Below are 113,594 nucleotides of genomic sequence, written 5' to 3'. Positions count from 1 at the left end.
TGGCTCCTGAACCGCGCTGGAGAATTGGCCGCCAGCGCCATGATGGAGTGGCTGGAGCAGACGAAGACCAGCGCGCGGGATCGGGCGGACGCCTATGGTCTGCTGCCCGACGTCGACCGCGAGGCGACCACGCTCGAAGGGGCGTGCGGCGCGATCGTCGAACTGGCGTTTGACGCGGCCATCGAAGACCGACCGATGCTTCTGACCGAAGAGGGACGGCTGGTCGACGCCAATGCCGCGATCACCGTGCCGCGGCCTGTCTTCGACATCTGGCCGGCTGACCAGGCCATGGCGCTGCTCGACGCCAAATCCCGGCCGGCGCTGTGCCAGCATGTCTCGGCCAAGAACCGGACCAAGCTGGTTCACTGGGGTCTGGTCGAGGAGTTCTCGAAATCCGATTTGCTCGAGCGCCTGCGCAGCAATCATCTGCCGCGGCCCGCGACCTGGCGGCACCTGTTGAACCTGTGGGCCTATATTGCGCCCGAGGTGACGGGTTGGCAGTGTCACGACACCGACGGCCTGCGGATCGTGCCTGTGCAAGGCAAGGAGGTGCTCTACGCGGCGTCGGAGATCGTTCGGCTCGGCGAGAAGAAGCTGCTTCAGTCGGAAGAGGATTGGGAGTTTCTCGCCAGCCATCTGATCGTCCTCAACCAGAACTGGACCCGGTTCCTCGCCGAACAGCGCCGTGACAAGGGGGAGGGAGAGAACCGCAACGACCCGATTGAAGCGGCCTTCGCGGTGCTGGAGGAGATCGGCCTCGAAGGAACGAGCGACGTCAACGCCGTGATCGAGCGGGTCGCTGCCGACTATTTCGCGGACGGCCAGCCGAAGCTCGCCGAGTGCGTCCAACTCGCCCAGATCGCGGCCAAGCTGGGCGTCACCATTGGCGACTCTTTCCGGTATGCCTGCGCCGACCTGAAACTTCGACCGATCGGCAAGGGGGTGTTGTTCGACGAGAATGGCGCGCTCGAGGAGTTGCTGCCGGAGTCCGTCCGAAAGACGCAGCTCCTTCACGGTGACTATGTGGCGAGCTTCAAATCCTGCACGCGGGAAGATTGGCTGCGCTGGGTATCGTCGGGCCGTTCGGGGCTTCAGACGATGGCGCCGCTCGCGCAGAAGCGGACCAGCCTCTACGGACGCCAGCGCGCGGTGACGGAGGCGCAGGCGCGCGGCCAACGCCAGGCGCTCTACTATGCCTATGTCACGGAGAGCTTCGTTCTCGATGACTGGGACTTCCCCGCCGATTACTGGCGGCATTGGGAGGCGTTGTCGAAGGCCGATCCCGGCATCTGGGCCAAGGTGGTTGGAAAGATTCTGGAACAGCGCGACGCCTACTGGTCGCGGGCGTCGAGCGCTCGCCTGTTGCAGGTGGCGACCACCGGATCGACGCGATCGGTCAGTTCGGAGCCGTTGCTGGCGGACTGGTTGCTGAAGTTGCGGGCCAAGCCCTGCCTTCCTGACATCCGCAACATGATCCAGCTTCCGGCCGACCTGGTGCGCAGGACACCGGAGACGGAGGCACTGATCGACGTCGAGCCCTTCGTGCATGGCTTGCTCGATCGGGAAACGACGCGCCCGCTGCTTGATCTTCTCGGTGTCCGCAGCACGCCGAGCGGTCCCGGACGCTTGCTTGACCGCCTGCGCGCCCTGGCGAAATCCGACAAGGCCCCGGCGCATGAGGTCGAGAAATGGTATCGCCGCCTGGATCAGATGCTCGACGGGTGCTCGACTGCTGACGCGCAGAACATCAGGAATGCCTTCAAGGCTGAGAAGCTGATCCTCGCCCAGGACGGGACGTGGGCGACGTCCGGCGGCGTCTTTCTGGCCGGGGACGAAGAGGATGTTCCCGGCGCGGCGGTCGTGCGCGCTTCCGTGCTCGACCTCAGCCTGTGGCACCGTATCGGTGTCGCCGACCGCCCCTCCGCGGATCTGGCGCTGCAATGGCTTGGGACGTTGGCCTCGGGGAAAGCGCTCTCGGCCGACGACGCCAGGCGTGTTCGCACCTTGCTGGTCCGATACCCGATCCGCATCTGGGAGGAGCGCGGGCACTGGCTGAACCTCGTGGGCGAGTGGGCGCCGGTCGATACGCTTGCCTATGGCCTGAGCATGCAGACCCTGTTCCGGTGGAGCCATCTGCACGAATGGGTCAAGCGCAAGACCGCCGATTTTCAGCGGCTGTCGGGGGAGACCGTGCAGGCGCCGCCCTTCTCGGCGTTGCCGGCTTTGTCGGACCTCGTCGAGGAGCATTTCAACCAGCCGTCGCTGCTGGCCGGCATCGAAGATCGCCGCGCCTGGCTGACGGCGTTCGGAACCCAACTCGCGCGGATCGAGCTTGCCGATGCCGCCGAGACCGAGCGCGTGCGGGCGCTGGCGGAAGCGATCGCGGCGACGAGCTGGGTCCAGACCCCCAAGCTGGAGGTCATTCCCTATCTCGACGGTGTGCCCGCCGGAACGGCTCGGCTCGCCGACATCCTATGGCTCGACGGCAAGCTGTTCGTCAGCCCGCTATCCAAGGCCAAGCTGGCGAAGCGGGTCCCGGAAGAGATCGGCAGGAGCCTAAGCGCGGATATTCGCGCGGCCCTGGCCTATGCGTTCGAGCGCTCGCCCGAGGACATCCGGGAATATCTCGAGGAAAACTTCACTCTGGGGCTTGAGCAAATGGTCGCCGCGCCAATCGTCGAGGCCCAATCGGCCGCCGCTCCCGGCGATGACGATGGTGGCGACGAGATTGCTGAAGGCGCGGGCGACGACGCCGAGCCGGTCGATGCGGACGATCTCCACCTGGCGGAGGAGGACGAGCCCGCGACGCTCCCCGAACCCACGCCTCCCACGGGAGAGCCAGATCGCGAGCTGATCGAAACGGAGGTTGCGACCAGGCCGCGCGCCGCGCCGAAGCCCCCGCGCCCGAGCGTCATGGCGCGCTTTGCGTTGGCCCAGGGCTACAAGGTCGACGGCGAGGATCGCTTCTTCCATGCGGACGGGAGCTGGATCGGCCGCGGCAACGGCGCGCGCTTTCCGTGGGAGCGCCGCTCGGCGAGCGGCGAAGTTCTGCGCCACTATTATCCAAAGGACCACTGCCTGGAGCACGAACCGCTCCAACTTGAAGCGGACGTCTGGGGTCTGCTCGACCAGAAGCCGGACCTCTATTCGTTCATTCTCATCAACCCCGAGGGTGATGCCGTCGAAATGACGGGCGCCCGCCTGCGCGCATTGCGTGACGGTGGCGAACTGACAATTCACCCTGCAACTTACAGGCTTGTTTATGACCTCGACGAATAACGCCAAGAAGAAATTGATCGAGGTTGCGATACCCCTCGAAGCGATCAACGCCGCCTCGGCGCGGGAGAAGTCGATCCGGCACGGGCATCCTTCCACGCTGCATCTGTGGTGGGCGCGCCGGCCGCTGGCAGCGTGTCGGGCGGTGCTGTTCGCTCAGCTTGTCGATGACCCATCGGGCTATGCGGACAAGCTGCTAGACGACCCAAAGATCCACAAGCAGGCGGAGGCGGACCTTGCCGTGCGCCTCAAGGTGTGGCGCGACCGCAAGGCCGATGCGCAGGGGAACGTGCCAGACACGCCTGAGCCGACACTGGAGGATTGCGCGGCGGACATCGAGCGCAAGCGGCTGTTCGGGATCATCGAGGAGCTGGTGTTGTGGGAGAACTCAACCAACGAAGAGGTGCTGGAGCGCGCCCGGGCCGAAATCCGGCGGTCCTGCGGCGGCGATCTGCCGCCGGTTTATGATCCGTTCTCGGGCGGTGGTTCGATTCCGCTTGAGGCGCAGCGTCTCGGGTTGCCCGCCTATGGGTCCGACCTCAATCCGGTCGCGGTGATCATCGGCAAGGCGATGATCGAGATCCCGCCTAAGTTCAAGGACAAGGAGCCGATCCATCCCGGCGCGAAGGACCGGCAATTCTACCGCAACGCCGAGGGCCTGGCCGAAGACGTCAAATTCTATGGGGAATGGATGCGTGAGAAGGCGTGGGAACGCATCGGGCATCTCTATCCACGGGTGGACCTGCCGAAGGAGCATGGTGGCGGCAAGGGGACCGTGATTGCTTGGATCTGGACGCGAACGGTGCCAAGCCCAGACCCAGCGTTCGCCGATGTTCAGGTGCCGATTGCGTCGAGCTTCTTGCTGAGCTCGAAGGCCGGGAAAGAGGCTTGGGTTGAGCCGATCGTTGATCGACACGCCAAGACAATCACTTATCGAGTTAGATACGGCGGCACGAAGGCAGAAATTGCCAACGCGAAAGAGGGTACGAAGGCTGGGCGTGCTGTCTTTCGGTGCCTTTTCTCAGATACCCCGATTTCGGGGGCTTACGTCGATAAGCAGGCAACTGCGGGCAAGATGAGCCAAGCGCTTATGGCGATTGTCGCTGAGGGCAAAGGCGGCAGAATTTATGTAGGTGCAGGCGCGATTGAACAGTCAGAGGCTATAACTTCTGCATCAGAATTGGCGCGAACGTTCGATTCTACTCACTTAGAGGTTCCGTGTCGCGGTACGTTTGCCAGCAACGCTCAAGGTCGAAGATATGGTTTTAATACCTTCGCAGACTATTTTACAGATCGCCAAAGGGTCGCGCTGCTGACATTTAGCGAATTGCTCAAGGATGTCAGGGGGGAAATTCAAAGCGCCGCTGAAGCTAAGGGGTTAAAGACAGGAAAAGAACAACTTGCAAATGGCGCAAGCGGGGCCTTCGCTTATGCCGAAGCAGTCAGCATTTATCTTGCCTTTGCTATTTCAAAACTAACGAATTTAGGATCAAGCGTCACTAGTTGGATGAGCGATCGTGGCGCGCTGCGCGAAACTTTCGCGCGCCAAGGAATTCCAATGGCCTGGGATTTCGCTGAGGTTAACTTCTTTTCGGACTCAGCCGGAAACTGGCTCACACCTATCGATAAGATTTCGAAGGTCGTTGCAGAGCTTCCAACTGAACATGATGGAAAAATATTTCAATCATCGGCAACTGAAGCGCCATACCCTGCGGGGGTGGTTATTTCCACTGATCCACCATACTATGACAATATTGAATATGCAGATCTCTCGGATTTCTTTTTCGTTTGGCTCCGCCGGTCGTTGTTGGATGTTGACCCTTCACTTTTTGGAATCTTGTCGACTCCAAAAGCTGAGGAACTCGTCGCAACCCGAAACAGATACGGCACCCAGGAAGCTGCGGATTCATTTTTCTTAGATGGAATGAGTGCAGCAGTCGGACGAATGGCCGAGCACGCTTCTGAGGCGTTCCCAACCACCATTTACTACGCATTTAAACAAAGTGAAGTTGAGCAAGAGGGGGTCAGCTCAACTGGTTGGGCAACTTTCTTGCAGGCCGTGATCAATGCTGGGTTTTCGGTTGTTGGCACTTGGCCGGTCCGTACCGAAAGTCCTGGAAGGATCGTTGCGACAGGGACCAACGCTCTTGCAAATTCGGTCGTCTTAGTTTGCCGTAAGAAGGACACCACGGCGGAGGTCATCACCCGCGCAGAATTTATCCGCGCATTGAAACGTGAACTTCCGCCGGCAATCGCTGAGCTTCAGGCTGCCAACATCGCGCCGGCTGATATGCCGCAATCGGCCATCGGCCCCGGCATGGGTGTGTTCTCGCGCTACAAGACTGTCCTCGAATCCGGTGATAGCCCGATGAGCGTGAAGACCGCGCTTCAACTCATCAATCGGGAACTCGACGAATATCTCGGCGGCATCCAGGGTGAGTTCGACGCGGACACACGGTTTGCGATCACTTGGTTCGAGCAGAACGGGACAAGCAAGGGCGACTACGGCATCGCCGACAATCTCGCCCGCGCCCGCGGCATCTCTGTCGATAGCGTCAAGCACGCCGGAATTGTTGAGAGTGCCGCAGGCAAGGTCCGCATCCTCGCGCGCGACGAACTCGACGACGATTGGGACCCAGAAGACGACCGCCACCTGACGGTGTGGGAGTGCCTTCAACACCTTGTTCGGCAGCATGAGAAGGACGGCATTTCCCACGATACCGCCGTCCTGCTGAAGAAGATCAACATTCAGGCCGAGGCCGTGAAGGATCTCGCCTACTGTCTCTACGACATCAGCGCCAACAAGCGGAAGGATGCGAAGGAGGCCACAGCCTACAACGCCCTGATCGCCGACTGGACCGAGCTGACGAGGGCAGCGGCGGCTATCCACGACACGAGCGGCGATCGTCAGATCCGGCTGGATATTTAAGGGGGAACGGAACGTGGCAAAAAGCACCCGCCAATATGTGTTTGAAGGGATGGAGCTGCTGCCTTCGGCGCTGATCCCATTCGTCGAAAAGCGGCTTGAAACCTCGCTCAAGGGGCACTGGCAGGTCCAGGTTCTGGAGAAGCTGCCGAGCCTGCGTCCCAACAGCAACGGCGAGGTCGGCTGGGATCAGGCTGCGCTGTTCAACGCGATGGATCGCTTCTGGAGCGAGGCGTTCAAGGCGGTTCTCGGCCGCGCCGAACGCTCGCTGGTCAATGAACTGGGCGACGTCCGCAACAAGCTCTCGCACAACGAGACCTTCACCTACGACGACGCCGAGCGCGCGCTCGATTCCATGCGTCGCCTGATGGAGGCGATCAGCGCCGGCGAGACGGCCGAGCAGCTCGGCAAGATGCGCGACACCATCCTGCGCACGAAGTTCACCGAGCTTCAGCGCAATGAGGAGCGGCGGAAAACCCAGCGCCTCGAAATCTCGGTCGAGACGGTGGCGGGGCTTTTGCCTTGGCGGGAGGTGGTCGAGCCGCACCAGGATGTCGCCACCGGCGAGTTCCAGCAGGCCGAGTTCGCGGCCGACCTCGCCAAGGTGCATTCGGGCAGCGCGCCACCGGAATACCGCGACCCGCGCCAGTTCTTCAGCCGCACCTATCTGACGGAAGGCTTGAGCGCGCTGCTGATCGGAGCTGCGAAGCGGCTGTCCGGCACCGGCGGCGATCCGGTCGTCGAACTGCAAACCAACTTCGGCGGCGGCAAGACACACTCGATGCTGGCGCTCTATCACATGGCGGGGCCGACGCCGGTGCAGGACCTCTCTGGCCTGGACCAGTTGCTCGAAAAGCAGGGGCTCAGCGTGCCGAAGGCCATCAACCGCGCCGTGCTCGTAGGCACATCGCGGGGGCCGCAGGACGTGCTCCACGGCGAGGGCGACCGGAAAATCCGCACGACCTGGGGTGAACTCGCCTGGCAGCTCGGCGGCGCCGACGCCTACGCGATGGTGGCGGAGAATGACGCCAGCGGCATCGCGCCAGGCTCGAACCTGCTTGAGGCGCTTTTCAAGAAGTATGCGCCGTGCCTGATCCTGATCGACGAATGGGTCGCCTATCTGCGGCAAATCTACAAGGTCGAGGGGCTGCCGTCCGGGTCGTTCGATGCGAACCTGTCCTTCGTCCAGTCGCTGACCGAGGCGGTCAAGGCCAGCCCCGGCACGCTGCTGGTCGCTTCCTTGCCGGCCTCGCAGATCGAGGTGGGTGGTGAAGGCGGGCAGGAAGCGCTGGCGCGCCTCAAGCAGACCTTCAGCCGGGTGGAATCCTCGTGGCGGCCGGCGAGCCAGGAAGAGAGCTATGAGATCGTCCGGCGGCGGCTCTTCAAGGACATTCCCGGCGACAAGTTCCATCACCGTGACAACACGCTAAAACAGTTCGCCAAGCTCTATCGGGAGAACGCCAACGATTTCCCGCAGGGCTGCGCGGACGAGGACTATCGGCGCAAGCTGGAGAAGGCTTATCCGATCCATCCCGAGCTGTTCGACCAGCTCTATACGAGCTGGGGCTCGCTCGAAAAGTTCCAGCGCACGCGCGGCGTGCTGCGCCTGATGGCGCAGGCCATTCACGAGCTTTGGATGAACGCCGATCCGTCGGTGATGATTATGCCCGGCAGCGTGGCGGTGAGTTCTCCGCGCGTGGAGCCGGAACTGCTCCACTATCTCGACGTGAGCTGGCAATCGATCATCGCCGGCGACGTCGATGGCACGGCGTCCACCCCGTATAAGGTCGATCAGTCGGCGCCCAACCTGAACCGCTATTCGGCGACCCGTCGTGTCGCGCGCGCGATCTTCATGGGCACGGCGCCGACGCATCAGCAGCAGAACACCGGCCTCGACGACAAGCAGATCAATCTCGGCGTCGTGCAGCCCGGCGAGCGTCCGGCGATCTTCGGGGACGCGCTGCGGCGGCTCACCAACCAGGCCAAGTTCATGCACGCCGATCTTGGCCGTTACTGGTATTCGATGTCCGCGAGCCTCAACCGCATCGCGGCGGACAAGGCGGCGCAGATCGAGGCGGCGCTCGTCGACGTGACGATTGACGCGGAACTCGGCAAATATGTGAACGGCCTCGCCGATCGCGGGCATTTCGACGCCGTGCAGGTCGCGCCGGCCTCGTCGGCCGAAGTCCCCGATGAAGCAGGCGGAGTGCGCGCCGTCGTGCTGGGCGTCAAATATCCGCACAATGGGCGCGACGGCTCAGACGCGCTCGTCGAGGCGAAGGACATTCTCACGCAGCGCGGCAGCACGCCGCGCGTCTATCGCAACATGCTGGTGTTCATCGCCGCGGAGAGCCGTCAGCTCGATCATCTGAAGGATGCCGTGCGCGCCTCCCTTGCCTGGGGCGAGATTGTCCGCGACACGGAGCGGCTGAACCTCACCCAGAGCGACAGCGCGCTCGCCAAGACGAAACTGGCCGAAGCCAACGAGACGATGAAGACGCGCCTGAAAGAGGCGTGGTGTTATCTGCACTATCCGGCTCAGGAGAGCGCCCAAGCGGATTGGGAGTGGGTGTCCGGCAAGATTCCGGCGCAGGACGGGTTGCTGGCCCGCGCGAGCAAGAAGCTGGTGGCTGAAGAGGGCCTGCTCGTCGAGCTGGGGCCGTCGCGTCTCGATCGTGATCTCCAGAAATACATCTGGAACGACAAGCCGCGGTTGTCGCTCAAGGATCTGCGGGAATATCTCAATCGCTACATCTACCTGCCGCGTCTGAAAGGTCAGGATGTCCTGGTGAAGGCCGTGCAGGCGGCGATCAGCGGCATGCTGCCCGGTCCCTTCGCCTATGCCGAGCGGTGGGACGAAAAGACGGGCACCTATCTGGGACTCGCGATCGAACGTGCGGGCAACGCGCCCGTGGTCATCGACAGCGACAGCGTCATCATCAAACCGAATGAGGCCGAGGCGCACCGTCCGGCGCCGGTGCAACCTGGCCCTGGGGACGCACCTGGAAGCCCTGATGGCGGCACGCCGACGCCCGGCGGACACGATGTAGGCGGTGGGCCGGCGACACCGCCGACGGAGAAGAATCCGACGCGCTTCACCGGCGCCGTGATGATCTCACCGGAGCGGCCGGCGCGGGATATTCATCAGATTGTCGAGGCGATCGTCGAGCAGCTCACCACGCTTCCGGGCAGTCGCGTGAAGTTGAAGCTCGAGATCGAGGCCGATGTGCCTGGCGGTCTGGATCGCGCCAAGGTGAGAACTCTGGTGGAGAACGCCAATACCCTCGGGTTCATAGAGAAGTCTGTCGAGTGAGAGCATAGCAATGGGGGGTGGTCGCGTGGACTGAAACTATATTTGTTCAGGAGTGGGGGAGTCGCCGTGATGTAACTTTCTGCTCGACAGAATAGGAGGGAGGTGGCCCCGCTATGCTCAGGTTGCGTCATATCCAATACTTTGTCACGGCTTCCGAGCAGGGGAGTTTTCGCAAGGCGGCCGCCCTTCTGAACATCCAGGAGTCCGCCGTGAGCCGGCGCATCCGGGATCTTGAGGATCGGCTTGGCGCTTCCCTGTTCCACCGCCATCCCGGCGGGGTTTCGCTTACGGTGGCAGGGCAGCGTTTCCTTCGCCGCGTCCGCGTCGCCCTTCAGCAGATTGAGCTTGGCTTCAACGACGTCGCCGCGATCGGCCGATCCGAGGACGGAATCATCAAGGTTGGAATCTTCTCATCGCTGGCGTCGGGCTTTCTGTTCGAGTTGATGAAGACGCTCGACGACGAGCACCCGCGGGTGGCGGTCGAGCTGATCGAGGGCAATCCGTCGGTCCATGTGGCGGCGGTCCGCCAGCTCCAACTCGATGTGGCGTTCATCACGGGCACGTCCGAATGGCCCGATTGCGAGAGAGAACAGCTTTGGTCGGAGAGGGTGTTCGCCGTCCTGCCCACGGAACACGGCCTGGCGACGAAGCAGACCCTGCATTGGGACGATCTCGCCGGCGAAAACTTCATCGTCAGCAATGCGGCGCCAGGGCCGGAGATCTATGACTATCTGATCCAGCGACTGGCCGGTCTCGGCCACCATCCGAATATCCACCCGCACTCTGTCGGCCGGGATGTCCTGCTGTCGATGGTAGCCATCGGGCGCGGGCTGACGCTGACCAGCGAGGCGACCACAGGGGCTCAGATTCCCGGTATCGTCTATCGCCCGATCATGGGCGAGGTCTTGCCGTTCAGCGCGATCTGGTCGCGCCGGAACGACAATCCGGCCTGCCGCAGGTTTCTGAGCCTCGCCCGGATACTGTCGCAAACCGATCGGCGGGCCGTCAGGCAGGCGGACGCGGTGATGAACCCGCCTGCTTCGCCTTCGCAAAGCCTCGATCTGTCGCCATGAACCGCTCCAGCATGGGAACGATCAGGCGCACCGGATCGGTGGCCGGCTGTCCCGCCTCGCGGCCGAGAATCTCCGCGTAGGTTGTGAGATCGCGGTGAAGACTGGCGGGCAGTTCCAGCGTGATCTTGACCGGCTTGTCGTCGGCGATCGGGCCGAGTTTCAGCTTCGCCATGTCAGCCTCCGTAGGGTTCGAGCACGAGATCGCGCGTGACGATGACGCGGACGGGGAAGCCCGGCCGGATGGTGAGCGTCGGCGCGATGTTGAGCTGGCGCTGGACGATCTGCTGCCCGGTCTGGCTTATGCTGTCGGACGCGCCGTTGCGCAGGGCGCGCACGATGTCGCTTTCCTGCCCGGATGAGCCGGCTTCGGCCCCGACGCTGAGGAGGGTCGAGAGCGCCGCGGCCTTGAACAGCTCGCCCCAGTGATAGTCGACGCCATCCTCCAGCCCGGCATAGCCTTCGGCGTCAGCGCCCGGCTGGCGTTCGAGGACGATGGAGCGGCCGTTCGGGAAGATCAGCCGGTTCCAGACCAGCAGGATGCGGCGCTGGCCGAAACCGACGCCGCTGTCATACTGACCGATGACGCGCGTGCCCTGCGGGATCAGCAGGATGCGCCCGGTGGGGCTGTCGTAGATGTTCTCCGTCACCTGCGCGGTGATCTGGCCGGGAAGGTCGGAGCGGGTGCCGGTGATGAGCGCGGCGGAAATCACCGCGCCGGCCTGAAGCACATTGGCCGATGCGGGTGCGGCGACCCGATCGGGTGAGACCGTGCGTTTGTCGGGCGGCTGGTTGAGGAAAGCGAGCTGGCGATCCTGCGCCGAGGGCGTGGCCGGCTGCGGCGCGAGGCCGAGGCTGGCGAGGTCGGTCGCGGGCGCGGCCGCAGGCGCGGTTGTTGCGGAGCTGGCGGGCCGTGTCTCCGTCGATGAGAACAGACGCGCGGTGCGCGCCGCTTCCAGCTCCTGCGCGCGGCGCTGTTCCTCCGGGCTCGGCCCGGGGGGCGCTGGCGTGGTCATGCCTGGTGCGGGAACCGGTTGGCCGCCATTCTGCGCGTTGAGGATCGGGCGGCCGAGATCGCCGGGCAGCGGCGGGCCGAGTCTGGGAACGCCGCTATAGTCCTTCGGCAGACCGTTCAGTCCATCCGGTGTGCTGCGGTTGTCGGTGGAATAGAGTTCCTGTCCCTGATTGCCGGCGTTGCGGGTCTGGAGCGCATAGAGCAGCGCCCCGCCTACACCGAGGCTGGCGACGAGTCCGAGCCCGGCCAGCACTTTGCGCGACAAGCGGGTGACGCGCGGAGGCTCGGGCCGCAGCCGCATCGGCGCGACCGGCTCGCCGGTGAGCGGCCGGTCGTCGGTCTCGTCGGCCGCGTCCGGCTGCGGCGCCGCATCGGGCGTCCGGCTCTCTTCCCTTTCGGGATTGCGTTCATCGCTCACGATGCCGGCCTCCCATCGGTGCGGGAGATACGCACGCGCTTCTGGGACTTGCCCGCCCCGAACCGCAATTCGGCGGCGGCGAACAGCCGGTCGACGATCATGTAGTTGCCGCGCACGCGGTAGTTCACCAGTTCGGAGGTGTCGCCCTCCGCGCCGACGACGAACAGGGGTGGCATTTCGCCCTGGCCGATGCCGCGCGGAAACTCGATGAACACCTGCCGGCCGTCATCGAACGCGCGCAGCGGCCGCCACGGCGCTCGATCGCCGCTCACATCGTAGCGGAAGTTCACCCGCGCGAGGTCGATGCCGGTGGCGACGGGCTGCGCCGCCTGCGCCTCGGCATTCTGCCGCCGTAGCGCGATGAGCTGGTCCTGCGGATATTGCCAGGAGACCGACGCCATGTAGGTCGAAGGCGTCGAGCGCAGTTCCATATGGTAGGTGCGGCGGTCGGTGTTGATGACGAGGTTGGTGAGCAGTTCGGGCCGCGTCGGCTTGACGAGGATGTGGATCTGCCTGGCGGCGCCTGCGCCGCTTTCGGTATCGCCAATAATCCAGCGCACGGTGTCGCCGGCGGCGACTGGTCCGGCGCCGACGAGCTGCTCGCCAGGCTGGAGCGCGATGTCGGTGATCTGCCCCGGCGAGGCATAAACCTGGTAGAGCGCGCCGTTGACGAAGGGATAGACCTGCATCGAGTTGATGAAGCCGTCGCGGACGGGCTGGACCCGCGCGGCGGCGTTGGCCTGGTTAACGCGCACGGTCGGGTCGGCGGCTTCGGGAACGGGCTTGCCGTCCTTGCCGACCGGCTTCAGCTGACCGGGAAGCGGCAGGGGCTTGGGGAGTTCCACGACCTGCACGGGACTGGGCGGTTCGGTCGCCTGCACGGCGGGCATGGCGTTGTCGTAGGCGATTTCGGGCGGCGGCATATTGCTGGTGGCGCAGCCGGCGAGCGCCGAGGTGCAGAGCAGCACAAGCGGCAAGCCGGACTTACGGAAAGCAGGATTGGCGTGGATGCGGCAAGCCGGACGCCCTGCACTCCAGGGGGCGGCTTTGCGGAGTGCTGGCGTCATTGTCCAAGCTCCTTCGACCAGTTGATGGCGTTGACGTAGATTCCGAGCGGGTTCTTCTTCAGCGTGTCGGCGTCGCGCGGGGGCTGCACGGCAACAGTCAGAATGGCGGACCAGCGTTCGGTGGAGGCGAGCGAGCCGTCCTGATAGCGGCGCTCGATCCAGGCGATGCGGAAGCTCGACGGCGAGGCGCGGATAACGCTCGACACCTCGACCGCCACCTGTTGCTTGCCGACCTTGGCAAAAGGATCGTTCGACCGGGCGTAGTCGTTGAGGGCGAGCGCGCCGCTCTGGGTCGTGAAGTCGTAGGCGCGCAGCCAGTTCTGGCGCACGATGATCGCGTCGGCGGGAATCGAGCGGACCTGTTCGATGAAGCGCGCCAGGTAGAAGGCGATCTGGGGATCGTTCGGCTGATAGTCGGCCGTCGCCGGCGCAACGGCCTGCGCCTGTCCGAGGCGGTCGACCTGCACCACCCACGGCACGATCGAGCCGTTGGTGGATTGCCAGACCAGCGCGGCGGAAAGGCCCATCGACAGCGCGAGGGAGCCGAAGGCCATGAAGCGCCAGTTGCGGGCCTGCACGCGGGCGGAGCCTATGCGCTCGTCCCAGACCTGGGCGGCGCGTTGATAGGGCGTCTCGGGCTGCGGGGATTTGCCGTAGTGGGTAGCGGGTCGTTTGAACATGGTCAGTCGCCTTCGGAGAGATTGACGGTGGAGCCGGCGCCGTGGCTGTCGCCGCTGCGGACAGCGTGGGCGGCGGCTTGAACGCCGTGCGTCATTTGCTGGGAGCGCTTCATGCGCCTGGCCCAGGCCGGCGGCCCGTCGGTGGTGGAAGCGGCTTGGGAAACGGCTTCGGCTTCGCCGCCGATCGTGCCGGCGGTCGAAGCCCCGCCTGTCGCAGCGAAGGCGGAGCGCGCGCCGGATTGGTAGCTCTGCTTCAAGCTGTCGGCGGCGCGGCCAGCGGCGCGTTTCAGTGGCGAGACGGTGGCCTGTGCGCCCGCGCTGGCGACATTGCGCAGGCCGGATGCGACGGCGGATGCGCCGGTTTGACCGGCTGCACCCAAGCTGTAGGCGGTCGATGCGCCTCCAGCCAAAGCCGCCCCGCCACGGGCGGCGGCGGCAGCGCCGCCCGCAAGAGCCGTGCCGCCGGAAACAGCCGCGCCTGCGGCAGCAGCGCCGGCCGCGATCGCACCGCCCGCGGCCAGGCCGGTTCCGATCGCGGTGCCCGCGCCGAGCTGCGGCCCGCCTGAGACAATGCCGTTGGCGATGCCGGGGCCAAAGATGCCGAGGCCCAGCAGCGACAAGGCGGCGAGCACGATCGCCATCGCGTCGTCGATCGACGGCGTGGCGCCGCCGAAGCCCGTGGTGAACTCGGAGAACAGGGTCGAGCCGATGCCGATGATGACGGCAAGCACCAGCACCTTGATACCGGACGAGATGACGTTGCCGAGCACCCGTTCGGCCATGAAGGCGGATTTGCCGAACAGGCCGAAGGGGATCAGCACGAAGCCGGCCAGGGTGGTCAGCTTGAACTCGATCAGGGTGATGAAGAGCTGGATGGCGAGGATGAAAAAGGCGAGCAGCACTAGCGCCCAGGCGAACAACATGCAGACGATCTGGATGAAGTTCTCGAAGAACGACCAGTAGCCCATCAGGCTGGATATGGAATCGAGCAGCGGCCGTCCGGCGTCGAGGCCGGTTTGCGCCACCTTGCCGGGGCGCAGCAGGTCGGTGACAGTGAAGCTCGTGCCGGACGCCTTCAGGCCGAGGCCGGCGAAGCTCTCGAAGACGATACGGGCGAGATTGTTCCAGTTGCCGATGATGTAGGCGAAAACACCGACGAACAGCGTCTTCTTCACCAGCCGGGCGACGATGTTCTCATCTGCGCCCCAGCTCCAGAACAGGGCGGCGAGCGTCACGTCGATGACGATCAGCGTCGTGGCGATGAAGCCGACTTCCGGTTGCAGAAGGCCGAAGCCGCCATCGATGTAGCTGGTGAAGACCTCGAGGAAATGGTCAATGACGCCGGTGCCGCCCACGATCAGCGCACCTCGGGCCGAGAGGGCTCCGCCTGAATGGCGGGCGTGGCGTCGTCGGGAGCCGCGTCGGCGGGGGCGTTCGGGAACAATGTCGCCGGTCCCGCCGGCGCGGGTGCTGGGGCCGGAGCCGACTGACCGAGGAAACGCTTGCGGTTTTCGTCCCACGCTCGCAGGCAGGACGGATCGCGCGGCCCGGCTTCGCCCATGGCGCTGCACCGCGCCAGCTCCGCGCCGAGCGGATCGCGTTCCGTCACGGTGCGCGTCTGCGCCGTCGGGCTGTTTTGCCGGTCGTCCTTGCGGGTCATCTCGATCGCGGTCGCCGTGACCGCGATCGCGACGAAGACGACAGCGCCGAGGCGCGCGAGGGTCTTGCCGTCCATCGGGTCGCCCTCAGTTGCCGTGGAACATTTGCGCGTTGCCGGGCTGATAGCCGGTTCCCGGCGTCAGGAAGCGGCGGCGCTGTTCGCGGCCCTGTTCGGCGGCGGCGGCCTGTTCGGCCGATTGCAGCGCCTGCGCGCGCCCGTTGGAGGCGATGACGGCGGTGAGGTCGGCGAGCTGCTGGGCCTGGAGGGCGAGGAGCTGGTTGCCGGCCTGTGTCGCCTGCAAGGCGCCCGTCGCCGACTGGCTGGCGCCGACCAGCGCCGACATCTGCGTGCGGTTGGTGTCGATATTGCCGACGACCGTGGCCTGCACACGCATGGCGTCTTGCAGACCGCCCACCGTATTCTGCCAGCGGGTCCTGGCGTCGGCGATCAGTTGCGTGTCCGACGCCGACATCGACACATTGGCGTATTTGGTCTGGAACGCCTGGTCGATCTGCTGGACGTCGTAGGCGATGTTCTGAGCCTGCTGGAGCAGTTGCTGCGTGCGCTGCACCGACTGCTGAAGCTGTTGCAGCGACGAATAGGGCAGGCTCGCCAGATTTCGGGCCTGATTGATGAGCATCTGCGCTTCGTTCTGAAGCGAGGTGATCTGGTTGGTGATCTGCTGAAGGCTACGGGCGGCCGTCAGCACGTTCTGCACATAGTTCGTGGGGTCGAACACGGTCCATTGGGCCTGCGCCGGCGTCGCCAGCATTGGGGTGAGCGCGACTGGGGCGAGGAGCAGCGCGGCGGCGAGCCGCGCCGCGCGGGAGCGAGGCAAGGTCATGGCAGTTTCTCCTTCAGGGTGAGCGTTGGAATGAGGTCGGCCGCCCAGCCGAGATCGCGGTGGCGGAGCCAAGCGACGAGAAAGCCGGCCTGCCCGTGTTCGGCGAGCAGCCGTGCGATCGCGGATTGGTCGGTCTTGGCAGAAGCAGCGCAGAGCGCGAGGGCGACGTCCGACAGCCCCAGCTCAAACAGGCGATTGCCGCGGCGGCTTTGGCAGTAGTAGTCGCGCTTGGGCATGGCCCGCGCGATGATCTCGATCTGACGGTCGTTGAGGCCGAAGCGGCGATAGATCGCGGTGATCTGCGGCTCGATGGCGCGCTCGTTCGGCAGGAGCAGCCGGGTCTGGCAGCTCTCGATGATGACTGGCGCGATGGACGAGCCGTCGATGTCGGAGAGCGATTGCGTGGCGAAGACGACGCTGGCGTTCTTCTTGCGGAGGGTCTTCAGCCATTCGCGGATCTGGCCGGCGAAGCCTTCGTCGTCGAGCGCGAGCCAGCCCTCGTCGATGATGAGAAGGGTCGGCGATCCGTCGAGGCGGTCTTCGATGCGGTGGAAGAGGTAGGAGAGGACCGCCGGTGCCGCATCGGTGCCGATCAGCCCCTCGGTCTCGAACGCCTGCACGGTCGCCGTGCCGAGATGCTCGCGTTCGGCGTCGAGCAGCCGCCCATAGGGGCCACCGATGCAATAGGCGCGAAGCGCCTGCTTGAGGTCGTTGGACTGGAGCAACACGCAAAGGCCGGTGATGGTGCGTTCCTCGACCGGCGCCGAGGCCAGCGAGGTCAGCGCCGTCCAGACGTGCTCCTTCACCTCCGGCGTGATGGCGACGCCTTCACGGGTCAGGATGGCGACGATCCAGTCAGCGGCCCAGGCGCGCTCGGGAACATCGTGGATGCGGGCCAGCGGCTGAAGGCTGACGGAGGTTTCTGAGCCGTCGGAAAGATCGCCGCCGAGGTCATGCCAATCGCCGCCCATCGCCAGCGCCGCCGCCCGGATCGAACCGCCAAAATCGAAGGCGAAGACCTGAGCGCCGGCATAGCGGCGGAACTGCAAGGCCATCAGCGCCAGCAGAACGGATTTGCCGGCGCCCGTCGGGCCGACGATCAGGGTATGGCCGACATCGCCGACATGCAGGGAAAACCGGAACGGGGTCGAGCCTTCGGTCTTGCCGAACAGCAGCGGGGGCGCTGCGAAGTGCTCGTCCCGTTCCGGCCCCGCCCACACGGCGCTGAGGGGGATCATGTGGGCGAGATTGAGGGTGGAGATCGGCGGCTGCCGGACATTGGCGTAAACGTGTCCGGGCAGGCTGCCGAGCCAGGCGTCCACCGCGTTGATGGTTTCGGCCATCGCCGTGAAGTCGCGGCCCTGGATGACCTTCTCGACCAGGCGCAGCTTCTCGTCGGCGGCGCGCGGATCGGTGTCCCACACCGTCACCGTCGCGGTGACATAGGCGATCCCGGCGTAATCGGCGCCCAGCTCCTGGAGCGCGAGATCGGCGTCCGCCGCCTTGTTCGACGCATCCGTGTCCACCAGGACGGATGCCTCGTTGGTCATCACCTCCTTGAGGATCGCGGCGACCGACTTGCGCTTGGCGAACCACTGACGGCGGATCTTGGTCAGCAGTTTCGTTGCGTCGGTCTTGTCGAGCAGGATCGCGCGGGTGCTCCACCGATAGGGGAAGGCCAGCCGGTTCAATTCGTCGAGCAAGCCCGGCGTCGTCGCTGTCGGAAATCCGGTGATGGTGAGGACGCGCAGATGCGCCTGCCCGAGACGCGGCTCGAGGCCGCCGGTCAGCGGCTGATCGGCCAGCAGCGCATCGAGATAGATCGGCGTCTCGGGAACGCGGACACGGTGCCGATGCGTGGAGACGCAGCCATGGAGATAGGTCAGCGTCTCGCCATCGTCGAGCCAGCGGCATTCGGGCATGAAGGCTTCGACCAGGCGCAGCAGCCGGTCGGTGCGGTCGGTGAAGCCGCCCAGCGCCTCGTGCGGATCGAAACCCTTCTGCTCGCGGCCTTCGTAGAGCCAGCCTTCGGCGCGGGCCGCGTCTTCGGCCGGCGGCAGCCAGGCGAAGGTCAGGAAATAGCTGGACTCGAAATGCGCGCCAGCTTCCTCGAAATCGGCCTTGCGCTCGGCATCGACCAGCGCCGACGCGGCGTCGGGAAAATGGCCGTCGGGATAGCGGTTGGAGGGATGGCGCTGTGCTTCGACGAAGATCGCCCAGCCGGAGCCGAGGCGGCGGAAGGCGTTGTTGAGGCGGCCGGCGACCGCGACCAGCTCGGCCGCGACGGCGGAATCGAGATCGGGGCCGCGAAAGCGCGCCGTGCGCTGGAAGCTCCCGTCCTTGTTGAGCACGACGCCCGTGCCGACCAGCGCCGCCCAAGGCAGGAAGTCGGCAAGCCGGGTGTTCTTGTCGCGATATTCGGCGAGATTCATCATCGTCGCTCTCCCGCTCAGACCGTGAGGTGCGCGGGGATGCGCAGGTGACGGCGGCCGACGTCGACGAACAGCGGGTCGCGCTTGGCCGCCCACACCGCCGCGACATGGCCGATGGCCCAGATCACGATGCCGGCCAGCCAGAGGCGCAGACCCAGGCCGAGCGCGCCGGCCAGCGTGCCGTTCATGATGGCGATGGCGCGCGGAGCGCCGCCGAGCAGGATCGGCTCGCACAGCGCCCGGTGAACCGGCACGGTGAAGCCCGGCACGTCGTCGGCCGCGCCCAGCATCAGACCAGCGCTCCGCCGCCGAAGGAGAAGAACGACAGGAAGAAGCTCGAGGCGGCGAAGGCGATCGACAGGCCGAACACGATCTGGATCAGGCGGCGAAAGCCGCCGGACGTGTCGCCGAAGGCCAGCGTCAGGCCGGTCATGATAATGATGATGACCGCGATGATCTTGGCGACCGGACCTTCGATCGACTCCAGGATGGATTGCAGCGGCGCTTCCCACGGCATCGACGAGCCGGAGGCGTGGGCGGGAGCCGCCATCACCACGGAGAGCGTGGCGATGGATAGCGCCGCGACGAGGCGTGGACGGATTTGGTGCAGGCGTTGGATCACAGGGCTTCTCCTTCGGGGCTGGCGGGGATGAGAGAGGGCGCGGGGCCGCCGTTCGCGCAGGCGGGGGGGCTGACGGCAGGCGCGACGCGGTAATCGCCGTCTGGGCCGAGGCCCTCGACGCGGACGAGTTCGGAGAGACGGCGTGCGGGGCCGCGGCCCGAGAGCACGGCCACGAGGTCGATCGTCTCGGCGATCAGCGCGCGCGGGACGGTGACGACGGCTTCCTGGATGAGCTGTTCCATGCGCCGCAGCGCGCCGATGGCGCTGCCGGCGTGGATCGTGCCGACGCCGCCGGGATGGCCGGTGCCCCAGGCTTTGAGGAGATCGAGCGCTTCGGCGCCGCGCACCTCGCCGATCGGGATGCGGTCGGGGCGCAGGCGAAGCGAGGAGCGGACGAGATCGGAGAGCGAGGCGACGCCATCCTTCGTCCGCATGGCGACGAGGTTGGGCGCAGCGCATTGCAGCTCGCGCGTGTCCTCGATGATGACGACGCGATCGGCGGTCTTCGCCATTTCGGCGAGCAGCGCATTGGTGAGCGTCGTCTTGCCGGTCGAGGTGCCGCCCGCGACGAGGATGTTGGCGCGGGCGGCGACGCCCTGGCGCAGCGCCTCGGCCTGCGCGGCGGACATGATCCCGGCGCTCACATAGTCGTCGAGGCCGAACACGGCGACGGCGGGCTTCCTGATGGCGAAGGCCGGGGCCGCCACCACGGGCGGCAGCAGGCCCTCGAACCGCTCCCCCGTCTCGGGCAACTCGGCCGAGACGCGCGGGCTGCCGGCATGGACTTCGGCGCCAACATGGTGCGCGACCAGGCGCACGATGCGCTCGCCATCGGCGGGCGAGAGGCGCTCACCCGTGTCGGCCAGCCCTTCCGAGAGCCGGTCGATCCAGATGCGCCCGTCGGGATTGAGCATCACCTCGACGACGGAGGCGTCTTCCATGAAGCGGGCGATGGCGGGGCCGAGCGCGGTACGCAGCATCCGCGCCCCGCGCGCCAGTCCTTCCGAATTGTTCTGTGAAATCGCCATCCGATCCCCGATCCAGCCGGGGAGAGATCAGACGGTCCCCGGACGGGGATGATTAAAAGAGCCAGAAATCAGGCCGGCTCAACAAGGATTTGCGAGAGTAGTAGCGTAGCGCGCAAATACAGGAGAACGGCGGTGTTGAGTAAAATCTCGCCGACCTCATCGGCGTCCCTTACTCCGGGTCGGCGGTTTTGCTGCGTTGTGAGTCGATGTCGCGCGACAGGTCTCTGAGGAAGCGATCCCCGGTCGCCAGTTTCCGGCCGAGAGTTTGCAGGAAGCTCTCGAACCGCTCCACGCCCTTGGCCCGCGCCGACGCCTGCGCGCTGTCGGACAATGGCGGGGTGATGGTCAGCCAGAAGCGGATGAACAGCGACAGCGTCTCGCCGAGAATGGCCAGGTCTTCGTCCATGCCATCGATCTGGCGGCCAAGCCGGTCCATGCGGTGCGCGAAGACGGCCTCCAATCGCTCCGATGCGTCAGCCGACAGGAAGGAGGCGACGGCGGCTTCGATGACGGCGGATTTGGAGACGCGGCGCCGGAGCGCCAGCGCCTCGACCTTTTTCAGAAGCTCCGGCTCGAAATAGACGTTCATGCGGGTCTTGGTCTGCATGGCCAGTCACCTCACAACTCGACGCCATCGGCCGGGTCCATCGTCGCCTGCCGGGCGATGGACCCGGCTCGCAGGCGGAGATTGCGGGCCTTGGCGGCATCGAGGTCCGGTTCGTCGTCGAGCAGGTCGAACTCTCCGAGCGCCGGGCGCTCGGGCGGCGCGATTTCCTCATGTTCTGGCAATTCCGGCTCGCGGCGGATGCCGGCGTTGGCGGGATCGGCGGTCATGCCGGCTGCGCTCCCCGGCGTCGCGCCTGCGGATGCGGCCGGGATCGCCAAGGCGGACCAATCGTCGGCGGGGGGCTTCGCCGACGCTTTCGCGCCTGCGGGTTTCGGCGGCGGCAGGATACGTTCGCGGAACCGCGCATCCTCGTAGTAGCGGGCCTTCTTCGCGCGCACCGGAGGCACGCCCGCGACCAGGAGCAATTCATCGGCGGGCGGGAGCTGCATCACCTCGCCGGGGGTGAGCAACGGCCGGGCCGTCTCCTGCCGCGACACCATCAGATGCCCCAGCCAGGGCGAAAGCCGGTGGCCGGCATAGTTGGTGGAATCGCGCATCTCGGTCGCGGTGCCGAGCGCGTCCGACACTCGCTTGGCGGTGCGCTCGTCATTGGTGGCGAAGGCGACGCGCACATGGCAGTTGTCGAGCACGCTATTGTTCGCGCCATACGCCTTTTCGATCTGGTTGAGGCTCTGCGCGATCAGGAAGGACTTGATGCCGTAGCCCGCCATGAAGGCCAGGGCGGACTCGAAGAAATCGAGCCGGCCGAGCGCCGGAAACTCGTCCAGCATCAACAGCAGCCGATGACGATTGGCCGAGGTCTTCAGGTCTTCGGTCAACCGCCGCCCGACCTGATTGAGCAGCAGGCGGATCAGAGGTTTGGTGCGGTTGATGTCGCTCGGCGGGACGACGAGATAGAGGCTGACGGGTCTGTCTCCCGCAACGAGATCGGCGATGCGCCAATCGCAGCGCGCCGTCACCTTCGCCACGACGGGATCGCGGTAGAGGCCGAGGAAGGACATGGCGGTCGAAAGCACGCCAGAGCGTTCGTTGTCGCTCTTGTTCAGCAGTTCGCGGGCCGATGACGCGATGACGGGATGGACGCCGGCTTCGCCCAGATGCGGCGTGTTCATCATGGCGCGCAGCGTCGCCTCGACGGGACGCTTCGGATCGGAAAGGAAGTTGGCGACGCCGGCGAGCGTCTTGTCGGGTTCCGCGTAGAGAACATGGAGGATCGCGCCGACCAGCAGCGAATGGCTGGTTTTTTCCCAATGGTTGCGCTTCTCGAGCGCGCCTTCGGGGTCGACGAGAATGTCGGCGATGTTCTGCACGTCGCGGACTTCCTTGTCGCCGCGCCGCACCTCGAGCAGCGGATTGTAGGCCGACGACGCCGGGTCAGTGGGATCGAACAGCAGCACGCGGCCATGCCGGGACCGGAAGCCGGCGGTTAGGCCCCAATTTTCGCCCTTGATGTCGTGGATGATCGTGCTGCCCGGCCAGGTCAGCAGCGTGGGCACCACGAGGCCGACGCCTTTGCCCGATCGGGTCGGCGCGAAGCACAAGACATGCTCCGGGCCATCGTGTCGGAGATAGTCGCGGTCGTAGCGGCCGAGGATCACGCCGTCCGCGCCGAGCAGTCCGGCGGCCCGGATCTCCGCCGGCTCGGCCCAGCGTGCCGAACCATAGGTGACGACGTCCTTCTCGTCCCGCGCCCGGAGCACCGACAGGGTGATGGCGACGGCGATCGAGATGAACCCGCCCGAGGCCGCGATATAGGCGCCCTCGATGAAGATCGACGGCGCATAGGCGTCGTAGCAATACCACCACCAGAAGAAGATCGGCGGGTAATAGAACGGCCAGCCCGCCACCTCGAACCACGGCTGTCCGAGCTGCGCCTGAAAGCCGAGACGCCACGCCGTCCATTCCGTCGCACACCAGATGGCGGTGAGCACGATGGACAGGACGATGGCGACTTGTCCCCAAAGGACACGGGTTCCAGACATAAAGGCTCCGGCCGGCAAAAGAGATGGAGCCGATCAGAGAGTATCCGCTTTGGCGAGAAGCAATAGAAAATCCGAAGCGTCGAGGTTTCGGATGCCATGGATGACAAAACGGATGGTCCGTGTCGCGTCGCCGCGCTTACCGCCGCCCTGGCCCTGAAGGCGGCCATCCAGGCTCCGGTCGGGGTGGAGACAGCTTGCCTCAAATGCCCAGCCCCCTTTGCCGGCCCAACTGCCACGATACCGACCCGCCCTGGACGACGCCCATGACTTCGCGGCCGAGCTGGCGGTCGATGACAGGCCGCCACGGAACGAGGGTGAACTCATGGGACTTCTCGACGATGGCGAACTTGCCGCTCGATAGCTGCGCGGTTCCGGTGAAGGCGCCAGTCACGGTCTCGCCGTCGGCGGCCATGCGGAACGGCAGCGACTTCTTCGCCGCCAGCTCCTCACCGGCGCGGGCGACCTCACGTTCCCGAAGCGTGGCGATCAGGTTGCGCCGGTAGGCGATGCGCCCGTCCGGCTGACGGGCGGCGTCGCCCTGATCGACATGGTGGTCGCGGCGGCGATCCATCGCCTCGCGCACCTGTGCGCCGAAGCCGGCCGGCGACAGGTCGGAGGTATCCGTGCTGACAAGCCGCCGGTCCAGCCAGGTCGCGCCGTCCGATCCGATCTGGCGCTCCAGATCGAAGGTCGAGAGGATGCGGATATTGGCGCGGCCGTTCCGCCCGGCGTCATGAGCGGCGGCTCGCGCCTCGAAGTCGGAGGGTATGCGCCACTGGTCGGCGTCGATGCGCTCGGCGATTCCGGCGCGGCGCAACGCTTCGAGCCGCCGGACATGGGCGTCGACGAAGCCCTCATAGTCGCCGTTCGGCACATGGCCGTCGAACCGCGCCTGCTCCAGATGGCGGCTCGGCCGATAGATGCCGTCCTCGGCTAGGCCGGCGATGGCGCGATCGGACGGGCGGCCGGTGCTGTCCGGCGGCCCGATCTCGATGACGCTGCCGATGCGCGCGTCCTCGACGCGGGTTGGGTCGATGCCGGAGATATGGTGCGTGCGTCCGTCGACGCCATCGACCACCAGAGTCAGGGTCTCGCCCAACTCGTCGGACAAATGCTTGTCGATGACGCGGCCGACGATCGGCGCGGCCGGCGCGGCGTCGTGAATCTGGAACGTCATCGGATCGCGCTCGGCGCCTTCGGCCCGCAACGCCTGCTGCATGGTGCGGATGATGTCGCCGCGCTCGCCCAGCTCGCGCAACGTCGGTTCCAGCCGGTCGCTCAATTCCCAGACGCCGGGCGCATGTTCGGTGGCAAGCTCCATGTCGCCGAGCTTGCCAAGACGGCGCAACCGCAGCGTCCGGTCGGCCTGGCCGCGCAGGTCGTCCGGCTCGGGACGCAGGTCGATGAAGCGATCCTCGGCTTCGGCGATCATCGCCCGGTCGATGCGGGTAAGCCGGTCCTGGTCGATTTCGGCCATGAGCTTGCGGCGCTGCTCGATCTCGGTGACGGGGCCGAGTTCGAGCGTCGCCCGTTCGCTTGCCCGCTCGCGGATGCCGTTGGCGAGATAGTCGCCATTGATGACGAGATCCTCGCCCAAGGCGTCGCGGCCGTTGACGATGACATGGACATGCGGGTGGCCGGTGTTGTGGTGATTGACGGCGACCCAGTCGAGCTTCGTGCCAAGGTCGGTTTCGACCTGGGCCATCAGGTCGCGGGTGTAGCCGGTCAGGTCGGCGAGATCGGCGGCGTCTTCCGGCGAGACGATGAACCGGAACTGGTGGCGATCGTCCTTGCCGCGATCGAGGAACCTGTCGCCATCGGCGCGATCCTCAGTCGCCGAATAGAGCCGGCCCCGCTCGCCGTCGCGGGCCGTGCCGTCGCGCTGGATGTAGCGCAGATGGGCGGCGGCCTTGCCGCTGCGGCCTGGGGCGCGAACCGACCGGGATTTGACGATCACCCGCCGACTGCCGGACTGGCGATGACTCCAGCCATTCGACAGGTTGCGTGCACGCACGAAGGATGCGCCGCGCCCGCGCTGCACGCCGCGGCCGGACGCGACGACGCTCAGGCCATTCGCCGACCGGCCGGGACCTCCACCCTTGGCGGAGGACCTTCGGCCTGGTCCGGCCTGCTGATGTCGGGCGATCTTCCGAACCTTACTGAGGAAGCTCCTGGTCTGACCGGCCTTCGCGCCCTTGGAGCGGATGCGGCCGGGCCTCGGCCGAAAGCTATCGTCGTCGTCGCTCACGGTCGGCGATCCGCACGAAGCTGCCGATCTTGGGCAGGAGTGCCGCGACAAAGGCTGAAAATGCTCGCTTTACCGGAACTCGCGGCACCCTGCCGGCCTGGCGATGGTGCCGCCCCAAACAGTGTGCAGACAAGGGCTTGGCCCCCGGATCGGACCCATAGGGTGCCGTCCGCTTTAATCTTGCCCTCCCGCCTTCCTGCCTGTTTCGCCCCTTCTGCCGGGGGATGAGACCGTCGCCAGCCCCATCCCCTGCACACCGGAACCTCCCGCCGGGCGGACACGATTGCGAGCCTCATGGCTGTCGTTCCGTGTCCGCCCGTGCGACGAACAGACCGCCGGACTGCGGCGCGATGGCGGAAACATCGCGCACGCCCGGCGTCGTGTCAGCGTCATTGGAGGTGCGTTCGGCCGGCGAAGGACCGGCCGCCGTTGCGCGCGCCGACGGTGCGACGAACAGCGGCGCGCGGGTCCAGGCGAGCGGGTCGGCCGTGGCGATCAGGATCGGTGCGGATGCGTCGCCATCGCCGAGTGACGGCGCGACGGTGGCGACATAGGCGCGTGTTTCGGCCGGCAGAGGACGGCCCTTCAGCCAGTCCTCGTAACGTCCAGGACCGGCGTTATAGGCCGCGATCCAGCCGGGCGAGCCATAGCGGTCATACAGCTCGCGGATATAGGCCGCACCCGCGATGATGTTGTCGCGCAGATCGTGAGGATCGGCGCCAAGGCGGTAGCGATTACGCAAACCCGCCCATGTCGCCGGCATGATCTGCATCAGGCCCATTGCGCCCTTGGGCGAGACCGCGCGGGGATCGCCATTGCTCTCGGCCTTCATCACCGCGCGTATCCATGCCGCGGGAAGCGCGAAGCGCTGCGCCGCCTCTGCGATGAGTTCGCCGAAAGGATCGCGGGCGGGCGAAGCGGCGATGCTCGACGGCTGCGCCAAGACCGGGACCGCGAGCCCGCAACCGCACGTCAGGCCGACAAGGAGAAAGAGTGAGGTCCGCCGCATCGCGTCAGTCCTTTCCGTCACGCTTCTGCGGACGGCTCCAGTGCAGCGACCAGGCGCTGCCCGCGTCGTCGTCGCGGAACAGATTGGCGCGGATCGGCTGCGGCAAGGCCGGATCGTCGATCAGGAAAGCAATGTATTCGCCGGCGCGCTCGCCGGTGCGCTTCCAGCCCGCGCCGATCTCCGGGCCATCGTCATTTCCTTGATGGAGGCGATAGTCCGGGGCGTTCTCCGTATCCGACGACTCGGCGGGGACGACAGTGACTTCGCAGTAGAGCGTGAGGGTGTGGACGCGCCCGACAAAGCCGGACTGCTGACGGGTGAAGGTGCCGATCTGCGACATGATGGTCTCCATGGCGGTGGTGTTGGAAAGCCGTCGGCGGGCACCGCTCCCGACGACGGGAAGCGGTCAGCGCGTCGTCGCGCGCCAGACGAAGCGGCCATCGCCGTCCTCGTCGGTGTAGAGTGGGCTCGCCTTGCCGATGACGGTGCGCGCCGGAAGCGGGCCGAAATAACGGCCGTCCAGGCTGTCGCGGACATCGGGGTTCATCAGGAAAACCTGCCCATCGCCGATGCGCCGGCAGCCTTGCCAGACCGGCAGCGGACGGCCGAGCCGGTCGCGGTCGAGCGCCCGTCCAAGCGGCACGGCGTCGACGGTCACGACGTCCCCGGTGCGGCAGACCTGCTGGCCGGGAAGGCCCATGACGCGCTTCATCAGCGGCACGTTGCGGCCGATATAGCCGCGCCCGACGATGAAGTCGGAGAGCGGCTTGTCCGGGAGGGCGGCGACCAGATCGCCAACCGTCAGAGGGTGCGGCGGGGCGAGGTCATAGAGGCCGATCGGCGCGCTGGCCGAGGCGTTCCAGACGAGGCGCGGTGCGATCGGGACGAAGGCGGCGATGGCGACGCCCATCGTCACGGCATAGGTCGTCATGACATAGCCGAAGCGGGTCATAGCCCGATCTCCCGCCGCATGAGCCCTGCCGCATGGCGCTCCAGCGTGTAGGCGCGCGGCTCATGGCCCGCGCCGATCCGGTTGCCGACATGACGCCAGTGATCGGGGGCCACGTCGCAGGCGTCGATGCCGAGGGCCTCCACGGCGTCGATGTGGCGAAGCACCTGTTCGACCTTGGGCCAGCCCTCGATCTTCAGCAGGATGTCGCCGCCGGGGCGCACGAAGGGCAGCGTCTGGTAGGCTTCGCCTGGCGCGACGGCGCGCACGATGTCGATGCGCGAGGTGATCGTGCCGAAGTCGTTGGCGGCCCAACGCACGAAGGCGAAGAGGCTGCCCGGCCGGAAAGAGAAGACGCGGCGGCGGCGGTCGAGCACCTGTTCATGGGCTTCGTGGCCGAACCTGATCCAGTTCTCGATCCGCTTCTCGACATGCGTCAGCTCGACATGGGTGAGACTGTCGGCGAGATGCGCGCGCGGCAAGGGGCCGCCCTGGGCGCGGGAAACCGCGGCGTCGGTCATGATGGGTCTCCTTCGGCGGTCGGGGGAAATTCGCGCGCGAGCAGCTCGCGCAGCATGTCGGCGACCGTGACGCCGCGAGCGAACGCGGCGATCTTGATCCGGCCGCGCAGCGCCGGCGTCACGTCGATGGTCAGCCGGGCGGTGTAGCCGCCGGCGCCGGCATCGCGCGGCGGGTTGTCGGCCGCCTTGACCCAGCGCTCGGGATCGGCGGGCCGGGAGGCGAAGCCATTGCGGGACGAGCGCCCGTTCATCGCGCCGCCCTCCCGATGCTCAAGCACTCGATCGCGTCCGCCAGCGCCGCGATCTCGCGCGCGGCGGGCGTGCCGTCGTCCAGTTCGGAGACGAGCTGGCCGGACTGCGCGGCAGCCGCGAAGGCGACGCGCTGGCCGACGGTGGCGGCGAGGACGGGAGGATCGTGATCGGCCAGGGTCGCGGCCGTCTCGCGGGCGAGCACGGTGCGCGCGCCGCAACGATTGAGCACGAAGCGCGCGACCAGCTCCGGCCGGTAGATGCGCGCCTCGCCGATGAGCGCCAGCATCTCGGCGGAGGCCCAGCCGTCGAGGGGCGATGGCTGCACCGGGATCAGCACCAGGTCGGCGGCGAGCAGCGCCGAACGCATCAGGCTGGCGACGCGGGGCGGCCCGTCGATCACGATCATGTCGGCGTCACGGGCCAGTTCCGGCGCTTCCCGGTGCAGCGTATCGCGGGCGAGGCCGACGACGCCGAAGGAGCGAGCCAGGCCCTCACGGCTGCGTTGCTGCGACCAGTCCAGCGCCGAGCCTTGCGGGTCCGCGTCAATCAGGGTGACGCGCTTGCCCTGGCTCGCCCAAACGCCCGCGAGGTTCAGCGCCAGCGTCGTCTTGCCGACGCCGCCCTTCTGATTGAGGAGCGCGACGATCATCGCCGTCCTCCCGGAACGGGAGTGAAAGGGAGCTGCGGGAGGGGATGCGTGTCGGCGGCTTCGGGGCGCCGTTTGCCGGCGACGCTGAGGGCCTTCGTGGCCTGCCGGACGAGGTTTTCCACCTCACGGGCGCGCTCTTCAAGGTTAGAGTCTTTGTTAGACTCTAAGTTAAGGGTGCGATTTTCGCTTTTCGTACCGTGGGTTAGGGCCGGTTTCGGTTCCCGTTGGCACGAGGGTCTGGTTCCTGATGGCACGCGCCCTCGGGTTCCCGATGGCACGACGCCATCCACAGCTTTTCCACAGGTGGGCTGTGGCTCGAAGGCGAGCAGCGTGCGGCCGCCGCCCTCGATCTCGAGGAACAGCGTGTAGCCGGGGAGCGGCTGGCGCCGGATGATGTCGCGCAGCTCGAAGGCGAAGCGCTTGAAGGGGGAGAGCGCGCCTGATTTCTGGTGGAGGTGGCGGAAGTCGAAACGCCAGCCGTTGCGCTGGCGGCCGCCGTGCTTGCGGACAATTCGATAGAGCCAGCGGTCGAGACCGCCCGTCAGGCCGAAATAGGCGCGGTCGATCGTCAGCACGAGCGCGTCGTCGAGGACGGCCTGGTAGAACCAGTCGGGCAGGATCAGCTCGATCCCATCGGGCTTGCCGTTCCGGTCGGTGCGCTCCTTCCACTCGTTGATCCAGGAGAAGCGATGTCGCCGGCCCTCGGCGGGCTGACGGATCGAGGTGCAGATCGTCGTCGATTGCAGCCGGTCGAGCGCGGCCTTGAGACGCTGATAGTCGCGCAAGGACGTGCCGCGGCCGATGAATCTGAGGATTTCATAGGGGGTGGCGACCAGCAGGCGCGAGGTGCGCAGGCCCGCGTCGCGCGCCTCGACGATCTGGCTCGCCGCCCAGATCAGGATGTCGGCGTCCCAGATGGTCGCCATGCCATGATCGGGCACGGCCTCGACGCGGATCGACACGCCCCCGGCGCAGAAGTCGATCGGCGCGGTGCGATGGGACTTGGAGAGGGAGAAGAAGGGATAGGCCATGAGATCCTGCGCATCTCGGGCAGCGAACTCGCCAGGGAGCGCCCGAAACAGGTCGAGCTGTTCGCGCTCCGAACGGGATTGCCGCCGCGCCGCCATTCGGGGGTTCGTCGGCGGTCAGCGTGGGCGCCGGGCGGCCTGGGCCAGCGGCGCCGGCGTGTGACGCCTCGCGGGAAGGATCGAACCGCGCGGATCGGAGGTCGAGGTGACGGCGCCGCGCGCGGCCCAGGCTTCGAGATCGTCGACGGCATAGACGACGCGGCCGCCGAGCTTGCGATAGGCCGGGCCGGTGCCGTAGGTCCGATGCTTTTCGAGGGTCCGGGCGGACAGGCTAAGAAACGCGGCGGCTTCCTTGGTGCGCAGGAAGCGCGGCGGGAGAACGGCGAGATCGGGTCGCATGGATGGGGCCTCCGTGAGCTTCGTGAAGGCCGCTGGAGATCAGCGGCGAGCGAAGGCCACGATGGCGAAGCAGGACCGGCGCGATGCAGGGCGAAGTTGGGGGGGGCTAAAATCGCCCACCGGCTATCGCGTCGGCGCGATCAGTCCGGCCGGCGGTGTCGCAGTAAGGCGCGATAGCCGCCGGCGATCATGGCGCGCGCGTCCCGCAGCAGGGTTTTGATGGCGTGGCGGGCGGAGGCGTCCTGCCACGCCTGGCGGTCGAGTCGGGCGATGTGGAAGATGACCTGCGCGATTTCCCGCTGGGTCGCGCCATCGCGATAGCCGTCGAAGCATTGCAGCATCCGGCGCAATCGCAGGCGATGTTGTGCCGTCAGCCGGGTATCCGGCGGGATGGCCCGGCCGTGAAGGGTGGCCAGCAGACGGCAAAGGGATCGGACACGATCGAATCCCTCCCGACCCAAAGGAATGATGGCGGCAAGGGGTCGGTCGACCGGCGTGGCCGTCTCGATGACGAGCTGGACACTTTGGCCGTCACCGAGATCGTAGAGAAGGATGTCTTCGTCATGGTCTCCGATGCGGTAGGCGGCATCGAAGGTCGGTTGCGGATCGGTGTCCTCGGCGAGACCCGCAGGGGCCGGCCCCAGAAAGATGGCGCTCGTATCGTTCGCGGGCAGCCAGACGATGCGGGCTTCAGATGGCGGGGCCTGCGGGTCCGCGGGGAAATCGCAACCCCCATCGGCGCCGGATCTTGTCGGTCAGCGTCTGGATGTCGGTCTTTCCCTCGCTCAGCTCCCGGTAGTCTTCAACATAGGCGTCGTTGCGCCGGAGCCACTCCCAGGCGAGATCGGACGGGCTCATCTCGGCGATGTGCTCATAGGCGGCGGAGGAGCGCCAGCCTGCTGCATTGGGTGTCATCGCGATCCTCCCTTTGCGTAAGTGATTGTGGAGGAAGAAAGGATTCTCGACAGGGCCGCCCGATGGAAGCTCGGCGGTGGGCAAAGCGCGATGCCAAGTCGGCATCGCGGCGGGTCAGTGCCGAGGGCGGGTCAACTCGCGGTAGCCCTGTTCCGTCATCCAGCGCGCCCGCGCCAGGTGCGAGTCGTGAACATGGCGGCAACGCTCTGGGTCGTGCGCGGGATCGAGGCCGAAGATGGCCTGGACGGCTTCCTGCCAGGCGGCGCCGTCGCGGGCTGAGTCGATCAGACGCATGTAGAGAGCCATGTGCTCACGGTCGTAGGCCGTGAGCGACTGGCTGACCGGCGGCTCGTCGAGGAATGAGGGCGTTAGCTGTCCCATAGAGCGACTATAATCGCTCATCCGAGGTTCGTTAACAGCATCGTGGGAAATTCTGTGCGCCGCCTGAACAAATGGCGGGCGCTTAACGCCTCGGCGGCAAGTCTTTGCGGTCGTGAAGCAACAGCACGCCTTCGCCCTTGTCGGTCGAGAGCAGGACGATCCCCGCGGCCTCCAGCGCCCGGCGAACGAGATCGCGCGTCGACTCATACACCTCGAGGTCGTTTTCGGATTCGAGACGCTTGAGCGCGGTCAGCGATGTCCGGGCCTCGTCAGCGAGCGTCTCCTGTGTCCATCCCAGCAACGCGCGTGCGGCCCGTGATTGTCGGGCGGTGATCATGAATGACCACCTCCCACCGGCCAATAACTACTTGCCAGAACTACGACTATTTTAGTCGTTCTTGGCGTCGCGGGGGCTGCTGGAAACCTGGTCGCCCGTCTCCTCCGGTCTTCGGCGGCGTCACCGATTCGCGCGCGGGCAAGGCAAAGGCCCCGGCCTGTCGGCCGGGGCCTTGCTGGTGGGTCAGTCCGCCCGGCGGTTCGGGCGGGACCAGATCAGCGAGTAGCCGTCGCCGTCCTCGTCGTCGAAGAGGTTGGCGTAGATGGGGGCGTTGAAGCTCGGATCGTCGAGCTTGAGGCCCAGATAGTCGCGGCCCTCGTTGGAGCGCTTGGACCAGGCGGCGCCGATCTCGACGCGGCCGACCAGAACCCGGTGGCTGGGGGCGTTTTCGCCGGTGGCGCGCTGGTCGGGGACGATGCGCACGCCCTTGGCCTGGACGCTGAGGGTGACGATTTCGCCGGTGAACTCGTTGCCGGTCTTCTTGAAGGTGCCGATGGTCGCCATTTCAAATCTCCGTTTCCGTTATCGAGCCCGCACCATTGCGGCCTCGATGGCGATCGACAGGCCGGAGGCGATCGACGGCGCACCCCGCAGGGGCCTGACAGCAAAGGAGGAGCTTTCTTGTCTCGCGAGGAATGACGGCGAAGCCGGCAGGGGAAGAAAGTTGTGACGCCGCTGTTGCGCCATAGGCGATCGAGGCGCAGCCGGCCTTCGGCCAGATCAAGCCATTGAAGAGGCCGTTTGGAGCGGGCTGGTGACGGGAAGAAGCGGAGAGGATGGCGGCTCTCTCGAAACCGGCGCCAAGACCTGCCGGATGTTCGCCGGCGCATCGCCCCTCTTGGCGGCGGGCCTTGCGGTCCTGCGTTGTCCGGGCCTGCCGCGGGCGGAAACCCTCCGCCCTTCCGTGTCGGTCGGCTGCGCCGCGACCGGCGTTCGGTTCGGGCGCTTCCGATGGGATGACCCGCGCTGCGGCCATCAGCGTGATCCGGGTTCGTCGCCCGCATCGCCGCCCCCTCAAGCCGACACGGACGGCGTGGTGTCGCCCCTATTGTCCCGCCGATACCGGCTGCGGAATGGTCAGGCTCCGGCGGGGCTCCGGCCGACCGGGCCAGCGGCCGCCATGCCCGTAACGCGCGCGAACGCGGTGACGCCGACTGCGACCGCACCGATGACGGAAAACACCAACTGCCAGGTTTCCGACGGCATGGTGTGCTTCACGATGCCGTGCGTGGCGTGGTAGCCGGCGAGGGCAGCGGGCGCGACAAAGGCGAGCGCGATCAGCAGCCGAGCCCAGAGCGGGCGAACAATCCCGAGCAGGATCTGGCCAAGGCCGAGCGTCAGCCCGGCCGCGACCACGCCGATCAGGATCGCGCCCATCCAGCCCGCGCCCGTGTGATAGGCCCAACCGCCGGTGGTGAGGCCAGCGAAGAAGGGCAGCGCGAAGACGGCGAGCGTGAACAGAAGCCAGCAGAAGAAGCCGATGGCCGCGATGGAAAGGATGATGCCGAGAAGGATCATGGCGGTGTCTCCGAAAGAACGATTCTGACGGTCGCGCCTTCCACCACCACCACGGCGCGTCGGGGATCATAGCAAAATATCGACGCGGACGGGAGCCGAAACCGACAAGGTTTCAGCCCCGTGGGCGATGATCTTCGCCCCTTCATGGAGCGAAGGGGTCGATTTCGCGGACGATCTGCGAGAGGTCGCCGTCATATTCGCTGGCGGGCGTGACCGAGAGCGTGCCGTCGCCGGCGCGGAAGATGACGATGACCGCCATCAGGCTGGTGGCGAGGCTGAAGGCGAAGGCGTGGGCGTCGTTGAAGGACATCGATCCGGCTCCTGTTTCGAGCGGAGGACCACCCCCGCTGACAGGCGCCCGACGTGTCGGACTGAGAGCTGCAATCACCGCGCAGGCGGAGCCGGAGCGGCGGCACGCAAGGCGTAGCCGACCCTTCACGGGTTGATGGCGTCAGGCGATCAGTCTGACCGAGGATCAGCGCAAAGAAGCGGGGAGTGGTGCTCTGCGGCAGGAGCCGGTGTCCTGCCGTGGAGACGGCGGCGCTCACGCGCCGCCGGTTCCGAACCGATAGACCGGGATGCCGAGCTTGCGGGCCTTGTCGGCGAGATTGTCCTGGATGCCGGTGCCGGGGAAGATGAGGATGCCGATCGGCATGACCGCCAGCATGGCGTCGTTGCGCTTGAACGGTGCAGCCTTGGCGTGTTTCGTCCAGTCGGGTCTGAAGGCGACCTGCGGCACCTTGCGGGTTTCCGCCCAACGCGCGGCGATCTTCTCGGCGCCTTTCGGGGAGCCGCCGTGCATCAGCACCATGTCGGGGTGCTTGGCGTGGACCTGGTCGAGCTTGGCCCAGATCGGCTTGTGATCGGTGGTGTCGCCGCCGGAGAAGGCGATCTTCGGGCCTGCGGGCACGAGCACTTCGGTTTCGCTGCGGCGCTTGGCGGCAAGGAAGTCGCGGCTGTCGATCATCGCGGCGGTGAGGCGGCGATGGTTGACGCGCGAGCCGGTGCGCTGAGACCAGGGTGAGCCGGTGGCGCGAAGATAGTGGTCGGCGGCGCTGTCGCGGAAGACTTCTAGGCTGTCGCGCCGTTCGATCAGCGATTGCCCAAGGTCGATCAGGCGTTCGAGCTGGACGGATTTGACCTCCGAGCCATCCTGTTCGCGCTGGAGCCGCTTCTGCGCCTGCTCGTTGTCGTCGAGTTTGCGGTCGGCCCGCTCGACGGCGCGGTGGAACGTATTGACGGTGGACCAGAGGAGATCGTCGAGGTCGGGATCGAGGCTCGTATCTGCCACGGTCGAGATCAGGGCGTCGAAGATGTCGGCGACGGCGCCTTCGATGATGCGGTCTTCCGGCACGGGCCTGGGATCGGCTTCGTCTTCGGAGGGCCGGTAGCCGTAGAGTTGAAGCTCCTGCGCAATCTGGTCGGTCGGGGATGCGGCGTGTTCGGGTTCGTAGTCGTCGTGCTCGCTCATGGGATGCTCCGTCGGTTGGACCGCGACCGTCGCGGCCTTCATGGCGACGAAGCCCACGGGCGGGACGGGCTGGCAGTCCGAGCAAAGCGAGGGCCTTGATGGCCAAGGCCGACTATTTTGTCTCGCGATGGAAAGCGGCCCGCAGGGCCGCGCCGGAAAATAGTCGGCCGCCGCCATTGTCGGCCTGGCCCGTTTGTGGGCCGATCGCCCTCTCGAAGGCCGAGGCGCGGTCCTCTCCGATGGTTGACGCAAGCCTGCGGGCATGATGACGGCAGCCGTGACGTCCGTCGCGGGCGGCTAAGCCGCCTGAGCCATGAAGCGGGCGACGTCCTGCGGCGCGAGCTGCACCCGCAGGCTGGCGCGGAGCGCATCGAGCCCGAGGCGCCGGAGATCTTCGTTGAAGTCCTCCAACACCGGCGAGAGCACGATGGCCTCGATTCCGGCCGCGTTCGCCCGTTCGACCAGGTTGTCCCGTGCGCCGTCGCCTGCCGGGTCGTTGTCGCGCAATATATAGAGTCGGCGCAGCGTCTCGGGGAACAGGATGGCGGCCAGATGGGCTGCGGACAGCGCCGCCGCCATCGCCATGTGCGGTATCGTCTGACGCGCCGACAGGACGCTTTCGATGCCTTCGCCCGCAGCCATCGCCTCGCCGGCGATCCCGAAGCGAACGGCATGGCCGAGCAAATCGCCCATCGCCTTGCGCTGCGTTTCGATCGGCGCCTTGTCGGAGCCGTCGGGGGCGAGCCAGGTGCGATGCGCGCCGGTGATCGCGCCCCTGAGATCGGTGACGGCGGCGATCATCGCCGGCCAGGTTTCGGTCGGGCCGTGGTCGTCGGGCCGATAATAGCAGCGTGGATGGAAGCGAAGGTTTCCGGTTCCGTGCAAAGCCGTAATGCCGCGATGGCGAAGATATGTCTCTACGGGGGTGCCGCTGATCGGCTGCGACATGGCGAACAATCGCCTTGCCGCTTCGGCCGAGCCCGACGGGGCAGGCGTGCCCGGTCGCTTCTTCGTCGCCGGCGCGGGTTTCGGACGCGGCAGGCTGAGAAAGCTGCGGGCTTCCTCGACGACATCGGCGAAGTCGGCGAGGCCGCAACTCTCCCGGATCACGTCGAGCAGATCGCCATGCTCGCCGGTGGCGGCGTCGGTCCATTTGCCCGCCGGCCCCTTCGCCGTCTCCTTGAGCCGGACGAACATCGAGCGGCCGGGCGTGTTGCGCGCATCGCCGACCTGCCAGTAATTGCCCTGACGATGGCCGGCGTCGAGATAATGGCGGCACACCGCCTCGGCCTCCCGGCCGAGACGCTGCGCCAGATCCGAAGCGTCGAGACGGGTCATCACGCCGCCTCGCGTTCGCCGATGCGCTGGACCGGATAGCGGCCCAGCACGCGCTCCAGCACTGCGGGACCGGCGCTATCGGTCGGCACGAACATCCTGAGCTTCCAGGAGATGATCTCGTGGAACAGTCCGTAGGCGGTGAGCCGCTCGCGCATCGTGTCGGTGAAGCCCGACAGTTCGATGCGGTTGGCGCCCATCACACGGACGCGGCGAAGCTGAAGCCCCTCGGCCAGATCGAGGATGGTGCGGCCATCCACCAGCGCCATGAAGGCGTCGGCGGGCGCGAGCGTGGCTGCGCCGGTCGTGGTCGCATTGGCCGCCCAGGCGGGCGAGACCTTGCGGCCGACGATCCGGTCGCCCTCGTCGGTCTGGAGCCGATAGACGCGGGTGGACTCGTTCGGCAGCCGCTTCCAGATCGGCAGCAACAGGCCGACGACGATATGGATCGTGCTGTCGGAGAAAGCCGGCACGTCCGCGACCTCGGCGTTCCAGGCCGAGGCGAAGTCGTTCCGTTCCGCCTCGGTCCAATGGGTCTCGCCCATCATCTTCACCGGAACGGTGTGTGATTCCATCGGCCGGATCAGCCGGACGCGGCGTTCGATCTCGCCATCGTCGAGCATGACCGAGGTGGCGGGGATCTGCACCGCGGCGCGGCCCGACCGTTCGTTGACCAGCAGCCTGGCGCCGGATTCGCCGAGATGGGCGAGCGCGTCGTCCAGCGTGACCGGGCGGTTTCGGGTCCGCTGCGCGATGGTGAGGAGCCGGGTCTCGGCACCCGTGCCCGGATGCGTATAGATGGTCTGGCGGCCGGTGACGGTGAAGCCTTCCGCCGTCAGCGTCTCCAGCCCGACATCGTAGATGCCAGCGGCTATGGCCCCCTCGATCTTGGCGGTGAGAAGCTGCTCAAAGGCGGTGAACAGGATGCTCTGAAGCTCGATGGTCAGGGCCAGCAGCCGATTTAGGAAGGTGGTGATCGGGGGCAGTTCGTCCTTGATGCCGTTCGCGTCCACCAGCTTCAGGCCGGTGGCGGACTCGAAGCGTTCGAGCGAGCAGCCTTCGACCTTGCCGCGCACCAGCAGGAGATAGAGCTGGCGGAGCGCATCGCGGGCGTAGGGGCTTTCCAGATTGTCCTCGGGGCGGAACAGGCCCTGGCCGCCGGTCTGGCGCTGGCCGCGGGTGATGGCGCCCAGCGTGTCGAGCCGCCGGGCGATGGTGGAGAGGAAGCGCTTCTCCGCCTTGACGTCCGTGGCGATGGGCCGGAACAGCGGCGGCTGCGCCTGGTTGGTCCGGTGCGTGCGGCCGAGTCCCTGGATGGCGGCGTCCGCTTTCCAGCCGGGTTCGAGTAGATAGTGGACGCGCAGCCGGGTGTTCCGCGCCGAAAGCTCGGCGTGATAGCTGCGGCCGGTGCCGCCGGCGTCCGAGAAGATCAGGATGCGTTTGCTGTCGTCCATGAACGCCTGGGTTTCGGCGAGATTGGCGGCTGCGGCGCGGTTCTCGACGACGAGTCGGTCGCCGCCCGAAGGCGTGCTCTTGCGGACGATGCGCCGCGAGCGGCCCGTCACCTCGGCCACCAGATCCGTGCCGAAATGCTGGACGATCTGGTCGAGCGCGCCGGGCACGGGCGGCAGCGAGGCGAGCTGCGCGATCAGTTCGTCGCGGCGCGCGACGGCTTCGCGGCTTTCGACGGGCTGGCCGTCGCGATAGACCGGCCGCGACGAGAGGTTGCCCTCGCTGTCGGTGAAGGGCTCGTAGAGCTGCACCGGGAAGGAATGGGCGAGGTAGTCGAGAACATATTCCCTCGGCGTGATGTCGACGCGAACGTCGTTCCATTCCTCGGTCGGCAGGTCGGCCAGGCGGCGTTCCATCAGCGCCTCGCCAGTCGAGACGATCTGGATGACAGCGGCATGGCCGGCTTCCAGGTCGCCGCTGATCGACCGGATCAGGGTCGGCGTCTTCATGCTGGTGAGCAGATGGCCGAAGAAGCGCTGCTTGGCGCTCTCGAAGGCCGAGCGGGCGGCGGACTTGGCCTGCCGGTTCAGCGTGCCGGACGTGCCGGTGATGTTGGCGGCCTCCATCGCCGCATCCAGATTGTTGTGGATGACGGCGAAGGCCCCGGCATAGGCGTCGTAGATGCGGATCTGCTCAGGGCTGAGCGCGTGTTCGACCAGCTCGTATTCCACGCCGTCGAACGAGAGCGAACGGGCGGTGTAGAGGCCGAGAGCGCGCAGGTCGCGGGCCAGCACCTCCATCGCCGCGACGCCGCCGGCCTCGATCGCCTCGATGAACTCGGCCCTTGTCGAGAATGGAAAATCCTCGCCGCCCCACAAGCCCAGCCGCTGGGCGTAGGCGAGGTTGTGGACCGTGGTGGCGCCGGTCGCGGAGACATAGACGACGCGGGCGTTCGGCAGCGCGTGCTGGAGGCGCAGGCCGGCGCGGCCCTGCTGCGAGGCGGCGACGTCGCCGCGTTCTCCCTTGCCGCCACCGGCGTTCTGCATCGCGTGCGCCTCGTCGAAAATGAGGACTCCGTCGAAGTCGGAGCCCAACCATTCGACGATCTGCCGGACGCGCGAAACCTTCTCGCCGCGGTCATCGGAGCGTAGCGTGGCATAGGTCGTAAACAGGACGCCTTCCGGCAGCGTGATCGGCCGCCCCTGCGGGAAGCGCGACAGGGGCGTGACCAGCAGGCGTTCCATGCCGAGCGCCGACCAGTCGCGCTGCGCGTCCTCGATCAGCTTGTCGGACTTGCTGATCCACACCGCCTTGCGGCGGCCCTGGAGCCAGTTGTCGAGAATGATCGCCGCGGACTGGCGGCCTTTGCCGACGCCGGTGCCGTCGCCGATCATGAAGCCGCGCCGAAAGCGAGCGGCGTTCTCCGCATCTTCGCGCGCGGCGGTGACGATGTCGAAGGTGGCGTCCACCGTCCACGACCCGGCGAGATGGTCCGCGTGCGCTTCGCCCGCATAGATCACGGTCTCAAGCTGGGCGTCCGACAGCAGCTCATGGATGTTGGGCGGCAGGCTTGGCCGATAGCTCGGCTTGGGCGGAGCGACCGAAGCCATTGCGGCCGACTGCACCAGCCGGGTCGGATGGCCCTGGGCGCCGGCGATACGGATCGCCTGCAATCCGTATTCCTCGTAGATGCTCTCGGATAGACGGCCGCCTTCGCCGGCGAGCCAGTCCTGGGTCTCGTAGGCGAGCGGCAGGCCCTCCGGTTCGGCCATCGGTGCAGTCGCCGGGACAGCCTTGGCGGCGCGGTTGATATAGCCGCGCACGCTGCGAGGGGTGGCAGACGCGATGGCCGGGACCACGACGGAGGGATCGACGGCGAGCCGTTTCGGCGCCTGCTCGTCGATCCAGCCCAGCAGCGTGGCGACGTCCGGCGCGATTCCGGGCGTCGCCGGAAACACGACGGGATCGTCGGCGGGCCGCTTGTCGATGACGGTCAGGCGCGTCTCGATGGTGGTGCCGTGTTTGGCATAGACGAGGCCGTCGATGACCGCGGAGAAGACGACGCGCCCGCGCGCCTGCAACCGGATGAAGGCGTCCCGCCAGGCCGGATTGTCGGGTGCGAAGCTGGCGCCGGTGATCGCCACGAGCCGGCCGCCGGGGGCCAGACGCGCCAGGGCCGAGCCGACATGGCGGTAAGCGGCGTCCGCCATGCGGCCCTCGACATTGGCCATGACCGAGAAGGGCGGATTCATCAGCACGACGCTGGGCATCACGGCGGGATCGAGATGATCGTCGATCTGCGCCGCGTCGAAACGAGTGACGGAGATGGCCGGGAAGAGAAGCGACAGCAGATTGGCGCGGGTGTCGGCCAGCTCGTTGAGAACGAGCGCGCCGCCCGCGATTTCGGCGAGGATGGCGAGCAGGCCGGTGCCCGCCGACGGCTCGAGCACCCGGTCGGCCGGAGTGATGGCCGCGGCGTGGGCGGCGACCAGGCCGAGCGGGATCGGCGTCGAGAACTGCTGGAAGGTCTGGCTCTCCGCCGAACGCCGCGTATGCGTCGGCAGCAGGTTGGCGATTTTCGACACCGCGGAAAGGCGAGCCGCCGGAGACCCGGCTTTGCGGAAAAGCGCACGTCCGTGTTTACGGAGGAATAGGACGGCCGCCGCCTCGCAGGCGTCATAGGCCGTCTTCCAGTCCCAGGCTCCGGTGGCGTCCGACGCGCCGAAGGCGGTCTCCATCGCCGCACGCAGGGCGGCGGCGGCGACGCGCTCGCCGCGTTCGAGATGAGGCAAGAGCTGGCCGGCGGCCGCGAGGATGGCGGCGGCGGGTTCGGGATTCGAGCCGAGCGGAAGCGGCGCGGCGGCGGTCGCCGCCGCCGATGCGGAAATCATGGTCATGGTGGGAACCTCTTGGAGAGCGGGAAAGGGCGAGCCCGCGCGGCGCTCTCTCTCGACCGCACCGGCTCAAACCCGTCCCGGCGGCCCTCTCACTCTCAAGGCGCCTGCACGGAAAAAGCGCCCGACCGTGAGGTGGGGCGCTTTTTGAGGGGATCAGATCCAGAGCCCGTCCGCGATCTCGGAGGCGACGAGCGTGCGGGCCTTGCGGATCAGGTCATCGCCGCAGGTATCGACATGGCCGAAGAACCGCGCGCGAGCGCCGTTCGCGGTCCAGTCGGCATAGGCGCAATATTCCCGCGCCTCGGATCGAAACGCCCGCATGTCGCTGGCCCAGTGAGGCTTGGGCTCGACGACGACGGTGAGGCCGCCTCGGGTCTCCAGCCAGGGCAGAGACCGCTCATGCGGCGGATGCTGGCGATCCGCCGCGAAGATGGCGTCGATGTCGGTCATGGCGCCTCTCCCGTTTCGGGCCGCACGAAGCCTTCGGGATCGTCGGGATCGGGCGGCAGATAGGCGTCGTAGGGATTGCCGTCGGCGAGATGGCCGAAGGGCGCGAAGACGTAGTCGCCGTTGTCCCGCCCCACGGCGCAGATGACGTAGCGCGGGCTGCCCGTCACCGCGTCGAGGCATTCCATAAGGGCGAGATTGCCGTCGCCCGCCGCGCGCAGCAGGGTCTGGAAATTGCTCCGGGCATAGGAGGGGATGCTCATAGCGGGCCTCCCTCGCCGGAGAGGGTCTGGGCAAGCCAGCCATCGGTGTAGATCCAGTCCACGGTCTCGCCGGTGGCGAGGTCGAGGACATGGGCGCCGCCGCCGAACCCGTCGAGACGCGGCCGCGAGCAGGTGTTGGCGTATTGGAAGCCCCATCTGCCGGTGAGGCCGAACTCGGCGGCGCAGCGCTTCACGAACTGGATGAGGCGCTCGGGATCGCCGGTCACGTCGTCGCGCATCCAGAGTTCGGTGCCGCCGTATTGCGGCTCGATCGACAGAAGGAAGCCCTCCGAGGGCGGTTCCTCCGACGCGCCTTCCGCGGACAGCGTATTGTAGAGATCGAGCGCACGGGCGGCGTTCTCGGGCGTGCCGACGTCGAGCAGGCACGAGAAATGCGTGAAATAGTTGGCCATGACAGGCTCCTGAAACGAGAAAGCCCGGCGCGATGGCCGGGCTCGGTTGAGGGATGATCGAAGGGGTCAGTAGCCGAACCGCCAGGATGGCCAGGGCTGGCCATCGTCGGCGGCGGCGACGGCTTCCGGCAGATAGCCGGCATCGCCTTCGACCAGGGTTGGATCGCGCACCGGCGTTTCGTCGATGACGGTGACGCAAACGACGAGACCGTCTTCGACCTCGACGTGGACGGGCACGAGATACTGAAAGACGACGCGGCGCGTGCCGGACGGGTCGGGTTCAATCATGGAAGGTCTCCTTGCGAAGATGCGGGGAAGCGACCTCTCGCCGCTCCCCCGCCGTGAGGGTCATTCGGCCGCGATCGTTAGGGCGTCCTCGTCCTCGATCTCTTCGGCATCCTCGTCGCCGTCCTCGCTGAGGAAGGCCGGCAAGGCGGCCTCGTCGTCGGCGTCGGCCTCCGCGCCCGGTTCGATGACCTCCCCGTCATGGGGATCGATCAGGCGCAGCGGCTCGGGCAGCCAGGCGGTGTCGGCCAGCAGGCGCTCGGCCTCCTTGGCCATGTCGCCCTTCTTCAGATGGTCGATGAGCTGGGCGGCCCGTTCGCCGGCGCCCTCCCGGACGGCTTCGAGGATGCGGGGCTTGGTGACGCGGCCGAGATAGTTGCCGACCGTCGGCCGCCAGCCCGCCGCCACCATGTCGAGGCCAGTGGCGCGCGCCAGCCGGTCGGCCTGGGCGAGGCGGACATCCAGCCCATGCTGGCTGACGCCCGATCCGTAGGGGTTCGGCCGCTCGAACAGCGCGTTCACGCCGAAGCTGACGCAATGGGCGAGCAGATCGAGGCGCGTGCCCGGATCGAGATCGGTGAGCCAGTCCCACAGCGCCTGGTCGTCGGCTGGAACGTGATCGCCCCAGCGCCCGTGCCGCTCGGCGATCTCGTGCGCGGCCGCGCTGTCCTTCAGCTCCTCCGGTTGGGCGGAGAAGAAGACGTGGCGGACGCTGGCCTCGAGGCAGCCCGTCGGCGCGGGTCGCCGGAAGGTATCGCTGACCAGCTTGTGCAGCAGCATGGTCATGGCGACGTCGGGATGCTCGGCGAGCGCGTTGCGCAGCGCCAGCGTGCGATGCGCGGTCAGCTCGATGACGAGGCGCTCGGGCAGCGGCTTGATGCCGTCCTCCTCGTCGTCTTCCGGCTCCGCGGCCTGGCCGCCGACGGTGACGACGGCGCGTTGAACGGCGGGCGTGGCCGAATGGCCGGTGTCGCCGTCCGCCTCCGTCGTATCGTCTCCATCGGGATCGACTGGGCGCTCGTCCTCGGGGCGGACATAGCCGCGGTCCACCGACAGCGAGCCGTCGGCGTCGAGGCTGACGAAGACGCCGGCGATGGCGATGTTGGCCGGATCGTAGATCGCCGGGCGCTGCTCGAAGGCGTCGAGCGCCTGCTCGATCTCTCCGAGACGCGCGTCGATCTCGTCAGGCAGCTCGTCGGCTTCGGCATATTCGGCCTCGAGCCGGTCATACTCGTCACGCAGCCCCTCGCGGGTGGCGCGCTCCTCGTCAGTCAGGTCGACCGCCGTTCCGACAAGCTCCCGAAGCCCGTGCTCGTGGCCGTAGGGAAAGCTCAGGGCGGCCTCGACCCACTTCCAGCCTTCGCCTGCGATCTCGTCGGCGGCGGCCTTGAGCTTCTCGGCCACCAGGCGGTCGAGCAGGGCCGGGTCTTGCAGCCAGCCGCCGTCGTCGGACTGGAAGAGGTCGCGCAAGACGATGCCGCCGGCCGCTTCATAGGCTTCGACGCCCACGAAGACGGCCCGCCTGTCGGAAGCCCGCACCGTGGTCTCGGTCAGCATCCGGCGGATGTGATAGGGCTCTTTCTGCCAGCCATCCTTGATCGCGTCCCAGACCTGTTCCTGGCGGGCGTGGTCGGAACTGACGGTGAAGGCCATGAGCTGCTCGAGCGTCATGCCGTCGTCGGCGTAGATCTCGAGCAATACCGGCGAGACGGAAGCGAGGCGCAGGCGCTGCTTCACGATATTGACGCCGACGAAGAAGGCGGCGGCGATGGCTTCCTCGGTCATGCCCTTCTCGCGCATGGCCTGGAAGGCGCGGAACTGATCGAGCGGATGCAGCGGCGCGCGTTCGATGTTCTCGACCAGCGAGACCTCATCGACCAGGATGTCGCTGTTAGCGTCGCCGACGACGCAGGGCACCGGCGCAGTCTTGGCCAGACGCTTCTGCTTCACCAGCAATTCCAGCGCGCGATAGCGGCGGCCGCCGGCGGGCACCTCGAACATCCCGGTCTCGGCGCCATCGGCGTCGAGGACGGGACGGACATGCAGGCTCTGGATCAGGCCGCGCCGGGCGATGGACTGGGCCAGCTCCTCGATCGAGACGCCGGCCTTGACGCGCCGGACGTTGGACTGGCTCAGCACCAGCTTGTTGAAGGGAATGTCGCGCGCCGACGACAGGATGATCTTCTGAATGGCAGTCGCCATGATCGTTACTCCGCGACGGGCGGCCGAGAGCCTCTCTCTCGACCTCCGACCCGTCACGAAGCCAAGCGCAGCCCTCTCACTCTCAGGAGGGCCGCGCCGGGCGGGCGGAAAGGCGTGGAGCCGGAAACCCGCCTCTCCGCTTTTCCGGTTTTCAGGATCATCACACTCCGCAGAGGCCCTCGCACTCGTTGGGCCAGAGATCGAGCTGGCCGCGATCGGCATTGGTCGACAGGTCGACCTGGTCGAGCGGCACCGCGGAACGGTGGAGATAGACATCACCACGAATCCCCCGGAACCCGGTGCGAATGGAAGCGTCGACCGATACCGCGTCGGCCCAAGCCTCGGGATCGCGGTCGCGCATCCGCCGCCAGTGATCGTCGGAATGGAACGGGCAACCGATGCAGGCGCTCTTGGGTGGCAGGGGGTAGTCGTGCCGATCCAGCCAGCGCAGGCAATCCTGGCGGGTCATGCCTTGCTCGATGAGCGGCCAGCGGTTGATCTGCCACGGCTCGAACGAAGGCTTCATGCGTAGTACCTCGTCGAGCGAGATCCCTATCCACTGTTCGGCGATGGGAGCCGTTGGCGAGCGCCGGCCGGCGATGCCGAGCAGCTCGCGGACCTTTCGGCGGATTGGCGCGATCTTGTAGTCGCCGGTGCATTGGCGGCGGATCATGCCGACCCCGACCCGTTCGGTCGGCACGATGCGGGAGCCGACGGCGACGAGATCACCGTTCTCGTCCTCGTCATAGACGGGCAGCTCCGCGCCTGCCGGCGTCACTGTGCGGGTGAAGGCCGGGATGGAGGCCCACCGCGCGCCGCGCGCGCCGGCGAGAAGGTCGGCGCGCAGGTCCCCGGCCGAGACGATATGGACGGGGAAGGGCAGGACGTTGGGCGATCGCAGCCAGGCGAGATGCTCATAGACGGCCCTCGGCTCCCAGCCGGTATCGGCGAAGATCGCGCAATCCGGCATGGGGCCGATCTCGCCATGCGCGGCCATCAGGGCGAGCGTGGTGGACTGGACGCCGGCGCCCAGGCTGAGAACACGCAGGCGGATGGACGCCTGCTGTTCGGGGGATGGCGCCAGTGCGGGGAAGACGGGGGCGTTCATCACGCCGCCTCCCGTTCGTCGTCGGTCATGCCGACATCCGCGCCCGGCAGGAAGCCAAGCAGCCAGTCGGCCGCCTTGCTGGCCTGGGATGCGGCGCGCACGATGGCGCGATTGTCCTCGCGCAGCACCTCGAGCCAGGAGCCGATGTAGTCGGCATGGCGGACGGTGGGCGTGATGCCGAGCGAGGCGCAGCAGAAAGCGGCGTTGATCTCGGCGACCAGCTCCTCGAAGGCGTATTTCTTCGAGCCGAAGCCGCCGGTGAGGTCACGGCCGAGCCGGGAGGTATGGCCGGTCGCGTGCCCCAGCTCGTGCAGGGCCGTGCGGTGCCAGTTGATCGGCTCGAAATACGCATGGGGCGGCGGCACCTGCACAAAGTCGTGCGCCGGGACATAGAAGGCGCGGTCGCCGCCGATACGGAAGTCGATGCCGGTCGCCCGGATCAGAGTCTCGACCCGCGGCTCGATGAGGCCGGGCGGAGGTGGTGGGGCCACAATGGCGACATCCTCCGGCAGCCCCTCGCATTGCGCCGCGTTGAACACCGTGAAGCGCTTGAGGAACGGGATCGCGGCGGCTTCTTCGCCGGTCTCGCGGGCGCGGCGCTTCTCGTCCTCCGGCGTGAAACGGTCGGCATAGACGACGGTGGTGCCGTGTTCGCCGCGGCGGACATTGCCGCCAAGCGACAGGGCCTGGCGGAAGGTGAGCCAGCTCTGGCCGGGAAAGCCGTGCTGGATCACCGCGCCCCAGAGGATCAGCACATTGATCCCCGAATAGTGCCGCCTGGTCGCGGCGTTTCTCGGCATGGCGAGGGGCGCCTTGACCGAGGCCGATCCCCAGGGCTGGACCCAGGGGAAGCGGCCTGCCTCCAGCTCGGCGATGATCTTGCTGGTGATCTCGTCGTAAAGGTTCGCCCGGCCGGAGCCGGCACGCCCGTTGCGGTCGTTCCTGAACATCGCGGTTCTCCGCGACGGGCGCCGGAGACCTCTTCTCCAGCCCTCAACCCGTCACGGAAATCCCGTCCGCACCCTCACTCTCCAGGGGGCGTTGCGGGGTTCTCCCCGCAGAAGGGGTCGGTCGAGACCCCGGCTCGGCCGCAGGGGAAGGCTTTCCCCCTATCCGGGCTTCCCTTGAAAACTGTCAGAAATTCGCATATATTTCCGACAGGAGAAAGACGATGACACGGCTGACCGAACAGATTCTGGCACATGCGACGGGACTGCCCGAAGGCGCCCCCGTGTCCGCCAAGAGCCTGCTCCACCTCGGAAACCGGGCGGCTGTGGATCAGGCATTGTCGCGTCTGTCCGAGCGCGGGCAGCTCATCCGCGCCGGTCGTGGCGTCTATCTGCGTCCCATCGCCAGCCGGTTCGGCACGCGCGCACCTTCGGTCGAGCAGGCTGTCGAGGCCCTTGCGACCCAAAAGGGGGAGATCATCGTCTCGAACGGCGCCGCCGCGGCGAACGCCCTTGGCTTGACGACGCAGGTGCCCGTCCGCTCGGTCTATCTGACCTCCGGGCGCAGCCGGAAAATGCACCTCGGCAAGCAGGTCGTGGAATTGCGGCACGCGCCGCGCTGGCAACTGGCCTTGGCCAACCGCCCGGCGGGGGAGGCCGTGCGGGCGCTGGCCTGGCTCGGCCCCGAAAGGGCGGAGGCCGCGCTCACGACATTGAAGCGGAAGATGCCGCCCGGCGTGTTCGGCGAACTGGTCGCCGCCGCGCCGCAGCTTCCGACGTGGCTCGCGCAGAGCGTGGGAAGGGTGGCGTATGGCTGACATCTTCCTCCAGCTTTCGGCCGAGGATCGGCGCGATGCGTTGGGCGTCGCCGCCGACCGCTCGGGCCGTCCTACCCATCTTCTCGAAAAGGATGTGTGGGTGGTGTGGGCGCTGGCGACCCTCTACGCCGCGCCGCTCGGTGAACATCTGGTGTTCAAGGGCGGCACGTCGCTGTCGAAAGCCTATCAGGTCATCCGCCGGTTTTCGGAGGATGTGGATCTGACCTACGACATTCGGGCGATTGCGCCCGATCTGGTCGGGGACAATGGCGAGGGCCTGCCGAAAACCCGGAGCGAGGAAAAGCGCTGGTCCAGCGAGGTCCGCCGGCGGTTGCCGGTCTGGGTCGCGGAGGCCGTGCAGCCCGTGATCGCGACCGCGCTGGCCGCCGAAGGTCTGGCGGCGGTTATTCGTGTCGAGGATGACAAGCTCTTTATCGACTATGAGGCGACCGCGGCAGGGTCCGGCTATGTCGCGCCCAGCGTCATGCTGGAGTTCGGCGCCCGCTCGACGGGCGAACCGGCGAGCCTGCGCGACGTCGTCTGCGATGCGGCCGGTCTGATCGACGGGCTGGTATTCCCGACGGCGCGGCCGCGCGTCATGCACGCGGAGCGGACCTTTTGGGAGAAGGCGACCGCCATCCATGTCTTCTGCCTCCAGGAACGGCTGCGCGGCGACCGCTTCGCACGACACTGGCACGATGTTGTCCGGTTGGATGAAGCCGGCTTCGCGGAAGCTGCTTTCGCTGATCGCGAACTGGCCAACGCTGTCGCCCGCCACAAGTCGATGTTCTTCGCGGAGAAGGCCGCCGACCGCACGCCGATCCACTACGCAGCGGCCGTCAACGGCGGCTTGCAGCTCGTGCCGGCCGGCGATGGCGCGAAGGCGCTGAAGGACGACTATGCCCGCATGGTCGAGGATGGGCTGCTCTTCGATGACGCGGAGCCGTTCGAGGCCCTCATGGCGCGGTGCGCCGATATAGCCGCGCGCGCGAACAGCGCGGCCAAATAAGAAACTGGGGGGATCGGGGGTATATGAGCGAAGTCGGAGACGAACGAAAATTCCAGTTTCTGAGGAACGGCGATGCCGATCCATCGGAACTCGACTGGAACAAGGGGATCGAGAGCGCCCGCCAGGCGATTTCCGAGGCCATGAACGCCAAGAATATCGCGTTTCTGCTCGGCGCTGGATGTTCCTCCCTGATGAGGGGCGAAAAGGAACTCGGCATTGCGACCATGGCGCCCCTGGCCAAGGAGTTCTGCGGGGAAACCCTCGAGGCGCGGGCTGCGGGATTCTACGGTGATCCGCCGGTCGTCGGCGCTGCCCCGGCGCCGTGGCGGCTGACCAAGGGCGAACTCGACTATCTCGATGCGCTCGGGGTCGACCTGGCGAAGGACTACAGCCGCAACCTAGAACGCTTGATGGAGGTGCTATTCGCGCAGCGGTTCGTGCTGCGCCAGAGCGAGAATCCCGATCTTCATCCCTACCGCGCTGTTCTCGACGGCATCATCAAGAAGGTCCAGGACTTCCTATGGACCCGTGTCACCCAAGGGGCCTTCGCCACGGAGGGCGACACCACCGTGCGCGACCTCTACGAGCGGTTCTACAAGAAACTGGTCCTGCGAGATCGGTCCTTGCCCCGGCCGTGGGTGTTCACGACCAACTACGACCATTTCAGCGAATTGGCGATGGATCGGCTGGGCATTCCCTATGCCAACGGCTTTTCCGGCGTCGTGGAACGTCGCTTTAACCCGGCGATCTTCCGCTATGCCCTGGCCGAGCAGCTCGACGTTGCCAGCCGCAAGTGGACCGCCGTCGACGCCTTCGTCTATCTCTGCAAATTGCATGGTTCGGTCACTTGGACCGAGGACGATCATGGCCTGTTCCCGATCAAGGAGGTCTGGCCGCCCGAATCCACGAACCAGATGCTGATCTATCCGACGCCGGCGAAGCAGAACTCTTCGCTCGGCTCGCCCTACGCTGACCTGTTCCGGGAATTTCAGGCCCGGATCGTGCGCGAGCAGAGCGTTCTCATCACGGCGGGCTACGCCTTCGGTGATGAGCACCTGAACAACATCATCTACCAGGCGCTGACGATCCCGACGTTCCGTCTGGTGATCTTCGCGGCGCCGGATACGGGCGGCGAGATCGCCAAGCTGCGGGCGCTGCGCGACCCGCGCATTTGGATCATTGGAGGCGACGGTCCTGCCGAGGGGACGAGGGCGCACTACTTCGACATGATCGTCGAGCATTTCATGCCGCAGCGTCCCAGCGACAGGATCGATGACGCTGTTCGCAAGGTGTTGTCCGAACTGGCGCCGAAAAGGGACGACGAGACGAAGGATGGCGAGGCATGAGCCACGACGATCGCAAGCGCGCGATCGGCAAGGTGGTCTCGGTCGCGGCCGACCGCTTTGTCGTGGAGATGCACGTCGGCACCGACAACTTCACGGTCGTTGGCTTCGACGGCGTGCATTATGTGGCGCGGCTGGGATCGTTCCTGATGATTCCGTCGCAGTCGGAATATGTCGTGGTCGAGGTTGTCGGCCTGCGTGAGCGCGATGCGAGCACCCCCTCCGAGCGAGGCGACTTCGATCGGGCCGGCTCCTCAAAATATCTGGACGTGGTGCCGGTCGGCATGTTGCCGATGCGTGGCGGCGCGTTCCGTTTCGGTGTCTCCGTTTTCCCGTCTTTGTATGCGGACGCACTCTATGCACTGGATGGGGAACTCGATCGCATCTTCGAGACCGAGGCGGCCGTCGAGCCGTCAGTCGGCCCGGATGGCGGCGCCTGCGAACCCGAAGGGGCCACGCGCTATCGGGTTCTGCCCATCGGCAAGTCGGTGGTGTTCGAGAACTACGACATCAAGGTCCGGCTGAACGAGTTCTTCGGCGGTCATGTCGCCGTTCTGGGCAATACCGGCAGCGGTAAATCCTGCACGGTTGCCTCGGTCTTGCAGTCCCTTTTCAGCAAGCCGGAGGAGCATCACGCCCGCGGCGCGACCTTCGTCGTCTTCGACGTCAATGGCGAGTATCACGCCGCTCTGGCCGCTTCCGCGAAGGAGGGAGCCATCGGGGTCGAGCGCGTCGTCCTCGACGGCACGGCGGCGGGCTTCCGTATGCCGCATTGGTTCCTGGAGATGGCAGAATGGGAACTGCTCTTGCAGGCCAGCGAACGAACACAACTGCCGGTCCTTCGGACGGCGTTAGGTCTGACAAGTCTCTTTCATGCCAATACGCCAGAAGCTCTGGCGCTGCGCGAGCACTTTGTCGCCACCTGCATCATTGAGTGCTTTCGAGGGGCAGATGGCGACTCCCCCGTATCGAAATTTCAGCGCGTGGTCTCCCTTCTCCAGAAGTATCCGACAAACGACCTGAATATGGCGCTTCTGAACCGCTTTAATCCTAATTTTCAGTATGGAAATTTTTCAGGGAACAACCAATCGGCGTTTCTGGACGAAGTGAGAAAAAAGCTCCGGGAGGATGCACCCTTACCAGCCTATAATCGGACGCCATTCTCTTTTGATGAGCTGCACGAGTGTCTCGACTTCGCGATCCTCTATGAGGAGGCTCACGGCAATCGCCAAATCCGGGACTACTGCTCGTCCATGGTCACGCGGCTCAGATCCCTCCAAGAGAGAACAGAATATGCCTTTCTGCGTCACGAAGGAGCTGACGTTGACGCGGCTGTAAGCGATCTGGAGTTTTTGACCAAAATCGTCGGTCTGGAAAGGGCGGCCGGAGAATCTTTCACCAAACGCAATCAGGTCATTATTATTGATCTCAATTCCGTCGAAGATGAAATCGTTGAGCTGGTCAGTGCGGTCATCGCACGCATGCTTTTTCGGTTTCTTCGCCATGCGGAACCGAGAAACCGCTTCCCGATACACCTACTGCTCGAAGAGGCTCATAGATATGTCGCCTCTACGCCTTCCCGCTTTTCCATCGACGCCACCAAGATTTTCGAGCGCATCGCCAAGGAGGGACGCAAATACGGCATGTTCGTGCTTCTGGCGTCTCAGCGCCCGAGCGAGCTGTCCAAGACGGTCCTCAGCCAGTGCTCCAACTTCCTGGTTCACCGCATCCAGAATCCTGACGATCTCTCCCAGATTCGCCAGATGACGCCGTTCATTTCAGAATCGGTCCTGAAGCGGTTGCCGTCTTTGCCTCGGCAGCACGCGCTGGTGTTCGGAACCTCGGTCAATCTCCCAACGACATTCAAGGTGCGGGAGGCATCGCCGCGGCCGCACAGCGACGATACCGCCGTCGTCGATTTGTGGTTCCACGAGGAAGGTCGAGCCGCTGACATTCACCTCGCGCGCCGTCCGGCCGCCGCCGCCGCGGCGGCTAAAGGGGAGCCGATGGCAGCAAACGCAGCGCCGGACGATGACATCTTCTGACCATCTGGAGACCCTGGCGCAGACACTGGAGGCCACGGGAGATTACCGGGTCATCCGGCGTCTCAAGCCGCGCCCTCGCACCGTTCCGCCTCCAGGCACTCCGCTGCGCCTTGGACTGGTGGTCGATGTGGAGACCACGGGGCTCGATCCTCAGCGCGACGAGATCATCGAACTCGCCATGACGCCATTCTATTACGGCTTGGATGGCGCCGTTTTCAGCGTGGGCGACAGCTTCCAAGGGTTGCGTCAGCCGAGCGAGCCAATCGCCCCGGAAATCACCGCGATCACCGGCATCACGAATGAAATGGTGGCCAGCCAGGTCATCGATCCCGCCGAGGTCGCCAGATTCGCGGCACCGGCCTCGCTCGTTATTGCACACAACGCGGCGTTCGATCGCCGCTTCCTCGAACGCTTCAGCGATGTGTTCTCGACGAAGCCGTGGGCATGTTCGCTCAGCCAGATCGATTGGGCAGCGGAGGGATTCGAGGGCACGAAACTCGCCTATCTCGCTCAGGCCGCGGGCTTCTTCTACGACCGTCACCGCGCGATGCACGACTGTCTTGCTACGGTCGAGTTGCTGGCAATGCGGCTGCCCCGATCTGGCGTTACGGGTCTCAGCCGCCTCCTGGACGGCGCTCGTGCCGTTTCGTGGCGCATCTGGGCGGAGAACTCGCCCTTCGACCTCAAGGATGTTCTCAAAGCGCGGGGATACCGTTGGAACGGCGACCCCGGGCCGCAGCCGCGCGCATGGTATATTGACGTTCCCGAGGTTCAGCGCGAGGCCGAGCTGCGGTTCTTGAGAACGGAAATCTATCGGTATGAGGTCGATCCCCCGGTCCGACGGATCGATGCGTATGATCGGTTTTCAGACCGAATCTGAACGCCGTCGAAGGCCGAGCTATTGCTTGCCTTGGCCGTATCCATTGCCGCCCTCGATGCTCCCGCCTGCCTTCAGCAAGTCCCCGATGGAGCGCCCGCCGATCCGGCAGGTGGCCACCACGCGGTCGTAGGACTGGCGGTTGGCGACGCACTCCGCATTCCGACCCATGGCGACCTTTTCCAGCGCGGCCTTGGCGGCGGGGCCGGTAGGGGAGTGGAGTTCGGGCGCGTAGAAATCCTCCAGCCGGATCTCCACCCAGTTGGCCGGCCCTTGACCGACGGCTACGCACAGGGAGTCGCCGTCACCGACATAGACCACGGGACCGGAGAAGTGCGCGCCGCGATGGAGATAGGACGGCATTGGGCCACGGTCGGGAATGGCCTTGCAGGGATCGGCCTTGGCCGCTGTCGCCGTGGTCAGCGCCGCCAGCACGGCCAGCCCGATTTCGATACGCATAGTCGTTTCTCACTTCCGTTTTATATGGTGCGCCGGAGGCTCATGCCGCCGCTTTCAGGCGCTTCTTGGCGAGCATGGCGCGGACGAACTTGTCCCATTTCGCCATGCCGGCGCGCTTTTCCACCATGTAGTGCCAGCGGTCATAGTGCTTGGAGCTGACGTCCTGCAAAGCATGGTTCTGGAGGCGGTCGCGGATTTCCTTCGAGATCCCCGCCTTGCCGGCCAGCGTCTTGAAGGTCCGGCGCAGGTCGCGGTTCGTCACATAGGGAATCACGCCGCGGTCCCGCTGGCGCCACATGAACGAGTAAAGCGTGCCGTGGCTGACAGGCTTGGACGGGTCCGTGGCCGACGGGAAGAACCAGCCGTATTCGTTGACGTTGATGGATGCGAGCAGCTCCGCGGCCAGCTCCGGCACCGGAACGGCATGGGGCTGGTCGTTCTTGGTCTTCGACCAGTCGATGATCTTTTCCTTGGCATCCCACTGATCGATGTGAAGGCTGGCAATCTCCTGGACGCGCTGGCCGGTCAGCATGATGATCCTAACGGCACGGGTATAGGGCGGATGAACCGGCGTGTCGGGGCATTCCAGCCAGCGATAGAGTTGCACGAACTCGTCCTCGTCGAGCCAGCGGGTGCCTTTGACCTTCGGTTCGGTCGGAATACCTGTCGCCGGATTGAAGGGGATGCGAAAGCGGCGAGCCGATTGCTGCCGATAGTCGTTGTCGGACTTCATACCCCAGCCAAAGGCCGCGTGCATGTAGGAGCGCACATGGTCGGCCATCGACTTGGCGCCGCGCTCATAGATCGGGCGGATCAGTTCGACGATTTCCTCGGCCTCGATGTCGCGGGCCAGGCGGTTGCGCCCAAGGGTGTTGGCGATCTTGTTGAGGCCCTTCTCGGTCTCCTTCCAGGAGGGCTTGCCAGCAGCTTTGAGTGAAGCGACGTAGCCCTCGAAGAGGTCAGCGACAGTGCCGGGGCGGGTGTCGCTTGCGATCTTGATGCTCCGGCCTTTCTGGATCACGTCGGCATAGTCGCGCTTGAAAACCTCGCGGGCCTGGGCGAGCGACATTGAGGGGTAGGCGCCGATCTTCTTCTTGGTGCGTTTGCCGTCACGCCATTGCTGCGCCATCCAGTCGGCCGTGACGCGCTTCGGCATGGGCTTGAGAACGAGGACGAGTCGGCCGGTGCCGCGCCCCTCGCCATCGGCAAGGTTCTCTTGCTTGCGGCTGATCTCGACGCGCTTCAGCGCATGTCGGATCGCGGTGTCGGTCAGGGCTGGCATGCGTTCCTCCTTGTCCGCAACTGGGATCGGTCGAGGAGAAACGGGGATCGTTTGCGGGGATCGGAAAGCCGTTTTCTATCCCTTCAACCGCCCCCAATTTGCCAAAACCGTCCCCACTACGCAATGCCAAAAATGGGCGATTTCTCTAGTGTTTCAACGGGATTGAGCGTGATCCTGCGGGATCTAAATCAGTGAGTGGGGTGGTTGTGGACGAGGATCAGGCTCGAGGCTTGAAGCTCCAGCGCGCGGCGGGCAATCTCCCGTGGGTAGACGGGCGCGTGATCCACCGTGCCATGGCCCATGATCTCGTCAACGATCAGCTGGTTCTTCCGGTCAAGGAAGATCACCCGGAACTGCTCGCGCTTTTCATGCTGAAGCTCCCGCCGGACATAGGCCACCAGCGCTGACCAGGATGAGATGATTTCCCTCGCCTTGATTTCTTCGCGCGCCGCGCGGGAATGAAGCTCTGCAATGGCCTTGATGTAGGCCGCCACCGTTTCGCCCACGCCCGGCACCTTCACAAGGTCTTCGGCAGGCGCCGCGAGGATGGCCGAGAGGCAGCCGAACTTCCTTTCGAGCGCCTTGGCAATCGGCTTCACATCCCGGCGCGGGATGAAAGCCATAAGCAGCACCTCAAGGATTTCGTAATCGTCCAGGGCGCCGGCGCCGCGGTTCAGCAGTTTCGTCCGCAGCCTGTCCCGGTGGCCCTGCCAGTGAGGCTTATCGGCCAGGCCCGGCGCAACAAAAAGGCCGCCAGCCTCCTTCAGTCCGTCTGCGGATGAAACTTCTGAACTCATGGCGTCAGCACGCGCCCTTTTCCCGGCAGGTATGGAATGTGCAGGTCTGGCGTAAAGCAACAGACCCACACGCGAAACATGCCGGAACATTTCACGAACATTTGGGTTCGTCAAGTCGTTGCAAAAGGTTCGGTGGGGCTTTTGCTGGAAAGCCCCAGAGGGCGAGGGCCTATCCCAGCTTCACCTTGTAAGGCTCATGCCAGCCTTTGGGCGAGGTGGAAAAAATCTCCACGCCCGTTTCGGTCACGCCGACGGAATGTTCAAACTGCGCCGAAAGCTGGCGGTCGCGCGTCACAGCCGTCCAGCCATCGGGCAGGATCGCCGCGTCACGGCGGCCGAGATTCAGCATCGGCTCGATGGTGAAGAACATGCCGGGTTTCAGTTCGGGCCCGGTGCCCGCCTTGGCGGAGTGGACCACATTGGGCTCGTCATGAAAAAGGCGCCCCAATCCATGGCCGCAGAAATCATCCACCACCGAATAGCGGTTGAGCCGGGCGATCTCGCTGATCGCGCCGCCAATGTCGCCAAACCGGGCACCGGGTTTGACGGCGGCAATGCCCGCCATCATGGCTTCATAGGTCACTTCCATCAGGCGCTCGGCTTTGCGCTTTACCTCGCCCACGCCGTACATCCGGCTATGGTCGCCATGCCAGCCGTCCAGGATCAGCGTCACGTCGATATTGGCGATGTCGCCTTCCTTCAGCGCCTTGGGGCCGGGAATGCCATGGCAGATCACATGGTTCACCGAAATGCAGGAAGCGTGGCGATAGCCGCGATACCCGATGGTTGCAGAAACGGCGCCGTGATCCTGCACAAACTCGCGCACCAGCGTATCCAGACGCTCGGTCGTGACACCGGGTTTCACTTCGGGAACCAGCATGTCGAGGCATTCGGCGACGAGGCGGCCCGCGCGGCGCATCCCCTCGAAGCCTTCGGCATCGTGGATGCGGATGTCGCCCGTGCGCATGGGCAGGAGAAGATTTGTATCGTTCATGCGCCGCAATATGGCAGTCCGGGCCTCGAGATTCCACTCCCTTCTTGCCGAACAGGCAGACCGCTGCCAGTTATCACGGCGACATGGCATGGGAGAGAACGGGCATGAAGCGGTTCAAAGGGCAATTCATGGGGGGCTTGCTGGCCCTTGCCGGGGCGGTTCTGGCCGCCTGCGCCAGCGCGCCTGCAGGTCCGGAACCGGCCGCGCTGACGGCGCCCGCGCCCGAAGCCCGGCCGGCCTTCAGCGCGGAAGGAATAGCCGCCCTGGAAGCCAGAATGGCGTCTTACGTTGATGGCGGAACCGTGAAAGGCATTGCCACACGCCTGATCCAGGATGGCGAAGTCATTTCCGATTTTCGCCATGGCATCCGCCGCCAGGCAGATGGCGCCCCAGTAGAAGAAGACACGATCTGGCGGATTTATTCCATGTCCAAGCCGGTTACCGGTGCCGGGCTGATGATCCTCTGGGAAGAGGGCAAGTTCCAGCTGGACGACCCGATCACCAAATATTTCCCCGAATTCGAGGCGCTGCAGGTCTTCAAGGGGATGGACGAGGCGGGTAATCCCATTCTTGCCCCGGTCAGCCGCCCGCCCACAGTTCAGGAACTGATGAGCCACACGGCCGGTTTCGGCTACGGCCTCGCGCCCGGAAACTACGTCGATGACCGCTTCCGCGAATTGGAAGTTTTCCAGTCGCCTGACGCTGATGAAATGATCCGCCGCGTGGCCACCATTCCGCTGAAGCATGAGCCGGGCGTGACCTGGGATTACTCCATTTCGGTGGACATTCAGGGCGCCCTGATCGAGCGCCTGTCCGGCCAGACGCTGGGCGAGTTTCTGCAGGCGCGCGTTTTTGCCCCGCTCGGCATGACCGATACCGCCTTCTTCGTGCCGGACGAAAAGTATGACCGTTTCTCCGATGTCTGGGGGCCGAACCCGGAAACGGGGGAACTCGTCCCGCTGCCAATGCCGGGCTTTCAGTATCGCAGGGACACCATCGCCTTTGAAGGCGGCGGCCATGGCCTTGTCGGAACCATCGGCGACTATGCACGCTTCACCGATATGCTGGCCAAGGGCGGTACGCTGGACGGGGTTCAGGTGCTGAAGCCCGAAACGGTGCAGCTGATGGCGACCAATTTCCTCCCCGAAGGCGTGTTCATCGGCCACAACGGCACCACGACGGACCCCAGCGCCGGCGGCGGTTTCGGTCTGGACTTTGCCGTGATCCTCAATGATGGCGAGGCCTATCCGAAAGGCGCTTTCATGTGGGGCGGCGCGGCGGGCACCTGGTTCTGGGTCGATCCTGTCAACAAGATCAGTTTCGTCGGCATGATCCAGGTATTCGGCGGATCCCTGGACCGCAGTATGCGGACGGAATCGGCCGAACTCGTTTATGATGCGCTTCAGGAGACCAAATGACCCAGCCCACCGCCGCCGTTCTGCTGATCGGGGATGAGCTGCTCTCCGGGCGCACCCGTGACATCAACCTGCAGCAGATCGCGCAATATCTGGAGCCGATCGGCATCCCTGTGCGGGAGTGCCGGACGGTGCCGGATGTGGAGGAGGAGATCGTGGCGGCGGTGAACGCCCTGCGGGCGAAGTACACTTACGTCTTCACCACCGGCGGCATCGGCCCGACGCATGATGACATCACAGCGGATGCGATTGCGGCGGCGTTCGGCACCGGCATCTCCGAACACCCCGAAGTGCTGGCGGAAATGGCCGAGCGCTACAAGGCCATGAACACCGAGTTCACCCCCGCCCGCCGCCGCATGGCGCGCATTCCGCATGGCGCCAAGATCGTGAAAAACCCGGTATCGGGCGCGCCCGGCTTCCAGATGGAAAACGTGTTCACCATGGCCGGTGTGCCCCAGGTCGCCCGTGCCATGCTGGAGGATATCGGGCCCCGCCTGGAAGGCGGCGCGCGGGTTCACAAGGTGCAGCTGCGCGGCCCCGGCCTGCGCGAGGGCGACCTTGCCGAGCCCCTCGGCGCCATCGCCAAGGCGTATCCGGACGTCTCCATCGGCTCTTACCCCTGGTATCTGGGGATGGGGGATAATGGCGTGGCGCTGGTGGCCCGGTCGACTGATACGGCCAGGCTGGAAACGGTGCGGGGCGAGCTTGAGGCGCTGATGCGGGGCCTGGGCGTGGAGCCTATCCCCGACCCGCTCTGACGAGACATAAAGCGTGGATAAGGAGGCAAAAAAAACTCCAACGAACCCTCCAACCACGCGCCGGAAAACTCCAACAAAACTCCAAGGGGGAGGAGAGAAAATGCAAGTCCTGACACGCGCGCCCGTTCTGTGGGCGTTTTTCGTGATGATGATCCTGTCCGGCGCCGCGTTCCAAATATTCGGGCCGGCGGTGGGCGGGGCGTATCTCGACATGGTATCAGACCCGGCCGAGGTGCGGGCCCTGTTTGCGGCGCTGACGCCGGAGCAGAAGACCGCCCATTTCTGGGTGACGGTGCTGAACGACACCGTGTTCCCTTTGAGCTTTGGCCTTCTCTTTGCGGGCATGGCGCTGCGCTTCTTTGGCAAGTGGGGAAAGCTGGCGGCGCTGCCCGGTTTTGCCGTGCTGATCTTTGACCTGACCGAGAACACGGTTCAGGCGCTTGCCCTGGCCGGGGTGGCCGACGCGCTCGATACCAAGGCCTGGATCACGCCGCTCAAGTTTGGCCTGTTCTGGCTGGCTGCGGCGATTGCGATTATTGCGGCGCTGATCGGCGTCTTTCGCCTGGTGACCGGCCGCAAGAGCTGAGAGCCGACGCCGCGTCAGGCTTGGCGGGCCCACCTGCGCGCCGTAACACCGTTGCTGAACATTTCCGGAGGAGCTTCCATGTCCGAACCCATCGTCCTGACCGAACGCCACGGCGCTGTCTGCCTTGTCACGCTGAACCGCCCGGACGCGCTCAACGCGCTCAACCACGCCCTGCGCGCCGAGATCGTGCGCGTGTTCACTGAGCTCAAGGACGACCCCGAGATCCGCGCCGTGGTGCTGACCGGCGCTGGCCGCGCATTCACCGCAGGCATCGACCTGAAAGAAGCTGGCCAGACGGGCTTTGCCCTCGGCGCGGACGAGGATTCCAAGTCCATCAACATGCTCGCCGCGCTGGACGCCTATCCCTGGCCGATCATCGGCGCGATCAACGGTTTTGCCATCACCGGCGGCTTTGAGCTCGCCCTGATGTGTGATGTGCTGCTCGCCTCCGAACATGCCCGCTTTGCCGATACCCATGCTCGCGTCGGCATCGTGCCGGGCTGGGGGCTCTCCCAAAAGCTCTCCCGCCTGATCGGTATCAGCCGCGCGAAGGAACTTTCTTTCACCGGCAACTTCATCGATGCGCACACTTCGGAGAAATGGGGGCTTGTGAACCGCGTTTATCCGGCGGCGGATCTTGTGCCCGCCGCGCTGCAGATGGCGACGGAAATGACCTCTACCAACCCCGACCTGCTGCGCAAATACAAGGCGCTGATCGATGATGGCTTCGGCATGAATTTCGCCGCCGCCATGAAGGAAGAAGTGAGCCGCTCGATCGAGCATTCGAAGTCGGTTTCCGCCTCAGCGGTGGAAGAGGCACGCAAGCAGGTCACCGCGCGCGGGCGGGATCAGCAGGGGTAAGTTTCCGGCTTCGCCGCCCTCACCTCCCACGCTCTTCGAGCGCGGGCCCCTCCTCTCCCGGAGGGAGAGGGGTTTGGACTTCGCCGCGAGCGCAACGCTAAACCCCTCTCCCGCGAAGTGGGAGAGGAGGGGCCCATCGCAAAGCGATGGGAGGTGAGAGGCTTTAAGGGCCTAAGCGGCAAACTCAAACGCATCCATCCTCAGCACACTGAAAGTTACGGACGTGTGCAGCCGAGCCATCTGTGCACCCTTGCCAGCCGCGCCGAGGGCCACGAACAGTGGCAGGAAATGCTCCTCCGTCGGATGGTTGCGGGCGGCGTTTGGGGCGAGCCTGCGATAGTTCACGAGATCGTCCACGCGGCTTTCGGCCAGCGCTGCGTTTACCCAGTCACCGAAGGATTTCACCCAATCGGGCTCCGCATTCGGGCCGCGCCAGCTGACACTGCGCAGGTCGTGCGTCAGGCTGCCGCTGCCGAGGATCAGCACGCCCTCTTCGGCCAGAGGGCGTAGCGCCTCGCCCAGCCGCAGATGATGCGCCGGGCCAAGATGGGTTTGCAGGGAAAGCTGCAGCACCGGAATATCCGCCTCTGGCCAGGCAAGCTTCAGCGGCACCCAGGCACCATGATCAAGGCCGCGTGCCGGATCAAGCGTGGCTGGCAGGCCCGCCCCGTCCAGCAGCGCCTTGATGCGCGCAGCCAGAGCCGGGTCGCCCGGCGCGGGGTATTGCTGCTGGTACATCACTTCCGGGAAGCCGCCAAAATCATGGATCGTCGGCGGGGCAGGCGCGGCGGTGATGCTTGGGGCAAGTGTTTCCCAATGGGCGGAGACGGCAAGGATCGCCTTCGGGCGCGGATGCGCCTTGCCCAGCTGCATCAGGAAATCGCGCGCGGGCACATCATCGAAAATCAGCGTGGGCGAGCCATGCGACACGAAAATCGGCGGGGTCATCAGAGGAGGCCTCCTTCAGTCTTGCTTCCCCTTAGGTAAGAGAGGTTTCCTGCCGGGAACAGGCCTGCGCTGGCCTGACTGTTATGCGGGCCTCGCATGAAAGAGGCCGGGTTGCGCTGGGGCGCAGGCCGGGCTTAACAGGGGCGGACTTTGGATACTCCCGGGAGGAATGAATGCGCGATGTGGTGATTGTCGAGCCGGTGCGGACGGCGGTGGGCGGCTTTGGCGGCTCGTTCAAGGGCGTGCAGGCGCATGAGCTTGGCGCCGCCGTGGTCGAAGGGCTGATGGCGCGCACGGGCCTGGCGAAAGACAAGGTCGATGATGTGATCTTCGCGCAGTGTTATCCTTCCATGGACGCGCCCGCGCTTGGCCGGGTGGTGGCGCTTGATGCCGGCCTGCCGGTGGAAGTGACCGGCATGCAGATCGACCGGCGCTGCGGCTCAGGCCTGCAGGCGATCATCAATGCGACGATGCAGGTGGCGACCGGCGCGATGGACTGCGTGATCGCGGGCGGCGCCGAATCCATGAGCAACGCGCCCTTCTACTCCACCAATTGGCGCTGGGGGCTCGGTCAGGGCAACATGACCGTCAATGACGGTCTCGTCACCGGGCGCCTCACCGCAGGCGGCAAGAACTTCCCTGTGCCGGGCGGGATGCTGGAAACGGCTGAAAACCTGCGCCGCGATTACCAGATCACCCGCGAGGCGCAGGACGAGTTTGCCGCCGCCTCCCATGCCAAGGCCGTGGCCGCGCAGACATCCGGCGTGTTCGCCGAAGAAATCATTCCGTTCACGGTCAAAGGCCGTAAGGGCGACACGGTGGTGGACCGGGACGAACATCCCCGGGCGGATTCCACGGTGGAGGTGCTGTCGAAGCTGAAAGCCATCCGCCTGAAGCAGGACGCCGAAGCCACCGTCACCGCCGGCAATGCCAGCGGCCAGAATGATGGCGGCTCGGCCTGCCTCGTGATGACGCGCGAGATGGCTGAGGCCAATGGCCTCAAACCCCTGGCGCGGCTTGTTTCCTGGGCCGTGGCGGGCGTTGGTCCGGCGGTGATGGGCATCGGGCCTGTTCCGTCTACGGAGAAAGCGCTGAAACGGGCAGGGCTTTCGCTGAAAGACATTGACCTGATCGAGCTGAACGAAGCCTTTGCCGCGCAGGTGCTTGCCTGCACCAAGGCGATGGGCTTCTCGAAGGAGGACTATGCGCGCCTTAACGTGCATGGTTCCGGCATTTCACTGGGCCACCCTGTGGGCGCAACCGGCGGGCGCATCCTGGCCACGATGCTGCGCGAAATGGATCGCCGCGGGGCGCGCTATGGCCTTGAAACCATGTGCATTGGCGGTGGGCAGGGGCTCGCGGCGGTGTTCGAGCGCGTTAACTGAGAATTCGGTCAGGCTCCGGAGCGTCCGGAGCCTGACAGTAATTTAAACTTGCATTCTGCCTGTGGATGGCGCATATGGCTGGCATCGACATTGGCCGGACGATCAGGCGCGTGCGCTCACCAGGGTGAGTTGCGGTTTCAGAAACTCTCCAAAATTCGATACGCAAGGGCTGACACACTGTCAGTCCACATATGACTATGAGACTTATCTAAATGACCCAAGGTATCGTGAAGTTCTTCAACACCCAGAAGGGCTTCGGCTTCATTTCGCCCACCACCGGCGGCAATGACGTTTTCGTGCACATCTCGACGCTTGAGCGCTCGGGTATCGCCCAACTCAACGAAGGCCAGAAGGTTTCCTACGAAACCGCCATCGACAAACGTTCGGGCAAGCCTGCTGTCAGCTCCATCGAGCTGGTCTAACAGTTCTTCAAGGCAGACGCCTCGCCGTTTGCCTGACGTAATTGCGAAGCGCGCCTCCTCACCGGGGCGCGCTTTTCATTTGGGGCTCAGAAATCGCGTGAAACAGTGATGACGAGGTGATGGTTGGTCTCGTCGGGGGCGCCGCGTTCGTTCTCGAACTGGTTCATGTAACCGAATTCCCAGCTTACCTTGTCGTTCATGTCCCAGGCGAGCAGAAGCTGGCTGCGGGCTTCGGTGAAGCCGTCAGACTGGCCCCAGTCGGTATCGTTCAGTTCAAAGAACAGATCCGTACTCAGCGAGATTTCGAAGGGGGTTCCTTCGAGAGGGCGCTTGACGCCGAACTCCTGGCGCAGGCGCCAGCCGGTATCGTCCCAGCCTTCGCGCCGGCGTTCTTCCAGGCGCGAGCGGCCGTCAAATTCGAAGCCATAAGCTTCGCCGAAATCATAGCTCAGCTGTTGCCAGAGGCGGTGTTCCTTCCGGTCTGGCCCCTCCTGGCGCACGCTGGCCCATAGATAGCCGCCGCTGATCTTGAACGTGTCATTCAGGCGATAGCCGATGCCGGGGCGCAGCTCGATCGTGTCGAGATCGCCGTCTGGCTGGTAGCGCAGATCCGCGTCAAGCGAGAGGCTGATAGCCCTGTTGTCGAAGGGTTTGGCCTTGGTGCTGGCGGCGGTCCATATCTGGTTTTCCGCCAGGGCAGGGCAGGCCGCAGCAATGGCCAGAGCGGTCAGGGCAAAACAAGTACGTCGCATGCGGTGGCGTCTACCCCAACAAATCTGACACAATACTGACAGGCAGGCGCGCAACTAGGCGTGCGCAAACTACACGTCAATCGCAGTTTTGTGACATTTTCGCTTAGGGGCGCGCCGGCGGGATCAGAGCCCGAAATACAGCGTTACGATCACCACGCAGGCGATGTTGAGCCAGAAGCCTGCTCGCATCATCTGGCCGATGGAGAATTGCCGCATCCCGAAGACCACGGCGTTCGGCCCGGTGGCGATGGGCAACATGAACGCGCAGGAAGCCACCATCGCGCAGGGCAGGATCAGGGTGCGCACATCTATACCGGTTGCCTCTGCCAGCGCGCCCAGCACCGGTAGGAAGGTGGTCATGGCGGCCACATTCGACATTACCTCGGTTAGGAAGATGAGGATGGTGACGACGATCAGGATCACAATGATGGGCGGCAGGGCGGCCAGGCCCGCCAGCGAGTTGCCGAGCCAGCCGGCGAGGCCGGACGCCTGAACCGCCGCGGCCAGAGACAGGCCGCCCCCAAACAGCAGCACAACATCCCAGGGCACAGCCTTGGCATCCTCCCAGTTCAACAGGGCCCAGCCGCCGGGTTGGTGGTCTGGCGCGCGGCTGCCATGGGGCACGAGGAACATCAGGATGGCCCCCATGATGGCGATGCCCATATCCGTCAGCCCGGCGAACAGGGGGATCAGGACAAGCTGTTCCCGCGTGATCCAGGCAAGCGCAATGAAGCCAAACACGATGGCAACGCGCGTTTCCGGCGTCGTCATCCTGCCAAGCGCGTCACGCTGGGTGCGCACTGTGGCGCCGGCGGCTTTGGCGGAGGCGGCGTCTGACTTGATGCCCCAGGTGAGGATCAGCCAGGCCATCGGCAGCATGATGAGGACAACCGGAAGGCCGAAGCTCATCCATTCACGGAAGCTGATATCAATCCCGGCATTGTCATTCAGCCAGCCCATGGCGATGAGATTGGTGGGCGTGCCAACGGGGGTGGCAAGGCCGCCGATTGAGGCGGAGTAAGCAATCCCGAGCAGCAGGGCGCTGCCAAGCCGGGCGCCGCCGCCCGCCGCGACAGCGACCGAGAGCGCAATCGGCGCCATCATCAGGGTGGTGGCCGTGTTGGAAATCCACATCGAGAGCAGGGCGGTGGCCAGCATGAAGGCCCCGGTGAGCAATTTCAGCCGCCCGCCCGACAGCATCAGCACATTCAGCGCAATGCGGCGGTGCAGGTGCCATTTCTCGATGCCGATGGCCATGATGAACCCGCCGAGCAGCAGCAGCACCACGGTATCGGCATAGGGTGCGGCAATCTCACGGAGGCTTGCCACGCCTGTCAGCGGCAGAAGCGCCAGGGGGATCAGCGAGGTGGCCGCAATCGGGATCGCCTCAGTGGCCCACCAGATGGCCATCAGCACCAGAACACCGGCGACAAGCATACCGCCGCGCTCCAGCCCTTCGGGCGGCGGCAGCACGGCAATCAGGATGGCAAGGGCGGGCCCGGCAAACAGTCCCAGGCGGGCGGCAAAGCCGGGTTTCAACGCGGCGGCCTGCCGGTCTCCTGTTGTCATTAATACAGTCCCCGCTTGTTTCGTTTCCCGACGCTACCGGTTTTTTGCCGGAGGGCAAATGGTGCCGGCGGCCGGACTCGAACCGGCACGGCCGTTGGGCCTAGGGATTTTAAGTCCCCTGTGTCTACCGTTTCACCACGCCGGCACCTTGGGAGGGAGCGTTAAGGCGAGCCTTCCGGCTTGGCAAGCAAGGGATGTCTTGCGCCCCAAACGCAAGGCGCCCGCGCTCCGGGGCGGGAGCGCGGGCGCACGTCGCTGCGCGCCGGCAGGGGTGGCCGGCGGTGGGGGAGATCAGGCAGCGACGGTGGAGAAGGAGCGGGCGACCCTGGCGATCTCGCTTTTGGCGCCGGCAATCGCGGCATCGCGCGCTTCGGGGCCATAGCCGATCTTTTCAGCATGGATGAAGGTGACATCCGTAATGCCGATGAAGCCGAGCAGGTGGCGCAGATAGGGTTCCTGGAAATCTGCCGCCGCGCCGGGGCCTTCCGAATAGAGCCCGCCGCGCGAGGTGAGCACGATGACCTTCTTGCCTTTCAGCAGGCCTTCCGGGCCTGCCTCGGAGTAGCGGAAGGTTTCACCGGCGCGCAGCACGAAGTCGAACCAGGCGCGCAGAGAGGTTGGCACCGAGAAGTTATACATCGGGGCGGCGATGACGATGGTGCTGGCGGCGCGCAGTTCTGCAATCAGCTCGTCGGAAAGGGCGCGGGCTGCAAATTCCTCTTCGGTGGCGGGCGTGCCGCGCACGCCGGCAAGGTTTGCGGTGGTCAGGTGGGGCACAGGGTTGCTGCCGAGATCGCGGCGCACAACGGCCGTGTTCGGGGCCGCCTCAAGCGCCCGGCTGACCGTTTCCTCGATCAGGATGCGGGACACCGAAGCGCCGGTATTGGCGCTGGAATTGATGACGAGAAGATTGGACATCGGATGCCTCCATTTGGCGTGTCGTTTCAACACTGCTGAAAATGGGGGCGGCCGGGCGGCTTTGATCCTGCGGGCTCACGATAACATTTATGCAGGGACGTGATGAAAAACCGGTCCCGGCGGCCGGTCATGCGCTGAAGGATCAGGCACCTTGCTTGAGGCTCGACAGCAGTTTGGGGGTCAGCGCCTTGTTGAAGCGGGAGATATTGGCGACCGATTCGTGCGAGAAGCTCGCCCCGGAATACCAGGACCGGGCCTGCCCCTGCATCGCCTGCATCCGGCCAAGAAGGCCGCCTTCGATGGCCTTGAGATTGAGGTGGGGGAAATAGCGCCAGTTCTTGACGTTTACCACGTTGACCAGGCGGGCGCCGAGATCGGCCAGATCCCGCTCCAGGAAGACGCGCAGTTCCGGCACCGTATAATCGCCCGGGATCTGGCCGGTGACATAGAGATGGCCGCCGAAGTCCGGGCTGTGCCCTTCATAACGCGCCGAGATCAGCTGGCCGGGATAGGAGCCCGGCAGGAAGGCCGTCGAGAAGGAGCGGATGTCTTCCTCGGTAAACCAGTTCTCCACAACGATCAGCGAGGTGGCATAGCCCTTCCATGTCACCGCATCGGCGACGGCGCGTTCATCCGCTGTCGGATCAGTGACGAGGCGCGCCCAGTCATCCAGCGGAATGGTGCAGGCAAGGGCGCTGGCGGCGAGCTGTTGCCCGTCAGCAAAATGCAGCAGCGCTTCCTTCGGCGAACGTTCGATCTTGGTGATCTGATGGGAGAGGCGCACATCGAAATCTTCCGCCAGCACTTCCCAGAAATTCGACCAGCCCTGGGAGGGCATGATCAGCTTGCCGGTGGCGCCGCTGATGATGGCGTGATGGTCTACCCACATCATCGCCTGATAGATCGACACTTCATTCAGATAGCCATAGCCCAGCGCCGTCACCGCGCGGTACATCATGCGCATGATCTTCGGCAGCTTCTGCTCGGTCAGCCAGTCTTCGGCAGACATGGCCGCCTCGGCCAGCGCGCGGGGATCATCGGGGTTTTTCTTCAGCCGGCCGAGCAGGTTCTGGCGGCGTGCCAGATAGATCATCACTTGCTGAGGCAGGGAGGCGCCGGGGGCTTCGTTCACATAATCGCGCATGCCGGCGCCATCGACCGTTGTGCGCCGGAGCAGGCGGAAAGGCTTGCGCTGGCGGCGCATCCATTTCAGCACGTCCTTATACGCGCCTGTGGCATAGCAGGTGCCCATCTCGGCAATCAGGTCGCCAAGGTCCATACTGTCGGACTTTCCGCCGAGGCGGCCTGCCTGTTCGATCAGGGTGACCTGTGAATAACCTGTGAGCCGCAGATATTGCGCGAGCGTCAGCCCGCCGGGGCCTGCGCCGACAATCGCCAGGGAAGTTCGATCCGGCAGGCTCATAGATAGTTATTCTTCGGTTAACACGACCGTGAAGGTCGCACGCTTCGGGAAAAACCGATCTTCATCATGTCCTGTTAGTAACGCTCGCATGAAGATGTCGATAGGCCTGTCAGACGTTATACTTTTCCCGCTCATTGGGGTCGGGAGATTCAAGCGCCGTGAGACGCCTGATGTCCCTGCCTATATGCACCATCGTCTGGTGTCACTACTGACGGTGATGGGCTTTATCAACATCGTGAACTCTGCTGCGGTCGTGTTCACGCTGTATGGCGAAACAAATACGGTGCTGCTGTTTGGCTGGATGATTCCGGTCTGGGTGTTTGCGATTTCGCAGATCGCCTGGAGCCGTAGCCGCTGGGACCGTTCGCCTGCGCGCCCCGTTCGCGGCCGCTTCCTGCGCCGCGCTGAAGTGGCCACCGGTGTGGTCGGTGCCTGGTGGGGCCTTTGTGTCATTCTGGCGCCGACGGGTGATGTCGGCCTCAAGGTGTCGATGTTTGCCATTGTGTTTGGCATGTGCGCCGGCGTGGTGGCCGTTGTTTCGCCGGTGGCGAACGTGGCGGCCCGCTTCCTGCTCGGCGCGGCAACCACGGCAACTGTCGGATTTTTCCTGGCGCCCGTGGGCCTGCCGGCCACGATCGTGGTGCTCGGCCTTGTGCTGACGCTGGCCTCGGCCTTCGCCAGCCTCAACGCCTATCGCAATCTGCTGATGGAGATGGAGGCCAAGCGCCTCGCTGCGCAGAACCATGAACAGCTCCTGGACGCTGTGACCGCGATCCCTGAAGCGTTCGCCATCTATGATGCGGCCGGCAATGTGATCATCCAGAACGCTGTTCACCAGCGCTGGTTCCCCAAGGGGCTGGACAAGTCAGATTTCCGTCCGGGAACGGATATGCGCAAGCTGGCCGATGTTGGCGGCGTGATGCGGTCCTGCGTGCCGACCAGTTCCGGCGGCCGCGTGATCATCCACACCGATGTTTCCAAGATGGACGAACTTCGTCAGGAGGCGGATGAAGCCCGCCGCGATGCCGAAGAAGCCCGTCTGGCTGTGGAGCGCTTTGTGGGCTCGGTGACGCGCGAACTGCGTCTGCCGCTGCGCACCCTGCGCACGATTGCCTCGCGCTTTGAAACCCGCAGCAATATTCCTTTTGATGACAAAGAGATCCGCCTTGCCGGTGACAAGATGGTGAGCTTCGCTGACCAGGCGCTGAGCCTCGTGGACGAGGTGCTCTCCATCACGCAGGGCGGCGACAGTGTGGTCGACGGGGCTGACGTCTCGCTGAAAACGACGCTGGCGCAGGTGATCACGCAGAAGCATTCGGCGATCACCACACTCGGCGTGGAGATTGACGAACCCAGCGGTCAGGATGCGATGATCGACAGCGCCAAGGCGGCCCGTGTGCTGTCGCGGGTATTCTCGGCGGTTCTGCTCGAACTGGGCCAGGTGTGCCGGGGCGGTGGATCGCTGCGCGTGCGCTGCGGGGTGCGCGGTGAGCAGGGCTGGGTGTCCGTCGAGGCGGCAAAACTGGCCAATGGCACGCTGCAATCGGAACTGACCGAGGATTATCTGTCAGAAAGCTCTGAGAACCGGCTCGTCTGGCGCGCGCTGATGCAGACCATCGGTGGACAGATCGAAATGCGCGAGGCGCGTAACGGATCGATCGTGTACATCCTGAAGTTCAACACCAACGCCACCTCGACCAAGCAGGGCGACGCCGAAGCGCTGGCCCGCCCGCATTCCGGCCGCGCTGCCTGAGGTCAGCCCTCGGGCAGGGGCGTGAACTCCTGCTCATCGCCATCGGGCAGCTTCATCCGGCCCTGTTTCCAGTCTTCCTTGGCCTGTTCCAGGCGTTCCTTGGACGAAGACACGAAGTTCCAGAAGATGAAGCGTTCGCCGACTGGCTCGCCGCCGAGCACCATCACGGTTGACGCTTCATCTGCAGTCACCACGACGTCGCCCTTGCCGAGCACGGCCATCTGGCCCGCGCCGATCTTCTGGCCGGCCACGTCCGCGCTGCCGCTGGCGACATAGACCGCGCGCTCAGGATATTCATCCGGCACTTTGCGGCGGGTGCCCTTCTCCATGTCCCAATGCATGTAGAACATCGGGGACCGGGTGTTTACGCGCGCGTCGAGACCTTCTGCCTTGCCGGCAATAAGGCGGCCCTTGAGGCCCGCCTCATTCCAGACGGGCAGGGTGTCAGCGGGGTGATGCCAGAAGCCGGGATCGATTTCCTCGTCCTCCTTCGGCAGGGCCACCCAAGCCTGGATGCCGTGCATATGAGCGCCGTTCATCCGGGCATATTCGAGACGTTCGGAATGCGTGATGCCCTTGCCGGAGGTCATCCAGTTGACGGCGCCCGGCTGGATTTCCTGTTTGAAACCAAGGCTGTCGCGATGGGTCATTGCGCCGGAATAGAGATAGGTGACCGTCGAAAGGCCGATATGCGGGTGGGGCCGCACATCCAGTTCGCGCGGGATGCCGGGGGCGAAATCCACAGGGCCCATCTGGTCGAAGAAGATAAACGGGCCGACCATCCGCCGTTTGGCGAAGGGCAGCACGCGGCCCACTTCAAAGCCGCCGCCGAGGTCTCGCGTGCGCTTGTCGATGATGAGTTCGATCATGTAGGCCTCCCTTATCTGGCATCAGTGTAGCCCACATGGGCGCGACGATGAGGTTTTTCTCGCCGCGTGCGTCTTATAAGAGTTATGTCAAATCTGTTGATCCTGGGAGGACTTATCCAATGACCCTATCAAGGCGCTTCCTGCGCACCGCCGCCATCGCGGCTTTTGCCGTGGCGGCTGCATTCCCGGCAGCAGCTGAAACTGTCATCATCCATGCCGGTAAGGTGCTGGATGTGCCGGGCAATCCGGTGCGCGGGGCGACCACGATCACGGTCACCGATGGCAAGATCGTCTCCCTGGAGAATGGCCACAAGGCTGCGCCCAACCGTTCGGTGCGCGTGATTGATCTGAAGGACAGCTTCGTGCTGCCCGGCCTGATCGACAGCCATGTTCACCTGACCTCCGACACTGGCGGCATTGCCGGCCAGCTGGAAGGCGTGACCCTTTCCCCGGCCGCCCAGGCCTTCGATGCCTGGACCAATGGCATGAAGACATTGAATGCCGGTTTCACCACCGTGCGCAATCTCGGCGATGGCGACGGGGCCGTGATGGCCCTGCGTGATGCCGTCAAGGATGGCCAGATCATGGGACCGCGCATCCTCGATTCGGCCGCCTCTATTTCCGTTTCCTCCGGCCATATGGACGGGTCGCTGGGCTTCCGGGACGATCTGCGCCCCTTCTTCAAGGCTGAAGGCAACACCTGTGACGGCGCGGAAGACTGCCGCCGCGCTGTGCGCCTGCAGGTGGCGCGCGGGGCGGACGTGATCAAGCTGGCGACGACCGGCGGGGTCAACAGCCGCATCGGCGCGGGCCTTGGCAAGCAGATGTTCGAGGACGAGGCCGATGCCATCGTCGCCACGGCCAAGCTGTTCGGCAAGAAAGTGGCCGCCCACGCCCACGGCGCAGACGGCATCCGCATCGCGCTGGAAGCGGGCGTCGACTCCATCGAGCATGGCACCATCCTTGATCCGGAAACCATTGAGGCCTTCGTGGCATCCGGCGCCTATTACGTGCCGACGCTTTCAACCGTGAACGGATATATCGAGCGGATTGAAGCCAATCCCGACGCCTATGAGCCCGATGTGCGCGCCAAGATCGACTGGCGCATCGGCATCACCGGAAAGAGCCTTGAAGTGCTGCACCCGAAAGGCGTCCCGATTGCCTTTGGAACCGACGCTGGCGTGTCCAAGCATGGCCGCAATGCCGATGAGTTCGAACTGCTGGTCCGCTTCGGCCTGACGCCGATGGAAGCCATCGAGGCCGCCACCGTCAACGCGGCAGACCTGCTTGGCGTGTCGGATATTACCGGCACCCTGGAGCCGGGCAAGAGCGCCGACATCATCGCCGTAAAAGGTGATCCGCTGGCGGACATCAAGGTTCTCAAATCCGTGAACTTCGTGATGGCCCGCGGCACCGTGGTCAAGCAATAAGCTTCTGCCGCTGGCAAAGGCTCCTGCCAGCGCAAAAGAAAGACCCCGGACAGAAGCGTCCGGGGTCTTTTTGTTTTTGCAGGCGGCTGATGATCAGACGACGGTAAGCCAGTCGGGCCGCACATATTTCTCGCCCAGATCACGCGCGACGAGCTTATGCGCGATGGTGCCCTGATCCACCGTCAGGCCATTGGCCAGATGCTTGTTGGCATTGATCGCTGCGCGCGCGCCGCGATTGGCAATCTGCATCACGAAAGGCAGCGTGGCATTGTTCAGCGCATAGGTGGAGGTGCGCGGCACCGCGCCGGGCATGTTGGCCACGCAATAGTGCAGGATGCCGTCCACCTCATAGATGGGATCATCGTGCGTGGTCGGACGGCTTGTCTCGAAACACCCGCCCTGATCAATCGCGATGTCGACCAGCACCGAGCCGGGCTGCATGGTGGAAAGCTGCTCACGGCTGACCAGCTTGGGTGCCGACGCGCCGGGGATCAGCACCGCGCCGATCACAAGGTCTGCATCCTTGATCGCTTCGGCCAGGGAGTGCGTGGTGGAGTACATCGTGTTGACCGTACCCCGGAACTGTTCGTCAAGTTCGCCGAGGCGGTCATTGTTGCGGTCGAAGATCCAGACGTCGGCCCGCATGCCCACGGCAATCTCCGCCGCATGGGTGCCCGAGACACCGCCGCCGATGATGACGACCTTGGCGGGGGCAACGCCGGGCACGCCGCCCAGCAGAATGCCGCGGCCCCGGCCCTTCGTGCGCATCAGCGCGCCGGCGGCCACCTGCATCGACATGCGCCCGGCCACCTGGCTCATCGGGCGCAGCAGCGGCAGGCCGCCGCGCGCATCCGTCACGGTTTCATAAGCAATGGCGAGGCAGCCCGATTCCATCAGGCCCTTGGCCTGCACCGGATCGGGGGCAAGGTGGAGATAGGTGAAAAGGGTGTGATCCTTGGTGAGGCGCGCGGTTTCTTCCGGCTGGGGCTCCTTCACCTTCACGATCAGTTCGCTCTCGCCGAAAACGGCGCCGGCATCGGGCAGGATGGACGCGCCGATGGCGGTGTAGGCTTCATCAGCAAAGCCGGATGCCACTCCCGCGCCAGCCTGGATGTTCACCTGGTGGCCAGCGCGAACGAGTTCGCCAACGCTTTCAGGTGTCAGGCCGACACGGGATTCCTGCTTTTTGACTTCGGTTGGAACACCAATTCGCATGTGCCTCTCCTTAAGGAAAGATCATGCCTATAAACCGCCTTTTGGGGCGGTTCTACCCCTGCGCAAAAACCGGGCAAAAAGAAAACCGCGTGTGGAATCCGGGTAGGCCCACACGCGGTTTGAGATTTCAGGCCCGGTATTCTGAGCCTTCAGGCAGATTACATGGAGCGCGAGATGGTGAACACGACGCGCTCGTCAGCCAGATCGGAGCCGTCGATGTCGGTATCCCAGTAGCGCAGGTCGAAGCCGAAGCCATAGGCCGAGTAGGTGCCGCCGAGCGACCAGTTGGTGTAGTCGTCACCCTCGTCGAACTGGTAGTTGCCGATGCTGGCGTCGACCGAGAAGGCATCCGTGAACGAGTAGCCGGTTGTGGCGGCGAGATAGATGTTCTCGTTGTCGATGTCGTAATAGGCTTCGCCGCCGACCGACAGGCCGCTTTCGAAAGAATAGCCGAGGGCACCTTTCAGTTCGACAAAGTCGAGATCGTCATCTTCCGTGTCCGGATAGGTGTAGTAGATGACGCCCACGTCCCAGCTGATGCCGTTGGACAGTTCGCCGGCCAGACCGCCATAGAAGTCCAGTTCGACATTGGCATCGGAATCGCTGTCGAAATCGATGCTGGACGCCCAGGTGCCAGCATAGAACATGCCGTTAGTGTAGTCGAAGCCGCCGGAGATGGCGAGGTCGCCGTTCGACTGCGAAACGCCGCGCCAGACATAGTCCGACGACAGAGCGACGTTGCCCGAAAATTCGCCTTGGGCACTTGCGGTGCCCGCTGCTGCCATCATGGCAGCAAGTGCGACACCCGCCTGATAAAACTTCATACGCATGCGTGTTAACCCCGTCTTGTGATCACGCTCCCGCTTGAGCGCCACGAACGAAGTTGCCGGTCTTTCCCCGGCTTGCCGATGCTGCCGCCACGCGAACACGCAAGAGAGGCGTTTGATCGCACCGAATTTGGGCAGGCGGTGCCGTCCATGCCTCACAATTGTGCGGCGCAGCGTCCAGAAATCAGGCAGTGCCCGAGTCAGCGTGCCTTCAGCGGGGCATATCCAAGATGCATACCGGCATCCACCAGCAGGGTTTCGCCCGTTACATGACGGGAAGCGTCGGTAACGAGAAACAGCGCTGAGTCCGCAATGTCATCCGGGCCAGAGGCGGCATTGAGGGGCACGGAGGCGGCGACGCCGGCCTCCATCTTCCTGTATTGTTCCTCGCTCATCGTATCCTTGAACCAGCGTGTGCCGATGAAGCCGGGGCAGACGGCGTTAACGCGGATGGCCGGGGCGAGTGCCCGGGCGAGGCTGATGGTCATCGTATTGAAGGCGCCCTTGGAGGCGGCATAGGCCACGGAGGAACCTACCCCCGCCACACCGGCAATGGAGGAAATGTTCAGCACAGCCGAAGCCCGGCCGGTCTGGCGGTGCGCCTCGACCAGCAAGTCCTTGGTTTTTTGAAGCAAAATGAAAGGGCCGGCGACATTGACCGAATAGAGATGCAGGAAATCCTCGCGGCTCAGCGCATCAAGGTCGCTGTGGTCGCGGGCATGTTTGGTGATGCCGGCATTGTTAACGAGAATATCGAGCCGGCCCGCCTGGGCGGCGGCATCGGCCAGCTTCTGGCAGCCCTCATCGGTGGAGACATCGGCCTGGACGAGGCGCGCCTGGGCGCCGGCGGCCTGGCAATCGGCCACGGTGGCCTCTCCGTCAGCGACGGATTTGGTACAGTTGATGATGACGCTGGCCCCGCGCTCGGCGAGTTTCAGGGCAATGGAGCGGCCAAGGCCGGTGGCTGAGCCAGTTACCAGGGCAGTGCGGCCTTCAAGATCGCGCGGGGTCATCTGTGGTCTCCATTATCCCTTGTTTTTCCTGAGGGTTTGCTGAGCCCGCGACCCTTGGGGAAGTCAAGGGGGCGCCGGCGCCCGCGTCGCGAGAGCAGCATGGGGGATTGTTTGCAACCGGCTGTTGCCGCTTCTTTGTGGGAACCAGACCGTAGACCCATTCGTTCTATCTGCATGAGCAATGATCTGTTTCGCCTTATCTATGTGAGCACCGCTCGCCCCGGATTGTCGGAGGAGGATATGTTGAATGTTCTCAACGCATCCCAGTCCAATAATGAGGAGCGGTACATCACCGGATACCTCGTGCATCACGGGGAGAACTTCATGCAGCTGATCGAAGGTCCGCGTGCAGAGGTTGAGGATATTTACGACCGTATCCTGAAGGACAAACGCCATACCGGTATCGTGCGCATCCTTGCCGAGAAGGCGGAGACGAGGGCCTTCCCGCGCTGGTCAATGAACTACTTCCGCGTGGACAAAAACGCACATAACGGGACAATGGTGCTCAGGCGCGACGACCCCGTGGACAGTCTGATGACCGCCGATGCGCCGCGCGACCTGATCCACACCTTCTCCAAATTCATCCGGCAGAGCTAAGCCCCTGGCCGGGCCCGGACGAACCGGGCGGCCGCGATGGCGAGGCCAACAAGGACAAGGCCGGCGATCAGCAGGCTAAGCGGCTCGGCGCCGAAGGTTTCGAAGTATTGCGTGTAGCCGTGGATCGCCAGAAAGACGACGGCGCTGACCGAGAGGAAGCCGCCGCGGCGGGCCATGAAGGCCAGGGTGAGCGACAGGGCGGCCCAGCCAATGGCGAAGATCCAGGGCGCAAGGCCGAAGACGGGCTGGGCGGTGTCTTCATAAGCCCATCGTGCACCGCCCAGAACATCGCCCCAGAGCGAGCCGACCCAGAAGGCAAAGTGAACCAGGATCAGACTGGTACGGGCCGCGACCGTGATCAGATTGGACCAGCTTTCCGGGACATGCCCGCGCAGCCGGTAGAGCCCGGCGGTGAGCAGGCCGAAGACGGCAATCGTCAGCGTCGGTTCCTCGACGAAGAGGGCGTAGCTGGCATGCCAGTAGCCTGTGCCCGAGCCGAAGACCGCCCCGAGGGCGACCACGGCGAGCGCGGCCAGGAAGGCCGAGCGATACCAGATCGCGCCTGCCGTAAGGAGGAAGGTGATCAGCAGGGCGGGCTGGGTTGGGTGGGTCTCGCGGAACTCCCAGCCGACCCAGCCGGCCAGGCCCAGCGTGCCCATAAGGGCGAGCGCCGTTCCCAGCAGCGTGAAGCTCTCGCCGGTCATCAGGCGGCGTAGCCCTTCTGCCCCCGCCAGCGCGCCGAGCGCCAAGAGCAGGCCGGTTGCCGCATTGGGCACCAGGGCGATAGCCGCCACCGAAACGGCGATGGCCCCGAAGATCAGGAGCAGGTTGACCGCCAGGCTGCCCCGCCGGTCTGGCAGGGCCAGCGCGGTGAGCCGGGCGGCTTCCTCCGGCGTGATCTGAGCGGTGGCCTGCAGCGCGGAGAGATCGAGGCGGATGATGGACATGGGCTTGCTCCAAAAATAGTGAGCGCTCACTAACATAATCAAATCCGTTGGGCAAGGGCCTTCCGCGTGCCTGCCCACGGGGCCCGTCTTGATTTCGCCGGGATTTGGAGGCTCCCTGAGGGTGGACGCCATGTGGAGGGACGCCATGCGCCGGGTTTTTGCTGTTATCTCTGCTATCCTGCCCGCTCTGGCGGTGGCCTGTGTGTATGCGCCGGAAGGGGCGCCGCCGCCGCAGCCCGTGACGCTTGCGGCGCCCGCGCCGGCACCCCCGGCGCATTTCGTGGCGCTGACGGCGACGCTGCCCCACGCACCCAGCGAGGGTCTGCCCCCCTCGGTGCTCGATCCCATTCAGGAGGGCGTCCCGCTGCTGCTTGATCTGACGCTTCTGCCGCCGCTGACCCCCTCGATCCGTCAGCCTGACGGCACCTACGTCCTCGCCGAGAGCTGTGATTTCGGGGTGGTGGAGGCGGGCGCGGTTTCGTTGCCAACAGGCTCCTATCACATGCTGATCAATGCCGAACTCGGCACGCCGTCGGCCAATCCGGCAAGCCTTCTGAGCTGCGAGTATGATCCCGCCCTGATGAGCGAGGACTCCCCCGGTGCAAGCTGGCGCCTGAGGGGCTGTTTTCTGCCGCAGGCCGTATCTATCCCCACAGCCACGCTCTGGGCGCTGAGCCCGCTGCCGGCGAGTGCGTGTGGCATCGGGAATTGACCCGGCCGCGTGCCCGGCCTAGCTCGCTAGGCCATGACAGCTCCGCTTTTCCCGCCCGGCCTTGCCGGTCTCGCCAGCCGCTATGACACCATCCTCTGCGATGTGTGGGGCGTGATCCATAATGGCCGCGCCGCCTTCACAGAGGCGTGCGACGCGCTGGTGAAGTTCCGTGCGGGCGGCGGCCGGGTGTGCCTGATCACCAATGCGCCGGTGCCCGAGGCCCAGGTTGTGCGCTATTTTGAGCCGCTCGGCGTGCCGGGCGGGGCCTTTGACGCCTGCGTCTCCTCGGGGGACGCAACCCGCTATGAACTCGCCCAGCGCCCCGGCCAGACCGTCTGGCGCCTCGGCGGGGATGAAGGCTGGGAGCATGACCGCCACCTTTACGAAGGCCTCGACCTGAAGTTTCAGGATGATGCGGGCGCCGATCTCTTGCTGTGCATCGGCCTGCGCGACATGGCGAACGACCAGCCGGAGGACTACCGCGCAGAGCTGCGCGAAGGCGTGGCGCAGGGCTTGCCGATGCTGTGCGCCAATCCGGACAAGCAGGTGCGCGTGGGCGGCAAGCTCTACTGGTGCGCCGGCGCGCTGGCCGATGTTTACGAGGATCTGGGCGGGCAGGTGATCTATCCCGGCAAGCCCTATGCGCCGATCTACCGGCTGGCGCTGGAACGGGTGGCCGCCATGGGCGCCCCGGCGCGCAATATCCTGTGCATCGGCGACAGCCCCGCCACCGATGTGCGCGGCGCCCGCACCCAGGGCTTTGACAGCCTCTATGTCGGCACCGGCCTCAAGCAGCATGGCGCTGATTTTGAAGCAGAAGTGACCGATCTGCTGGCCGATTACGGGGAAATGGCCACTTATGCGATGACAGGGCTCAGATGGTAAGCAAACCCTGGGCACCGCAGCGCCTCGCAGGCGAGCAGGGGTGACGGCGGCTTCTGCCCCGTGTAACGCACTTCAGGACACAGAATCAGGGAGTAATCCGGCCGCATGACCCAGTTCACCGGTTACAAATATGAAGACCTCCAGATCGGCCAGGCGCACGAGACGGTGCACACGATCACGGAGAACGACATCCAGCGTTTCGCAGAGGTTTCGGGCGACTATAACCCGCTGCACATGTCCGACGAGTTCGCCGCCAAGACGATCTTCGGCAAGCGCATCGCCCATGGCGCGCTGACGGCAAGCTATATCTCCGGCATCCTGGGCAACAATCTGCCCGGCCCCGGCGCAATCTTTGTCGGCCTCTCCATGCGCTTCAAGCGCCCGGTTCATATCGGCGACACGGTGACCGTGCGCGCCGAAGTGGCCGAGAAGCAGGACCGCGGCAACCGCGTTACGCTGAAGGTCGAATGCATTGTCGAAGGCAAGCGCGTCATCACTGGGGAAGCCGACGTGGTGGCCCCCAGCCGGGAGAAGTGATGGCAGTCTTTGCCGAATATCGCGGGCTGCCGGAAACGGCGCGGGGCGCGTCGATCGCGCTTGGCAATTTTGATGGCCTGCATGCCGGCCACCGCGCCGTGATGGACGCGGCGCGCATTGCCGGCCATGGCAGCTTTTCGGTGGCGACCTTCGAACCGCCCCCGCGCGCCTATTTCCGCCCCGGCGACCCGCCTTTCCGCATCCTGCGGCCAGAGCGGCGCAACGACCTGATCCTCGCTGCCGGCGCTTCCGATGTGTTCGAGCTGCCCTTCAATGGCGAGATGGCGGCGATGACCGATGAAGGCTTTGTCCGCCAGGTGCTGGTGGACGGGCTGGGCGTGTCGCATGTCTCCGTCGGCTTTGACTACCGCTTCGGCCGGGGGCGGATGGGCCATGCCCAGCGCCTCGCCAGCCTTGGCCGCGCGCTTGGGTTTGGCGTTACCATCGTTGAGGAAGTGTCCGGCCATGGCGGCAAGGCCTCGTCCACGGCCATCCGCCAGGCCCTGATGGCGGGCGAGCCGGAAGTGGCCGCAGACCTGCTGGGCGGCCCCTGGATTGCCGATGGCATCATCGAGCCGGGCGAGAAGAACGGCCGCACTTTCGGTTTCCCTACGGCCAACATGGCGCTGGGCGATCTCATCCACCCGAAGATGGGCGTCTATGCCGTCCGCCTGCGGATCGAGGGGGAAAGCGAGTGGCGCGACGGCGTGGCCAATTTCGGCCGTACACCGACTACCGGCCTGCGCGACCCGCTACTGGAAACCTTCATCTTCGACTTTAACCGCGAGATCTACGGACAGCGCGTCGAGGTTCAACTCATCGCCTATCAGCGCCCGGAACTGAAATTCCCCTCGCTGGACGCGATGATCGAGCAGATGCACAGGGATGCCGAACTGGCCAAGGAAATCCTCGCCACCCGCCGCTGAAAGGCGGGGCCGGGTGACCTGAGGCAGCAGGCCGGGTAACCCCCGGATGCACCATAAATTTTCCGTAATTTGCGCCGAGGGTGCCCCCTACACAGCGCCTGCAAACGCGCGCAGTCTGCTGTTGTTGGGACGCACACAGGAGGACACTTTGCGCCGTATTATCTCCACTCTGGCCCTCGCGGCCTTTATCGCCGCGCCGGCCTTGGCGCAGGGCGATCTCTCAGCGGATGTCAGCCTCGCCCGCGATGACCGGATGGTCCGTTCGGTGTTCCTGGCCGATCTGAAGGCCATCGTGGCTGATGCAGGCCATACCATTGATAGCGTCGGGGATGCGGGGGTGAACTCCGTCACAGGCATCACCCCGGATGGCCTCATCTATCACGTGGACGGTGCTGTCTGTGAAAACCAAGTCCGCCCCGGCTGCCTCGGGATCAACATCAATGTCCGCTATGACGGCGACGAGATGGTGACCTATGAGAAGCTGAACGCGGCAAATCTCGCCTGGAACCCGGTTTCGGTCGCCCTTGACGGCATTGTGGGCCAGGAGGGCTCCAGCCTCATCATCACCCGCTATGTCATCCTTGACGGCGGCATGACGATGGAAAACATCAAGGACAACCTCACAAACGCCCTGTCGATTGCGATGGATGTGGCTGACTTTGTCTGGGAAGTCGGCGACTATGCCACCGGCTATGAAGACGATTACGGCGATTGGTGAGCCCGCGCCGGCAGGGGTGACAGCCCCCGCCCGTTCATGCTAACCGCCCGGACCATGGAAAAGGCTCGGGCCCGCAAAATCATACGAATTAGCGGCCCGGCCGCCGTCTGAACCCTTGTTTCAGCGGTGGCCGGGTAAAGTTCGTTTGCCCCAATGATTTCAACCGGTGCCTCCGCTGCCCCCATCTGATCGACCAGACATCATGACCGACTCGACCGCCCCTGAACGCGATTACCGCGACACCCTGTTCCTGCCGAAAACCGAGTTCCCCATGCGCGCGGGCCTGCCCAAGGCAGAGCCTGAATGGATCAAGCGCTGGGACGGCCTCGGCCTCTATGAAAAGCTGCGCGCGGACGCAAAGGGCCGCGATCCCTTCATCCTGCATGACGGCCCGCCCTATGCGAACGGCCACATCCACCTCGGCACGGCGCTGAACAAGATCATCAAGGACATCATCGTCCGCTCCCACCAGATGCAGGGCTTTGACGCCTCCTACCTGCCGGGCTGGGACTGTCACGGCCTGCCCATCGAATGGAAGGTGGAGGAGGAGTTCCGCTCCAAGAACCGCCCGAAGGACAGCGTGCCCCCGGCTGAATTCCGCGCCGCCTGCCGCGCCTATGCCGAGCATTGGGTGGGCGTGCAGAAAGCCGAATTCCGCGCCCTGGGCATCGAAGGGGAATGGGATAATCCCTACCTGACGATGGCCTTCGAGAGCGAAGCGATGATCGTTTCGGAATTCCTCGACATGGCGATGAAAGGCGGCCTCGTGCGCGGCGCCAAGCCGATCATGTGGAGCCCCGTGGAACGCACGGCGCTTGCAGAAGCCGAAGTGGAATACCACGACCGGAAGGTTCCGGTGGTGTGGGTGAAGTTTCCTGTGCTAGCGATTCGAGAGCAATACTCCGTCAACGGCAAAGTCGAAGATCGTGCGCAAATGGTCTGGAGGAGCAACAATGACCTGCGCAATGCATCAATCGTCATTTGGACGACGACGCCTTGGACCATCCCCGCAAACCAAGCCATCGCCTACAGTCCTAATATTGAGTACTCATTATATGAGGTGCTTTCTGCCTATAGCAAAGAAGAGCTTAATTGGCCCTCTGACCCCTACGCCAAGGCAGGCGACAAGCTGATAGTGGCTGATTCTCTTGCAGCAAGTGTGTTTGATTCAGCCAAGGTGAAGGAGTATCGCAGGGTTCGGCCTATCGACCCCAAGACAATTCTTTATTGCAAGCACCCTCTTTCCAATCCTGGTTGGGCGGATGATGAAGCTAGCTCTGAATGGGAAGCTGGTTTCTTCGATTTCCCTGTTGGTCTGTTGGCCGGCAATCATGTCACTTCTGATGCAGGCACTGGCTTTGTTCACACAGCGCCTGCTCACGGTGAGGACGACTACGAGGTTTGGCAAACGGGGCAAAAAGGTCGTGAGAATGCCCACAAACTTTTTGGCGGTGAGCCTCTGCCGCCGTTTCGCACAGATGCTGTGGATATGTCGATCCGCCAGATCGTCGATGCCGATGGCAAGTACACGGACGAAGTTCCGGCCCCGCTCGCGGGCCTCGAAATCATCGTCACTTCCGGCAAGAAGCGCGGTGAGGCGGGCAAGGCCAATCAGGAAGTGATCCGCCTGCTCGCCGAGTCCGGAAACCTGCTGGCGCGCGGCATCACCACCATTCGCGACGCGCATTCCTGGCGCTCGAAGGCTCCGGTCATCCGCCGCGCGACGCCGCAATGGTTCATCGCGATGGACAAGCCCGTGCATGGCGGCAAGACGCTGCGCGAGCTGGCTCTGAAAGGCATCGCCGACACCGAATTCTTCCCGCCCACGGGCCGCAACCGCCTTCAGGCGATGGTGGAAGGCCGCCCAGACTGGCTGATCTCGCGCCAGCGCAACTGGGGCGTGCCGATCACCCTCTTCGTCAACGCCAAGGGCGAGCCGCACACGGCCGCGCTCAGCAAGGAGCAGGCTGACAAGCTCAACGCAAACATCAAGGCCGCCATCGAGAAAACCGGCGTAGACGGATGGTTCGCCACGCCGGACACTGACTTCTTCGAAGGCACCGGCGTCTCCCCCGAAGGCTGGGAGAAGGTGACGGACGTTCTGGATGTGTGGTTCGATTCTGGAACGACGCACGCCTTCGCCCTGCGCAAGCGCGGCATCATCGATAACGCCAAGGGGCAGGCGGACGTTTACATGGAAGGCTCCGACCAGCATCGCGGCTGGTTCCAGTCCTCCTTGCTGGAAAGCTGCGCCACGCGCGGCATGGCGCCTTACAAGAAGGTCGTCACCCATGGCATGGTCGTGGACGCCGAAGGCAAGAAGATGTCCAAATCGATCGGCAACACGATCGAGCCGGACGAGTTTCAGAAACAGTATGGCATCGAAATCCTCCGTATCTGGACTGCCTCGGCAGACTATTGGGACGACACCCGCATCTCCGACGAGATCATCAAGGGCACGGTCGAAACCTACCGCAAGCTGCGCAACACGCTGCGCTATCTCCTCGGCGCCCTTGATGGGTATACGGAGGCGGAAGCCCTGCCTGCCAGCGATATGCCGGGCCTTGAGCGCTTCGTGCTCCATCGCCTCGCAGAGCTTGACCGCGACGTGCGCGGCGCCTTCCGCGTGTTCGACTTCAAGCGCGCGATGACGCAGATCGTGAACTTCGTGAACGTCGAGCTCTCGGCCGTTTATTTCGACATCCGCAAGGACGCCCTCTACTGTGATCCGGCCTTCGCCACCGCGGCCGGCTGGGACGCGGCCACCGCAGAGTGGGGCAACCGCCGCCGCGCGGTGCGCACCGTCATGGCGCTCGTCATGGAACGCCTTCTCACATGGCTCGCCCCGGTCATGCCGTTCACCACGGACGAAGCCTTCGGCGAAAGCCACCTCAAGGGCGCAGCCCCCTCGGTCCACCTGCTGCAATTCCCCGCCACGCCCGAGGGCTGGCTCGCGCCGCAGCTGGCTGCCCGCTGGGAGAAGATCTTCGCCGTCCGCCGCGTCGTCACCGGCGCGCTGGAGGTCGAACGCCGCGAGAAACGCATCGGCGCCTCGCTGGAAGCGGCCCCGAAAGTCATCATCGCCGACAAGGCGCTGATCGACGCCTTCGAGGGCGAAAGCGCGGCTGACATCTTCATCACCTCCGGCGCAGATCTGGTTCTGGCCGCCGAAGGCCCCTCCGGCGCCTTCACGCTGCCCGATGCCCCCGGCATCTGGGTCGTTCCGGAAAAGGCCAGCGGCATCAAATGCCGCCGCAGCTGGAAATATTTCGACCCCGCCACGGCAGACCCGGCCTTCCCGGACATCACCCCCCGCGACGCCCTGGCGGTGAAAGCCTGGGACAAGGTGGCCGGGTAGGAGCAGGGAAGACCCTCACCTCCCATTGCTGCGCAATGGGCCCCTCCTCTCCCAGAGGGAGAGGGGTTTGGACTTCGCCTCGAGCGCAACGCTAAGCCCCTCTCCCGCGAAGTGGGAGTGGAGGGGCCCGCGGCCAAAGGCCGTGGGAGGTGAGGGTCTTCCGCCCCTTCCCCCTGCACAGAAGCGCTTGATCCGCCTGCCAGCCTCTGCAATCTCACCCCCATGAAACTTTCGCCGCAGACAATCTGGCCCTTCGCGGTGATTCCGCTCGTTGTCCTGTTCGATCAGGTGACGAAATGGCTGATCCTGGCGGAGCCACGCCTGAACGGGCTCTCCTGCCTTTCTGATGGGCGTCTCTGCGGCAAAATCGTGGTTCCCGGGCCTGTGGATCTCTCGATGGTCTGGAACCGGGGCATGAGCTATGGCCTCCTCCAGTCTGAAGGCATCATGCGCTGGGTGCTGGCGGGCGTCATGGCAGCCATCGCCATCGGCTTCTTCTTCTGGCTGCTGCGCGCCGAAGGGCGCTGGCTGAAAGCCTCTCTTGCGCTTGTTGTCGGCGGCGCCATCGGCAATCTGATTGACCGGGTGCGCTTTGGTGCGGTGGTTGATTTCGTTGATGTAAACGAGCTCACGCTCGGTTACTTCCCCTGGGTCTTCAACGTGGCTGACGCGGCCATCACCGTCGGGGCGATTCTCCTGTTTGTAGACCAGTTCTTACTTTCGCGCCCGAAACAGGCTAACAGCCTGAAGCAAGGTTAACCCACTCCAGTTCAAGCGGATCTCGTAAAGTCACATGAAAAAGACCCTCCCGCTCCTCGCCGCCGGCCTCGCTCTGGGTGTCACAGCGGCCTGCTCGTCTACCGGCAATGCCGGCACGACCACTCCCGACGAGTTTCGCGTGGTCACCAAGCCGCCGCTCTCCATCCCGCCGAATTACAGCCTGCGCCCCCCTGCGTCCGGCACCACGATCCCGGCAGAGGTCGAAGCGGCCACCAGCGGCGGCACGGCGGCGTTCGGGTCTGCTCTCGGTACGCAGGCCAGCGCTTCGGAACGCGCCCTCGTGGCAGCGGCTGGCGCCAATGCGGTCAGCCCCTCCATCCGCGCCCAGGTCGATTGGGAAGAGACCAAAGCCATCCGCAAATCGCCCACGATTGCTGATCGCATCCTCTTCTGGCGCAAATCCAATCCGGAAGACGCCGCCTCTGCCGCCACCGACAATGCCACCGGCGATCAGGCGGTGACGATCGAGCAGGCCGGCGGGGGCCGCCGTATCAAGCTGCCGGGCACCTGAGGCCACAACAGACATCTGATGGGGGCCGCGCGCCCCCATTTTCCTGCCCCTCCAGACCGGAGCTACCCCATGAAACGGATACTCGTCGCTGCAGGGCTCCTTGCCTTTGCAGTTGCTGGCGCTTCAGCCGAGCCGGCCACCGCGCCCAACACGCCGTCCAGCTTCACGCTCGACAATGGCATGCAGGTCGTGGTGGTGCCCGATCACCGCGCCCCGGTCGTCACGCATATGGTGTGGTACAAGGTCGGCGCCGCCGATGAGGCGCCCGGCAAGTCCGGCATCGCCCACCTGTTTGAGCATGTGATGTTCAAGCAGACCAAGAATATCGGCCCGGAGGAGTTCACCTCCATCGTCCAGCGTTCCGGTGGCCAGCTCAACGCTTTCACCTCCTGGGACTACACCGCCTATTTCGAGCGGGTGCATAAAGACCAGCTCGGCAAGATGATGGAGCTTGAGGCCGAGCGGATGGTGAACCTCATCATCAATGACGACCCCAAAGGCCCGTTCATCTCCGAGCGCGATGTGGTGAAGGAAGAGCGCCGTCAGCGGATCGAGAACAATCCCGGCGCGCTGCTTCAGGAAATGGTGCTCAACGAGTTCTGGAAGGGCCACCCCTACGAAATCACGGTTATCGGCCTGATGGATGAAGTCGCCGCGCTCAGCCCGCAGGACGGCCTCGACTTCTACAAGGAATATTACAGCCCGGAGAACGCCATCCTGGTGGTCGCCGGGGATGTCACCGAAGAGGATGTCCGCGTCCTGGCCGAGGAGCATTACGGCCCCATCCAGCCCACCGGCGAGGCCCATAGCGCCCGCAAATGGCAGCCCGTCGCCCCGCTTGCCGAGACCAGGCTGATCACCCATTCCGATCCCAAGGTGCGCCAGCCCGTCTGGAGCCGCTATTATCTGGGCACGTCCTTCAAACGCGATCCGGAAACCGCCCTTGCGCTGGAGGTCGGCCTTGAAGTGCTCGGCGGCGGCATGACCAGCCGGCTTTACCAGTCGCTGGTGGAGCAGCAGAAGCTGGCCATCAATATCGCCACCTTCGCCTGGACCACCCTGCATGATGAAGGCCCGGCTGTGATCTATGGCACGCCGGTCAGCGGCGTCAGCCTGGAAGATCTGGACGCTGCCGTGATGGCCGAGATCGAGAAGATCCTCGCTGATGGCTTCACCGAAGCCGAAGTCGTCCGCGCGCGAAACAAGCTGGCCGCCACCGCCATCTACCAGCAGGACAGCCAGTCCTCGATGGCCAACCATTATGGCGCCAATCTCGCGCTTGGTTTCACGCTGGAAGAGATCGCCGCCTATCCCGACGAGGTGCGGCAGGTCACGCCCGAGCAGGCCCTGGCCGCCGTGCGCGCCGTCTTCGGCGCCGACAAGAATTATATCACCTCCCATCTTCTGCCGGCCGAAGGAGACCTCTGATGTTGAAACTCCGGCTTTTCTCCGGCGCGGCTGCCGCGCTTCTGATTACCGCCTGCGCCGGCACGCCTGCGCCGCAGGCAACCCTCGATGCTGCCCCGGCCGCGCCCGCGCTCGCCGTCGATGTCTATGATGGCGACTTTGTCGACATCCAGCAGTTCACCACCCCCGGCGGCGTTTCGGTCTGGCTGGTGACGGAACCGTCGATCCCGATCGTCTCGGTACAGATGGCCTGGCGCGGCGGCTCGGTGGCTGATCCGGATGGCCTGGAAGGCCTCGGCCAGGCAGTCGTCTACGGCATGAATGAAGGCGCCGGCGATCTCGATTCGCTCGCCTTTCAGACGGCCATGGAAGAGCTGAACATGAGCTTTGGCTGCTCCAACGGCACTGAGTGGACCAGCTGTTCGGCCACCATGCTGTCAGAGAACGCGCCCGCCTCGATGGCGCTGGTCGCCAGCGCGTTGACGGCGCCCCGCTATGATGAGGGCCCGTTCCAGCGCTTCCTGCGGGAGCAGGAAGTCAGCCTGAAGACACGCGAAACCTCGGCGGGCTATCTCGCCTGGCGTGCCCAGTCGCAGGCGCTCTATCCCGATCATCCCTTCGCGCGGGAAGTGACGCCTGAAAGCCTTGCTGCGCTCACGCCGGAACTGGCCCGCAGCCATATGCGCGCCCTGATGCGCAAGGAGGGAATGCTCGTCACCGCCGTCGGCAACATCACTCCGGACGAGCTTGCCCCGCTGATCGACACCGCCGTCGCCGCCCTGCCGGAGACAAGCGAGATCCCGGCGGTTGCCCCGGTCACCCTGCCGGATCTGGCCGCTGCCGATCCGGTCATCGTGCCGCTGCCCCAGCCGCAGAGCCTTGTGCGCTTCATCGGCCCGGCCATGGACCGGGCAAACCCGGACTATTTCCCCGCCTATGTGCTGAACTACACCTTCGGCGGCGGCGGCTTTGAAAGCCGGCTGATGAAGACCCTCCGCGTCGATAAGGGCCTCACTTACGGCGTCAGCTCCAGCATCGACCCCAACCCCTCCTTCACCGTCTGGTCGGGTGGCGGGCAGACGAAGAATGAGAGCGCCGGCGATTTCATTACCGGCATTCGCGAGGAGATGCAGAAGTTCATCGAAGGCGGCGTCACGGAGGCAGAGCTCTCCGATGCCAAGGCCTATCTGATCGGGTCCTACCCGCTCGGCTTTGACTCCAACGCCAAGATCGCGGGCAACATCATGTCCGTCCGTCAGGATGATCTGGGCGTCGACTATTTCGACCGCCGCAATGCCCTGATCGAGGCCGTCACCCTCGAAGACGTAAACCGCGCCGCCGCCACCTATCTGGCGCCCGGCCGCTACAGCTTCTTCGTTGTGGGCGAGCCTCAGGGCCTGACGGCAGAGTAAGGCCTGTCTGAAGCAAACGTGCGCCCCGCTCCCGCGTGCGGGAGAGGGGCGCCGTCAATGGCAGAAACTGTCCCCAACCTGTCCGGTTTTGTCCGGAATTGTCCAAAACTGTCCGGAATTGTCCAGGAAGTGTCCGCGCCTGTCCGGCCCTGTAAGGGGGAAAGGCGCGCCCTTATCCACGCCCCTCGGCGGCCTGAAACCTCGGCCCCGCCGGCCATCCCGCCGCCGCCCAGCCGTCCTTATCCGCCAGTCTTTCCCAGCGGTTAGACTCTCCCCCATCAGAAACGGATTTTTCCGGCAAAGTTTCAGCCAGCAGTCGTTCGGGGAGGGAGCAAACCAGAGCCGCAAACCGCACTTGCCTTCCGGGCATGCTCCCGGCTAAGAGGGCGTCTCGGTGGGGCGATTAGCTCAGTTGGTAGAGCGCCTGCTTTACACGCAGGATGTCGGCGGTTCGAGCCCGTCATCGCCCACCATTTTCCTTCCGGTTTTCATTCCTTCTCCAGCCTCGGTGGCGACGGAAAAATACCCCTTAGGATTGCATGGAATTCTATGCTATGCGTTTTACCTATGCTGGGGATTGGACATCAGCAGGCTTCCTTTGGGGGGAAGGCATGAAAATCCGAGTGTCACGCTGGGGTGTTGTTCCGTCCGTTATGCTGATGGCAACAATGCTAGGCGCCTGTATAACCTCTGCGCGTTCGGACAATCTCTCCACTTTTGCTGACGCGGGAATTGCTTATGGCAACAGCGTTTCTGCGTTGTCGGAGTATGTCGAAGCTCAGCATGTCGATCATAGTAGCCGGAACATCCTCGCACAATATGATTCCGTGCTCGCCATCAAGGCGCAATGCTCCGCCAACGAAACTCCTTTGCTAGATGACTGCGAAGGTGAGCCGGATAAGTCGATAAAGGACTTACAGGAGCATCTTGCTGCTCAGGATCAGGAAATTGCCCAAACCAATCAGCTAAACGCTGATGTCCGGGCGCAGTCGCGCCTGCTTTCTGAGTATTTCCGTGGCCTAAAATTACTTGCGAAGTATGATTCTGCCGCCGCCGGACAAGACGCTTTCGGAGGGCTCGCCGGGGCCATAAATACGCTAACGGAGAGTATTTCGAAGAATAAACTCTTGTCAGATTCCAAGGTTGACGCTGCGGGTCAGATTGGTGGTCTGGTGGCTGATGCCTATAAGGGGAAAGTTCTCGGAGATGTTCTCAAGCGCGATAAGGAAGTGATCGGGAATGCGCTGGCCTGGCAAGGGGAAGTGCTTAAATTCTATGCTTCTACAGCGAGATCATTCACCAAGTCCGAACGGAGATCAGCGTATGCTGAGAAGGTTGAGAAGCCCCTTCGAGCGCTGACGATATCCGACAGAAAGGCGTGGATCGCCAGTCGCCGGGATCACTTGGTCTACAGCAACGAGATAGCCCTGCTGCAGAAAGCAAGCGAGGATGCCCGTAAGATGCAGGAACTCTGGGCTGAGTTGCTGCTGGGCGCTGATGATCCCGAACTTGCCATTGAAGTCCTTGATCGTTCTTCACGCTTGAATGAAGCGATCAGAAAACTGGCGGAGTGAGGGGGACATACTATGAGACTTGTCTACGCTGAGTGTATTGATGCGCTACTCATCGCTGAGGATGAGCTGCTTTACATTGACCCCGCCAGCCTGTCGCCAGCCGACAACAAGAAGAGAATGAAGGCGCTTCAGGAAATCGAAAATGCGATTACCACTATCCTGCGCCTCAGACTGGTTGAACTGAATCAGGCGGGGCGAAAGACACTGGAAGACATCCACAAGCGAACAACACGCTTGCGCGAAGACTTGAAGCGGGTTGAAGGCGTGTCGGATACTATTCGCATGATTTCATCCGCTATCAAATTCATATCCCCGCTCCTGGGATTGATCTGACATCGAAGGGCTTACGACCAGACAGGTTGAGGCAATTCGTGCCTGGCGTGGGCCGAGCAAGCACAAGATTGATGCGCGGCATCTGTAAGGCCTGCCCCGCGGGCACCTGTTGACGGCCCGGTCAGCGCCCAGCAATCCTGCCGGTAATTATGCGTGAAATCACGCAGCCAATGGGAGGATTTGCAGGCGATGGATACGACCGTCAGCAAGAGCACGACACGGATTGCGATACTCGGCGCGGGCATGAGCGGGCTCGGCGCGGCGGCCAAGCTGAAGGAGGCGGGCTATAGCGTTATCGACATTTTCGAGAAATCCGAAGGCGTGGGCGGCACCTGGCGGGACAACACCTATCCGGGATGCGGGTGCGATGTGCCCAGCCACCTTTATTCCTATTCTTTCGAACTGAACCCTGACTGGGATTACAAATGGTCCCTCCAGCCGCAGATCCTCAAATATTTCGAGGACTTTGCCGACAAGTATGATGTGCGCCGGCATTGCCGCTTCAATACCGAGATCACCGATTGCCGCTGGAACGATGCGGCCAACACCTGGACACTGACCGACAGGGCAGGGAAGACGTATACGGCTGATGTGCTGATCTCCGGCCTTGGCCAGCTGAATATTCCGTATACGCCCAATTTCCCCGGTCTCGACACTTTCAAGGGCGCCGCCTTCCATTCGGCGCGGTGGGACCATTCGGTGGACCTGAAGGGCAAGACCGTCGCCGTGATCGGAAATGGTCCGAGTGCGGTGCAGTTTGTGCCGGAGATCCAGAAGGTGGTCGGCAAGATGCTGAGCTTCCAGCGCTCGCCGGCCTGGTGCCGTCCGCGCGGGCAGCGGGCGTATGATGCGAAAGCGAAGAAATATTTTGCGGGCGCAGATTGGCGGATCAACTGGTATCGCTGGCGCATCCGGGCCTTTGCCGATTTCGGCTTTGGCGCATTTCTGCAGAAGTCACCCATGGGACTGGCCAATTCGATGAAGAAGATGTGCGAGAAGCATCTTGAGGATCAGGTGAAAGACCCTGTTCTGCGGGAGAAGTTGACGCCGGATTTCGAGCCGGGCTGCAAACGTATTCTGATCTCGGACGATTATTATCCGGCGCTCTGCCAGCCGAATGTCGAGGTGCTGCGCCAGGGCATCAGGGCAGTGACGCCCGAGGGTGTGATCGGCGAGGATGGCCAGGAATATAAATGCGATGTGATCATCTGGGCGACCGGCTTCCAGTCGACCGAGTTTCTCACGCCGATGGAGGTTTATGGCCGGGGCGGCCTCAGCCTCAACCAGGCCTGGAAGGATGGCGCCGAAGCCTTCAAGGGACTGGCGGTTTCCGGCTTCCCGAACTTCTTCATGCTGTATGGCCCCAATACCAATCTGGGGCATAACTCCATCATCCTGATGGTGGAGCACCAGATCCACTACATGATCCAGTGCATCGACAAGATTGCCGAGAAGGGCGTGGCGGCCATTGACGTGACGCCGTCTGCGATGACGGCGTATAATGTTCGTGTGCAGAGCGAGATTGCCAAGACCGTGTGGGCGTCAGACTGCCATAGTTGGTACAAGAACGAGGCCGGCAAGGTGACCAATAACTGGTATGGCAAGACCACGGACTACAAGAAGGAAACCCGGCATCCGGACTGGACGGATTTCGAGGTGGTGAAGGGGTAGGCCCTCACCTCCCACGCGCTTTGCGCGCGGGCCCCTCCTCTCCCGGAGGAGAGGGGTTTGGCGTTGTGCTGGCGGCGAAGTCCCAACCCCTCTCCCGCGAAGTGGAAGAGGAGGGGCCCATTGCAAAGCAATGGGAGGTGAGGGGCTTCCTCGTTACATCGGCTCGGTGCGGATGGGCGCGAGGTCCGGGTAGACCGGCTCGCGCTTTTCGGCGCGGGCGGCGAAGGCCTCGGCCATATGCGGCGGGGGGAACATCGCGGTGTTCCAGAGGCCGATATAGTCCAGCGTTTCGGCGGTGGTGTGGTCGCGCCCGTAATTGATGAGGACTTTCGAGCCGGTGACGGCGAGGGGATTTTTCGAGGCGATTTCGCGCGCAGTGGCCAGGACACCTGCAACGAGCTCTTCATGTGTGTCGTAGATGTCGTTGACGAGGCCGATTTCCTTGGCCTTCGCCGCGTCGATCTTCCGGCCGGTATAGGCAAGTTCCTTGACCCAGCCTTCGGGAATGTAGCGCTGGAGACGTGGGAAGGTGCCAACGTCTGCGGTCATGGCGATGTTGATCTCCATGATGCAGAAATAGGCGTCCCGGGTGCACCAGCGGATGTCGCCGGCCGTGATCATGTCGATGGCGCCGCCGATGACCGCGCCATGGCAGGCAAAGAGGACGGGCACGCGGGCGTCTTCCAGGCAGTTGAAGGATTGCTGGATGGCCTTGACATTCAGCCGGAAGGCCTCGGCCATCACATAGCGGTCATGCTCGGCGGCGGGGCGGGGGCTGGTGAACACGGACGTGTCCATGCCGGCGGAGAAATGCTTTCCCGTGGACGAGATGACGATGACACGGGCGAGGGCGTTATTGTCGATCGTGCGGACGATCTCTGGCAGTTCGTTCCAGAACGCCTTGTTCATCGTGTTCATCGCCTCGGGGCGCGACATCTGGATGTGGGCGACCTTGTCCTCGATGGTGACCTTGAAGGCTTCGTATTTCTCTTTCAGCATGGGTGTCTCCTCCGTTGGGCGGGGAGTTTAGCAGGCAGGCGCGGCGCGGCGAGGGGTGACGCGGGGGGAATGGGAGGGGCTATTCCGGAGCCAGCCGGAGGATTTCGCAGAAGGCCAGCAGGATATGGTAGAAGGTTGAGGCGGGGGTTGTGGCGGTCTGGAGTCTTCCGTCCAGGGTAAAGGCGTCCACCCACAGGCCTTCCGGCACGCATGGGCCCAGATGGAACCGGAAGAGCGCGCTGCAGGCGCTTTCGACCTGGGGCCAGGGGGATGTTCCGGTAACCTCGTAAAGTCCGAGCCAGCCCTTGATCCGCTCCGTGTTTGGCCAGGTTCGCGAATGGGTGTCGAGCTGTTTTCCCGTATGGTCGATGGCGTTCAGGGTGAGGCCGGAGGTCGGGCAGACGCCCAGCGCTTCGGCGGTCAGCACCAGATCACGGATGAGGCCCGAATGATCTTCCCCTGTCAGAAGCTGATGCTGCGCCAGAATCCAGGCCCATTCGAAATGATGTCCCGGCTCAATCCGTATGGCGCCGGAAGCTTCGGCGATTGGCTGGAGGCCATCGGTGAATAATTCGGGGAGGGCTTTCAGCTGGGGCTGGTAGAGGCGCTGCATGAACAAATCCGTCAGTTCACGCGCAATACGGATGTGACGGCGGGCGGGGGCGACGGTTTGAAGTTTCAGGACCGCTTCGAGCAGATGCATATGCGGGTTCTGCTGCCGGGGAAGAGTGGGCGGAAAAGTGTTGTGGAATCCCGGTTCCGATCCATGCCGGAAGAGAATTTCCACAAGGTTCAGCGTCTGGTTGACATACTCCAGAGCGATCTGTCTTCCCGAGGCTTCAAGATACCAGGCCAGGCCATAAAGGCAGAATGCGAAATCGTAGAGGTCGGGGGTGAGGTCGAGAGGTAATCCTTCAGCGCTCGCGGTGCGGCACCAGCCTCTGTCCGGGCCCATCCACAACTTCGTGGTCAGATAGCTGAAGACCTGATGTGCGGCGTCCAGCGCGCCGGGGATGCCCAGCAGATGCGCTTGGCTGAAGACGTAGAGCTGTCGGCCGCACACCCGCGTCCGGCGCGTGGCGGGAACTTGCTTCAGGGCGCCGCCGCCATATCCCAGCAGTTCGGCCGGGCCGCCAAGTAGCGGGTCGATGCCGTGCGCGACAGGAAAGCACAGGATTATGACAGGAAGAAGCAGCGCCAGGCCCGCCCGCGATCCGGTGGCCCATACGCCAGCAGCCAGGAGGAGAATGGCCGCCAGCAGCACAAAGCGGCGCCCGGTATTGGCATCGCCCTCATCCCTGTCGGTTGCTTGGAGGCTCGCCAGCGCGGCGGCCATCGGCATACAGACCAGCAGGAGGGTCGCTTGATGGTTCTGGTTGGCAAACAGGCCTGAAGCGGTGCGGGGCGGGCCGAGCTGGTGAATATCCGGAAGGGTCAGTTCAGGCGCCGCCAGCTGCAGCAGACCGGCCACGCTGGCGGCGGTGCCCGCGATGACGATGAACCAGACCAGCCGCAGGATGGCGGATCGGCGGGTCACCGGAACGAGAAGGAGCAGTATTGCCATCGCCGGAAACAGCCGGAGGAGGCTATCGAAGGTGGCTTCCGGCGAAAGGGTGAGGGGCAGGCGATCCGGCGGGGCCGCGCCGAGAAGGTCAAAGCCTTGCAGAAGCCGCTCTCTAACAGCCAGCGCAGACCAGAGATCGGCCGGCAGAGGGATCAGCTGCAGAGCTGCCAGAGCCGCAAAGAGAAGCAAGACCAGGAAAGGGCCAGAGATGGCATCTGACCAGCGTAAGGCAAAGCCCGGAAATGACAGGAGCAGTACCAGGACAAGACCGGTATAGCCAAACCAGACCGGAGGCCAGGGTGTGGCTCCGCTCGCGCCGCCAAAGACCAGGCAGAGCGCCAGATACGCCGCTGCAGGAACAAATGCGAGAAGAGAGAGGGCAGGTTTCACGGCAACCGGGCGGCGGGAGGATCTCGCGTGACGGTCACGCGGGAAATGACGGCTTGCAGGGGCGCAGGGAACGTGCCTCCTATCCCGCTGAGGCTGAGGCGCTGATAGGGGCAATCAGTCTGCGGAATGTTTACGGGGACCGAATGGTGCCGGGTCGCCGATGACAGGTCCTGGATGTTGAGGCGCTGCAGGCTTGGGCCCGTGGCGCAACGTATCTCCCATCTGAGGTATCCGCCGTCAGGGGTGCTGCTTCCGGAGAGTTCCGAGGTAAGTATATAGGACCCGGGAGACAGGGCCAGAATCTGCCAGGCAAGCCAGGTGTTGCTGCGGCCGGCGAACCGGACGGCCAGGCCGCCCTCCGGCTCAAGCCGTGTTTGAGAGCGATTGGTCGTCCAGCTGAAAGGCGAGGGCAGGTCCAGCCCGCGGAACTCGCCATCGACAGGGGTGGTCAGCGCGGTCCGCATTTCCGGCGGTACGAAGGACAGGAAGATGATGTAGGCCTGATCCCAGGCGCCCCCGGCTATCAGCCGGTTGAGGAGACGGCTTTGCCGGCTGGGAAAATGCGTGAGAATGGCGGCGAGGTGACGGGTGTTTACCGGCGTCTCCAAAAGCCGGTCCGCCACTTCCCGCCCCCAGGCCGGCTGCTGAGAGAGGGCAGGGAGAAATGCGCCGGCATGGGCTGGCTCCGCTCCGATCTGGGTGATCAGGTCCAGATAGATGCTGCGCCGGGCCGGATCGAGGACGTAGAGGCGCGTGAGCGCGGTCAGCAGGCCGGGCACATCCTGCCGGCTCTGGGCGATATCCAGCCGGATAAGCCAAGCGGACCGGCTACGGGGATTGCGCAACTGGATGGCATCTGCCAGCCGGCTGGCTTGCTCTGTCCCTGCAACGGATATGGCGAGGGCGATATAGGGACCGGTATCCAGAGGCTCGGCAGCCGCAAGGGCGACGAGACGATCCGTATCCTGCGCATTGGCGGGCCCTGATGGGGGCAGTTGGCGTGCGCTCTGTCTCAGCTCGGCCATGCGGGGGCTGGAAAACAGGGCAAAATGGACCGATACCAGCGCCAGAATAAACGCTGAAGCAGCAAGGGCGAGCCGCTTAGTCAGCATCGGCAGGCGGGGCCCCGGTTCCGTTCTGGCGCGTCTTGAACCAGCCTATCTCACGCACGCGCCGGCGGGAGCCGCGGGTGGAAGGGGCGTAATCGAAGGCGCCAGGGCCATAGGTGGTGTAGTAGTAATCATAGTCATACCCCACCTTGCGCGCATCGAATTTGGTGAGGATGGCGCCCGTGATCCGGGCGCTGGTGGATTTCAAACGGTCGAGCGAGCGCAGGATGGCAGTCCGGCGTGCCCGGCCGGCCTGCACCACAAACACTGTGGCATCACAGGCATTTGCAAGGATCGGGCTATCAGCAAATCCAAGCACGGGCGGGCAGTCGACGATAACGAGATCAAAGGATTGGCGGCTCTCGTTCAGGATGTCGAACAGTTTCTGACTGGACAGAAGTTCCGCCGGATTTGGCGGAACACGTCCAGCGGGAAGAAGGAAGAGGTTTTCCTCTTCACCCGTAACAATCTGGGAGGGCAGTGTGGCATTGGAGGCCAGCAGGCCGGAGAGCCCGACCGAAGTTTCACTGTCAGTGGCGAAAGAAGGCCGGCGCATGTCTGCATCAATGATCAGGACACGGTAGTCTGAGCGGGCAAAGGCCAAAGCGATGCCTACGCAACAGGTCGACTTTCCTTCGCCGGAGCTGTTGCTCGTGAGGGCAATGCTTCGTGGCACACCTGCGCTGGTGCTGAACAGGAGGTTGGCACGTATGGAGAAGAACCCTTCTGCCAGAGGATTTCGCGCATCCTTCAGCAGCTCGGTGATCAAGTCTGCCTTCCCTCTGGCCGACGGCACGATGCCCAGGATGGGCAAGCCGAGCTTGTCAGCAAGCTCCTCCGGAACGCGGATGGTGTCGTCCATATAATTGAGAAGGAAGGCGAGGCCACATCCCAGAAGAAGCGCAATTGTCCCCGCCAGAAGCAGGGAGCGATGCAGGCGCGGTTCGTAGGGATTGCCCGGGGGTGTCGCGCGATCGACGATCGAGATCTGGCTGGCGCCGATCCCTTCTGCGGCCGTCAACTCCTTGAGGCGCGTCAGTAAGGCTTCATATTGAGAGCGGTTGGTATCGACCTGACGCTGGAGAATGTCGTACTGCACATTGCGGCCCCGCAGATCAATAAGTTGGGCCTTGAGCTCATCGATCCGCTGGCTGAGTGAGGCTTCCTTCTCCCGCGCGGCCAGGTAGTTGGATTCAAGCCCCGAGACAATCCGGGCACGTTCGGCAATGATTTCGGCATCCACCAGTTCAATCTGCTGACGGAGCTTCATGACATCCGGATATTCCGGTCGGTATATCAGCAGCTTGTTCTCATATTCGGTCTGCAAGTTGAACCGGTGCTCCCGGAGCTTCTTTAGTTCCTGACTACTTTCGATTTCGATGCTGCTGGGATTGGCGCTTGCCTGAGCAAACTTTTCATAAGCGGCAATCCGCTGTCCCTGGGCATCTGCAAGTTGCTGATTGAGGCTGATGACGGTTGATCCGTCCAAGGCATAAATGGAAGTGTCGTTTCCAAGTTCGATGAAGCCTTCGCGCGCGGCGTATTCGGTGAGGCTGGCTTCGGCATCTTCCAGTGCCTGGCGCGCGGCGATCAACCGGTCTTCAACGAAATGGCGGGCATAGGCGGTGGTGTTGTAGCGCCGCTCAAGGCTGGATTCTATGAAGTTCTCCACCAGCGCATTGGCAACACGGGCAGCATCGAGCGGATCAGTGGAAATATATTCGATGCGCAATATCCGCGATCTGCCTTCCGGAACGATCCTGAGCCGGGAGAGGATCCGGTTGGTGGCCGCCTCGGCACGGAGGGCCCCAGGCAGCGACGGGTCGGCATATTCGGGACGGTCGGTGAGGCTCAAGCTCTCGGCAGTCCTCGCAGCCAGTTCCCGGCTCTTTAGCAATGTAGACTGAGTTGCCATAAACTCGTCGTCTGCAATGATCTGCGGCTCCGCCATGCCCTGATCGAGAATGCGCGCAGATTCCTTGGCAATCTCAATCGTAGCGCTTGCGCGGTAAAGGGGCTGGGTTCTCAGAGTGTTGATGTACCCGATCGCCAGACCCAGAAAGACAATGCCGAGGATCATCCATTTGCGCTTGAAGATCGTGTTGAACAGCTGCCGGATATTTACATCGCTCTCATCCTGCCAGTCGGCTTCTCGCGCGAGGATATCGGGCGAGATATCGAGAGGCCGGTTTCCGGTCAGGGCGGCGCCACCCGGTGGACGTGCCGGGAGTTCGGAATTAGGTGTGCCAGGGGCCATGACTCTACTTGATTTAAGCTAGAAGAGGGGACGGAAGACCGCGATAATGGGGCTGGTCCGCACGATATCAAGGAACACGCTTCGGACACGTGATCCATCGACGATGATGAGGTCATTGCCATAGATCAGCGGGTCGGCGGCTGAACCTTCCCGGATGGCAATGAGATCGAATGCGGCCATCTGTCTCTGACCATCGATTGTACGTACAATGATGGCCCGTCTCTGATTGGCTGTCTCGGACGCCCCGCCGCTCAAGGCAATTGTTTCAAGCAGGGTCAGGCCAGGCTTGGCGTCATATGTCCCCGGCTTCCTGATGGCGCCCTCCACCGTGACCTGTTCGATAAAGGCCGGTTTAAGGGAGACGACAACGTCCGGAGACTGCAAGTAGGTAGCAGACAGCCTTTCCTCGATTTGCGCTGCGATTTCAAAGGATGTCTGCCCGGCAAAGTCCATGTCACCGAGCATGGGCAGCTTGGTGCGTCCGTCCAGATTGAGGTAGTAGGTACCGTTCAGGTCGCTCATGTCTCTGACACGAATCTGGACTTCATCGAACGGTCCTGCCCGGAACTCTGCCTTCCTTGCCGTATAAGTTGTGTCCGGAGGCGGAAGGCTTGTCTGCGTTGCATTCAGACCGTTGCTTGAGGAGCAGGCTGTGGTGGCAAGCAGGAACGGAATGGAAATCCAGAGCATTCTGGCCATAGTATCATCTCGCATTGAAAACTGCCGTCAACGTCCCCCGCGGACCCTGCGATAGACAAATGGATGCCCCTCTCAACAATGGCAGTTGCTGAACGTCAGAGCATTCCCCATTTGGGTAGTATGAGAGGGGGGGGCTAGCGGTCGAGGAAGCCTTTTTCGCTCAACCAGTCGAGTATCAGGCCGGCTGCCGCTTCAACGTCCACCCGGGTGGTGTCAATTCTTATTTCCGGGAATGCAGGTGGCTCGTAGGGGCTGTTGATCCCGGTAAAGTTCAGGATCTCGCCGGCGCGGGCCTTTCTGTAGAGCCCTTTGACATCGCGGCCTTCCGCGACCGCAAGGGGGGTATCGATGAATATCTCGACGAATTCACCCGCCTGCATAAGGCGCCGCGCCATCTGCCGTTCGGCTTCGAAGGGAGAGATAAAGGAGACAATCGTGATCAGGCCGGCATCGCTCATAAGCTTGGCGACTTCCGACACACGGCGGATGTTTTCAACCCGGTCTGCATCTGTGAAGCCGAGATCGCGATTGAGCCCGTGACGGACATTATCCCCGTCCATCAGGAAGGTGTGTTTTCCTACCGAATGCAGGCGGCGCTGAAGGGCGTTGGCGATGGTGGATTTGCCGGAGCCGGAGATGCCGGTGAACCAGAGCACAGCCGGACGCTGGGATTTCAGATCAGCCAGATCGTCGCGGCTGATATCCAGCGTCTGCCAGTGAATATTCTCTGCCCGCCTCAGACCGAAATCAATCAGGCCCATGCCGATGGTGTCGTTTGTGTTCCGGTCAAGGAGGATGAAGCTTCCCGTTTTCCGGGCAGCCGTAAACGGATCATAGGCGATGGGTTGTTCCAGCGACAGGGTGCAGACGCCGATATCGTTCAGGCCGAGTGTTCTGGCCGGACGGTGCTGCATGTCGTTGACGTCGATACGGTATTTGGGGGCGTTTATGGTTGCCGTTACCGTCTGTGTGCCGATCCGCATTAGATAACGCCGGCCGGGCAGCATGTCGGCCTCGCTCATCCAGAGGATATGGGCCTGGAACTGATCCGACACTTCAGGAGACGCCGTCGCGCAGGCAAGGATGTCGCCGCGCGAGGTATCAATTTCGTCAGCGAGTGTCAGGGTGACGGCCTGGCCCGCGCAGGCTTCCGGAAGGTCGCCGTCATAGGTGACAATCCGCGTCACTTCGCTTTCACGCGCGGAGGGCAGTGACCGGATACGGTCCCCAACCTTCACGGCCCCGGACGTGATCGTGCCGGAAAAACCCCGGAACTCGGAATCGGGCCGGTTGACCCACTGCACCGGCAGCCGGAAGGGTTCGCTATGATGTTTTGGATCGAGGCTGACGCCCTCAAGATGCTGAAGGAGTGTCGGGCCGTTATACCATTTCATCCGCTCAGAGGGGAGCAGCATATTGTCCCCGTTCAGGGCCGAGAGAGGAATGGCCTGAATTTCCAGATCGCCCGCAAGCTGGTGCGAGAAATTGTAGAACTCTGCATCGATGGCATCGAAGACTTCCGGATCCCAGTCGACAAGATCCATCTTGTTGACCGCCAGAACCAGCTTCCTGATGCCGAGCAGTGTGACGATGAAGGCATGCCGGCGGGTCTGGGTGATGATCCCCTTGCGGGCATCAACGAGAAGGATGGCCAGGTCTGCCGTTGACGCGCCTGTCGCCATATTGCGCGTATACTGCTCGTGTCCGGGCGTGTCGGCGACAATGAATTTCCGTTTGTCGGTGCTGAAGAAGCGATAGGCGACATCAATCGTGATACCTTGCTCACGCTCGGCCGCAAGACCATCGACGAGCAAGGCAAAGTCGATGTTCTCGCCTTGCGTTCCCATCTTGCGGGAATCCGCCTCAAGGGCGGCAAGCTGATCCTCGAAGATCATCTTGGAGTCGTAGAGAAGCCGGCCGATCAGCGTGGATTTCCCATCGTCAACCGAGCCGCAGGTAATGAAACGCAGCAAGGACTTTTCTTCCTGCCGGGTGAGGTAGGCTGCAATGTCTGTGGTAATCAGTTCGTCTGTCAGGCGCATCAGAAGTAACCTTCCTGCTTTTTCTTTTCCATGGATGCCGACTGGTCGGTGTCGATCACGCGGCCTTGCCGCTCGGATGATCTGGCGAGCAGCATTTCCTGTATGATGGCGTCGAGCGTGGTAGCTTTGCTTTCGACCGCGCCTGTCAGGGGATAGCAACCGAGCGTCCGGAACCGGACTGATTTCAGGGTCGCCTTGGCGCGCAGTTCCGTAGGCATGCGGTCATCGTCCACCATGATCAGGGCCCCATTCCATTCGACAACAGGGCGCTCGGCAGAGAAGTACAGAGGAACGATATCGATCCGCTCCCGTCTTATATATTGCCAGATGTCCAGCTCGGTCCAATTGGAGAGCGGGAAGACTCGCATGCTTTCTCCCGGCCGCGTGCGGGCATTGTAGAGGTCCCATAGCTCCGGACGCTGGCGTTTGGGATCCCATCTGTGGCCGGCAGAGCGGAAGGAAAAGATCCGCTCCTTGGCTCTGGATTTCTCCTCATCCCGCCGGGCGCCGCCGAAGGCTGCATCAAAACGGTAGCGATCAAGAGCCTGGCGTAGCGCCTGTGTCTTCATCACGTCCGTATGGTGGGCTGAACCATGCGTAAACGGACCAACGCCTTCGTCAACGCCTTCCTGATTGACGTGTACAATCAGGTCCATGCCTATCTCGGCGGCCTTCCGGTCCCGAAATTCGATCATCTCCCGGAACTTCCAGGTCGTGTCGACATGCATCAAAGGAAAGGGGGGGCGTGAAGGATAGAATGCCTTCGCGGCAAGGTGGAGCATTACCGCAGAATCCTTACCGATTGAATAGAGCATTACCGGGTTTTCCGCCTGAGCAACCACTTCCCGCATGATGTGGATGCTCTCTGCTTCGAGGCGATCAAGATGGCTGAAGGGTCTGTTGGTAGGCGGAGGGTGTGAGGAGGTCATGGGGACGCCTTCTTCTGGGAGAGACAAATAGTCGGCACTGGCGCGGAGCCAGTTGTGTTGGGAATGGAGAGGTTTAGCTACACGCCGGCCTGTGGCTCGGCTGGCGGGAGAGGGGTAATGCCGGTCAGCGCTTCAATTGCCGCGGGGATGCTGATGCTGTGTTCGTTCGCATAACGGCGAATTTCCATGACCTTCGCATCGACCAGCGTGCGATACCAGAATCCCTGAAGCACATGGAAATACCATCCGGGCCTTCCATCCAGAAAGCCGAACCTGAACACATAACGCCAGATGAAGTAGAGCGCTGCGCGCAGACTTGCCGGAATGCGCCTGTAAAGATGATGTTTCAGGAAGCGTTTACGGCGGGCCTGGGCACTGGCCCCGGCCCCTTGCAGCGTGCTGACCGGGAGAAAGCCATGAACTTCGTTGAGCTGTTCGATGGCTTCCCGGCTGGCATAGCCATTGTGCTTTGCGGTCCACCAGCCAAGAGAATTGAGATTGACGTCTGCAATCACGATGCCGGAGCGGTCTACCCGGCCCCGCACAAGGATATGCTCGTCCATCCATCGCTGTTCACAGCGCCCCGCATCAGCCCGCCAAAGACGCAGCTGCCAGCTTGGTTCAACAGCACCGTGACGAATCCGCCGGCCAAGAAAATGAATCCGGCGCATGACCACGAAAGCCTGCACCTCCGGCGCCGCGCGAATGACGGCCTCTCGCAGGCTTTCGCGGCTGTCCTGGGACAGCACTTCGTCGGCATCTATACGGAACAACCAACCTCCGGAACCGGATACCTGGTCGATGGCGAAGTTCATCTGCTGGGCATGATTGATGAACGGGTTGACGATGACGCGGGCGCCGAGATTTTCGGCAATCTCGCAGGTTCGATCTGAAGATCCGCTGTCAACCACTGTTACTGATGCGCATTGGTCCGACAGGCTGCGGATACACCGCTCAATGTGCATTTCCTCATTCAGCGTAAGGATTATGGCGTGGATGTCGTTCATTGCAACAGCTCGGATTGAGCCAGGACGCGCGCTTTGATGGTGGCGGCCGGATTGCCGCCAACAACTGTCCAGGGAGGCACGCTTTTCATGACCACGGCGCGGGCTGCTGCGACGCTGCCCTCGCCAATCTCAACGCCTGGTCCGATCATCGCTTCGGCGCAGACCCAGGCATGTTGCCGGATATGGATGGGCGCGTGTGTCAGAGGGCGGGCAAGCAGGCGGATGTCATGGGATGCGGAACACAGGTATGAACGCTGGCTGATAGTGACGTGATCGTCCAGCCTGATCAGGGCGACATTGTAGCAATCGACGCCTGCTGCGAGGCAGACATAATTCCCGACCTTCAAATTCCAGGGAGCCCAGATGCGGCAGTCTGAAGCGATCTTGCATCCATGGCCAATGCGCGCTCCAAACAGCCTCAGGACCATAATCCGCCAGCCATTGAATCCGTAATCTGGCGTCCAGCTGAAAAGCAGGATGCGGGCCAGCCCCCACAAGCGGCGTGAGACCTTGTTGCCGATCGACAACCGGTCCTTATACAGTCGTTCTGTCGATGTAACTGTCATGATCTCCGCCCCTTTGAAAGAATATGCCGGATACGAACCGAAAGGATGCGGGGGGCTGCAGACACCAGTTCCACAAATCTCAGCCGCTGCATCGCCCGGCGCACGGAGCCGGCATAAATCCCGAAGTCTCCGGCGCTCCGGGCCCGGACGAAGGCCTCCCGGGAGATCAGGGAGACCCCCTGACGCAGCGTATAGATGAGGCGGCGCAGGGGGGAGGGAGGGCGGACATTGAATGACCGCTTGACTGGATGCCACTCGCCCCGCGCCTGCTTGCCTGCAAGGCGATAGGCGAGCCCTTCGCGTCTGTGCCTGAAGCCGCCGGATTGGGCGTCTGCTGCCTGCCGCGCGCTCATCGGTGTGAGGCTTAGCCGGCCCGCATCGAAGGCTGCGTGAATCAGGGCCTCCAGATAGGTGCTCCGGATAACAATCATGTTCTTTCCCCGCCAGTCAAACTGGTATTCGGGGAGCCATGCATCGCCTACGGTGAGGTCGGCTGTCTCACCGACGACATCGTCACAGAAGTCGCAGGCACGCAGCATCATGGCGCCGGTATTGAACCTTCCTCCGGCGATGCTGGCGGCATCGCGGACAAGAAAGTCATCCGAGCCGCGTGCTCTGACGGCGAAATGGTAGGACTTGGCGGGAATATCTTCGCCCTTTTCTCTGAACCGGATGGCGGCGAGCTCTTCAGGTGGGATTCCAGCGCCCCAACCCAGGGAAAGAGACCAGTTGACGCTCTTGAGGTGGCCACAGACCAGCCCGATCGTGAAGGCGATCCGCTCGTTGAGACGGGGGTCAAGTGTCTGCAGGCGCCGGATTGCCTTGACGAAGCAGGGGACGCCGATGAACAGGTAACGTCCGGGGGTTTTCAGGACTTCCTCCAACACCCCGGACATTTCCACCACATGATAATGAGAGTGCGCGGCTGCGGCGACGTCTTCCACGGTCCGGCTTATGCCGTAGGCATAAAAAGGGCCCCCTGGAGGGGCGGGAGAAACAGGCCGCGCATGAATGATGCCGTCTATCTGGCCAGTACGAAGCAGTTCCGCAGCGAGCCACGAGACCATGCCTCCGGAGCTGCCATTGGCACGCCATTCGGCTTCCTCAACATGCGCAGCGGAGATGGAATTGTAATAACCCAGTTCGCGGCTCGACTGTTGGCGGCCGTCGAGAAATGTCTCGGCAAGGTGGTCCTCATCAAGCTCAGGGGCAAGGAAAGGGCAGGCCTTTTCAAGCTGTGACGGGGAAGCGGCGGCCGCAAGATCGGGTTCATACTCACCATAGGGGGTAAGGCGCATTTTTCCGCCCGGTCCACCGGGGAGGGCGCAGGCACCGCAGCCGACGCAATATCCGCCATCACGGACTTTTTTCAGATCAGTCTGGGCGTCGCTCACGATGCCGGCTCCTGTTCCGGTGACCGGGCGCGGAGAGCGGCGGCAAGCTGCATCTGCAGGAACTGCTCGCCATCCTTTCTCTGCGACCGGAGGCGCTGCTCTGTCTGTAGCCAGTTGATGGGCGTCTGGAGAAGCTCATCAATGCGGTGTTCGTTATATTCCGTAACCAGACGATCTTCCAGACCGGCAAGCATCAGGAGGTTCCGGATTCGCTCTGACAAACCCTGCTTGGCGCCAGGGAGGGACGCGGCAATGAAAGGCCGTTGCAGGATAATCGACAGGGCGATGCCGTGAAACGAATTTGAAACCACGAGCGCAGACCGCTCAATTCCCGCCAGCCAGTCTATGGGCGAGGGGTAGATGGTCTTTCCGATCTTCGGCCATCGGCGGGCGGGGTTGAAGGGAGAAAGGACTTCAGCTTCGAGCCGGGAGGCAGCCTGGCGGCAAATGGCGGCCACCGGTTCGCCTGCGCGCAGCGCATAGCTGAATATGTGCCCGCTAGGACCGGGGCCTGCATGGGCGAGCAGGCTGGAAAAATCGCCAAGCAGAAGTGTCGGGTCGGGAACACAGACGGCATTCCTGCCGGAAATGGCGCTCACAATGTCGATCCCGCTCTGCTCACGGACGGAGATGCCATCGAGGCCGGCCAGCAGCCCTTCCGCTTCCGCGTGAAAGGCGGGATCGAGCGTGGCCCGTCCGAAGCTGGCGGCATAGGAGAACCTGTAGCGGCGACCCGCACCCGGAATCTGAAGGAAATATACCGGATCCAGCCCCCGCTGGGCGGAAGGGTTCCAGATCTGATCACTTCCGCAGACCAGAACATCGGGCAGATCTCCGCCCGCCACGTCTTCCATGGTTTCGAGGGAGGGACCGGATACGCCGAGATGATCCTTCCGGAATTGTTCGAAGCTTTCAACATAGGGGCGATTGCCGAACAGTCGTCGCTGCAGGGCGGTCAGCCGCATATAGAGGATCGTCGCATTCTTCTTCCATTTTCGCAGGTCCCAGGGAGCATCAAAGGGGCCGCCGCTCTCAACATAGGCCGGGTGATAGTTTACGAATTGGGCATCGTGGCCCTGGCCGCGCAGCCATGCACGCAGCGCGTAGGCCTGCATGAGCGCGCCATAGCTGTCGGCAAAATGATATGTCAGTATACCAACCTTCATGGATCGGCTCCGGAATTGCTTGTTGAGAGGGGGCAGTTGAGAGCAGACGGGTTCAGCTTAAATGGACGTGGCTCGGCTTGACGCCCTCTCCGCTCACCCAGCGGTAAACATCGATCATCATTTCCGCGAGTTTGGGCCAGGCGAACTCATTTTCCATCCAGGCCCGGCCGCGCATCCCGAGTTGCAGGCGGTCCTCGTCGGGCACGCTCATGGCCGCCAGCAAGCTTTCAAAGAGCGGCTTTTCGCCAACTGAATGCCACCATCCGCATCTGTGTTCGATAAGACCGCTCCAGGGCGCGCCTTTCGAGCAGACTACGGGTGTACCTGCAGCGAGCGCTTCAGCGACGGTCATCCCGAAGTTTTCGTCGAGTGTGGGGAGAACGAAGATGTCTGCCTCACTATAGCATTTCTGTTTTTCATCGCCGAAGACCGGACCACTCAGACGGGCGCGGGAGAGGCTGTGGCGCGCAATAAATTCGCGGCACTGCCTGGCATAGTCTCCCTCGTCGGGGCCGGCGATCTTGAGGTGCCAGTCCGGAAACAGAGGTTCGAGCATGGCCCATGCCTTGAGCAGGGTGTCGACCCCCTTCTTGGGGTGAATACGGCCGAGAAAGAGGAGGGTCCGCTCCCGCTCTGCCGGCAGCCGTTTGGCCATTACCGGCATGTCGATGCCATTGGGAACGATCGCGATTGGCTGCTTCATTCCGAAGGCGCGGATATCTTCTGCTTCCTTTACGCTGGTTGCGTGCCAGCAGATTACGGCATCGGCCGCAGCCCTTTGCCAGAGCGACCAGAAGACTTTCTTTTTCTGCTTTGAGAAGTTCAGGGCGGATGCTCCGAGCATTCCCCGCGGCGCCATGATCAGAGGATTTCGGCTGCGCCGGGCTGCGTCTCCGACATAAACATTCGGCATCATCCATAATCCGTGTCCGTGCAAAACTGGTTTGGGGTCACTGAGCAGATAGGTTCGCATGGATGATGATGCGCCGAGCGATTTCAGGACGGGAAGAGTGGCGTAATCTCTGCGGAACTCGTGGCAGATCACCTTTTCTTCCGGCATCTTGCGGGCACCCAGGGTAACGATATCGACCTGCCAGCCCTGCCTGGCGGTCGCCGCGGCCATGGAGGGCACGGAATAGGCCAGCCCGTTGGCCTCGTCCGTTATCGAAGTTACCACGTGACGTACGGATCGGTATTGCGTGTCCATCCGCTTGGCGCTCGCTTATTCTTCTGGTGTTTGAACCGGTGGCGGTTGGCCTGCGCTCAGGCCGGTTGGCTGGGCGCTTGAGCGGCGGCGTCCGTGTCTGGCGGCACCGTCCCGACCTGACGGGCCGGACAGCCCGCCATGATGGCGGCGGGGGGCACGTCGCGGGCGACAACGGCGCCGGCAGCCACGATGGCGCGATCTCCGATAACGCGGCAGGAAGGCAGGATGATTGCCCGTGTGCCTATCCACACGTTCTGGCCGATTACCTTGGGAATGGCCATCGGAACAGACCGCGGATCATATCCATGGTCATGCGTATATACGATGGAGTCGGATGATATCAGCGTGTTGTCCCCGATAGTGAGGCCGCCGGAGCTATCGAGATTGACCCGGCTGTTGATCTGCACATTGTTTCCCAGCTCACAGCGGCTGTCCCGCAACTCCCCGGCAATCGTCACGCCTTTCTGGAGAAAGCAACGCTTGCCGAGAGCGACGTTGCGCGGATCGCGTATATAGACACCGCGCGCGATGATGCTGCCCTTCCCGCAGCGTTTGAGAGCGGGGGCGTGGGTGAGGGTTGAAACCCTGTCAGCAACGCGCCGGCCGAGCGCCCTGACGCCATAAGTGAGAAGATAGAGAAGGGACATGGAGGGATCTTTCTGGCTGAATCAGGCCGTGGGACTCAGGTGTTTTGTGTGCGGGGCAGGGCGCAGGGATCGCGGGGAGGAGCGGCGTTTGGTCAGGCGCAGGACACCCATGGAAAGCACCAGCACCGTCAGCGTCGAAACCACCACGCCCCCGAAGGTGCTTTGCAGGCAGCCGGTGATGAAGGGCATGCCGATCACGGGGTAGATAACGAGGCCGTAGCGTTTCAGCAGGCCCTTACCGCTCAGAAAGAACGCTTCGAACCGCCGGAAAATGATGCCGAGGCCCACACCGACAAAAATTCCGCCCCAGCCGAAGTTCAGGAAAGCCTCGCCCGGCCCGGTCGGGTTGATGCCGCCAATGGTGCCCGCCATTCCGAGAACTTCCTGTTTGACGAAAGGTCCCAGGGAAATTGCCGGCTTGTCTGGCCATATCTCCCTGGGAACAAACCCTATGATCCAGTTCACGTAAGACTGTCCACGGAGGATCAGGTCCGTGTCAAACCGGTCAATAATGATGGCGGACATACCGAAATCAAAGAAATAGGTAGACAGCAGAATTTGCCCCACCATTACCATGGGATCGAATGCGGCTTCGGAGAGATCACCCTTGGTGCTGCGCAGGACTGTCAGCAAGGCGAAGATGGCGAGGATGGCACCGGCGCCGCAAAGCCCATAGAGGACAAATTTCCAACGGATGCGGCCACCCAGTATGAAATAGATACTGGTCAGGCACATGGCGATGCTGAGCAGCTCAAGCCGTTTGCCCTTTACCAGGATGCTGATCAGGACGATGGCCGCAATGATCACAAATCCGTACAGATATATTTTCCGTTGGCGGATGAAAAGTAAAGCAAAGAATACCGCTAGGGCGACCCATGCCAGTTTTCCAAATACCTTGATGGCGGCATTGCTTGCGCCATACCCTTCCACCCCTTCGATCCTCTGTATCTTGGTCTGGTTCATGGTGTGCAGCGTATCAAGGGAGAGCGTTACTTCTGACGGATCCTCGAACCTGCCGGTGACAAGTGTTGAGACCGTGACGAGCGCTGCGAGCCCGCCAATCAGGAGAAGCAGTCTGGGGCGGCCAATCCGCGACATGGACAATCGGGCCAGCGAGGCCCCATCCTGCGGAGTGCGCTCGCGGATGGCCAGCACGTATCCAAGGCAGATACAGACGGTGAATCCCAGTGTGTAAATATAGCCCAGATAGAGAGAGCTGTCCGAATAGATGAAGCGGTACATGAACGCTTCTCCAGGAAGGATCAGCATACCAATGGATTTCAGAAATGTTCCCATGAAGGCGTAGAATGCAAGCAGGTGCAGGGGCGAGAACCACTTGATCATGCCGTACCGGCTGGCCACGCGCAGCGGGATCAGCCAGATGGGCAAGGCCAGCAGGATGAAGAGGATGCCGCTCATGCTGTGGGCCTCAGGTCCGGTAGCCGGCGAGTTCGAGCGCCTTGCCGAACCTGCCGGCGAACTTGTCCTGCAGACCAGCGGGCATTTCGTGTTTCCAGGCGCCGGCCAGGCCCTGGCGTTTCGTGCTGGTCTCGTCGGTTTGTCCCGGCTTGCGTCCGGTCTGGACTTCAAAAGTATTTCGCCAGACGGCGAAGCGGATGACTTCGTCCGGAGCCGGGCTACCCTTGAGCTGCGCAATGCCAGCTGCAAGGGCTGCTTCAGGTGTTGACCGCAAGTCCTCATAGCGGAACAGCGTCACGTTTGGGGGAGTATTGGTCAGCCAGGCAGTGACATGGGTGGCCCAGTTCGCTCGGGAGCCGGATGCGCGCCGGGTCCATTCTTCAAAGAAGGCGTTCATCTCCGCTTCGTCCGAAAGCTTTCCGTTCAGGGACGGGTGGAACCTCAGTATGGACGCTCTAATTCCCGGATCTGCGCTGCGCGCCGCGTTCCGGTTCTTGAAGTAGTGGGACATGAAGCAATCCCTCCCATCGCGCAGAACGTAGATGGCCTTGTGGTCCCGGATGAGGCGGTGATCATGGCTGTGAATGACTGCGCGGAAGGTGATCGGAAACATGGAGAAGCGCGGCGCCGGAACCTGGAGGGCATCTGCCACCATGTCGCGCACCCAGTTCCCACCGGAGCGGGGGTATTCTGTGAGCACAATGAAGGGGGGCTTCCCAGGCCGCCGGAGCGCCCATTCATAGTTTACCTTCGCCGATGTGGCGCGCATGGCCCACGCAATCCGCCCACGGATCGCAGGGCGGGCCGGCAGGTTCAGGTCAGGTTTGGTCATGTCTGTGTCCGGTGGCCGAGAAGGGAAAAGATGGAAGTGTCAACGCCAAGCCTGCGCTGGACATCCAGCCAGATGAGGACATTCATTAGGATCGTGGATGTTGCCATGGCCACGGCCACCCCCGTGATGCCCAGGGCGGGAGAGAGGGAAACGAGAAGCGCGGATCCGGTGACCAGGGCAATCAGGCGCGCCCGAAGGGCCAGATGTTCAAGGCGGCATTGGGCGGCAATCAGGAAGTTCGCACCAAACCCGACATTCGCCAAACCACCCATCGTCAAAACAAGGAAGGTCATGAGAGACTGGGTATCAACGGGAATGTGATACCAGGAGAACAGCGCCGGTGAGGCTAGGAGAAGGGTAACGCCCAGCGCGAAGGCCGGGACGAGCGCGATCGTCAGGCCTTCCTTGGCTGACTCTTTCAGCGCGATGCGGTCGCCCGAGGCAAACGCTTTGGACGCTTCTACGGCGATACTCCAGTTGGCAATGATCTGGGGTAAAGACAGCAGGTTCGCGGCTTTCCGCAGGATCTGGTAACTGCCAAGATGGGCGGGCGTGAGGAATAGACCGCCAATCAGAATATCAATCTGGGCGGCAAGCATGGCTGTCAGGCCTGATCCCCAGAAAGCAAGACTGAAAGGTTGCTTGCCGTTGCCAAAATAGGCGGCCCTGCGTGCACGAAAGGCTGCGATCAGAAGGCCAGCCCCCACCACAAGCACAGCGAGCACGCAATACCCTTCCAGTACGCGCAGCGCGCTGACGGCAGAGTCAGTTGCGGCGACGGCAAAGCCGGATGCCAGAACGATGAGGTGTCCTAGCCCGTCCCGGTAGAACATGGCAGTATTGGCTGCCCCGGAGACCCGGATGGGCACGGCGATATTGGCCACAAGATTGTTCAACCAGCCGCCAAGCACAATAATGAAAGCGAAGTCCGGCGAGGCAAGCGGAAGCAGATCATGGCTGATCAGACTCCGGATGATGAACCAAGCGCCAAATGCCAAAACAGCCGGGCCGGCCGACGCGATCAGAATAACCTGCAGGAGGGCGGGGCCATGCTCGGGCCCTGCCTGACGGGCGGACATTTCTCTCAGCAGATAGCCCGGCCCACCCAGTGATATGAGCGAGCTGACCAGTTGGATGGAAGCCCAGCCATACGCAAAGGCTCCGAACTCGGACCGTTGCATGAGACTGGCCAGCACCAGAAGGACAAGGAGCTGCGCCCCAATGACGCCGAACCTTATCAGGAACAGCCCTCCGCGCCGCTGGAGCGTCTGAAATATCCTGTTCAAGGCGTGCTGTCCTGTAGCGCAGGGGAAGCCGGATCGACTCCGGTGAGTGTCCGGAAACGTTCCATCGAAGGGCGGAGTTCTTCGGCGAGCCCCGATATCATCTCAGAAGATAGCGCAGCAGGCGGAATATCTTTGCTAGTTGTCAGATGAAGCCGCAGGCGGGTCAGGAGTTTTCGCGGAATCAGCCGCCGCAGCTGGCGGCGGTAGAAGGGGCTGGAGATGACGGATCGCACTATGGGCGAACTTGTTGCCCGAATGGCGGTTCTGGGATTGCTTGCTCTGGCTCCCACCTCCACCAGGCCGGGCTCTGCGCCGAGAAAGCTGATCACCCTGTCGATCACCCCGGCGCGATCGCGGGAAAGCTCGTCGAGCGTCAGGACCAGAATTGCGTCGCGGCCAAAGGCGTGGAGCCACGGCTCTATCTGTCTTGCGTAATCACTGATCGAGATAAAGCGCTCATGTGACCGCACAATTTTGTCGAAATCCGTATCCGAAATCCTTCCTGCCATGTAGTCATGCATCAGATGACTGCTGATGCGATCGATTGGATTACGGACAATATATATCAGCTTCAGATGTGGTCCGGCCACCTCCCTGGCAAGGGCGGAGACATCGCCGAACCAGGGGATCATCGTGTACATTGTCGACGCTTCGCCGCACAGCTGATTGTCTGCGGCTCCACGAAAATGGTTCTGATAAAGTGATCGCGCCCGGTTTGCATCCCCGGCCGCATGGTGGAGGATATCCGGTTCCTTGTCGTCCGGCAGAAAGATGCTTGGGTGACGCGCAAGGTCATCGTACAGGGTCGTCGTACCGGATTTCATTGATCCGATGATCAGGAAGTCAGGAGCTCTGCTCATATGATCCCCGGTCAGACGTCTGTCGCTGCGGGATCGGCCGGGACATCGCGTACCATCCTCGGGGGGGCGCCAAGGAAAGCACGATATGCGTCTGCCAAGCCTTCGCGCAGGCTGATCGTCGGTTCCCAGCCGAGCTGCCTCAGGCGCGCCGGGCTCATGAGTTTTCGCGGCGTTCCATCAGGCTTGTCGGAATCGTAACGGATGGTTCCCTCAAAGCCAACGATCTCCATGATCAGTTTGGCCAAATCGCGGATGGATATGTCTGTGCCCGATCCCACATTGATATGTTCGTCTCCGGAGTAGTTTTTCAGAAGATGTACAAGCGCATCCGCGCAGTCATCCGCATGAAGAAATTCCCGCTTAGGCATACCGCTTCCCCAGATCGTCAAGGAATCGGCCCCCGACAGGCGCGCCTCATGCGCCTTGCGGATGAGCGCAGGGATCACATGCGACGTCTCAAGGTCGTAATTGTCGCCCGGTCCGTAGAGGTTTGTCGGCATCGCGCTGATATAGTCGGCCCCATACTGGCGCCGATAGGCCTGACAAAGTTTGATGCCGGCAATCTTGGCAATTGCATACCACTCATTCGTCGGCTCCAGCGGGCCGCTGAGTAGCGCGCTCTCGGGAATGGGTTGGGGGGCATATTTCGGGTAAATGCAGGAAGAGCCGAGGAACAGGAGCTTCTCGACATTGGCCTTGAAGGATGAGCCGATCAGATTGGATTCGATCATCAGATTGTCATGAAGGAATTCTGCAGGCCGCGTGTCGTTGGCGAGTATCCCGCCGACGCGCGCCGCCGCGACGATCACCACGTCGGGCCGGTTGCTGCGCATCCAGCGTTCCACGCCCTGCTGGTCTCTGAGGTCAAGCACTGTGCGTGCGGCAGTGAGGACCTCGCAATCTTCCCGCTGCAGACGGCGAACAATAGCCGATCCGACCATGCCGGCATGTCCGGCAACAAACACTTTTTTTCCCGCTAGACTGAATTTGCTCATTATCTGGTCACGCTGATTTTGCCGGAGGACGCGCAGCAAACTGCATGATCTTCCGGGCGGGTTTCATGAGAAGGGCGAGGTCGACAGGGCCGCTTCCCAGCCAGCGCCGGCGGGCGGAAAGCGATTCCAGATTGTGATGGATATGGGCGGCGAGGCTGCGCGTGCTTCGCCCGCCCACCGCCATGTTGATCAATACGGAATCGATCCGTTTCAACTTGAAGTCCTGCGTTTCGATGGCCCGTAACATCCAGTCATAATCGGCCGCCGTCTGAAGACTGGTGTCAAAAGGGCCGATAGCTTCGATCACTTTCCGTCTGACATAGAAGGTGGGATGCGCTGGCATCCAGCCTGTGCGAAAGCCCTTGTGGGGTCGTTCTTCCGCCCGCCATTTGCGAACTGTCCGTCCGCTTTCGTCAAGAAAGTCCAGATGTCCGTGTGTGAGATCTGCCTCTTCCAACGCTTCTGCAATCTTTGAGAGCGCTGTCGTGTCCGCATACGCATCATCGGAGTTCAGAACACCGGCCGCGTCGCCTGTGAATAGCCGGAACCCCTTGTTGAGTGCGTCATACATGCCCGCATCGGGCTCACTGAAGAGAAATATATTTTCCGACCTGTAGGCCCTTGCAATCTCCTGGGTTTCATCGCTCGACGCGCCATCCAGAACAAGCATCTCTCGGTCAGGCCAGTCCTGCGAGCAGAAGCTATCCAGCGTTCTGCGCAAAGTCCGCGCGGAGTTGAAAGTTGTGGTCAGTACCGAGATCTTCATGACCGGTTTACTCCGCTGCGCTGAGCGTTTGCTCTTCATCGGGGCGGCGAAGACCGGATTCCAGGGAGACCGCGCGCAGGTCGCTTTCAACCATCTCCGCAACCAGATCCTCAAACGGCGTGCTGGCGGTCCATCCCAGCACGCGGCGCGCTTTTGACGGATCACCGAGCAGCAGATCGACCTCTGTGGGGCGGAAGTATCTTGGATCGATTTCGACTAGCGGGCGCCCGGTTGCCGCATCAAATCCTACCTCGTCGATGCCCTGACCTTTCCAGGCAATGGAGATCCCGATGTGCGAAAATGCGAGCTCTACGAAGGCGCGTACGGTGCGCGTGGTTCCGGTTGCGAGGACATAATCATCGGGCACCGGTTGTTGGAGGATCCGCCACATGCCTTCGACGAAGTCGCGGGCATGCCCCCAATCTCTCTTGGCGTCCAGGTTTCCGAGGAAAAGTTTGCTCTGCAGTCCGAGATGAATTGCGGCGATAGCGCGAGTGATCTTTCGTGTGACGAAGGTTTCTCCGCGGGTGGGGCCTTCATGGTTGAAGAGAATGCCGTTGGAAGCATGCATGCCATACGCTTCGCGGTAGTTCACCGTGATCCAGTAGCCATAGAGCTTCGCGGCGGCATATGGGCTGCGCGGATAGAAAGGCGTTGTCTCCGACTGCGGAACTTCCTGCACCTTGCCATAAAGCTCCGAAGTGGAGGCTTGATAAAAACGGACTGACTTTTCGAGCCCGAGAATCCGGATTGCCTCAAGCATCCTGAGCGTTCCAAGGGCATCGGCATTTCCAGTGTATTCCGGCGTCTCGAAGCTGACCTGAACATGGCTCTGGGCCGCAAGGTTGTAGATTTCGTCGGGGCGGGTTTCCTGGATAAGCCGGATCAGGTTGGTCGCGTCGGTCATGTCCCCATAGTGCAGTTTCAGCCGGACATGATCTTCATGCGGATCACGATAAAGATGATCAATGCGGCCTGTATTGAAGGAGGAAGACCGGCGTTTGACACCGTGAACGATGTAGCCCTTGGACAGAAGAAGTTCGGCCAAGTAGGCGCCGTCCTGCCCGGTTATTCCTGTAATGAGTGCTGTCTTCTGTGCCATGATCCGTGTTTCTCCCGCAGGATGCGGGAGCTTTCGCTATCGGGTTATTGTTGCTGAGCCAGGGCTCGGGTGATCAGATGTCAGGCGAGTTCCATATTTCCCGAACTCCGGGAAAGTTCTTCGGGCCGTCCGATTGAGGAGTATTGGAAGCCGCGTTTGGCCATGTCTTCGGGGCTGTAGATGTTGCGCAGGTCGATGACGGTGTTGCCTTTCATGGCGGCCTTGATGCGGCCCA

General features: G+C 63.7%; 104 protein-coding genes and 2 tRNA genes (1 of these 106 running past the window's edge). 32 read left to right on the top strand and 74 right to left on the bottom strand.

The features are described from left to right. From ACQKI2_RS13435 to ACQKI2_RS13420, 4 genes are all read left to right on the top strand, one after another. On the top strand, positions 1-3,279 hold the 3' portion of the coding sequence (locus ACQKI2_RS13435; RefSeq protein WP_102114745.1) for a sacsin N-terminal ATP-binding-like domain-containing protein. 951 nt of this gene lie to the left of the window's left edge; 3,279 of the gene's 4,230 nt are visible here — the last part of the coding sequence; its start codon lies off the left edge, out of view; it ends in the stop codon at positions 3,277-3,279. Then, a complete protein-coding gene (locus tag ACQKI2_RS13430; protein WP_102114746.1) occupies positions 3,263-6,205 on the top strand; it encodes a DUF1156 domain-containing protein in 2,943 nt (980 codons plus the stop codon). Before ACQKI2_RS13435 ends, ACQKI2_RS13430 begins: the two co-directional genes overlap by 17 nt. A gap of 13 nt (positions 6,206-6,218) precedes the next feature. Further along, positions 6,219-9,515, top strand: coding sequence for a DUF499 domain-containing protein (locus ACQKI2_RS13425; RefSeq protein WP_102114747.1), 3,297 nt, complete (start codon positions 6,219-6,221; stop codon positions 9,513-9,515). 113 nt (positions 9,516-9,628) lie between these two features. Next, the gene (locus tag ACQKI2_RS13420) at positions 9,629-10,588 is read left to right on the top strand and encodes a LysR family transcriptional regulator (RefSeq protein WP_102114748.1); all 960 of its coding nucleotides are present in this window, start codon (positions 9,629-9,631) and stop codon (positions 10,586-10,588) included. Here the strand turns inward: ACQKI2_RS13420 and ACQKI2_RS13415 are convergent. The 39 genes from ACQKI2_RS13415 to ACQKI2_RS13225 all read right to left on the bottom strand — a co-directional run bounded on the left by ACQKI2_RS13415 (position 10,521) and on the right by ACQKI2_RS13225 (position 45,990). Continuing rightward, complete coding sequence (locus tag ACQKI2_RS13415; protein WP_102114749.1) at positions 10,521-10,760, bottom strand: DUF2274 domain-containing protein; 240 nt, start codon at positions 10,758-10,760, stop codon at positions 10,521-10,523. The two genes, ACQKI2_RS13420 and ACQKI2_RS13415, sit on opposite strands and share 68 nt — an antisense overlap. A gap of 1 nt (position 10,761) precedes the next feature. After that, a complete protein-coding gene (locus ACQKI2_RS13410; protein WP_102114750.1) occupies positions 10,762-12,018 on the bottom strand; it encodes a TrbI/VirB10 family protein in 1,257 nt (418 codons plus the stop codon). Further along, on the bottom strand, positions 12,015-13,085 hold the full coding sequence (gene trbG / locus ACQKI2_RS13405) for a P-type conjugative transfer protein TrbG (protein ID WP_102114751.1): 1,071 nt from the start codon (positions 13,083-13,085) through the stop codon (positions 12,015-12,017). Before trbG ends, ACQKI2_RS13410 begins: the two co-directional genes overlap by 4 nt. Next, positions 13,082-13,765 carry a conjugal transfer protein TrbF gene (gene trbF, locus ACQKI2_RS13400; RefSeq protein ID WP_102114752.1) on the bottom strand — a complete coding sequence of 228 codons (684 nt, stop codon included), beginning with the start codon at positions 13,763-13,765 and terminating at the stop codon, positions 13,082-13,084. The genes trbG and trbF overlap by 4 nt, the downstream gene beginning before the upstream one ends. A 2-nt stretch (positions 13,766-13,767) precedes the next feature. Then, on the bottom strand, positions 13,768-15,120 hold the full coding sequence (gene trbL / locus ACQKI2_RS13395) for a P-type conjugative transfer protein TrbL (RefSeq protein WP_102114753.1): 1,353 nt from the start codon (positions 15,118-15,120) through the stop codon (positions 13,768-13,770). A 2-nt stretch (positions 15,121-15,122) separates the two neighbouring features. Beyond that, positions 15,123-15,500 (bottom strand): putative entry exclusion protein TrbK-alt, encoded by a 378-nt coding sequence (gene trbK-alt / locus ACQKI2_RS13390; protein WP_102114754.1) that lies wholly within the window; start codon positions 15,498-15,500, stop codon positions 15,123-15,125. Positions 15,501-15,510: 10 nt separating this feature from the next. Further along, a complete protein-coding gene (gene trbJ / locus ACQKI2_RS13385) occupies positions 15,511-16,269 on the bottom strand; it encodes a P-type conjugative transfer protein TrbJ (protein ID WP_102114755.1) in 759 nt (252 codons plus the stop codon). Further along, on the bottom strand, positions 16,266-18,704 hold the full coding sequence (gene trbE / locus ACQKI2_RS13380) for a conjugal transfer protein TrbE (RefSeq protein WP_102114756.1): 2,439 nt from the start codon (positions 18,702-18,704) through the stop codon (positions 16,266-16,268). The genes trbJ and trbE overlap by 4 nt, the downstream gene beginning before the upstream one ends. A gap of 14 nt (positions 18,705-18,718) precedes the next feature. Further along, positions 18,719-18,991 carry a VirB3 family type IV secretion system protein gene (locus ACQKI2_RS13375; RefSeq protein WP_102114757.1) on the bottom strand — a complete coding sequence of 91 codons (273 nt, stop codon included), beginning with the start codon at positions 18,989-18,991 and terminating at the stop codon, positions 18,719-18,721. After that, positions 18,991-19,323, bottom strand: a complete 333-nt coding sequence (locus ACQKI2_RS13370; RefSeq protein ID WP_102114758.1) for a TrbC/VirB2 family protein — start codon at positions 19,321-19,323, stop codon at positions 18,991-18,993. Before ACQKI2_RS13370 ends, ACQKI2_RS13375 begins: the two co-directional genes overlap by 1 nt. Beyond that, positions 19,320-20,351, bottom strand: coding sequence for a P-type conjugative transfer ATPase TrbB (gene trbB / locus ACQKI2_RS13365; protein ID WP_102114759.1), 1,032 nt, complete (start codon positions 20,349-20,351; stop codon positions 19,320-19,322). Before trbB ends, ACQKI2_RS13370 begins: the two co-directional genes overlap by 4 nt. A 169-nt stretch (positions 20,352-20,520) precedes the next feature. Then, positions 20,521-20,958: a ribbon-helix-helix protein, CopG family gene (locus ACQKI2_RS13360; protein WP_102114760.1), complete on the bottom strand. Its 438-nt coding sequence runs from the start codon at positions 20,956-20,958 to the stop codon at positions 20,521-20,523. Between the two features lie 11 nt (positions 20,959-20,969). Next, positions 20,970-22,961 carry a conjugal transfer protein TraG gene (locus tag ACQKI2_RS13355; RefSeq protein ID WP_102114761.1) on the bottom strand — a complete coding sequence of 664 codons (1,992 nt, stop codon included), beginning with the start codon at positions 22,959-22,961 and terminating at the stop codon, positions 20,970-20,972. Between the two features lie 199 nt (positions 22,962-23,160). Next, on the bottom strand, positions 23,161-24,393 hold the full coding sequence (locus tag ACQKI2_RS13350) for a DUF3363 domain-containing protein (protein ID WP_427380182.1): 1,233 nt from the start codon (positions 24,391-24,393) through the stop codon (positions 23,161-23,163). 1,108 nt (positions 24,394-25,501) lie between these two features. Further along, positions 25,502-26,218, bottom strand: coding sequence for a lytic transglycosylase domain-containing protein (locus tag ACQKI2_RS13345; protein WP_102114763.1), 717 nt, complete (start codon positions 26,216-26,218; stop codon positions 25,502-25,504). A 4-nt stretch (positions 26,219-26,222) separates the two neighbouring features. After that, positions 26,223-26,558 (bottom strand): DUF736 domain-containing protein, encoded by a 336-nt coding sequence (locus tag ACQKI2_RS13340; protein ID WP_053553331.1) that lies wholly within the window; start codon positions 26,556-26,558, stop codon positions 26,223-26,225. Positions 26,559-26,624: 66 nt separating this feature from the next. Continuing rightward, positions 26,625-27,170 carry a S26 family signal peptidase gene (locus ACQKI2_RS13335; RefSeq protein ID WP_102114764.1) on the bottom strand — a complete coding sequence of 182 codons (546 nt, stop codon included), beginning with the start codon at positions 27,168-27,170 and terminating at the stop codon, positions 26,625-26,627. After that, entirely contained in the window at positions 27,167-27,688 is a 522-nt protein-coding gene (locus ACQKI2_RS13330; protein ID WP_102114765.1) for a DUF2840 domain-containing protein, read from the bottom strand. Before ACQKI2_RS13330 ends, ACQKI2_RS13335 begins: the two co-directional genes overlap by 4 nt. Further along, entirely contained in the window at positions 27,685-27,939 is a 255-nt protein-coding gene (locus tag ACQKI2_RS13325; protein WP_102114766.1) for a hypothetical protein, read from the bottom strand. Before ACQKI2_RS13325 ends, ACQKI2_RS13330 begins: the two co-directional genes overlap by 4 nt. Then, entirely contained in the window at positions 27,936-28,589 is a 654-nt protein-coding gene (gene parA / locus ACQKI2_RS13320) for a ParA family partition ATPase (protein ID WP_102114767.1), read from the bottom strand. The genes ACQKI2_RS13325 and parA overlap by 4 nt, the downstream gene beginning before the upstream one ends. Beyond that, positions 28,586-29,716 (bottom strand): replication initiator protein A, encoded by a 1,131-nt coding sequence (locus ACQKI2_RS13315; RefSeq protein ID WP_102114768.1) that lies wholly within the window; start codon positions 29,714-29,716, stop codon positions 28,586-28,588. Before ACQKI2_RS13315 ends, parA begins: the two co-directional genes overlap by 4 nt. Before the next feature lie 18 nt (positions 29,717-29,734). Then, positions 29,735-30,016, bottom strand: coding sequence for a helix-turn-helix transcriptional regulator (locus ACQKI2_RS13310; protein WP_102114769.1), 282 nt, complete (start codon positions 30,014-30,016; stop codon positions 29,735-29,737). A 140-nt stretch (positions 30,017-30,156) separates the two neighbouring features. Next, positions 30,157-30,477: a DUF2285 domain-containing protein gene (locus ACQKI2_RS13305; RefSeq protein ID WP_245924315.1), complete on the bottom strand. Its 321-nt coding sequence runs from the start codon at positions 30,475-30,477 to the stop codon at positions 30,157-30,159. A gap of 229 nt (positions 30,478-30,706) precedes the next feature. After that, on the bottom strand, positions 30,707-30,931 hold the full coding sequence (locus ACQKI2_RS13300) for a transcriptional regulator domain-containing protein (RefSeq protein ID WP_102114771.1): 225 nt from the start codon (positions 30,929-30,931) through the stop codon (positions 30,707-30,709). A gap of 114 nt (positions 30,932-31,045) precedes the next feature. Then, on the bottom strand, positions 31,046-31,363 hold the full coding sequence (locus tag ACQKI2_RS13295; RefSeq protein WP_281493037.1) for a DNA -binding domain-containing protein: 318 nt from the start codon (positions 31,361-31,363) through the stop codon (positions 31,046-31,048). A gap of 31 nt (positions 31,364-31,394) precedes the next feature. Continuing rightward, positions 31,395-31,649, bottom strand: a complete 255-nt coding sequence (locus ACQKI2_RS13290; protein ID WP_102114773.1) for a hypothetical protein — start codon at positions 31,647-31,649, stop codon at positions 31,395-31,397. A 183-nt stretch (positions 31,650-31,832) separates the two neighbouring features. Further along, positions 31,833-32,153: a DUF736 domain-containing protein gene (locus tag ACQKI2_RS13285; RefSeq protein ID WP_053553340.1), complete on the bottom strand. Its 321-nt coding sequence runs from the start codon at positions 32,151-32,153 to the stop codon at positions 31,833-31,835. Between the two features lie 573 nt (positions 32,154-32,726). Next, the gene (locus ACQKI2_RS13280; RefSeq protein ID WP_102114774.1) at positions 32,727-33,167 is read right to left on the bottom strand and encodes a hypothetical protein; all 441 of its coding nucleotides are present in this window, start codon (positions 33,165-33,167) and stop codon (positions 32,727-32,729) included. A gap of 142 nt (positions 33,168-33,309) precedes the next feature. Next, positions 33,310-33,477: a hypothetical protein gene (locus ACQKI2_RS13275; RefSeq protein ID WP_165608585.1), complete on the bottom strand. Its 168-nt coding sequence runs from the start codon at positions 33,475-33,477 to the stop codon at positions 33,310-33,312. Positions 33,478-33,711: 234 nt separating this feature from the next. Further along, positions 33,712-34,638 (bottom strand): DUF2493 domain-containing protein, encoded by a 927-nt coding sequence (locus ACQKI2_RS13270; protein ID WP_102114775.1) that lies wholly within the window; start codon positions 34,636-34,638, stop codon positions 33,712-33,714. Between the two features lie 297 nt (positions 34,639-34,935). After that, positions 34,936-35,976: a DUF7146 domain-containing protein gene (locus ACQKI2_RS13265; protein ID WP_102114776.1), complete on the bottom strand. Its 1,041-nt coding sequence runs from the start codon at positions 35,974-35,976 to the stop codon at positions 34,936-34,938. Then, on the bottom strand, positions 35,976-40,322 hold the full coding sequence (locus tag ACQKI2_RS13260; protein WP_427380126.1) for a strawberry notch-like NTP hydrolase domain-containing protein: 4,347 nt from the start codon (positions 40,320-40,322) through the stop codon (positions 35,976-35,978). The genes ACQKI2_RS13265 and ACQKI2_RS13260 overlap by 1 nt, the downstream gene beginning before the upstream one ends. 153 nt (positions 40,323-40,475) lie before the next feature. Continuing rightward, positions 40,476-40,772: a hypothetical protein gene (locus tag ACQKI2_RS13255; protein ID WP_102114778.1), complete on the bottom strand. Its 297-nt coding sequence runs from the start codon at positions 40,770-40,772 to the stop codon at positions 40,476-40,478. Then, positions 40,769-41,032: a DUF6117 family protein gene (locus ACQKI2_RS13250; RefSeq protein ID WP_102114779.1), complete on the bottom strand. Its 264-nt coding sequence runs from the start codon at positions 41,030-41,032 to the stop codon at positions 40,769-40,771. Before ACQKI2_RS13250 ends, ACQKI2_RS13255 begins: the two co-directional genes overlap by 4 nt. Continuing rightward, entirely contained in the window at positions 41,029-41,445 is a 417-nt protein-coding gene (locus ACQKI2_RS13245) for a hypothetical protein (RefSeq protein WP_102114780.1), read from the bottom strand. The genes ACQKI2_RS13250 and ACQKI2_RS13245 overlap by 4 nt, the downstream gene beginning before the upstream one ends. A 66-nt stretch (positions 41,446-41,511) precedes the next feature. After that, a complete protein-coding gene (locus ACQKI2_RS13240; protein WP_102114781.1) occupies positions 41,512-41,733 on the bottom strand; it encodes a hypothetical protein in 222 nt (73 codons plus the stop codon). A gap of 60 nt (positions 41,734-41,793) precedes the next feature. Further along, positions 41,794-43,932, bottom strand: a complete 2,139-nt coding sequence (locus ACQKI2_RS13235) for a ParB/RepB/Spo0J family partition protein (protein ID WP_102114782.1) — start codon at positions 43,930-43,932, stop codon at positions 41,794-41,796. Between the two features lie 160 nt (positions 43,933-44,092). Then, positions 44,093-45,040: a hypothetical protein gene (locus ACQKI2_RS13230; RefSeq protein ID WP_102114783.1), complete on the bottom strand. Its 948-nt coding sequence runs from the start codon at positions 45,038-45,040 to the stop codon at positions 44,093-44,095. Further along, positions 45,040-45,990 carry an ArdC family protein gene (locus ACQKI2_RS13225; RefSeq protein ID WP_427380125.1) on the bottom strand — a complete coding sequence of 317 codons (951 nt, stop codon included), beginning with the start codon at positions 45,988-45,990 and terminating at the stop codon, positions 45,040-45,042. Before ACQKI2_RS13225 ends, ACQKI2_RS13230 begins: the two co-directional genes overlap by 1 nt. Before the next feature lie 221 nt (positions 45,991-46,211). Between ACQKI2_RS13225 and ACQKI2_RS13220 the strand changes: the two genes are divergently transcribed. From ACQKI2_RS13220 to ACQKI2_RS13200, 5 genes are read left to right on the top strand one after another with little or no spacing between them, the layout of a single operon-like run. Then, positions 46,212-46,805: a DUF6088 family protein gene (locus ACQKI2_RS13220; RefSeq protein ID WP_102114785.1), complete on the top strand. Its 594-nt coding sequence runs from the start codon at positions 46,212-46,214 to the stop codon at positions 46,803-46,805. Then, entirely contained in the window at positions 46,798-47,814 is a 1,017-nt protein-coding gene (locus ACQKI2_RS13215; protein WP_102114786.1) for a nucleotidyl transferase AbiEii/AbiGii toxin family protein, read from the top strand. Before ACQKI2_RS13220 ends, ACQKI2_RS13215 begins: the two co-directional genes overlap by 8 nt. Positions 47,815-47,837: 23 nt before the next feature. Next, positions 47,838-49,160 (top strand): SIR2 family protein, encoded by a 1,323-nt coding sequence (locus ACQKI2_RS13210; RefSeq protein WP_102114787.1) that lies wholly within the window; start codon positions 47,838-47,840, stop codon positions 49,158-49,160. Then, a complete protein-coding gene (locus tag ACQKI2_RS13205; protein ID WP_102114788.1) occupies positions 49,157-51,202 on the top strand; it encodes an ATP-binding protein in 2,046 nt (681 codons plus the stop codon). Before ACQKI2_RS13210 ends, ACQKI2_RS13205 begins: the two co-directional genes overlap by 4 nt. Then, positions 51,189-52,082, top strand: coding sequence for a 3'-5' exonuclease (locus ACQKI2_RS13200; RefSeq protein ID WP_102114789.1), 894 nt, complete (start codon positions 51,189-51,191; stop codon positions 52,080-52,082). The genes ACQKI2_RS13205 and ACQKI2_RS13200 overlap by 14 nt, the downstream gene beginning before the upstream one ends. 18 nt (positions 52,083-52,100) lie before the next feature. Here the strand turns inward: ACQKI2_RS13200 and ACQKI2_RS13195 are convergent, their stop codons facing one another. The 4 genes from ACQKI2_RS13195 to map all read right to left on the bottom strand — a co-directional run bounded on the left by ACQKI2_RS13195 (position 52,101) and on the right by map (position 55,611). Further along, the gene (locus ACQKI2_RS13195) at positions 52,101-52,538 is read right to left on the bottom strand and encodes a thermonuclease family protein (protein WP_102114790.1); all 438 of its coding nucleotides are present in this window, start codon (positions 52,536-52,538) and stop codon (positions 52,101-52,103) included. Between the two features lie 40 nt (positions 52,539-52,578). Next, complete coding sequence (locus tag ACQKI2_RS13190) at positions 52,579-53,820, bottom strand: tyrosine-type recombinase/integrase (RefSeq protein WP_102114791.1); 1,242 nt, start codon at positions 53,818-53,820, stop codon at positions 52,579-52,581. Positions 53,821-54,008: 188 nt separating this feature from the next. Further along, positions 54,009-54,617, bottom strand: a complete 609-nt coding sequence (locus ACQKI2_RS13185; protein WP_427380124.1) for a JAB domain-containing protein — start codon at positions 54,615-54,617, stop codon at positions 54,009-54,011. A 169-nt stretch (positions 54,618-54,786) separates the two neighbouring features. Next, positions 54,787-55,611 (bottom strand): type I methionyl aminopeptidase, encoded by an 825-nt coding sequence (map, locus tag ACQKI2_RS13180; protein WP_427380123.1) that lies wholly within the window; start codon positions 55,609-55,611, stop codon positions 54,787-54,789. Between the two features lie 104 nt (positions 55,612-55,715). On the opposite strand from map, the gene ACQKI2_RS13175 reads away from it, so the two are divergent. The 4 genes from ACQKI2_RS13175 (at position 55,716) to ACQKI2_RS13160 (ending at position 59,231) form a co-directional block, all read left to right on the top strand. After that, a complete protein-coding gene (locus tag ACQKI2_RS13175) occupies positions 55,716-57,029 on the top strand; it encodes a serine hydrolase domain-containing protein (RefSeq protein WP_427380122.1) in 1,314 nt (437 codons plus the stop codon). Beyond that, the gene (locus tag ACQKI2_RS13170) at positions 57,026-57,784 is read left to right on the top strand and encodes a competence/damage-inducible protein A (protein ID WP_427380121.1); all 759 of its coding nucleotides are present in this window, start codon (positions 57,026-57,028) and stop codon (positions 57,782-57,784) included. The genes ACQKI2_RS13175 and ACQKI2_RS13170 overlap by 4 nt, the downstream gene beginning before the upstream one ends. 100 nt (positions 57,785-57,884) lie before the next feature. Continuing rightward, positions 57,885-58,370, top strand: coding sequence for a hypothetical protein (locus tag ACQKI2_RS13165; protein WP_427380120.1), 486 nt, complete (start codon positions 57,885-57,887; stop codon positions 58,368-58,370). A 78-nt stretch (positions 58,371-58,448) separates the two neighbouring features. After that, entirely contained in the window at positions 58,449-59,231 is a 783-nt protein-coding gene (locus ACQKI2_RS13160; protein WP_427380119.1) for an enoyl-CoA hydratase, read from the top strand. A 171-nt stretch (positions 59,232-59,402) separates the two neighbouring features. Here the strand turns inward: ACQKI2_RS13160 and ACQKI2_RS13155 are convergent, their stop codons facing one another. Then, positions 59,403-60,179: a DODA-type extradiol aromatic ring-opening family dioxygenase gene (locus tag ACQKI2_RS13155; RefSeq protein WP_427380118.1), complete on the bottom strand. Its 777-nt coding sequence runs from the start codon at positions 60,177-60,179 to the stop codon at positions 59,403-59,405. Between the two features lie 173 nt (positions 60,180-60,352). Between ACQKI2_RS13155 and ACQKI2_RS13150 the strand changes: the two genes are divergently transcribed. Beyond that, complete coding sequence (locus ACQKI2_RS13150; RefSeq protein WP_427380117.1) at positions 60,353-61,564, top strand: acetyl-CoA C-acetyltransferase; 1,212 nt, start codon at positions 60,353-60,355, stop codon at positions 61,562-61,564. Between the two features lie 212 nt (positions 61,565-61,776). Beyond that, entirely contained in the window at positions 61,777-61,986 is a 210-nt protein-coding gene (locus ACQKI2_RS13145; protein WP_035599606.1) for a cold-shock protein, read from the top strand. 86 nt (positions 61,987-62,072) lie between these two features. On the opposite strand, the gene ACQKI2_RS13140 is transcribed toward ACQKI2_RS13145, so the two are convergent. From ACQKI2_RS13140 to ACQKI2_RS13120, 5 genes are all read right to left on the bottom strand, one after another. After that, positions 62,073-62,738 carry a DUF2490 domain-containing protein gene (locus ACQKI2_RS13140; protein WP_427380116.1) on the bottom strand — a complete coding sequence of 222 codons (666 nt, stop codon included), beginning with the start codon at positions 62,736-62,738 and terminating at the stop codon, positions 62,073-62,075. Between the two features lie 123 nt (positions 62,739-62,861). Then, positions 62,862-64,307, bottom strand: a complete 1,446-nt coding sequence (locus ACQKI2_RS13135; protein ID WP_427380115.1) for an SLC13 family permease — start codon at positions 64,305-64,307, stop codon at positions 62,862-62,864. Between the two features lie 59 nt (positions 64,308-64,366). Then, positions 64,367-64,452 (bottom strand) — tRNA-Leu (locus ACQKI2_RS13130). Between the two features lie 146 nt (positions 64,453-64,598). Further along, the gene (locus tag ACQKI2_RS13125) at positions 64,599-65,225 is read right to left on the bottom strand and encodes an FMN-dependent NADH-azoreductase (RefSeq protein WP_427380114.1); all 627 of its coding nucleotides are present in this window, start codon (positions 65,223-65,225) and stop codon (positions 64,599-64,601) included. Between the two features lie 142 nt (positions 65,226-65,367). Next, positions 65,368-66,648, bottom strand: coding sequence for an FAD-dependent oxidoreductase (locus tag ACQKI2_RS13120; protein ID WP_427380113.1), 1,281 nt, complete (start codon positions 66,646-66,648; stop codon positions 65,368-65,370). 184 nt (positions 66,649-66,832) lie between these two features. Here ACQKI2_RS13120 and ACQKI2_RS13115 point away from each other — a divergent pair, with 184 nt between their 5' ends. Continuing rightward, positions 66,833-68,401: a hypothetical protein gene (locus ACQKI2_RS13115; protein WP_427380112.1), complete on the top strand. Its 1,569-nt coding sequence runs from the start codon at positions 66,833-66,835 to the stop codon at positions 68,399-68,401. A 2-nt stretch (positions 68,402-68,403) separates the two neighbouring features. Here ACQKI2_RS13115 and ACQKI2_RS13110 read toward each other — a convergent pair whose 3' ends face one another. Continuing rightward, positions 68,404-69,270 (bottom strand): pirin family protein, encoded by an 867-nt coding sequence (locus ACQKI2_RS13110; RefSeq protein WP_427380111.1) that lies wholly within the window; start codon positions 69,268-69,270, stop codon positions 68,404-68,406. Between the two features lie 119 nt (positions 69,271-69,389). Here ACQKI2_RS13110 and ACQKI2_RS13105 point away from each other — a divergent pair, with 119 nt between their 5' ends. After that, a complete protein-coding gene (locus ACQKI2_RS13105; protein WP_427380110.1) occupies positions 69,390-70,700 on the top strand; it encodes an amidohydrolase family protein in 1,311 nt (436 codons plus the stop codon). Between the two features lie 93 nt (positions 70,701-70,793). Here the strand turns inward: ACQKI2_RS13105 and ald are convergent, their stop codons facing one another. The 3 genes from ald to ACQKI2_RS13090 all read right to left on the bottom strand — a co-directional run bounded on the left by ald (position 70,794) and on the right by ACQKI2_RS13090 (position 73,755). After that, positions 70,794-71,915, bottom strand: a complete 1,122-nt coding sequence (gene ald / locus ACQKI2_RS13100) for an alanine dehydrogenase (protein WP_427380109.1) — start codon at positions 71,913-71,915, stop codon at positions 70,794-70,796. 158 nt (positions 71,916-72,073) lie between these two features. Beyond that, positions 72,074-72,745, bottom strand: coding sequence for a TorF family putative porin (locus ACQKI2_RS13095; RefSeq protein WP_427380108.1), 672 nt, complete (start codon positions 72,743-72,745; stop codon positions 72,074-72,076). Between the two features lie 197 nt (positions 72,746-72,942). Beyond that, positions 72,943-73,755: an SDR family NAD(P)-dependent oxidoreductase gene (locus ACQKI2_RS13090; RefSeq protein ID WP_427380107.1), complete on the bottom strand. Its 813-nt coding sequence runs from the start codon at positions 73,753-73,755 to the stop codon at positions 72,943-72,945. 174 nt (positions 73,756-73,929) lie between these two features. On the opposite strand from ACQKI2_RS13090, the gene ACQKI2_RS13085 reads away from it, so the two are divergent. Further along, positions 73,930-74,352 carry a BLUF domain-containing protein gene (locus ACQKI2_RS13085; RefSeq protein WP_427380106.1) on the top strand — a complete coding sequence of 141 codons (423 nt, stop codon included), beginning with the start codon at positions 73,930-73,932 and terminating at the stop codon, positions 74,350-74,352. Here ACQKI2_RS13085 and ACQKI2_RS13080 read toward each other — a convergent pair. Beyond that, complete coding sequence (locus tag ACQKI2_RS13080; RefSeq protein WP_427380105.1) at positions 74,349-75,299, bottom strand: hypothetical protein; 951 nt, start codon at positions 75,297-75,299, stop codon at positions 74,349-74,351. The two genes, ACQKI2_RS13085 and ACQKI2_RS13080, sit on opposite strands and share 4 nt — an antisense overlap. A 145-nt stretch (positions 75,300-75,444) precedes the next feature. Here ACQKI2_RS13080 and ACQKI2_RS13075 point away from each other — a divergent pair, with 145 nt between their 5' ends. From ACQKI2_RS13075 to ACQKI2_RS13010, 14 genes are all read left to right on the top strand, one after another. Next, positions 75,445-76,011 (top strand): hypothetical protein, encoded by a 567-nt coding sequence (locus ACQKI2_RS13075; RefSeq protein WP_427380104.1) that lies wholly within the window; start codon positions 75,445-75,447, stop codon positions 76,009-76,011. 33 nt (positions 76,012-76,044) lie between these two features. Further along, entirely contained in the window at positions 76,045-76,896 is an 852-nt protein-coding gene (locus ACQKI2_RS13070) for a TIGR01459 family HAD-type hydrolase (protein ID WP_427380103.1), read from the top strand. A gap of 105 nt (positions 76,897-77,001) precedes the next feature. Continuing rightward, positions 77,002-77,433 (top strand): MaoC family dehydratase, encoded by a 432-nt coding sequence (locus ACQKI2_RS13065; protein ID WP_291049777.1) that lies wholly within the window; start codon positions 77,002-77,004, stop codon positions 77,431-77,433. Then, entirely contained in the window at positions 77,433-78,359 is a 927-nt protein-coding gene (gene ribF, locus ACQKI2_RS13060; protein WP_427380102.1) for a riboflavin biosynthesis protein RibF, read from the top strand. Before ACQKI2_RS13065 ends, ribF begins: the two co-directional genes overlap by 1 nt. Before the next feature lie 148 nt (positions 78,360-78,507). Beyond that, positions 78,508-79,077 carry a YbjN domain-containing protein gene (locus ACQKI2_RS13055; protein ID WP_035601833.1) on the top strand — a complete coding sequence of 190 codons (570 nt, stop codon included), beginning with the start codon at positions 78,508-78,510 and terminating at the stop codon, positions 79,075-79,077. A gap of 202 nt (positions 79,078-79,279) precedes the next feature. Beyond that, positions 79,280-82,435 carry an isoleucine--tRNA ligase gene (ileS, locus tag ACQKI2_RS13050; RefSeq protein WP_427380101.1) on the top strand — a complete coding sequence of 1,052 codons (3,156 nt, stop codon included), beginning with the start codon at positions 79,280-79,282 and terminating at the stop codon, positions 82,433-82,435. A 222-nt stretch (positions 82,436-82,657) separates the two neighbouring features. Continuing rightward, positions 82,658-83,194 carry a signal peptidase II gene (lspA, locus tag ACQKI2_RS13045; protein ID WP_427380100.1) on the top strand — a complete coding sequence of 179 codons (537 nt, stop codon included), beginning with the start codon at positions 82,658-82,660 and terminating at the stop codon, positions 83,192-83,194. Positions 83,195-83,228: 34 nt separating this feature from the next. Then, positions 83,229-83,726: a DUF3035 domain-containing protein gene (locus ACQKI2_RS13040; RefSeq protein ID WP_427380099.1), complete on the top strand. Its 498-nt coding sequence runs from the start codon at positions 83,229-83,231 to the stop codon at positions 83,724-83,726. Positions 83,727-83,795: 69 nt separating this feature from the next. Further along, the gene (locus tag ACQKI2_RS13035) at positions 83,796-85,154 is read left to right on the top strand and encodes a M16 family metallopeptidase (RefSeq protein WP_427380098.1); all 1,359 of its coding nucleotides are present in this window, start codon (positions 83,796-83,798) and stop codon (positions 85,152-85,154) included. Then, the gene (locus ACQKI2_RS13030) at positions 85,154-86,545 is read left to right on the top strand and encodes a M16 family metallopeptidase (protein ID WP_427380097.1); all 1,392 of its coding nucleotides are present in this window, start codon (positions 85,154-85,156) and stop codon (positions 86,543-86,545) included. The genes ACQKI2_RS13035 and ACQKI2_RS13030 overlap by 1 nt, the downstream gene beginning before the upstream one ends. A 397-nt stretch (positions 86,546-86,942) precedes the next feature. Then, positions 86,943-87,018, top strand: a tRNA-Val gene (locus ACQKI2_RS13025). 66 nt (positions 87,019-87,084) lie between these two features. Then, the gene (locus tag ACQKI2_RS13020; RefSeq protein ID WP_427380096.1) at positions 87,085-88,119 is read left to right on the top strand and encodes a hypothetical protein; all 1,035 of its coding nucleotides are present in this window, start codon (positions 87,085-87,087) and stop codon (positions 88,117-88,119) included. Between the two features lie 12 nt (positions 88,120-88,131). Then, the gene (locus ACQKI2_RS13015; RefSeq protein WP_427380095.1) at positions 88,132-88,452 is read left to right on the top strand and encodes a hypothetical protein; all 321 of its coding nucleotides are present in this window, start codon (positions 88,132-88,134) and stop codon (positions 88,450-88,452) included. A gap of 189 nt (positions 88,453-88,641) precedes the next feature. Next, the gene (locus ACQKI2_RS13010) at positions 88,642-90,123 is read left to right on the top strand and encodes a flavin-containing monooxygenase (RefSeq protein WP_427380094.1); all 1,482 of its coding nucleotides are present in this window, start codon (positions 88,642-88,644) and stop codon (positions 90,121-90,123) included. A gap of 153 nt (positions 90,124-90,276) precedes the next feature. Here ACQKI2_RS13010 and ACQKI2_RS13005 read toward each other — a convergent pair whose 3' ends face one another. From ACQKI2_RS13005 to gmd, 20 genes are all read right to left on the bottom strand, one after another. Next, positions 90,277-91,122, bottom strand: a complete 846-nt coding sequence (locus ACQKI2_RS13005) for a crotonase/enoyl-CoA hydratase family protein (protein WP_427380093.1) — start codon at positions 91,120-91,122, stop codon at positions 90,277-90,279. Positions 91,123-91,201: 79 nt separating this feature from the next. Further along, on the bottom strand, positions 91,202-93,076 hold the full coding sequence (locus ACQKI2_RS13000; RefSeq protein ID WP_427380092.1) for an AGE family epimerase/isomerase: 1,875 nt from the start codon (positions 93,074-93,076) through the stop codon (positions 91,202-91,204). Beyond that, positions 93,073-94,188: a hypothetical protein gene (locus ACQKI2_RS12995; protein WP_427380091.1), complete on the bottom strand. Its 1,116-nt coding sequence runs from the start codon at positions 94,186-94,188 to the stop codon at positions 93,073-93,075. The genes ACQKI2_RS13000 and ACQKI2_RS12995 overlap by 4 nt, the downstream gene beginning before the upstream one ends. Beyond that, positions 94,178-96,442, bottom strand: a complete 2,265-nt coding sequence (locus ACQKI2_RS12990; RefSeq protein ID WP_427380090.1) for a GumC family protein — start codon at positions 96,440-96,442, stop codon at positions 94,178-94,180. The genes ACQKI2_RS12995 and ACQKI2_RS12990 overlap by 11 nt, the downstream gene beginning before the upstream one ends. A gap of 18 nt (positions 96,443-96,460) precedes the next feature. Continuing rightward, the gene (locus tag ACQKI2_RS12985; protein WP_427380089.1) at positions 96,461-97,141 is read right to left on the bottom strand and encodes a polysaccharide biosynthesis/export family protein; all 681 of its coding nucleotides are present in this window, start codon (positions 97,139-97,141) and stop codon (positions 96,461-96,463) included. Between the two features lie 134 nt (positions 97,142-97,275). Then, the gene (cysN, locus tag ACQKI2_RS12980) at positions 97,276-99,183 is read right to left on the bottom strand and encodes a sulfate adenylyltransferase subunit CysN (RefSeq protein WP_427380088.1); all 1,908 of its coding nucleotides are present in this window, start codon (positions 99,181-99,183) and stop codon (positions 97,276-97,278) included. Next, on the bottom strand, positions 99,183-100,112 hold the full coding sequence (cysD, locus tag ACQKI2_RS12975; protein WP_427380087.1) for a sulfate adenylyltransferase subunit CysD: 930 nt from the start codon (positions 100,110-100,112) through the stop codon (positions 99,183-99,185). The genes cysN and cysD overlap by 1 nt, the downstream gene beginning before the upstream one ends. 77 nt (positions 100,113-100,189) lie before the next feature. Then, complete coding sequence (locus ACQKI2_RS12970; protein WP_427380086.1) at positions 100,190-101,119, bottom strand: glycosyltransferase family 2 protein; 930 nt, start codon at positions 101,117-101,119, stop codon at positions 100,190-100,192. Beyond that, positions 101,116-101,685 carry a putative colanic acid biosynthesis acetyltransferase gene (locus tag ACQKI2_RS12965; protein ID WP_427380085.1) on the bottom strand — a complete coding sequence of 190 codons (570 nt, stop codon included), beginning with the start codon at positions 101,683-101,685 and terminating at the stop codon, positions 101,116-101,118. The genes ACQKI2_RS12970 and ACQKI2_RS12965 overlap by 4 nt, the downstream gene beginning before the upstream one ends. After that, positions 101,682-103,079 (bottom strand): Coenzyme F420 hydrogenase/dehydrogenase, beta subunit C-terminal domain, encoded by a 1,398-nt coding sequence (locus tag ACQKI2_RS12960; RefSeq protein ID WP_427380084.1) that lies wholly within the window; start codon positions 103,077-103,079, stop codon positions 101,682-101,684. The genes ACQKI2_RS12965 and ACQKI2_RS12960 overlap by 4 nt, the downstream gene beginning before the upstream one ends. Then, positions 103,076-104,245, bottom strand: coding sequence for a polysaccharide pyruvyl transferase family protein (locus tag ACQKI2_RS12955; RefSeq protein WP_427380083.1), 1,170 nt, complete (start codon positions 104,243-104,245; stop codon positions 103,076-103,078). Before ACQKI2_RS12955 ends, ACQKI2_RS12960 begins: the two co-directional genes overlap by 4 nt. Positions 104,246-104,297: 52 nt before the next feature. Then, a complete protein-coding gene (locus ACQKI2_RS12950; RefSeq protein ID WP_427380082.1) occupies positions 104,298-105,452 on the bottom strand; it encodes a glycosyltransferase in 1,155 nt (384 codons plus the stop codon). A 56-nt stretch (positions 105,453-105,508) separates the two neighbouring features. Next, positions 105,509-106,099, bottom strand: a complete 591-nt coding sequence (locus tag ACQKI2_RS12945) for an acyltransferase (RefSeq protein ID WP_427380081.1) — start codon at positions 106,097-106,099, stop codon at positions 105,509-105,511. Between the two features lie 21 nt (positions 106,100-106,120). Continuing rightward, the gene (locus tag ACQKI2_RS12940) at positions 106,121-107,518 is read right to left on the bottom strand and encodes an O-antigen polymerase (RefSeq protein ID WP_427380080.1); all 1,398 of its coding nucleotides are present in this window, start codon (positions 107,516-107,518) and stop codon (positions 106,121-106,123) included. Between the two features lie 10 nt (positions 107,519-107,528). Then, on the bottom strand, positions 107,529-108,350 hold the full coding sequence (locus ACQKI2_RS12935) for a sulfotransferase domain-containing protein (protein ID WP_427380079.1): 822 nt from the start codon (positions 108,348-108,350) through the stop codon (positions 107,529-107,531). Next, the gene (locus tag ACQKI2_RS12930) at positions 108,347-109,636 is read right to left on the bottom strand and encodes a lipopolysaccharide biosynthesis protein (RefSeq protein ID WP_427380078.1); all 1,290 of its coding nucleotides are present in this window, start codon (positions 109,634-109,636) and stop codon (positions 108,347-108,349) included. Before ACQKI2_RS12930 ends, ACQKI2_RS12935 begins: the two co-directional genes overlap by 4 nt. Further along, a complete protein-coding gene (locus ACQKI2_RS12925; protein WP_427380077.1) occupies positions 109,633-110,496 on the bottom strand; it encodes a sulfotransferase domain-containing protein in 864 nt (287 codons plus the stop codon). Before ACQKI2_RS12925 ends, ACQKI2_RS12930 begins: the two co-directional genes overlap by 4 nt. Before the next feature lie 11 nt (positions 110,497-110,507). Further along, the gene (fcl, locus tag ACQKI2_RS12920) at positions 110,508-111,491 is read right to left on the bottom strand and encodes a GDP-L-fucose synthase (RefSeq protein WP_427380181.1); all 984 of its coding nucleotides are present in this window, start codon (positions 111,489-111,491) and stop codon (positions 110,508-110,510) included. A 7-nt stretch (positions 111,492-111,498) separates the two neighbouring features. Next, complete coding sequence (locus ACQKI2_RS12915; protein ID WP_427380076.1) at positions 111,499-112,257, bottom strand: glycosyltransferase family 2 protein; 759 nt, start codon at positions 112,255-112,257, stop codon at positions 111,499-111,501. Positions 112,258-112,264: 7 nt separating this feature from the next. Then, positions 112,265-113,359 (bottom strand): GDP-mannose 4,6-dehydratase, encoded by a 1,095-nt coding sequence (gene gmd, locus ACQKI2_RS12910; protein ID WP_427380075.1) that lies wholly within the window; start codon positions 113,357-113,359, stop codon positions 112,265-112,267. Positions 113,360-113,594 lie beyond the last annotated feature (235 nt).

The organism is Hyphomonas sp. NPDC076881 (assembly GCF_050269995.1).
In the GTDB taxonomy this organism is placed as follows: Bacteria; Pseudomonadota; Alphaproteobacteria; order Caulobacterales; family Hyphomonadaceae; genus Hyphomonas.
The sequence above is the reverse complement of the archived record's forward strand: the minus strand, read 5'-3'. Positions and strand labels throughout refer to the sequence as shown.

Bases quoted from the DNA above. Each gene is read 5' to 3' on its own strand.
- ACQKI2_RS13430 (WP_102114746.1), top strand. From the start codon at position 3,263: ATGACCTCGACGAATAACGCCAAGAAGAAATTGATCGAGGTTGCGATA.
- ACQKI2_RS13420 (WP_102114748.1), top strand. From the start codon at position 9,629: ATGCTCAGGTTGCGTCATATCCAATACTTTGTCACGGCTTCCGAGCAG.
- ACQKI2_RS13415 (WP_102114749.1), bottom strand. From the start codon at position 10,760: ATGGCGAAGCTGAAACTCGGCCCGATCGCCGACGACAAGCCGGTCAAG.
- trbG (WP_102114751.1), bottom strand. From the start codon at position 13,085: ATGACGCCAGCACTCCGCAAAGCCGCCCCCTGGAGTGCAGGGCGTCCG.
- trbF (WP_102114752.1), bottom strand. From the start codon at position 13,765: ATGTTCAAACGACCCGCTACCCACTACGGCAAATCCCCGCAGCCCGAG.
- trbK-alt (WP_102114754.1), bottom strand. From the start codon at position 15,500: ATGGACGGCAAGACCCTCGCGCGCCTCGGCGCTGTCGTCTTCGTCGCG.
- trbJ (WP_102114755.1), bottom strand. From the start codon at position 16,269: ATGACCTTGCCTCGCTCCCGCGCGGCGCGGCTCGCCGCCGCGCTGCTC.
- trbE (WP_102114756.1), bottom strand. From the start codon at position 18,704: ATGATGAATCTCGCCGAATATCGCGACAAGAACACCCGGCTTGCCGAC.
- ACQKI2_RS13375 (WP_102114757.1), bottom strand. From the start codon at position 18,991: ATGCTGGGCGCGGCCGACGACGTGCCGGGCTTCACCGTGCCGGTTCAC.
- trbB (WP_102114759.1), bottom strand. From the start codon at position 20,351: ATGGCGATTTCACAGAACAATTCGGAAGGACTGGCGCGCGGGGCGCGG.
- ACQKI2_RS13360 (WP_102114760.1), bottom strand. From the start codon at position 20,958: ATGCAGACCAAGACCCGCATGAACGTCTATTTCGAGCCGGAGCTTCTG.
- ACQKI2_RS13355 (WP_102114761.1), bottom strand. From the start codon at position 22,961: ATGTCTGGAACCCGTGTCCTTTGGGGACAAGTCGCCATCGTCCTGTCC.
- ACQKI2_RS13350 (WP_427380182.1), bottom strand. From the start codon at position 24,393: ATGATCGCCGAAGCCGAGGATCGCTTCATCGACCTGCGTCCCGAGCCG.
- ACQKI2_RS13345 (WP_102114763.1), bottom strand. From the start codon at position 26,218: ATGCGGCGGACCTCACTCTTTCTCCTTGTCGGCCTGACGTGCGGTTGC.
- ACQKI2_RS13340 (WP_053553331.1), bottom strand. From the start codon at position 26,558: ATGTCGCAGATCGGCACCTTCACCCGTCAGCAGTCCGGCTTTGTCGGG.
- ACQKI2_RS13335 (WP_102114764.1), bottom strand. From the start codon at position 27,170: ATGACCCGCTTCGGCTATGTCATGACGACCTATGCCGTGACGATGGGC.
- ACQKI2_RS13330 (WP_102114765.1), bottom strand. From the start codon at position 27,688: ATGACCGACGCCGCGGTTTCCCGCGCCCAGGGCGGCCCCTTGCCGCGC.
- ACQKI2_RS13325 (WP_102114766.1), bottom strand. From the start codon at position 27,939: ATGAACGGGCGCTCGTCCCGCAATGGCTTCGCCTCCCGGCCCGCCGAT.
- parA (WP_102114767.1), bottom strand. From the start codon at position 28,589: ATGATCGTCGCGCTCCTCAATCAGAAGGGCGGCGTCGGCAAGACGACG.
- ACQKI2_RS13315 (WP_102114768.1), bottom strand. From the start codon at position 29,716: ATGGCGGCGCGGCGGCAATCCCGTTCGGAGCGCGAACAGCTCGACCTG.
- ACQKI2_RS13310 (WP_102114769.1), bottom strand. From the start codon at position 30,016: ATGCGACCCGATCTCGCCGTTCTCCCGCCGCGCTTCCTGCGCACCAAG.
- ACQKI2_RS13300 (WP_102114771.1), bottom strand. From the start codon at position 30,931: ATGACACCCAATGCAGCAGGCTGGCGCTCCTCCGCCGCCTATGAGCAC.
- ACQKI2_RS13290 (WP_102114773.1), bottom strand. From the start codon at position 31,649: ATGATCACCGCCCGACAATCACGGGCCGCACGCGCGTTGCTGGGATGG.
- ACQKI2_RS13285 (WP_053553340.1), bottom strand. From the start codon at position 32,153: ATGGCGACCATCGGCACCTTCAAGAAGACCGGCAACGAGTTCACCGGC.
- ACQKI2_RS13280 (WP_102114774.1), bottom strand. From the start codon at position 33,167: ATGATCCTTCTCGGCATCATCCTTTCCATCGCGGCCATCGGCTTCTTC.
- ACQKI2_RS13275 (WP_165608585.1), bottom strand. From the start codon at position 33,477: ATGTCCTTCAACGACGCCCACGCCTTCGCCTTCAGCCTCGCCACCAGC.
- ACQKI2_RS13270 (WP_102114775.1), bottom strand. From the start codon at position 34,638: ATGAGCGAGCACGACGACTACGAACCCGAACACGCCGCATCCCCGACC.
- ACQKI2_RS13265 (WP_102114776.1), bottom strand. From the start codon at position 35,976: ATGACCCGTCTCGACGCTTCGGATCTGGCGCAGCGTCTCGGCCGGGAG.
- ACQKI2_RS13260 (WP_427380126.1), bottom strand. From the start codon at position 40,322: ATGACCATGATTTCCGCATCGGCGGCGGCGACCGCCGCCGCGCCGCTT.
- ACQKI2_RS13255 (WP_102114778.1), bottom strand. From the start codon at position 40,772: ATGACCGACATCGACGCCATCTTCGCGGCGGATCGCCAGCATCCGCCG.
- ACQKI2_RS13250 (WP_102114779.1), bottom strand. From the start codon at position 41,032: ATGAGCATCCCCTCCTATGCCCGGAGCAATTTCCAGACCCTGCTGCGC.
- ACQKI2_RS13245 (WP_102114780.1), bottom strand. From the start codon at position 41,445: ATGGCCAACTATTTCACGCATTTCTCGTGCCTGCTCGACGTCGGCACG.
- ACQKI2_RS13240 (WP_102114781.1), bottom strand. From the start codon at position 41,733: ATGATTGAACCCGACCCGTCCGGCACGCGCCGCGTCGTCTTTCAGTAT.
- ACQKI2_RS13235 (WP_102114782.1), bottom strand. From the start codon at position 43,932: ATGGCGACTGCCATTCAGAAGATCATCCTGTCGTCGGCGCGCGACATT.
- ACQKI2_RS13230 (WP_102114783.1), bottom strand. From the start codon at position 45,040: ATGAACGCCCCCGTCTTCCCCGCACTGGCGCCATCCCCCGAACAGCAG.
- ACQKI2_RS13225 (WP_427380125.1), bottom strand. From the start codon at position 45,990: ATGTTCAGGAACGACCGCAACGGGCGTGCCGGCTCCGGCCGGGCGAAC.
- ACQKI2_RS13220 (WP_102114785.1), top strand. From the start codon at position 46,212: ATGACACGGCTGACCGAACAGATTCTGGCACATGCGACGGGACTGCCC.
- ACQKI2_RS13215 (WP_102114786.1), top strand. From the start codon at position 46,798: ATGGCTGACATCTTCCTCCAGCTTTCGGCCGAGGATCGGCGCGATGCG.
- ACQKI2_RS13210 (WP_102114787.1), top strand. From the start codon at position 47,838: ATGAGCGAAGTCGGAGACGAACGAAAATTCCAGTTTCTGAGGAACGGC.
- ACQKI2_RS13205 (WP_102114788.1), top strand. From the start codon at position 49,157: ATGAGCCACGACGATCGCAAGCGCGCGATCGGCAAGGTGGTCTCGGTC.
- ACQKI2_RS13200 (WP_102114789.1), top strand. From the start codon at position 51,189: ATGACATCTTCTGACCATCTGGAGACCCTGGCGCAGACACTGGAGGCC.
- ACQKI2_RS13195 (WP_102114790.1), bottom strand. From the start codon at position 52,538: ATGCGTATCGAAATCGGGCTGGCCGTGCTGGCGGCGCTGACCACGGCG.
- ACQKI2_RS13190 (WP_102114791.1), bottom strand. From the start codon at position 53,820: ATGCCAGCCCTGACCGACACCGCGATCCGACATGCGCTGAAGCGCGTC.
- ACQKI2_RS13185 (WP_427380124.1), bottom strand. From the start codon at position 54,617: ATGAGTTCAGAAGTTTCATCCGCAGACGGACTGAAGGAGGCTGGCGGC.
- map (WP_427380123.1), bottom strand. From the start codon at position 55,611: ATGAACGATACAAATCTTCTCCTGCCCATGCGCACGGGCGACATCCGC.
- ACQKI2_RS13175 (WP_427380122.1), top strand. From the start codon at position 55,716: ATGAAGCGGTTCAAAGGGCAATTCATGGGGGGCTTGCTGGCCCTTGCC.
- ACQKI2_RS13170 (WP_427380121.1), top strand. From the start codon at position 57,026: ATGACCCAGCCCACCGCCGCCGTTCTGCTGATCGGGGATGAGCTGCTC.
- ACQKI2_RS13165 (WP_427380120.1), top strand. From the start codon at position 57,885: ATGCAAGTCCTGACACGCGCGCCCGTTCTGTGGGCGTTTTTCGTGATG.
- ACQKI2_RS13160 (WP_427380119.1), top strand. From the start codon at position 58,449: ATGTCCGAACCCATCGTCCTGACCGAACGCCACGGCGCTGTCTGCCTT.
- ACQKI2_RS13155 (WP_427380118.1), bottom strand. From the start codon at position 60,179: ATGACCCCGCCGATTTTCGTGTCGCATGGCTCGCCCACGCTGATTTTC.
- ACQKI2_RS13150 (WP_427380117.1), top strand. From the start codon at position 60,353: ATGCGCGATGTGGTGATTGTCGAGCCGGTGCGGACGGCGGTGGGCGGC.
- ACQKI2_RS13145 (WP_035599606.1), top strand. From the start codon at position 61,777: ATGACCCAAGGTATCGTGAAGTTCTTCAACACCCAGAAGGGCTTCGGC.
- ACQKI2_RS13140 (WP_427380116.1), bottom strand. From the start codon at position 62,738: ATGCGACGTACTTGTTTTGCCCTGACCGCTCTGGCCATTGCTGCGGCC.
- ACQKI2_RS13135 (WP_427380115.1), bottom strand. From the start codon at position 64,307: ATGACAACAGGAGACCGGCAGGCCGCCGCGTTGAAACCCGGCTTTGCC.
- ACQKI2_RS13125 (WP_427380114.1), bottom strand. From the start codon at position 65,225: ATGTCCAATCTTCTCGTCATCAATTCCAGCGCCAATACCGGCGCTTCG.
- ACQKI2_RS13120 (WP_427380113.1), bottom strand. From the start codon at position 66,648: ATGAGCCTGCCGGATCGAACTTCCCTGGCGATTGTCGGCGCAGGCCCC.
- ACQKI2_RS13115 (WP_427380112.1), top strand. From the start codon at position 66,833: ATGCACCATCGTCTGGTGTCACTACTGACGGTGATGGGCTTTATCAAC.
- ACQKI2_RS13110 (WP_427380111.1), bottom strand. From the start codon at position 69,270: ATGATCGAACTCATCATCGACAAGCGCACGCGAGACCTCGGCGGCGGC.
- ACQKI2_RS13105 (WP_427380110.1), top strand. From the start codon at position 69,390: ATGACCCTATCAAGGCGCTTCCTGCGCACCGCCGCCATCGCGGCTTTT.
- ald (WP_427380109.1), bottom strand. From the start codon at position 71,915: ATGCGAATTGGTGTTCCAACCGAAGTCAAAAAGCAGGAATCCCGTGTC.
- ACQKI2_RS13095 (WP_427380108.1), bottom strand. From the start codon at position 72,745: ATGCGTATGAAGTTTTATCAGGCGGGTGTCGCACTTGCTGCCATGATG.
- ACQKI2_RS13090 (WP_427380107.1), bottom strand. From the start codon at position 73,755: ATGACCCCGCGCGATCTTGAAGGCCGCACTGCCCTGGTAACTGGCTCA.
- ACQKI2_RS13085 (WP_427380106.1), top strand. From the start codon at position 73,930: ATGAGCAATGATCTGTTTCGCCTTATCTATGTGAGCACCGCTCGCCCC.
- ACQKI2_RS13080 (WP_427380105.1), bottom strand. From the start codon at position 75,299: ATGTCCATCATCCGCCTCGATCTCTCCGCGCTGCAGGCCACCGCTCAG.
- ACQKI2_RS13075 (WP_427380104.1), top strand. From the start codon at position 75,445: ATGCGCCGGGTTTTTGCTGTTATCTCTGCTATCCTGCCCGCTCTGGCG.
- ACQKI2_RS13070 (WP_427380103.1), top strand. From the start codon at position 76,045: ATGACAGCTCCGCTTTTCCCGCCCGGCCTTGCCGGTCTCGCCAGCCGC.
- ACQKI2_RS13065 (WP_291049777.1), top strand. From the start codon at position 77,002: ATGACCCAGTTCACCGGTTACAAATATGAAGACCTCCAGATCGGCCAG.
- ribF (WP_427380102.1), top strand. From the start codon at position 77,433: ATGGCAGTCTTTGCCGAATATCGCGGGCTGCCGGAAACGGCGCGGGGC.
- ileS (WP_427380101.1), top strand. From the start codon at position 79,280: ATGACCGACTCGACCGCCCCTGAACGCGATTACCGCGACACCCTGTTC.
- lspA (WP_427380100.1), top strand. From the start codon at position 82,658: ATGAAACTTTCGCCGCAGACAATCTGGCCCTTCGCGGTGATTCCGCTC.
- ACQKI2_RS13040 (WP_427380099.1), top strand. From the start codon at position 83,229: ATGAAAAAGACCCTCCCGCTCCTCGCCGCCGGCCTCGCTCTGGGTGTC.
- ACQKI2_RS13035 (WP_427380098.1), top strand. From the start codon at position 83,796: ATGAAACGGATACTCGTCGCTGCAGGGCTCCTTGCCTTTGCAGTTGCT.
- ACQKI2_RS13030 (WP_427380097.1), top strand. From the start codon at position 85,154: ATGTTGAAACTCCGGCTTTTCTCCGGCGCGGCTGCCGCGCTTCTGATT.
- ACQKI2_RS13020 (WP_427380096.1), top strand. From the start codon at position 87,085: ATGGAATTCTATGCTATGCGTTTTACCTATGCTGGGGATTGGACATCA.
- ACQKI2_RS13015 (WP_427380095.1), top strand. From the start codon at position 88,132: ATGAGACTTGTCTACGCTGAGTGTATTGATGCGCTACTCATCGCTGAG.
- ACQKI2_RS13010 (WP_427380094.1), top strand. From the start codon at position 88,642: ATGGATACGACCGTCAGCAAGAGCACGACACGGATTGCGATACTCGGC.
- ACQKI2_RS13005 (WP_427380093.1), bottom strand. From the start codon at position 91,122: ATGCTGAAAGAGAAATACGAAGCCTTCAAGGTCACCATCGAGGACAAG.
- ACQKI2_RS12995 (WP_427380091.1), bottom strand. From the start codon at position 94,188: ATGCTGACTAAGCGGCTCGCCCTTGCTGCTTCAGCGTTTATTCTGGCG.
- ACQKI2_RS12990 (WP_427380090.1), bottom strand. From the start codon at position 96,442: ATGGCCCCTGGCACACCTAATTCCGAACTCCCGGCACGTCCACCGGGT.
- ACQKI2_RS12985 (WP_427380089.1), bottom strand. From the start codon at position 97,141: ATGGCCAGAATGCTCTGGATTTCCATTCCGTTCCTGCTTGCCACCACA.
- cysN (WP_427380088.1), bottom strand. From the start codon at position 99,183: ATGCGCCTGACAGACGAACTGATTACCACAGACATTGCAGCCTACCTC.
- cysD (WP_427380087.1), bottom strand. From the start codon at position 100,112: ATGACCTCCTCACACCCTCCGCCTACCAACAGACCCTTCAGCCATCTT.
- ACQKI2_RS12970 (WP_427380086.1), bottom strand. From the start codon at position 101,119: ATGAACGACATCCACGCCATAATCCTTACGCTGAATGAGGAAATGCAC.
- ACQKI2_RS12965 (WP_427380085.1), bottom strand. From the start codon at position 101,685: ATGACAGTTACATCGACAGAACGACTGTATAAGGACCGGTTGTCGATC.
- ACQKI2_RS12955 (WP_427380083.1), bottom strand. From the start codon at position 104,245: ATGAAGGTTGGTATACTGACATATCATTTTGCCGACAGCTATGGCGCG.
- ACQKI2_RS12950 (WP_427380082.1), bottom strand. From the start codon at position 105,452: ATGGACACGCAATACCGATCCGTACGTCACGTGGTAACTTCGATAACG.
- ACQKI2_RS12945 (WP_427380081.1), bottom strand. From the start codon at position 106,099: ATGTCCCTTCTCTATCTTCTCACTTATGGCGTCAGGGCGCTCGGCCGG.
- ACQKI2_RS12940 (WP_427380080.1), bottom strand. From the start codon at position 107,518: ATGAGCGGCATCCTCTTCATCCTGCTGGCCTTGCCCATCTGGCTGATC.
- ACQKI2_RS12935 (WP_427380079.1), bottom strand. From the start codon at position 108,350: ATGACCAAACCTGACCTGAACCTGCCGGCCCGCCCTGCGATCCGTGGG.
- ACQKI2_RS12925 (WP_427380077.1), bottom strand. From the start codon at position 110,496: ATGAGCAGAGCTCCTGACTTCCTGATCATCGGATCAATGAAATCCGGT.
- fcl (WP_427380181.1), bottom strand. From the start codon at position 111,491: ATGAGCAAATTCAGTCTAGCGGGAAAAAAAGTGTTTGTTGCCGGACAT.
- ACQKI2_RS12915 (WP_427380076.1), bottom strand. From the start codon at position 112,257: ATGAAGATCTCGGTACTGACCACAACTTTCAACTCCGCGCGGACTTTG.
- gmd (WP_427380075.1), bottom strand. From the start codon at position 113,359: ATGGCACAGAAGACAGCACTCATTACAGGAATAACCGGGCAGGACGGC.